This window comes from Sphingobacterium alimentarium, assembly GCF_004342685.1.
GTDB classification, from domain to species: Bacteria; Bacteroidota; Bacteroidia; order Sphingobacteriales; family Sphingobacteriaceae; genus Sphingobacterium; species Sphingobacterium alimentarium.
Window position 1 is genome coordinate 1 of the sequence record NZ_SMBZ01000003.1, and the last position, 115343, is coordinate 115343.

At 38.3% G+C, this 115343-nt stretch carries 118 protein-coding genes, 1 tRNA gene and 1 pseudogene (1 of these 120 running past the window's edge); 67 read left to right on the plus strand and 53 right to left on the minus strand.

Features of this window, described 5'->3' with window-relative positions:
- Nucleotides 1–344: 344 nt before the first annotated feature.
- From EDC17_RS01780 to EDC17_RS01805, 6 genes are all read right to left on the minus strand, one after another.
- The gene (locus EDC17_RS01780; protein ID WP_132776304.1) at nt 345–1637 is read right to left on the minus strand and encodes a DUF389 domain-containing protein; all 1293 of its coding nucleotides are present in this window, start codon (nt 1635–1637) and stop codon (nt 345–347) included.
- Nucleotides 1638–1706: 69 nt separating this feature from the next.
- Nucleotides 1707–2888, minus strand: coding sequence for a Na+/H+ antiporter NhaA (gene nhaA / locus EDC17_RS01785; protein ID WP_132776306.1), 1182 nt, complete (start codon nt 2886–2888; stop codon nt 1707–1709).
- 5 nt (nt 2889–2893) lie between these two features.
- Nucleotides 2894–4321 (minus strand): alanine/glycine:cation symporter family protein, encoded by a 1428-nt coding sequence (locus EDC17_RS01790; RefSeq protein ID WP_132776308.1) that lies wholly within the window; start codon nt 4319–4321, stop codon nt 2894–2896.
- Nucleotides 4322–4539: 218 nt separating this feature from the next.
- Nucleotides 4540–5076, minus strand: coding sequence for a dihydrofolate reductase family protein (locus tag EDC17_RS01795; RefSeq protein WP_132776310.1), 537 nt, complete (start codon nt 5074–5076; stop codon nt 4540–4542).
- 36 nt (nt 5077–5112) lie between these two features.
- Complete coding sequence (locus EDC17_RS01800; protein WP_132776312.1) at nt 5113–5499, minus strand: hypothetical protein; 387 nt, start codon at nt 5497–5499, stop codon at nt 5113–5115.
- A gap of 246 nt (nt 5500–5745) precedes the next feature.
- Nucleotides 5746–6102, minus strand: a complete 357-nt coding sequence (locus tag EDC17_RS01805) for an OsmC family protein (RefSeq protein WP_207895625.1) — start codon at nt 6100–6102, stop codon at nt 5746–5748.
- A 181-nt stretch (nt 6103–6283) separates the two neighbouring features.
- On the opposite strand from EDC17_RS01805, the gene EDC17_RS01810 reads away from it, so the two are divergent.
- The gene (locus EDC17_RS01810) at nt 6284–6595 is read left to right on the plus strand and encodes a hypothetical protein (protein WP_132776316.1); all 312 of its coding nucleotides are present in this window, start codon (nt 6284–6286) and stop codon (nt 6593–6595) included.
- 274 nt (nt 6596–6869) lie between these two features.
- Here the strand turns inward: EDC17_RS01810 and EDC17_RS01815 are convergent.
- A tRNA-Ile gene (locus tag EDC17_RS01815) sits at nt 6870–6943 on the minus strand.
- Nucleotides 6944–7018: 75 nt separating this feature from the next.
- Between EDC17_RS01815 and EDC17_RS01820 the strand changes: the two genes are divergently transcribed.
- On the plus strand, nt 7019–7651 hold the full coding sequence (locus EDC17_RS01820) for an HAD family hydrolase (protein ID WP_132776318.1): 633 nt from the start codon (nt 7019–7021) through the stop codon (nt 7649–7651).
- Between the two features lie 119 nt (nt 7652–7770).
- Complete coding sequence (gene rpsU, locus EDC17_RS01825; protein WP_132776320.1) at nt 7771–7965, plus strand: 30S ribosomal protein S21; 195 nt, start codon at nt 7771–7773, stop codon at nt 7963–7965.
- Between the two features lie 106 nt (nt 7966–8071).
- On the opposite strand, the gene rpoN is transcribed toward rpsU, so the two are convergent.
- Nucleotides 8072–9538 (minus strand): RNA polymerase factor sigma-54, encoded by a 1467-nt coding sequence (rpoN, locus tag EDC17_RS01830; protein WP_132776321.1) that lies wholly within the window; start codon nt 9536–9538, stop codon nt 8072–8074.
- 226 nt (nt 9539–9764) lie between these two features.
- Between rpoN and EDC17_RS01835 the strand changes: the two genes are divergently transcribed.
- The gene (locus EDC17_RS01835; RefSeq protein ID WP_132776323.1) at nt 9765–12080 is read left to right on the plus strand and encodes a transglycosylase domain-containing protein; all 2316 of its coding nucleotides are present in this window, start codon (nt 9765–9767) and stop codon (nt 12078–12080) included.
- Between the two features lie 38 nt (nt 12081–12118).
- Entirely contained in the window at nt 12119–15247 is a 3129-nt protein-coding gene (locus tag EDC17_RS01840) for a basic secretory protein-like protein (RefSeq protein WP_243645944.1), read from the plus strand.
- Nucleotides 15248–15301: 54 nt separating this feature from the next.
- Here EDC17_RS01840 and EDC17_RS01845 read toward each other — a convergent pair whose 3' ends face one another.
- Nucleotides 15302–15619 carry a GIY-YIG nuclease family protein gene (locus EDC17_RS01845; protein ID WP_132776325.1) on the minus strand — a complete coding sequence of 106 codons (318 nt, stop codon included), beginning with the start codon at nt 15617–15619 and terminating at the stop codon, nt 15302–15304.
- Between the two features lie 103 nt (nt 15620–15722).
- Between EDC17_RS01845 and EDC17_RS01850 the strand changes: the two genes are divergently transcribed.
- The 10 genes from EDC17_RS01850 (at nt 15723) to EDC17_RS01895 (ending at nt 29100) form a co-directional block, all read left to right on the plus strand.
- A complete protein-coding gene (locus tag EDC17_RS01850; RefSeq protein ID WP_132776327.1) occupies nt 15723–16499 on the plus strand; it encodes an XRE family transcriptional regulator in 777 nt (258 codons plus the stop codon).
- Between the two features lie 102 nt (nt 16500–16601).
- Nucleotides 16602–17066 (plus strand): ribosome assembly cofactor RimP, encoded by a 465-nt coding sequence (gene rimP / locus EDC17_RS01855; protein ID WP_132776329.1) that lies wholly within the window; start codon nt 16602–16604, stop codon nt 17064–17066.
- 2 nt (nt 17067–17068) lie between these two features.
- Nucleotides 17069–18307, plus strand: a complete 1239-nt coding sequence (gene nusA, locus EDC17_RS01860; protein ID WP_132776331.1) for a transcription termination factor NusA — start codon at nt 17069–17071, stop codon at nt 18305–18307.
- Between the two features lie 106 nt (nt 18308–18413).
- Nucleotides 18414–21479, plus strand: coding sequence for a translation initiation factor IF-2 (gene infB, locus EDC17_RS01865; RefSeq protein ID WP_132776333.1), 3066 nt, complete (start codon nt 18414–18416; stop codon nt 21477–21479).
- A gap of 87 nt (nt 21480–21566) precedes the next feature.
- On the plus strand, nt 21567–22613 hold the full coding sequence (locus tag EDC17_RS01870; protein WP_132776335.1) for a ferredoxin--NADP reductase: 1047 nt from the start codon (nt 21567–21569) through the stop codon (nt 22611–22613).
- Between the two features lie 13 nt (nt 22614–22626).
- A complete protein-coding gene (locus tag EDC17_RS01875) occupies nt 22627–24294 on the plus strand; it encodes a PNGase F N-terminal domain-containing protein (protein WP_132776337.1) in 1668 nt (555 codons plus the stop codon).
- 3 nt (nt 24295–24297) lie between these two features.
- Nucleotides 24298–25167, plus strand: a complete 870-nt coding sequence (locus tag EDC17_RS01880; protein WP_132776339.1) for a hypothetical protein — start codon at nt 24298–24300, stop codon at nt 25165–25167.
- Between the two features lie 4 nt (nt 25168–25171).
- The gene (locus tag EDC17_RS01885) at nt 25172–25978 is read left to right on the plus strand and encodes an alpha/beta hydrolase (RefSeq protein WP_132776341.1); all 807 of its coding nucleotides are present in this window, start codon (nt 25172–25174) and stop codon (nt 25976–25978) included.
- A gap of 15 nt (nt 25979–25993) precedes the next feature.
- Nucleotides 25994–28318, plus strand: a complete 2325-nt coding sequence (locus EDC17_RS01890) for a TonB-dependent receptor (RefSeq protein ID WP_132776342.1) — start codon at nt 25994–25996, stop codon at nt 28316–28318.
- Nucleotides 28319–28320: 2 nt separating this feature from the next.
- Nucleotides 28321–29100 (plus strand): DUF4249 domain-containing protein, encoded by a 780-nt coding sequence (locus EDC17_RS01895; protein ID WP_132776344.1) that lies wholly within the window; start codon nt 28321–28323, stop codon nt 29098–29100.
- Between the two features lie 2 nt (nt 29101–29102).
- Here EDC17_RS01895 and EDC17_RS01900 read toward each other — a convergent pair whose 3' ends face one another.
- Nucleotides 29103–29711, minus strand: a complete 609-nt coding sequence (locus EDC17_RS01900) for a polysaccharide deacetylase family protein (RefSeq protein ID WP_132776346.1) — start codon at nt 29709–29711, stop codon at nt 29103–29105.
- Nucleotides 29712–29799: 88 nt separating this feature from the next.
- On the opposite strand from EDC17_RS01900, the gene EDC17_RS01905 reads away from it, so the two are divergent.
- Together EDC17_RS01905 and EDC17_RS01910 are read left to right on the plus strand one after the other, a co-directional pair.
- Nucleotides 29800–30720 (plus strand): ComEA family DNA-binding protein, encoded by a 921-nt coding sequence (locus EDC17_RS01905; RefSeq protein ID WP_132776348.1) that lies wholly within the window; start codon nt 29800–29802, stop codon nt 30718–30720.
- On the plus strand, nt 30714–31244 hold the full coding sequence (locus tag EDC17_RS01910; protein ID WP_132776350.1) for an adenine phosphoribosyltransferase: 531 nt from the start codon (nt 30714–30716) through the stop codon (nt 31242–31244). Before EDC17_RS01905 ends, EDC17_RS01910 begins: the two co-directional genes overlap by 7 nt.
- 69 nt (nt 31245–31313) lie before the next feature.
- Here EDC17_RS01910 and EDC17_RS01915 read toward each other — a convergent pair whose 3' ends face one another.
- On the minus strand, nt 31314–32726 hold the full coding sequence (locus EDC17_RS01915; protein WP_132776352.1) for an alkaline phosphatase: 1413 nt from the start codon (nt 32724–32726) through the stop codon (nt 31314–31316).
- Nucleotides 32727–32858: 132 nt separating this feature from the next.
- Here EDC17_RS01915 and EDC17_RS01920 point away from each other — a divergent pair, with 132 nt between their 5' ends.
- Nucleotides 32859–34172: an OmpA family protein gene (locus tag EDC17_RS01920; RefSeq protein ID WP_165894349.1), complete on the plus strand. Its 1314-nt coding sequence runs from the start codon at nt 32859–32861 to the stop codon at nt 34170–34172.
- 58 nt (nt 34173–34230) lie between these two features.
- Entirely contained in the window at nt 34231–34539 is a 309-nt protein-coding gene (locus tag EDC17_RS01925) for a hypothetical protein (RefSeq protein ID WP_132776356.1), read from the plus strand.
- A 4-nt stretch (nt 34540–34543) separates the two neighbouring features.
- Here the strand turns inward: EDC17_RS01925 and EDC17_RS01930 are convergent, their stop codons facing one another.
- The gene (locus EDC17_RS01930) at nt 34544–35077 is read right to left on the minus strand and encodes a lipocalin family protein (protein WP_132776358.1); all 534 of its coding nucleotides are present in this window, start codon (nt 35075–35077) and stop codon (nt 34544–34546) included.
- A 77-nt stretch (nt 35078–35154) separates the two neighbouring features.
- Between EDC17_RS01930 and EDC17_RS01935 the strand changes: the two genes are divergently transcribed.
- The 6 genes from EDC17_RS01935 (at nt 35155) to EDC17_RS01960 (ending at nt 41188) form a co-directional block, all read left to right on the plus strand.
- Nucleotides 35155–35616, plus strand: a complete 462-nt coding sequence (locus EDC17_RS01935; protein ID WP_132776360.1) for a DUF4268 domain-containing protein — start codon at nt 35155–35157, stop codon at nt 35614–35616.
- Between the two features lie 7 nt (nt 35617–35623).
- Nucleotides 35624–36430: a S1/P1 nuclease gene (locus EDC17_RS01940; RefSeq protein ID WP_132776362.1), complete on the plus strand. Its 807-nt coding sequence runs from the start codon at nt 35624–35626 to the stop codon at nt 36428–36430.
- A 128-nt stretch (nt 36431–36558) separates the two neighbouring features.
- Complete coding sequence (locus tag EDC17_RS01945; protein ID WP_132776364.1) at nt 36559–37044, plus strand: hypothetical protein; 486 nt, start codon at nt 36559–36561, stop codon at nt 37042–37044.
- A gap of 156 nt (nt 37045–37200) precedes the next feature.
- Entirely contained in the window at nt 37201–38751 is a 1551-nt protein-coding gene (guaA, locus tag EDC17_RS01950; protein ID WP_132776366.1) for a glutamine-hydrolyzing GMP synthase, read from the plus strand.
- The gene (locus EDC17_RS01955; RefSeq protein WP_132776368.1) at nt 38708–40003 is read left to right on the plus strand and encodes an ABC transporter substrate-binding protein; all 1296 of its coding nucleotides are present in this window, start codon (nt 38708–38710) and stop codon (nt 40001–40003) included. Before guaA ends, EDC17_RS01955 begins: the two co-directional genes overlap by 44 nt.
- Before the next feature lie 6 nt (nt 40004–40009).
- A complete protein-coding gene (locus EDC17_RS01960) occupies nt 40010–41188 on the plus strand; it encodes an RsmB/NOP family class I SAM-dependent RNA methyltransferase (RefSeq protein ID WP_132776370.1) in 1179 nt (392 codons plus the stop codon).
- 9 nt (nt 41189–41197) lie between these two features.
- Here the strand turns inward: EDC17_RS01960 and EDC17_RS01965 are convergent, their stop codons facing one another.
- On the minus strand, nt 41198–41659 hold the full coding sequence (locus tag EDC17_RS01965) for a universal stress protein (protein ID WP_132776371.1): 462 nt from the start codon (nt 41657–41659) through the stop codon (nt 41198–41200).
- A gap of 86 nt (nt 41660–41745) precedes the next feature.
- On the opposite strand from EDC17_RS01965, the gene EDC17_RS01970 reads away from it, so the two are divergent.
- The 5 genes from EDC17_RS01970 to EDC17_RS01990 all read left to right on the plus strand — a co-directional run bounded on the left by EDC17_RS01970 (nt 41746) and on the right by EDC17_RS01990 (nt 45503).
- Nucleotides 41746–42495 (plus strand): C40 family peptidase, encoded by a 750-nt coding sequence (locus EDC17_RS01970; RefSeq protein WP_132776373.1) that lies wholly within the window; start codon nt 41746–41748, stop codon nt 42493–42495.
- A gap of 9 nt (nt 42496–42504) precedes the next feature.
- Nucleotides 42505–43506, plus strand: a complete 1002-nt coding sequence (locus tag EDC17_RS01975; protein ID WP_132776375.1) for a tetratricopeptide repeat protein — start codon at nt 42505–42507, stop codon at nt 43504–43506.
- 40 nt (nt 43507–43546) lie between these two features.
- Complete coding sequence (locus EDC17_RS01980) at nt 43547–43912, plus strand: YkvA family protein (RefSeq protein ID WP_132776377.1); 366 nt, start codon at nt 43547–43549, stop codon at nt 43910–43912.
- A gap of 63 nt (nt 43913–43975) precedes the next feature.
- Nucleotides 43976–44410 (plus strand): FKBP-type peptidyl-prolyl cis-trans isomerase, encoded by a 435-nt coding sequence (locus EDC17_RS01985; protein ID WP_132776379.1) that lies wholly within the window; start codon nt 43976–43978, stop codon nt 44408–44410.
- Between the two features lies 1 nt (nt 44411).
- Entirely contained in the window at nt 44412–45503 is a 1092-nt protein-coding gene (locus EDC17_RS01990) for a serine hydrolase domain-containing protein (RefSeq protein ID WP_132776381.1), read from the plus strand.
- A 27-nt stretch (nt 45504–45530) separates the two neighbouring features.
- Here EDC17_RS01990 and EDC17_RS01995 read toward each other — a convergent pair whose 3' ends face one another.
- From EDC17_RS01995 to EDC17_RS02020, 6 genes are all read right to left on the minus strand, one after another.
- Nucleotides 45531–46367: an MBL fold metallo-hydrolase gene (locus EDC17_RS01995; protein ID WP_132776382.1), complete on the minus strand. Its 837-nt coding sequence runs from the start codon at nt 46365–46367 to the stop codon at nt 45531–45533.
- Nucleotides 46368–46402: 35 nt separating this feature from the next.
- On the minus strand, nt 46403–47425 hold the full coding sequence (locus EDC17_RS02000) for an ATP-grasp domain-containing protein (protein WP_132776384.1): 1023 nt from the start codon (nt 47423–47425) through the stop codon (nt 46403–46405).
- A 5-nt stretch (nt 47426–47430) separates the two neighbouring features.
- A complete protein-coding gene (locus EDC17_RS02005) occupies nt 47431–49260 on the minus strand; it encodes a flavohemoglobin expression-modulating QEGLA motif protein (protein WP_243645958.1) in 1830 nt (609 codons plus the stop codon).
- A gap of 8 nt (nt 49261–49268) precedes the next feature.
- Nucleotides 49269–50054 (minus strand): N-formylglutamate amidohydrolase, encoded by a 786-nt coding sequence (locus EDC17_RS02010; protein ID WP_132776386.1) that lies wholly within the window; start codon nt 50052–50054, stop codon nt 49269–49271.
- 69 nt (nt 50055–50123) lie between these two features.
- A complete protein-coding gene (locus EDC17_RS02015) occupies nt 50124–52193 on the minus strand; it encodes a TonB-dependent receptor (protein WP_132776388.1) in 2070 nt (689 codons plus the stop codon).
- A 20-nt stretch (nt 52194–52213) separates the two neighbouring features.
- Nucleotides 52214–53569 (minus strand): BamA/TamA family outer membrane protein, encoded by a 1356-nt coding sequence (locus EDC17_RS02020; RefSeq protein WP_243645964.1) that lies wholly within the window; start codon nt 53567–53569, stop codon nt 52214–52216.
- 111 nt (nt 53570–53680) lie between these two features.
- On the opposite strand from EDC17_RS02020, the gene EDC17_RS02025 reads away from it, so the two are divergent.
- Complete coding sequence (locus tag EDC17_RS02025) at nt 53681–53962, plus strand: GNAT family N-acetyltransferase (protein WP_132776390.1); 282 nt, start codon at nt 53681–53683, stop codon at nt 53960–53962.
- 55 nt (nt 53963–54017) lie between these two features.
- On the opposite strand, the gene EDC17_RS17160 is transcribed toward EDC17_RS02025, so the two are convergent.
- Nucleotides 54018–54713 (minus strand): LuxR C-terminal-related transcriptional regulator, encoded by a 696-nt coding sequence (locus EDC17_RS17160; RefSeq protein ID WP_132776392.1) that lies wholly within the window; start codon nt 54711–54713, stop codon nt 54018–54020.
- A gap of 120 nt (nt 54714–54833) precedes the next feature.
- Between EDC17_RS17160 and EDC17_RS02035 the strand changes: the two genes are divergently transcribed.
- Both EDC17_RS02035 and EDC17_RS02040 read left to right on the plus strand, forming a co-directional pair.
- Nucleotides 54834–55358, plus strand: a complete 525-nt coding sequence (locus tag EDC17_RS02035) for a hypothetical protein (protein ID WP_132776394.1) — start codon at nt 54834–54836, stop codon at nt 55356–55358.
- 77 nt (nt 55359–55435) lie between these two features.
- A complete protein-coding gene (locus EDC17_RS02040) occupies nt 55436–56029 on the plus strand; it encodes an LURP-one-related/scramblase family protein (RefSeq protein ID WP_132776396.1) in 594 nt (197 codons plus the stop codon).
- Here the strand turns inward: EDC17_RS02040 and EDC17_RS02045 are convergent.
- Genes EDC17_RS02045 through EDC17_RS02055 form a run of 3 tightly spaced genes read right to left on the minus strand, consistent with a single transcriptional unit; the run spans nt 56026 to nt 58573 of the window.
- Complete coding sequence (locus EDC17_RS02045; RefSeq protein ID WP_132776397.1) at nt 56026–56550, minus strand: GNAT family N-acetyltransferase; 525 nt, start codon at nt 56548–56550, stop codon at nt 56026–56028. The genes EDC17_RS02040 and EDC17_RS02045 overlap by 4 nt on opposite strands.
- A gap of 4 nt (nt 56551–56554) precedes the next feature.
- On the minus strand, nt 56555–57394 hold the full coding sequence (locus tag EDC17_RS02050; RefSeq protein ID WP_132776399.1) for a prephenate dehydrogenase: 840 nt from the start codon (nt 57392–57394) through the stop codon (nt 56555–56557).
- A gap of 18 nt (nt 57395–57412) precedes the next feature.
- Entirely contained in the window at nt 57413–58573 is a 1161-nt protein-coding gene (locus EDC17_RS02055; protein WP_132776401.1) for a pyridoxal phosphate-dependent aminotransferase, read from the minus strand.
- Between the two features lie 187 nt (nt 58574–58760).
- Here EDC17_RS02055 and EDC17_RS02060 point away from each other — a divergent pair, with 187 nt between their 5' ends.
- The 4 genes from EDC17_RS02060 to EDC17_RS02075 all read left to right on the plus strand — a co-directional run bounded on the left by EDC17_RS02060 (nt 58761) and on the right by EDC17_RS02075 (nt 63273).
- The gene (locus EDC17_RS02060) at nt 58761–60599 is read left to right on the plus strand and encodes an ABC transporter ATP-binding protein (RefSeq protein ID WP_132776403.1); all 1839 of its coding nucleotides are present in this window, start codon (nt 58761–58763) and stop codon (nt 60597–60599) included.
- Nucleotides 60600–60743: 144 nt separating this feature from the next.
- Nucleotides 60744–61892, plus strand: coding sequence for an aminofutalosine synthase MqnE (gene mqnE / locus EDC17_RS02065; RefSeq protein WP_394343340.1), 1149 nt, complete (start codon nt 60744–60746; stop codon nt 61890–61892).
- An 11-nt stretch (nt 61893–61903) separates the two neighbouring features.
- Complete coding sequence (locus EDC17_RS02070; RefSeq protein ID WP_132776407.1) at nt 61904–62530, plus strand: histidine phosphatase family protein; 627 nt, start codon at nt 61904–61906, stop codon at nt 62528–62530.
- A complete protein-coding gene (locus tag EDC17_RS02075) occupies nt 62527–63273 on the plus strand; it encodes a menaquinone biosynthetic enzyme MqnA/MqnD family protein (RefSeq protein ID WP_132776409.1) in 747 nt (248 codons plus the stop codon). Before EDC17_RS02070 ends, EDC17_RS02075 begins: the two co-directional genes overlap by 4 nt.
- Nucleotides 63274–63293: 20 nt before the next feature.
- On the opposite strand, the gene EDC17_RS02080 is transcribed toward EDC17_RS02075, so the two are convergent.
- Nucleotides 63294–63539 carry a hypothetical protein gene (locus EDC17_RS02080; RefSeq protein ID WP_132776411.1) on the minus strand — a complete coding sequence of 82 codons (246 nt, stop codon included), beginning with the start codon at nt 63537–63539 and terminating at the stop codon, nt 63294–63296.
- A complete protein-coding gene (locus tag EDC17_RS02085; RefSeq protein ID WP_132776413.1) occupies nt 63508–64398 on the minus strand; it encodes a universal stress protein in 891 nt (296 codons plus the stop codon). The genes EDC17_RS02080 and EDC17_RS02085 overlap by 32 nt, the downstream gene beginning before the upstream one ends.
- Before the next feature lie 136 nt (nt 64399–64534).
- Between EDC17_RS02085 and EDC17_RS02090 the strand changes: the two genes are divergently transcribed.
- Nucleotides 64535–65212 carry an RNA polymerase sigma factor gene (locus tag EDC17_RS02090; protein ID WP_243645965.1) on the plus strand — a complete coding sequence of 226 codons (678 nt, stop codon included), beginning with the start codon at nt 64535–64537 and terminating at the stop codon, nt 65210–65212.
- A 10-nt stretch (nt 65213–65222) separates the two neighbouring features.
- Entirely contained in the window at nt 65223–66548 is a 1326-nt protein-coding gene (locus EDC17_RS02095; protein ID WP_132776415.1) for a hypothetical protein, read from the plus strand.
- Nucleotides 66549–66561: 13 nt separating this feature from the next.
- Here the strand turns inward: EDC17_RS02095 and EDC17_RS02100 are convergent, their stop codons facing one another.
- Both EDC17_RS02100 and EDC17_RS02105 read right to left on the minus strand, forming a co-directional pair.
- Nucleotides 66562–67173 carry an HAD family hydrolase gene (locus EDC17_RS02100; protein ID WP_132776417.1) on the minus strand — a complete coding sequence of 204 codons (612 nt, stop codon included), beginning with the start codon at nt 67171–67173 and terminating at the stop codon, nt 66562–66564.
- A 51-nt stretch (nt 67174–67224) separates the two neighbouring features.
- Nucleotides 67225–68424, minus strand: coding sequence for a proline dehydrogenase family protein (locus EDC17_RS02105; RefSeq protein WP_132776419.1), 1200 nt, complete (start codon nt 68422–68424; stop codon nt 67225–67227).
- A 101-nt stretch (nt 68425–68525) separates the two neighbouring features.
- Between EDC17_RS02105 and EDC17_RS02110 the strand changes: the two genes are divergently transcribed.
- From EDC17_RS02110 to EDC17_RS02125, 4 genes are read left to right on the plus strand one after another with little or no spacing between them, the layout of a single operon-like run.
- Nucleotides 68526–68732 carry an RNA-binding S4 domain-containing protein gene (locus EDC17_RS02110; protein WP_132776421.1) on the plus strand — a complete coding sequence of 69 codons (207 nt, stop codon included), beginning with the start codon at nt 68526–68528 and terminating at the stop codon, nt 68730–68732.
- Nucleotides 68733–68780: 48 nt separating this feature from the next.
- Nucleotides 68781–69848: a 3-dehydroquinate synthase gene (gene aroB, locus EDC17_RS02115; protein WP_132776423.1), complete on the plus strand. Its 1068-nt coding sequence runs from the start codon at nt 68781–68783 to the stop codon at nt 69846–69848.
- A 6-nt stretch (nt 69849–69854) separates the two neighbouring features.
- Nucleotides 69855–70574 (plus strand): ThuA domain-containing protein, encoded by a 720-nt coding sequence (locus EDC17_RS02120; RefSeq protein ID WP_132776425.1) that lies wholly within the window; start codon nt 69855–69857, stop codon nt 70572–70574.
- 13 nt (nt 70575–70587) lie between these two features.
- Nucleotides 70588–70989, plus strand: coding sequence for an NUDIX hydrolase (locus EDC17_RS02125; RefSeq protein ID WP_165894350.1), 402 nt, complete (start codon nt 70588–70590; stop codon nt 70987–70989).
- 250 nt (nt 70990–71239) lie between these two features.
- Here the strand turns inward: EDC17_RS02125 and EDC17_RS02130 are convergent, their stop codons facing one another.
- Nucleotides 71240–71794: a lipocalin family protein gene (locus EDC17_RS02130; protein WP_243645968.1), complete on the minus strand. Its 555-nt coding sequence runs from the start codon at nt 71792–71794 to the stop codon at nt 71240–71242.
- A gap of 138 nt (nt 71795–71932) precedes the next feature.
- Here EDC17_RS02130 and EDC17_RS02135 point away from each other — a divergent pair, with 138 nt between their 5' ends.
- Nucleotides 71933–73216, plus strand: coding sequence for a Gfo/Idh/MocA family protein (locus EDC17_RS02135; RefSeq protein WP_132776429.1), 1284 nt, complete (start codon nt 71933–71935; stop codon nt 73214–73216).
- Nucleotides 73217–73727: 511 nt separating this feature from the next.
- The gene (locus EDC17_RS02140; protein WP_132776431.1) at nt 73728–74633 is read left to right on the plus strand and encodes a cation diffusion facilitator family transporter; all 906 of its coding nucleotides are present in this window, start codon (nt 73728–73730) and stop codon (nt 74631–74633) included.
- Here the strand turns inward: EDC17_RS02140 and EDC17_RS02145 are convergent.
- Nucleotides 74630–75634 (minus strand): D-cysteine desulfhydrase family protein, encoded by a 1005-nt coding sequence (locus tag EDC17_RS02145; protein WP_132776433.1) that lies wholly within the window; start codon nt 75632–75634, stop codon nt 74630–74632. The genes EDC17_RS02140 and EDC17_RS02145 overlap by 4 nt on opposite strands.
- A gap of 185 nt (nt 75635–75819) precedes the next feature.
- On the opposite strand from EDC17_RS02145, the gene gdhA reads away from it, so the two are divergent.
- Together gdhA and EDC17_RS02155 are read left to right on the plus strand one after the other, a co-directional pair.
- Nucleotides 75820–77151, plus strand: a complete 1332-nt coding sequence (gdhA, locus tag EDC17_RS02150; protein WP_132776435.1) for an NADP-specific glutamate dehydrogenase — start codon at nt 75820–75822, stop codon at nt 77149–77151.
- A gap of 134 nt (nt 77152–77285) precedes the next feature.
- Nucleotides 77286–77531 carry a hypothetical protein gene (locus tag EDC17_RS02155; RefSeq protein ID WP_132776437.1) on the plus strand — a complete coding sequence of 82 codons (246 nt, stop codon included), beginning with the start codon at nt 77286–77288 and terminating at the stop codon, nt 77529–77531.
- Nucleotides 77532–77707: 176 nt separating this feature from the next.
- Here EDC17_RS02155 and EDC17_RS02160 read toward each other — a convergent pair whose 3' ends face one another.
- Together EDC17_RS02160 and EDC17_RS02165 are read right to left on the minus strand one after the other, a co-directional pair.
- Nucleotides 77708–78406: an SIR2 family NAD-dependent protein deacylase gene (locus EDC17_RS02160; protein ID WP_132776439.1), complete on the minus strand. Its 699-nt coding sequence runs from the start codon at nt 78404–78406 to the stop codon at nt 77708–77710.
- 71 nt (nt 78407–78477) lie between these two features.
- Nucleotides 78478–78780, minus strand: a complete 303-nt coding sequence (locus tag EDC17_RS02165) for a YgaP family membrane protein (protein ID WP_132776441.1) — start codon at nt 78778–78780, stop codon at nt 78478–78480.
- 121 nt (nt 78781–78901) lie between these two features.
- Between EDC17_RS02165 and EDC17_RS02170 the strand changes: the two genes are divergently transcribed.
- Complete coding sequence (locus tag EDC17_RS02170) at nt 78902–79753, plus strand: restriction endonuclease (RefSeq protein WP_132776443.1); 852 nt, start codon at nt 78902–78904, stop codon at nt 79751–79753.
- A 2-nt stretch (nt 79754–79755) separates the two neighbouring features.
- Here the strand turns inward: EDC17_RS02170 and EDC17_RS02175 are convergent, their stop codons facing one another.
- Complete coding sequence (locus EDC17_RS02175; RefSeq protein WP_132776445.1) at nt 79756–80454, minus strand: hypothetical protein; 699 nt, start codon at nt 80452–80454, stop codon at nt 79756–79758.
- Nucleotides 80455–80696: 242 nt separating this feature from the next.
- Here EDC17_RS02175 and trpS point away from each other — a divergent pair, with 242 nt between their 5' ends.
- Nucleotides 80697–81695, plus strand: a complete 999-nt coding sequence (trpS, locus tag EDC17_RS02180) for a tryptophan--tRNA ligase (RefSeq protein ID WP_132776447.1) — start codon at nt 80697–80699, stop codon at nt 81693–81695.
- Between the two features lie 8 nt (nt 81696–81703).
- A complete protein-coding gene (locus EDC17_RS02185; protein WP_132776449.1) occupies nt 81704–82321 on the plus strand; it encodes a deoxynucleoside kinase in 618 nt (205 codons plus the stop codon).
- A 156-nt stretch (nt 82322–82477) separates the two neighbouring features.
- Here EDC17_RS02185 and EDC17_RS02190 read toward each other — a convergent pair whose 3' ends face one another.
- The gene (locus tag EDC17_RS02190) at nt 82478–83113 is read right to left on the minus strand and encodes a peptidylprolyl isomerase (protein ID WP_132776451.1); all 636 of its coding nucleotides are present in this window, start codon (nt 83111–83113) and stop codon (nt 82478–82480) included.
- A 174-nt stretch (nt 83114–83287) separates the two neighbouring features.
- Between EDC17_RS02190 and smc the strand changes: the two genes are divergently transcribed.
- The gene (gene smc, locus EDC17_RS02195; RefSeq protein ID WP_132776453.1) at nt 83288–86827 is read left to right on the plus strand and encodes a chromosome segregation protein SMC; all 3540 of its coding nucleotides are present in this window, start codon (nt 83288–83290) and stop codon (nt 86825–86827) included.
- Nucleotides 86828–86979: 152 nt separating this feature from the next.
- Nucleotides 86980–87273 carry a hypothetical protein gene (locus EDC17_RS02200; RefSeq protein WP_132776455.1) on the plus strand — a complete coding sequence of 98 codons (294 nt, stop codon included), beginning with the start codon at nt 86980–86982 and terminating at the stop codon, nt 87271–87273.
- Nucleotides 87274–87321: 48 nt separating this feature from the next.
- Here the strand turns inward: EDC17_RS02200 and EDC17_RS02205 are convergent, their stop codons facing one another.
- Nucleotides 87322–89325: a M13 family metallopeptidase gene (locus EDC17_RS02205; protein ID WP_132776457.1), complete on the minus strand. Its 2004-nt coding sequence runs from the start codon at nt 89323–89325 to the stop codon at nt 87322–87324.
- Between the two features lie 74 nt (nt 89326–89399).
- On the opposite strand from EDC17_RS02205, the gene EDC17_RS02210 reads away from it, so the two are divergent.
- Genes EDC17_RS02210 through EDC17_RS02220 form a run of 3 tightly spaced genes read left to right on the plus strand, consistent with a single transcriptional unit; the run spans nt 89400 to nt 91575 of the window.
- Nucleotides 89400–90041 (plus strand): YgjP-like metallopeptidase domain-containing protein, encoded by a 642-nt coding sequence (locus tag EDC17_RS02210; RefSeq protein ID WP_132776459.1) that lies wholly within the window; start codon nt 89400–89402, stop codon nt 90039–90041.
- A complete protein-coding gene (locus EDC17_RS02215) occupies nt 90025–90390 on the plus strand; it encodes a hypothetical protein (RefSeq protein WP_132776461.1) in 366 nt (121 codons plus the stop codon). Before EDC17_RS02210 ends, EDC17_RS02215 begins: the two co-directional genes overlap by 17 nt.
- 3 nt (nt 90391–90393) lie before the next feature.
- Nucleotides 90394–91575, plus strand: coding sequence for an oxygenase MpaB family protein (locus EDC17_RS02220; protein WP_132776463.1), 1182 nt, complete (start codon nt 90394–90396; stop codon nt 91573–91575).
- A gap of 2 nt (nt 91576–91577) precedes the next feature.
- Here the strand turns inward: EDC17_RS02220 and EDC17_RS17460 are convergent.
- Nucleotides 91578–91862 (minus strand): annotated as a pseudogene (locus tag EDC17_RS17460) (JAB domain-containing protein); the annotation flags it as partial.
- A gap of 102 nt (nt 91863–91964) precedes the next feature.
- A complete protein-coding gene (locus EDC17_RS17465) occupies nt 91965–92264 on the minus strand; it encodes a UPF0758 domain-containing protein (RefSeq protein ID WP_317126026.1) in 300 nt (99 codons plus the stop codon).
- Between the two features lie 146 nt (nt 92265–92410).
- Here EDC17_RS17465 and EDC17_RS02230 point away from each other — a divergent pair, with 146 nt between their 5' ends.
- The 3 genes from EDC17_RS02230 (at nt 92411) to EDC17_RS02240 (ending at nt 94226) form a co-directional block, all read left to right on the plus strand.
- Nucleotides 92411–92869, plus strand: coding sequence for a peptidylprolyl isomerase (locus EDC17_RS02230; RefSeq protein ID WP_132776465.1), 459 nt, complete (start codon nt 92411–92413; stop codon nt 92867–92869).
- 17 nt (nt 92870–92886) lie between these two features.
- A complete protein-coding gene (locus EDC17_RS02235) occupies nt 92887–93291 on the plus strand; it encodes a DUF5606 family protein (RefSeq protein ID WP_132776467.1) in 405 nt (134 codons plus the stop codon).
- Between the two features lie 86 nt (nt 93292–93377).
- Nucleotides 93378–94226, plus strand: coding sequence for a TraB/GumN family protein (locus tag EDC17_RS02240; RefSeq protein WP_132776469.1), 849 nt, complete (start codon nt 93378–93380; stop codon nt 94224–94226).
- Nucleotides 94227–94261: 35 nt separating this feature from the next.
- On the opposite strand, the gene EDC17_RS02245 is transcribed toward EDC17_RS02240, so the two are convergent.
- Complete coding sequence (locus EDC17_RS02245; protein ID WP_132776471.1) at nt 94262–94948, minus strand: carboxylesterase family protein; 687 nt, start codon at nt 94946–94948, stop codon at nt 94262–94264.
- Nucleotides 94949–95070: 122 nt separating this feature from the next.
- On the opposite strand from EDC17_RS02245, the gene EDC17_RS02250 reads away from it, so the two are divergent.
- The 3 genes from EDC17_RS02250 (at nt 95071) to EDC17_RS02260 (ending at nt 99859) form a co-directional block, all read left to right on the plus strand.
- On the plus strand, nt 95071–95481 hold the full coding sequence (locus EDC17_RS02250) for a c-type cytochrome (protein ID WP_132776473.1): 411 nt from the start codon (nt 95071–95073) through the stop codon (nt 95479–95481).
- 107 nt (nt 95482–95588) lie between these two features.
- Nucleotides 95589–96821: a metallophosphoesterase family protein gene (locus tag EDC17_RS02255; RefSeq protein ID WP_132776475.1), complete on the plus strand. Its 1233-nt coding sequence runs from the start codon at nt 95589–95591 to the stop codon at nt 96819–96821.
- Nucleotides 96822–96823: 2 nt separating this feature from the next.
- Nucleotides 96824–99859 carry an SbcC/MukB-like Walker B domain-containing protein gene (locus tag EDC17_RS02260; RefSeq protein WP_132776476.1) on the plus strand — a complete coding sequence of 1012 codons (3036 nt, stop codon included), beginning with the start codon at nt 96824–96826 and terminating at the stop codon, nt 99857–99859.
- Nucleotides 99860–99872: 13 nt separating this feature from the next.
- Here EDC17_RS02260 and EDC17_RS02265 read toward each other — a convergent pair whose 3' ends face one another.
- The 8 genes from EDC17_RS02265 to EDC17_RS02295 all read right to left on the minus strand — a co-directional run bounded on the left by EDC17_RS02265 (nt 99873) and on the right by EDC17_RS02295 (nt 107459).
- Nucleotides 99873–101549, minus strand: coding sequence for a tetratricopeptide repeat-containing sensor histidine kinase (locus tag EDC17_RS02265; protein ID WP_132776478.1), 1677 nt, complete (start codon nt 101547–101549; stop codon nt 99873–99875).
- A 76-nt stretch (nt 101550–101625) separates the two neighbouring features.
- Entirely contained in the window at nt 101626–102000 is a 375-nt protein-coding gene (locus tag EDC17_RS17535; RefSeq protein WP_207895633.1) for a transposase, read from the minus strand.
- 21 nt (nt 102001–102021) lie between these two features.
- Nucleotides 102022–102423, minus strand: a complete 402-nt coding sequence (locus EDC17_RS16980; protein ID WP_207895627.1) for a transposase — start codon at nt 102421–102423, stop codon at nt 102022–102024.
- 370 nt (nt 102424–102793) lie between these two features.
- Entirely contained in the window at nt 102794–103147 is a 354-nt protein-coding gene (locus EDC17_RS02275; RefSeq protein WP_132776480.1) for a hypothetical protein, read from the minus strand.
- A gap of 140 nt (nt 103148–103287) precedes the next feature.
- Complete coding sequence (locus EDC17_RS02280; protein ID WP_132776482.1) at nt 103288–104457, minus strand: ABC transporter permease; 1170 nt, start codon at nt 104455–104457, stop codon at nt 103288–103290.
- Between the two features lie 6 nt (nt 104458–104463).
- Nucleotides 104464–105426 carry an HlyD family secretion protein gene (locus tag EDC17_RS02285; RefSeq protein WP_132776483.1) on the minus strand — a complete coding sequence of 321 codons (963 nt, stop codon included), beginning with the start codon at nt 105424–105426 and terminating at the stop codon, nt 104464–104466.
- A 2-nt stretch (nt 105427–105428) separates the two neighbouring features.
- Nucleotides 105429–106817 carry a TolC family protein gene (locus EDC17_RS02290; protein WP_132776485.1) on the minus strand — a complete coding sequence of 463 codons (1389 nt, stop codon included), beginning with the start codon at nt 106815–106817 and terminating at the stop codon, nt 105429–105431.
- 81 nt (nt 106818–106898) lie between these two features.
- Nucleotides 106899–107459 (minus strand): Crp/Fnr family transcriptional regulator, encoded by a 561-nt coding sequence (locus tag EDC17_RS02295; protein ID WP_132776487.1) that lies wholly within the window; start codon nt 107457–107459, stop codon nt 106899–106901.
- A gap of 71 nt (nt 107460–107530) precedes the next feature.
- Here EDC17_RS02295 and EDC17_RS02300 point away from each other — a divergent pair, with 71 nt between their 5' ends.
- The 6 genes from EDC17_RS02300 to EDC17_RS02325 all read left to right on the plus strand — a co-directional run bounded on the left by EDC17_RS02300 (nt 107531) and on the right by EDC17_RS02325 (nt 110908).
- On the plus strand, nt 107531–108481 hold the full coding sequence (locus EDC17_RS02300; RefSeq protein WP_132776489.1) for a hypothetical protein: 951 nt from the start codon (nt 107531–107533) through the stop codon (nt 108479–108481).
- A 26-nt stretch (nt 108482–108507) separates the two neighbouring features.
- Nucleotides 108508–109263, plus strand: coding sequence for a GIN domain-containing protein (locus EDC17_RS02305; RefSeq protein WP_132776490.1), 756 nt, complete (start codon nt 108508–108510; stop codon nt 109261–109263).
- Between the two features lie 141 nt (nt 109264–109404).
- Entirely contained in the window at nt 109405–109773 is a 369-nt protein-coding gene (gene rpsF, locus EDC17_RS02310; RefSeq protein WP_132776492.1) for a 30S ribosomal protein S6, read from the plus strand.
- The gene (gene rpsR, locus EDC17_RS02315; RefSeq protein ID WP_132776494.1) at nt 109773–110036 is read left to right on the plus strand and encodes a 30S ribosomal protein S18; all 264 of its coding nucleotides are present in this window, start codon (nt 109773–109775) and stop codon (nt 110034–110036) included. The genes rpsF and rpsR overlap by 1 nt, the downstream gene beginning before the upstream one ends.
- Before the next feature lie 14 nt (nt 110037–110050).
- Nucleotides 110051–110494 (plus strand): 50S ribosomal protein L9, encoded by a 444-nt coding sequence (rplI, locus tag EDC17_RS02320; protein ID WP_132776496.1) that lies wholly within the window; start codon nt 110051–110053, stop codon nt 110492–110494.
- A 93-nt stretch (nt 110495–110587) separates the two neighbouring features.
- Nucleotides 110588–110908 (plus strand): LPXTG cell wall anchor domain-containing protein, encoded by a 321-nt coding sequence (locus EDC17_RS02325; RefSeq protein ID WP_132776497.1) that lies wholly within the window; start codon nt 110588–110590, stop codon nt 110906–110908.
- A 15-nt stretch (nt 110909–110923) separates the two neighbouring features.
- Here the strand turns inward: EDC17_RS02325 and EDC17_RS02330 are convergent, their stop codons facing one another.
- The 8 genes from EDC17_RS02330 to EDC17_RS02365 form a co-directional block, all read right to left on the minus strand.
- Nucleotides 110924–111109 (minus strand): hypothetical protein, encoded by a 186-nt coding sequence (locus EDC17_RS02330; protein WP_132776499.1) that lies wholly within the window; start codon nt 111107–111109, stop codon nt 110924–110926.
- A gap of 236 nt (nt 111110–111345) precedes the next feature.
- The gene (locus tag EDC17_RS02335) at nt 111346–111669 is read right to left on the minus strand and encodes a hypothetical protein (RefSeq protein WP_132776500.1); all 324 of its coding nucleotides are present in this window, start codon (nt 111667–111669) and stop codon (nt 111346–111348) included.
- A 458-nt stretch (nt 111670–112127) separates the two neighbouring features.
- Nucleotides 112128–112955 (minus strand): hypothetical protein, encoded by an 828-nt coding sequence (locus EDC17_RS02340; RefSeq protein ID WP_132776502.1) that lies wholly within the window; start codon nt 112953–112955, stop codon nt 112128–112130.
- A 1-nt stretch (nt 112956) separates the two neighbouring features.
- On the minus strand, nt 112957–113334 hold the full coding sequence (locus EDC17_RS02345; protein ID WP_132776504.1) for a GntR family transcriptional regulator: 378 nt from the start codon (nt 113332–113334) through the stop codon (nt 112957–112959).
- A 1-nt stretch (nt 113335) separates the two neighbouring features.
- Nucleotides 113336–114151: a hypothetical protein gene (locus EDC17_RS02350; RefSeq protein WP_132776506.1), complete on the minus strand. Its 816-nt coding sequence runs from the start codon at nt 114149–114151 to the stop codon at nt 113336–113338.
- 2 nt (nt 114152–114153) lie between these two features.
- A complete protein-coding gene (locus EDC17_RS02355; protein ID WP_132776508.1) occupies nt 114154–114987 on the minus strand; it encodes an ABC transporter ATP-binding protein in 834 nt (277 codons plus the stop codon).
- 98 nt (nt 114988–115085) lie between these two features.
- Nucleotides 115086–115241 carry an Arc family DNA binding domain-containing protein gene (locus EDC17_RS02360; RefSeq protein WP_132776510.1) on the minus strand — a complete coding sequence of 52 codons (156 nt, stop codon included), beginning with the start codon at nt 115239–115241 and terminating at the stop codon, nt 115086–115088.
- Nucleotides 115242–115268: 27 nt separating this feature from the next.
- Nucleotides 115269–115343, minus strand: partial view of an SPFH domain-containing protein gene (locus tag EDC17_RS02365; protein ID WP_132776512.1) — the 3' portion only. 792 nt of this gene lie beyond the right edge of the window; the window shows 75 of its 867 coding nt (coding positions 793–867); its start codon lies beyond the right edge, outside the window; the stop codon is at nt 115269–115271.

Here is a 115343-nt window from a genome sequence, read left to right on the forward strand (position 1 = left end):
TTGACGGTACTAAAATGAGCCACTGCTGTTGGTTAGTTTCTAGAATACAAAATCGTAATCTAATTATATAAATACAAATCTAAAGGACGGTACTGGTAAAAATTATTAAAACTAACCAATACTTCCGTAAAATCGACGATCAGAAGATAGTTGCCGGAAACATATTGCCCTATCGAAAAAAACGTAGATTATTTGTAGTGTGTTATCCTACGATTACCTCAGTATATATAGCGCGAGTCAATGTCATATCCAATAATCCCACACCTCCATAAAAGCAAAAAGAGCTAATCATGATTAGCTCTTTTATAGAAATTACTTTGTGAAAAATAGAATGCTTTACTTTCCTATTTCAAGGGTACAATATTAATCGCGTTATTAGGCAGTTTATACGACAGCCACTTATTAAGCGATTCCACTTCTTCTGCTGAAAGTGTGTTTCGATGAATCAAATAATACTGATATTCTGAACTGTCTTTGTTGATATAAACATTTTGCTTACCTAAAGAAAAAGGTGCGAGATTGGGATATAATATATTCAATTCTTCCAATAGTTTATCTTCATCCAATTTGAAGCTTTTAAGCTCGTTTTTGAGGTTTTGTATGGTGATATCCTTTTGGTTCACATATTCATTTTGTTTGCTGATTTCTTCCAGAATGTCTTTTCTTAAGTCAGAACTATCTTGACGTATGAGCAAATCTGTATTATGGATATCATATAATTCCATTTTCTGATTTAACTCTTGTAATTCGCCCACAGAAAATCTCTTATCAAGAAATGCGAGTTCTAGTTTTTTTGGCCTACTATTGAATTGTGTCTTCTGATAAATCAACGTATACCCTTTATAGACCAATTCATTCTGAATAAATTTATCTATATTTTGAGTAAACTTCTTCTCTTCTAATAGAACATACGCGAGATAAAAACTAGGCACCAACATCACGACGATTAAAACAGAAATAGTTTTAGTAATCCGTGATTCTCTTGCTTTGTCCACAAACTTTATCTTCGGATATTTTAGAAATTTGACGATAAAGAAGGTAGATATACAGATGAAAAAACAATTAATAAGATATAGATAAATTGCTCCACCGAAATAGGAAATATTGCCGATCGCCAGACCATATCCAGCTGTACACAGGGGAGGCATTAAGGCCGTAGCGATTGCCACACCCGGAATAGGATTTCCTTTTTCTACCCTTGTAATTGCAATTACGCCAACAAGTCCACCAAAGAAAGCTATGATAACATCGTAAATATTAGGGGATGTCCTGGCAAGCAGTTCGGATTGCGCATCCTTAAAGGGGCTGATTAAGAAATATAAAAACGATACAAATAAACTGACAAGGGTAGCGGTCAATAAATTTTTACCGGACTTCTTAAGTAAATCAAAATCATACGTCCCGAGTGCAAAACCAGCTCCGACAATAGGCCCCATCAGTGGACTGATAAGCATGGCACCTATTATAACCGCAGTAGAGTTAACATTTAGGCCAACGGATGCAATTACTATGGCACAGGCCAAAATCCATAAATTAGCTCCTTTGAACGTTATATTTGCAGTAACATTATCGAGAACCTTATCCTTAGCATCTTCACCATCATGAAGATTGAAAAATTTGTAAATACTTCTTAGCATGGCTGATAATAAAAAGGGAGCTGAAATTAATAAACTCCCTTTTCATAACATGAAAATCTTTAAATAGTTTTATTGTTTTGCAATGTGTTTGTTAGATTGTAGACGCAATACTATAAAGCCAATGATACCTGCTAATAATGAGGTAATTAGAATGCTCAATTTAGCTTCTGCGACATATATCGGGCTCGCGAAGGAAAGTATACCGATGAATATGGACATTGTAAATCCAATACCGGCTAGCAAACCCACACCAAATATATGCATCCAATTGGCGCCTAGAGGCAGCGAACTTATTTTCAATTTGCTACACAAATACGAGGTCACAAGTATACCAATTGGCTTGCCTACTAATAATCCTAATCCTATACCCAAACCTAAACTATTCGTAAGTCCATTGATCATATTAGATTCCAGCGTAATATTGGTGTTAGCAAACGCAAATAGAGGAATAATAAAGAAATTGACAGGCTTTACTAAGGCGTGCTCCAATCTTTCTAAAGGTGATTCGACAGCTGTATCATTGGTAGGTATAGTCATCGCTACTAAAACACCCGCGATAGTGGCATGTATACCTGAGTGATGAACAAAATACCAAATAAATACACCTGGAATGAGGTACAAATAGGGGTTTTGGATATTCATTCTGTTCATTGCTATTAATATAGCCAATCCAGCTCCTGCGTACATCAGATAAGTAACATCAATCCCTGAAGAATAAAATAAGGCAATGACGAGAATCGCAATGAGGTCATCGACGATGGCTAGAGCCGCTAAAAATATTTTAAGGCTGGAAGGTATTTTATTACCTAAAAGGTTTATCACGGCTAATGCAAAAGCAATATCCGTAGCCATAGGGATACCCCATCCGGTGCTTGTATCTTTCCCAGCATTAAGGCTTAAGTAGATAATAGCAGGCACTACAGCTCCTCCGATTGCACAGAGGATAGGCAGTGAAGCCTTTTTAGGGGAAGATAACTCGCCTTCGACAATCTCACGTTTAATCTCTAAACCCACTAACAAGAAAAAGATTGCCATCAAGCCATCATTAATCCACAGCAGTATAGAATAATTTAAATGTATAGATTCGCTTTCATAGCCAATTTTGTAATCTAAGAGATTCTGAAGCGAGGCGGACATGGAAGTATTTGCTATGATCAAGGAGAGTATCACACATATGAAGAGTAATATTCCTCCTGCATTACTGGATTTGAAAAAGACTTTGAAGACATTTAAATTAATGAATTGTGCCATAGGTATTAGTTTTTATTCCAGATTTCCATATTAGGAAACTTGGTTTTGGAGTTATTGAATTCAGGATCTTTCCCTGATTTATATTGCTTGTTATAATCATTAAATAAGACAAGTACTTTTTTGTGCAATAGCAATATGGCTATAAGATTAAGCCATGCCATCAGACCTACGCCTATATCACCGAGATCCCAAGCTAATTTGGCTGTGCTGATACATCCCACAAAAACAGAAACTAGAATCAAAATTCGTAACGTGTAAAGGAGTATTTTGGCTGTATTTCGGGATTGGATAAAGCTAATATTGGTTTCGGCGATATAATAATAAGCCATAATCGTAGTAAACGCAAAGAAGGTCAATGCTATTGCGACAAAGGAGTCGCCTATCAAAGGAAAATGGTGGGATACCGCCATTTGCGTATAAATAGGACCAACTTCTACATTTGGAATATTTTCGACAATAAAGCCGCCCTCTGGATGAGCAACATTGTATTTGCCCGTAAATAATATCATCAAAGCTGTAGCTGTGCATACAAATAATGTATCTACATACACCGAAAAACCTTGCACTAAACCTTGTTTAATAGGGTGGGACACTTCCGCAGCAGCGGCGGCATGAGGTGCAGTACCTTGTCCTGCCTCGTTACTGTAGATACCTCGTTTTACCCCCCAGGCAATAGCTGTACCTACAATTCCGCCAAATGATGATTCAAGATTAAATGCAGATTTGAATATTAAAGCGAATACCGCAGGAATCTGACTAAAATTCAAAACAATGATGATTATGGCCATGATTATATATAATCCTGCCATCAAAGGCACTACGTATTCCGCTATTTTGCCGATACGATTTACACCACCAATAATAATAAAACCTAATAGTGCACATAATAGACCGCCGATCAGATAGGGGGAAAGCCCAAAGGAATTATTCACAGCTACCGCTATACTATTACTTTGTACGCTGGGCAGCAGAAATCCGGTCGAGATAATGGTAACAATGGCAAAAGTCCAGGCAAAGGTTTTGTTATTCAGCCCCTTTTGGATATAATAAGCAGGACCACCTCTATATTGACCATCTTTGACTTCTTTGTACATCTGACCAAGTGTGGCTTCAATGATGGCCGACGAACTGCCTAAAAGTGCAATGGCCCACATCCAAAATACGGCACCAGGTCCACCCATTCCTATTGCCGTGGCGACGCCAGCGATATTTCCTGTTCCTACACGGCCAGATACTGCTAGTGAAAATGCTTGAAAAGAGGAGATACCCTTGTCCGATTTACCGCCTTTAAACAGCAGGGTTACCATTTGTTTTATATGGGTGATTTGAGGAAATCTGAATCGAATCGTTAAGAATATTCCGGTCAACAGACAGAGATAAACTAACGCATCTGACCAGACTATGTTATAAATAAATTCTATGGTTTGCTGCATTTATAATTTATATTTAGTGGTATAGCGAGCTAAGATATAGAATATGGATTGAGGAGTTAAGAATTATTGCATAGATTCTATCTATAGTGTTTTATATGTATTATAAATTATAATAAACGGTAACCTTTTTGTTACACAATTAGACTGCTTTTTAAAATTTGCAAATTAAAATAAACCCTGATTTTTTTAGACATCTTCTTCTGATTTATTTCTCCTACCTAAAAATGTTTTCGTCTGTAATGTAGCTGTGTCAGTCCAGCATCAAATGTTTTTGTCTCCACATGTTCGAGGATTAACTCAGGTACGCCTTCCTTGAATAGTCTTGTTCCCCCGCCGACCAAAACCGGTATGATCGAAATAATAAATTCATCTATCAAGTCGTGTTTTAATAATTCATTTATAACTTCCGCACCGCCATCACAATATATATTTTTACCGCTTTGAGCTTTCAATCTTTGTACTAATTCCTGCACATTACCAGTATAAAAAGTCGTTCTGCCGAGAGCTGGTCGTTCGGTTTTGGTAATCACATATACGTCACGGTCCCCATTATCATAATGTGAAGCGCCAACATGCTTTACTACATAGTCGTATGTACGTCGACCAATTATTAAGGTATCGATGCTCGATGTGAATGCGGTATAGCCATAGTCTTCGCCTTCTTTTTCTACGAGGTCTAAGAAACTAAGGTCATCGTTTGGTTTTGCAATATAACCATCCAAACTCATGGCTATAAAAAGTGATAATTTGCGCATAGCAATTCCAGTTTATGCTTTATCTAAAAATAGGATTTAATTATAACGGTCTTCTTCCTTTTCTTCCACTGTTAATTCGCGTTTGAGCACATAGTAAAATGATTTGGAATCATCCGATTCTATTACGGAATACGAATTTACTAATTCCCACCCGAAGGAAGCCATGTAGTTTAAGGCATCAATAGAACTATTAAACTTCACTTCTTTTCCTTGTGCATCTAAAAGCATCCTTTTGTCTTTCCAAAATGAATATGCTTTTCCAAAATCTACCCTAATTCTGGGCTTAGAACTCAATATGCGCGAATTAGAAATGATTTCACTGTATTCATACTTGGCTTGGGCTTTACTGAGCTTTATTTGTTCCTGTGCGGATACCAGATGGACTAGACAAATCGTGATTAAGGTAAGAAAGAGTTGCTTCATAATTTTAAATGATTTAAAATATTGTTCTCTTAAAAATATGATTTTATTCTACATAACAAGAATATAAAGAGTAACGAAAATAGGATATGAGGTATGAGGACTGGTTTTATGCTGGGGATAGGGAAATATATGTAAGTGGGTAAGCAGAAAGTACAATTAAGAAGATCATACCTCCTAATCATAAAATCTTTGAATTTAAAGAATTACGAAAGATCCTGTTGTTCAGGCTTATCTATAGGGATGTTACTAAGAGGGCTCAGCTGTGCAATGTACATCATATCGTACAGGGAAATTGCAAGAATTAGCTATAAAACAAAGTTCATGGGCTTTCTCATGTAATGCGATCGCTTTCTCAATGGTAGAGTTGTCCTTCACGATGACTGTTGGTTCCAGGATCACTTCTATAATCTTTCCCGATCCGTCGGCATATGTTTCTAGGATAGCTTTTGCTTGGTCCGTGTAGGATACGAGTTCAATTTGATGTTGTGCGCAAACGTATAGATAAGACATCATGTGGCAGGATGCCAAACTACTCAACAGTAAATCTTCAGGATTATACAGTGTAGGGTCACCCTTGAAGGCTTTAGCGGCAGATACTGACAAATCAGCTTTTCCTTCAATACGAACAGTATGGCTTTTCGTTGAAATTCGAATCGAGTTAGTTGGGATTTGCTGTATTTTCTCCCTAGTGAGTGTGGTCTTGTGATTAATCCGTATATTTGAACTGTCATTAACAGCTATGCAACAGTCATTTGTGTAGTCATAATCATCAAATATTTTAAGAATGCAAGAAGTACTACCTTTTGAGTTGTTTCAGTCAATTGCTGAGCAGCTAGGCTTCCATCATGAACCCGTTACAGTGGGAGAGAAGCATTATCGACCAATTGTATTTAAGGTCAACAAGACTAACCATTACGTATTCTGTTTAACACCATTATTTATCGAGCCAGAAGATTTCTTTGATGGAGTTGGAGATGCTTACGATAAGTATTTGGACGGAAAGGACGCCGATGGGTACATGTTCTTTAGAGATATGAATCCTGATCAATTGAAGGTGCAAGTGGTAAATTGGTATTCGACGCTTGTAAACGAGTAAAAAAGGGTACCTCCTCAATTAGAGACATTGGTCATTTCTGCTGGTCTATGTTCTTTAAACGAGGTTTGAGTGAGTAATATTATTCAAAAACATAAGCACCAGATCGTGTGTGTTGTCTCAAAATCGTGCTCCAAATAGCTTGCGCCAAAATTTACACCTCATATGCCTTAAATCGCTGGAAACACGGTTGGAGCATGAAAAAGTTGCGCCAAGAATTGGGTAGTTCTGTTAAAAAACAAAACCCTAATTCGTTAAGAATCAGGGTTTTGTAAAGTGCTCCCAACTGGGCTCGAACCAGTGACCAAAAGATTATGAGTCTTCTACTCTAACCAACTGAGCTATAGGAGCGCTTGTCTTATTGAGAATTAATTCCCTTTTGACGATGCAAATATTGATATTTGTAGGGAAAAAACCAAATTTAAAATGCAAAAAATTGAAAATATTATACTCGATTACGGCAATGTAATTTTTATGATTGACTTCGATAAATCGCAACAGGCTTTTACTCAATTAGGTATAAGTAATGTGGATGAAATATTCGCTCATTCGGGTCAAATCAAACTTTTTGATGATTTTGATAAAGGCCATATCAGTCCAGCGGAGTTTCGGGAGGGTATAAGAGATTTAAAGCAAAACAATACGCTTACTGACCAACAAATAGACCATGCGTGGAATGCCTTATTGCTGGGTGTGCCTGAAGGTAAGCATGAAATATTGATGCAGCTCAAAAGCAAGTATCGTACTTTTCTGCTTAGCAATAATAATGCGATTCACTATGCATACTGTATGCAGCATCTGCAAGATCAATATAGGATAGCCGACAACAGCGGTTTTTTCCAACAGGCTTATTATTCCCATACCATGGGGATGCGCAAGCCGAATGCGGATATTTTTGAATTTGTTCTACGGGAGCAAGGCTTGAATCCCGCGACAACTTTGTTTATCGACGACAGCCCACAGCATTTGCGTACAGCGGCGGCTTTGGGAATGCATACTGCATTGTGCACGAAAGAAGAACCGCTGGAAGTGCTGGTAAAGAAATGGGGACTCTTGTAGGATTCTGTTCATGCAGGCCTATAGCGTATATTATTATTAATTTTGTTTTGATTTAAGGAAAATAATTCTACCTTTGCAGCACAAAGAATTTTACAAACGAAAGGAGGTATACAGGAACTATGATTATCGTAAATGTTAAAGAGGGAGAATCTTTAGATAGAGCATTGAAACGCTTCAAGAAGAAATTTGAGAAGACAGGGGTTTTACGTGAATTACGCTCTCGTCAAGCATACGAGAAGAAGTCTGTAACTCGTCGTATTCAAGTTAAAAAAGCTATCTACAAACAAGGATTAAACCAGGAACCAGCTGTTTAATTTTTGTTCTCGAGCAAAATATAAAAGTCAATCCAATCGGATTGACTTTTTTTTTTATGTATTGAAATCAGATAAAATGACTTTTCAAAAGAAAAAGGAATTGTTGTTACAATTCCTTTCTTAATCTTGCTACCGGTATATTCATGGATTCCCTGTATTTGGCCACGGTACGTCGGGCTATCGTGTATCCTTTTTCTTTTAGAATTTCGGTCAGTTTCTCGTCCGCCAATGGCTTGCGTTTGTCCTCGTTGGCAATACATTCTTCCAGAATCTTTTTGACCTCCTTGTTGGATACTTCTTCACCTGAATCCGTCTGTATAGCCTCTGAAAAGAAAGACTTCAGCAGGAAGGTCCCAAATTCTGTCTGCACATATTTGGAATTGGCTACGCGTGATACGGTAGAGATATCCATATCAATCTCCTCGGCAATATCTTTTAGGATCATGGGTTTCAGCATGCGGTCATCTCCTGTCAGGAAATATTCGTATTGAAACTTCATGATGGCATTCATGGTTTTTAATAAAGTCTGCTGTCTTTGCTTGATGGCGTCGATAAACCATTTGGCGGAGTCCAGTTTGGATTTGACAAACTGTACAGCCTCCTTCATCTTTTTGTCCGTCTTTTCTGTTTTCTCGTAATGATCAAACATTTCCATATAGGTGCGGGACACGCGCAGCTCGGGAGCGTTGCGCCCGTTCAAAGTCAGGTGCAATACCCCGTCATTATTGGAAATATGGAAATCCGGAATAATATGCAATTGCTTGCCCGCAGCTGAGGCCGAATCGCCTGGCTTTGGGTTAAGCTTTAATATTTCATTTATTACGTTTTTCAGCTCTTCGGAATTGACACCGAGTTGCTTTTCGATCTTGTCGTAATGTTTTTTCGTGAATTCATCCAGGTAATTTTCCACCACCTGAATGGCTCTTTTGACCTCAATGGTATCCTGATCTTTTTTCTTGCGCAACTGTATCAACAGACATTCTTGCAGATCGCGCGCACCGATGCCCGCTGGCTCGAATTCTTGAATGATGCCGAGCATTTCTTCGACTTCTTCTTCCTCGGTGATTACATTCTGCGAAAAAGCCAAATCATCAATTAAGGATAGGAGCGGACGGCGAAGGTACCCATCGTCATCCAGACTACCTATAATCTGGTTGCCAATAAGGTATTGCTTGTCAGTCAGGGCTAATAGATCGAGCTGATTCTGTAATTTCTCGAAGAAAGAATCTTGAATGGCAATAGGAATCTCTTTATGATCATCATCATCGTCATTATTGAAATTGCTGCCATAATCCTTATAGTCATCTTCTTGAATATATTCTTCTAAAGAAAATTCCTCATCAAAAGAGTCTTCGCCGTTCTTTTCATAATCGTCGGGATCTTTGTCCGGATAGTCTTCCAGCTGATCGTTCATATTTGCCAGACTGCCATCTTCGAGCGCTGGATTCTCTTCCAACTCTTCTTTGATACGCGCATCTAGTGAAGCCGTCGGCACCTGCAGAAGCTTAATAAATTGTATCTGCTGTGGGGATAATTTCTGTAATAATTTGTGCTGTAAAGTCTGTTTTAACATGTCATAAGTTAAAATGCTAGCGTAAAATTAGTCAAAATAAAATGATTTTTTATCTACTGTGCAATCTACACATGATTTTTAAATATTTCCAGCAATTGAATTATTTGATTGTGTACAATTTAACCTATTATTAGGATTTGTTAAAAATCGTTAATTTTATTATTCAGTTTGTTTTAAATGTAGTTTTGTATACGTTTATACAAAACATTTTATTCATATTTACCCTATGTTTAGACGCGTAAAAAATCGATTCCTGCGATACATCATCATTGGTCTATATTCCATCGTATTGCTTACCTGTGCAGTTCAGCTTAATTTTTTATGGTTATTTGGATATTCACCTACCAAAAAAGATATTGTGATGCCAACACTCAATGTGGCGTCAGAATTGTACACGGCAGATTCAGTGCTGATTGGACGCTATTTCGATGAGGATCGTGACCCGGTGGCTTTCGACAGTATATCTCCGCATATTATTGACGCGTTGATAGCGACCGAAGATATTCGCTTCTACAAACATAAGGGAGTTGATTTTTTGGGTTTGGCATCGGGCATAATTTCTACTATCAAAGGTGACCAACGTGGTGGAAGCACAATTACCCAACAATTGGCCAAAAATCTTTTCAAAACGCGCTACGCACATTCCCAGGGCTACCTCAGCAAAATCCCGGGTGTACGAATCCTCATTACAAAATACAAAGAATGGATGACGGCTTACAAACTGGAAGGCAGGTACTCCAAGAAAGATATCATAACCATGTATCTCAATACAGTATCCTTCAGTAATAATGCCTACGGAATCAAATCCGCGTCACTACGCTATTTTAATAAATTACCTTCACAGCTGAGCACGACTGAAAGCGCCTTGCTTATTGGTATGCTCAAGGGTACAACCATCTATAATCCAATCCGCAATCCTAAAAATGCGGTGCAGCGTCGTAATGTGGTGTTATCGCAGATGCAAAAAGCGGGATATATTTCCGATGCGGAGGTAGCACAACTGTCTCAAGACTCGTTAAAGTTAGACCTCAGTTTTCATGACAATGTGGATGCCAACGATTCGTATATCCGCTCCGCGGTCTACCGTTGGTTGGATAAGTGGAGTCAGGATAATGAAATAGATATCAATAAAGCTGGACTAAAAATCTATACGACCATAGACTCTCGCATGCAAAAGATAGCCGAGGATGTGATGGCGGTAAAGATGAAAGAGTTGCAGCAAAGGCTTAAAAATACTTGGGGCAGTGAAGAGCCATGGCGCGACAAAGAGGGTAATGTGATACCTGAATTTTTAGAAAACCAGGCGCGTAAGCTATCGATCTATAAGAATCTGATGGAACAGTTTGAAAACAATGAGGACAGTGTATTTCAGGTGCTGAATGTGAAAAAGGAGATGGAGGTTTTCACTTGGGATGGCATTGAGAAAGTAAATTTCTCGACGATGGATTCTTTAAAACATTATGCGATGATGTTGAATACGGGTATGATGGCTATGGATCCATACAATGGCGAAATCAAAGTTTGGGTGGGTGGCATCAACCATCAATATTATAAGTTTGACCATGTAAAACAAGCTAAGCGTCAAGCAGGGTCTACTTTCAAACCCTTTGTGTATTTAGCGGCATTGGAAGCGGGTATGACACCTTGTGATAAGTTTACAGACAAACCTGTGCGCCTAGAGTTTGAAGGCAAGGATGGTCCAGAAGTATGGGAACCTAAAAACGCTGATTGGTCTATTTCTTATAGCGATATGTCGCTGCGCCATGCTATGGCTAGATCCTTGAATACCATTACTGCACAAGTGACAGAAGCAGTTGGTGCCGATAAAGTTGCCGAGACAGCACATAAATGTGGTATTGATAGCAAGCTGCAGGCTGTGCCTTCTGTGGGGTTGGGCCCCAATGATGTATCTGTCTACGAAATGGTCAAAGCCTACAGTACCTTTATGAATGGAGGGAAAACTACGGACCCTATTTTGGTGTCTAAGATTGTGGATCAGGATGGCCATGTGATTGCTTCTTTCAAAACGGAGCATAAGCAAGCTATCAGTCCCGAAAATGCTTGGCTGATGACGTACATGTTGCGTGGCACGATTGAAGAACCAGGAGGTACTTCACAGGCTTTATGGGAGTGGGATTTATTCAAAGAGAATAATGAAATAGGAGGTAAAACGGGAACTTCTTCGGATTACGTTGATGCCTGGTATATGGGAGTGACAAAAGACTTGGTAGCAGGGGTGTGGGTTGGTTGTGATGAACAAAGTATACACTTTAAAAATTCCGCTACGGGTGAAGGCTCTAAGACAGCATTACCTATTTATGCGATGTTTATGGAAGAAGTCTATAAGCATCCTGAACTGGGAGTGACTTTTGGAAAATTCCCAGAACCAACCGTTGAGATTACCAAACAATACAAATGTCCGTCCCCGCGAATCTACCACAGTGCGCCAAGAGACAGTTCACAAAACGAGACGGAGGAGTTGGAAGAAGTAGAGCCCGTAGAAAGTACGACGACCGAGCAAACAGAAAATGAAGAGTTCTAAAAATATTAATTATATTTAATATACTAACTGGCATAACTATGAATTTAATGTATAGGAAATATTTCACGACGATATTATATAGCCTGCTTTTGATATGCTTATGTAGTACGGCGCATGCGCAGTATTTTGGGCAGAATAAAATGCGCTACAAAAAGCTGGATTTCAAGGTCTATGATACCCCGCACTTCAATATTTACTATTACCTCAAGAATGACTCGATGATGCGCTGGCTATCCAAAGAGTCAGAAATTTGGTACGATTTGCATCAGCAGGTATTTCAAGATACATTCTTGCGCAAGAACCCAATTATAATTTATAATAACCACCCTGAATTTCAGCAAACAACAGCCATTTCTGGTGAAATATCAGTAGGAACCGGCGGTGTTACTGAAGCATTCAAACAGCGGGTTGTTATGCCAATCATGCAGATCAATCAGCAGACACGCCATGTGTTGGGGCACGAGTTGGTTCACGCCTTTCAATACCGGGTCATCATGGAAGGTGGGGATTCTACGCGTTTAGAAAATATAGGGAATATTCCCCTTTGGATGATAGAAGGTATGGCCGAATATTTTTCCATTGGCAAGAATGATGCTTTTACCTCTATGTGGATGCGTGATGCCTATTTGCACAAAGATATTCCTTCGCTCAAGCAGATGACGGAGCAGTCTTATGATTATTTCCCTTATCGTTATGGTCAAGCGTTTTGGTCTTTTATCGGATCGACATATGGCGATACGGTGATCATGCCATTGTTTATAGAAACTGCTAAATATGGCTATGAATTTGCGATGCGCCGTGTGTTTGGCTATGATTCGCAAACTATGTCCACGCTCTGGAAAAATAGCATGGAACAGGGATATCGTAATTTGGGAAAAGATACCACGACAAGACCAATAGGTGTGAGCTTAGTAAATACAAGCAATGCCGGAAATATGAACTTATCCCCATCCATTTCGCCGGATGGCAAATATATAGTTTACCTCTCCGAACAGGATTTATTTAGTATAGACTTGTATCTGGCGGATGCCCAGACGGGTAAACGGATACGAAAACTGGGGAGTAAACTCACCAATAGGGATATTGATGAGTTTAGCTTCCTCGAATCGGCGGGGTCGTTCTCACCTGATTCCAAAAAGTTTGCTTTTTCCGTATTCTCACAGGGTAAAAATAAACTCATGGTCGTCGACGTACAGTCTGGTAATCCTATTCTGACCGAAGCCATGGGGGATATCGTCGAATTTGCGAATATTGCTTGGGCACCAGACGGCGAAACGATTGCCTTTTCTGGTCTGATGGAAGGGCATTCGGATCTGTACACTTACAACACACGTACGAAAGAGGTTAAACAGTTGACAAAGGATGTCTATTCGGATTATCAGCCCAACTATTCCAGAGATGGTAAATATATCGTATTCAGTACAGATCGATTGGCATTGCAAGGAGACAATCGTTCGGTGAAAATCCCAATGAATCTGGCCATGTACGAAATAGCTACAGGAAAAATAACGAATATACCGGTGTTCCCTGGAGCGAACAATCTGAACCCTCAGTTTTCGGCTGATGGTACGGCAATATATTTCTTGTCCAACAGTGACGGATTCAGAAACCTTTTCCGATACCATCTCAATTCGGCTTCAGTGGAGCGTATGACGGATTATTTTACAGGTATTTCGGGTATTACTGAATATTCTCCTGCCATTTCGGTATCCGCTAATGATGATATCGTTTATTCTTTCTTTAAAAAGAAAAAGTACGAGATATTCCGCGCACATGCCAGCGACTTTAGTCCAGAATCAGTTTCACCTACCGAAATAGATATGACGGCAGCAATTTTGCCACCCAATGTCGATCGGGGTGTCAATGTTGTCAATCACAATTTGAGCAATTTCAATGTCTTCAATCGGATTTCGGACGATCAGATTAATAATATAGCCTATACGCCGAAATTTAAATTGGATTATTTAGCCAACTCAGGTGTGGGTATGTCTGTGGGATCCCGCTATGGTGCGGGTATCAACTCGGGTGTACAGGGGATATTTTCGGATATCTTGGGTTATAACCAAATATTTGCAGCGTTGAATATCAATGGGGAAATCTACGATTTCGGTGGTCAAGTTGCATATATCAACCAGCGCAGCCGCTTAAATTGGGGTGGTGCCATTTCGCACATTCCGTATATGACTGGTTTTTCGTCGTATGGATATGAGAATTTTGGTTATGGCGACGAGCCCTCCATAAATACCTATATTATTCGTACGTTCCAAACACAGGCCGAAGCCTTTGTGGCGCATCCATTCAACCGTAATCATCGTTTTGAAGTTGGCGCCGCCATCTCACGATACGGCTACCGGGTGGATAAATGGAGACAAAGTTATTTGTATGGCTATGGAGACCGTCAAAAAATATCCAACGAAGAAGCTTCAGAGATTGGTTTCGGAAATTTGGAACCTTTCGTCATCCAACAGGTGAATGCAGGTTTTGTAGGTGATAATGCTATTTTCGGTATCGCCGCACCATTGCAAGGATTCAGATACCGTGTAGGAGCGGAGCAATATTTTGGAGATTATAACTTCACCGCTGCCAATATAGATTTAAGAAAATATAACCGTTATAAGCCCGTGACAGTAGCAGCGCGCTTCTACTCTTATATGCGTATGGGTAAGGATGAACGTGCCTTATATCCAGTATATATCGGTTACCCGTATCTAATAAGAGGGTATGAAAGTGGTAATGTGGATGTAACTGGTAATGTAGGCTTCCAAGAGCTTTCGGGCTCACGTATGGCTATCGGTAATTTTGAGATACGTATTCCATTCACGGGACCTGAAAAGTTAGCCTTGGTCAAATCCGGTCTTTTGTTCTCTGATCTAAACTTCTTCGTCGACGGTGGTCTGGCTTGGTACGGTGGCAACACGATTAAGATGAGCCGTTCGGCTGATGATATCGTGCCGGCAATGAGCAACGGACAGCAAGTATTAGATCCATCAGGCAATCCTATCATGATTTACGATCCTAATATTCGTGTACCTGTATTCAGCGCAGGAGTTTCTTTACGTATAAATTTATTTGGCGCAATGATATTGGAACCTTACTATGCTATTCCATTCCAAAAGACAAAATCTAAATTTGGAACATTTGGATTAAACTTCGCGCCAGGATGGTAGTCCATATATCCACATAGCGATATGTTAAGGTTGTTAAGGAGCTGTTGTTTATGTCTAGGCATAAACAGCAGCTTTCTTTATTATAGCCGGCTCTATATTGTATATGCCTAACCAGTTCGGATTATAACGACGTATCAATTTTTCCTTTTGCATGCGTGTGTATGCATTCAGTTCATTTTTTCGGCGGTCGGCAGCTTCATAGCTATCAAATTCTTCCGTATGTACGATGCGTGAAAATTTTGGACCACGCAACATAAATGAGCTCGATGCATTTTGTAGTTCAAACAATTTTAGGGCAATGTCTTGACAATAACCAGCTTCAAGATAAACTCTATTCGCGTCTGTAGTGATATATACGATGTGCTTTGGCATAGTTTTTACTAAAATATTTGGGTTTACAAAATATGTTTACTAATTTTATTGGCACAATATTACTAATAATTTTAGTATTTAAAAATAATTTTGAAAAAATAATATGTCAAATATTGCTTCCAACCTTAAGTTTTTACGTAAGAAAAACAACTTGACACAACAGCAGTTTGCTGATTTAATGGAGATTAAACGTGCTTCAGTAGGTGCTTACGAAGAAGATCGTGCTGAGCCTAAATATGAATTGCTAAAAAAAATAGCTGAATATTATGGATTGAGTATGGATGAATTGGCGAATGATGAGATAAATGAGAAGTGGAAGCCTGTAGCAAAGAGTGATGCTTCTAATCTGCGTGTTCTCTCGGTGACTGTCGATGCGCAGGATAGAGAAAATATCGAATTGGTGCCGGTGAAAGCGAGTGCTGGTTATCTCAATGGATATGGTGATCCGGAGTATGTTAAAGAACTACCGAAGTTCTCTCTGCCAATGTTCAATCAAGGAACTTACCGAGCTTTTGAGATAAAGGGGGATTCCATGTTACCTTTGCCTAGCGGCTCGATTGTGATCGGGGAGTATGTAGAGGATTGGCAGGACATTAAGCCGGGGCATACTTATGTTGTGATTTCTAAGGATGATGGGGTAGTATATAAGCGTATTGCTTTCAAATATAAAGATGACAAAGGTTTAAAACTTGTTTCTGATAATAAGGTGTATGAGCCTTATTGGGTGCAACCATCCGATATATTGGAAGTGTGGAAAGCGAAAGCATATATCTCTACAGAATTCCCGGAACCGACTGCAGAGCCGACTATGGAATCGTTGACAGCAATGATGGCACAGATGCAAAAAACCATCAATTCGATCGTAGAAACGAAAAAATAGACATCAAAAAATTCTTGCTTGTGTAAATATTTTGTATATTTGCATTATCTGAAAGGAAAGGGGGCATGGAATGTCCCCTTTTTTAATTCAATTTCGAAAAATATGCAGATTGAAAAACGCGTTAAAGAGTTAGTAGAAGAAAAGATTGCAGATCGCGAGGATTTGTTTATAGTAAGTATTACCATGCTAAAAAATGGCGTTTTGTCCATTTTGTTGGATGGAGACAACGGGATAGCCATTGCGGACTGTGTGGCAGTAAGTAGACATGTCGGCTTTCATTTGGAAGAAGAGAATGTGATAGAGCATGCGTATCGCTTAGAAGTATCTTCTCCCGGTATTGATTCTCCATTGACGATGTTGCGCCAGTATACTAAGAATATAGGCAGAGATGTGCGGGTGAAATTGCTTAGTAGTGATATCAAAGAAGGTAAACTGCTGTCGGCTACGGAATCCGAAATTGTGATTGAAGAGAAAATAAAAGAAAAAGGTAAGAAAGCAGAATTAAAAGAAGCTGCTATACCTACAAATCAAATAAAAGAAACAAGGGTGTTAATTTCATTTAAATAAAAATGAGCAGCAATATTAATTTGATTGACTCTTTTCAGGAGTTTAAAGAGTTCAAAAATATTGACCGTCCAACGGTAATCACAGTACTGGAAGAAGTATTTCGTAGTATGATTCGTAAACGTTTTGGTACTGACGAAAATGTTGACGTAATCGTAAACCCAGATAATGGTGACTTAGAAATTTGGAGAACGCGTGTTGTCATGGAAGATGGTTTCTCAGAAGATGACGATTTAGAAATCGAATTGGCTGAGGCACATCAATACGATCCAGATTTGGAAGTAGGCGATGATTATATTGAGCAGATTACATTAGAGAGCTTTGGACGTCGTGCTATTTTAGCTGCTCGTCAGACTTTAGTTTCTAAAGTATTAGAACTAGAGAAAGATGAAGTTTTCAAAAAATATAAAGACCGTGAAGGTGAATTGGTAATCGGAGAAGTTTACCAAATATGGAAAAAAGAAATCTTAGTCTTAGACGAAGATGGTAATGAATTGTTATTACCTAAAACAGAACAAATCCCTGCGGATTATTTCAAAAAAGGTGATAGCATCCGTGCCGTAGTGCACAAAGTGGATATGATGAATAGTAATCCTAAGATTATTATTTCACGTACAGCTCCAGAATTTTTGCAACGTTTGTTCGAACTGGAAGTACCAGAGATTTTCGATGGTTTGATTACTATCAAGAAAATTGTCCGCGAACCAGGAGAGCGTGCTAAAGTAGCGGTAGAATCTTATGACGATCGTATCGATCCAGTAGGAGCGTGTGTGGGTATGAAAGGTTCACGTATTCATGGTATTGTACGCGAATTGCGCAATGAAAATATTGATGTGATCAACTTTACGACAAATTCATCGTTGTATATCACACGTGCATTGAGTCCGGCGCGTATTACTTCCATCAAAATTGATGAAGAAAACAAAACGGCAGCCGTATATTTAAAACCTGATCAAGTATCCTTGGCTATCGGTCGTGGAGGTCACAATATTAAATTGGCAGGTAAATTGACAGGATATGAAATCGATGTATACCGCGAGAATGACGAAGTAGAGGAGGATGTAGATATCGAAGAATTCTCAGACGAAATTGATAGCTGGATCATAGACGAATTGAAACGTGTAGGTCTCGATAGCGCGAAGTCAGTTTTAGCATTGTCACACGAAGAATTAGTGCGCCGTACAGATTTAGAAGAAGATACAATTCAAGAAATAGTACGCATTTTAGCATCAGAGTTTGAATAAAACTCTGATGTCAACATATGTTACATATAAAATGTAAATATTTGTTAAATGCGTGCGAAAAAATCATATTTTTGTAAAGAACAGAATTTTTAGAGGTTAATATTAGATGACAGAAGGTAAAAGCATAAACTTACTTAAAGCAGCGAAAGAGCTCAATATTGGTATTGGTACTGCAGTAGATTATTTAAAAGAAAAAGGGATCGAGGTGGAAGCAAAACCTACGACCAAATTATCTGCAGACATGTACGATGTTCTTTTGCGTAAATTTCAAGGAGATAAAATCGCAAAAGATGAAGCTAAACAAATTGTTATTGGCAAGATTCGTCGTGAAGAAACTCCTTCATCTGCAAGTTCTGCTGTAACTCAAGAATCATCTACTTCTAAAAATGATGATACAGAAAACGAAATTCTGATTAAAAGTCCTTTAGTAGTACCTCCTGCACCAGCTAAAGAAAAAGAAGAAGGAAAAGAGGAGACACACGGAAGCGCACTGAAAGTAGTGGGTAAAATCGATTTAGACAGTTTGAACAAACCTAAAACAAAAAAGGTAGAAGACCCTGTTGAAGAGAAAAAACCTGCAGCCGCACCTGCTGCTCCTGTCGTAGAGAAGAAAGAAGAGCCGAAGGTGGAAGCACCAAAGGCCGAACCTATAAAAGAAGAGGTCAAAGCACAACCTCCAGTAGAGGCTAAGCCTGTACAAAAACCTGTGCAACAAGTACCACAACAAAAGGTAGAAGCTCCTACTCCGGAAGAAGCTAAGCCTGCTAAAACAGAACAAACAATAGCAACACCAAAAAAAGTAGAAGAGAAAACAGAGCCTAAAACTCCTGTAACTCCTCCCGCACCAGCCAAACCAGCTCAGCCCGTGGATGATGTAATCCGCGCGCGTTCTGAAAAATTAGAAGGTCCGAAAGTAATCGGTAAAATTGAATTACCAACTTTCAAACCTAAGGAGAAGCCTGTGGCTTCATCTTCTAACGCCAATCAGGATAATAAACGTAAGCGTAAGCGTACGAACAAACCAGGTTCTCCAGTATCTCCTAACGATCAAAACAATCAACAAGGAGGTCAGCATAGACCAGGTCCAGGCCAACAAGGGCAAGGACAAGGGCAAAATAGACCTGGAGGTCAACATCCGGGTGGTCCAAGAGGCAATAACAACCGTCCAGGAGGAGGTAATCAACATCCTGGAGCAAATAGAGGACGATTTGATAATAGAAATAAAGGCGGAAGAAATGACGCTCCTAAAGAAGAATTATCAGAAAAAGATATCCAAGACCAAATCAAAGCAACACTTGCTCGTCTAAGTGGTGCGGGTAAGTCAAGTAAATTTGCTCAACGTGCTAAATTACGTCGTCAAAAACGTGATGATATAGCATTGTCGGCAGAGGAAGCAGCATTAGAACAAGAATTGCAAGCAAAAATTCTTCGTGTAACAGAATTTGTTACGGCGAATGAATTAGCAAACTTGATGGATGTACCAGTGACTCAAATCATCGCGACTTGTATGAGCTTAGGTATGTTTGTATCCATCAACCAACGTCTGGATGCAGAGACCTTGACTATCGTAGCAGATGAGTTCGGTTACCAAATCGAATTTATCAAGCCAGAAGATGAGGAGACTGCTGAATTAGAAGAAGCAGATTCGGAAGCAAACCTAGTTCCTCGTGCACCTATCGTAACGGTAATGGGACACGTTGACCACGGTAAAACTTCCTTATTAGATTATATCCGTAAAGCAAATGTTACTAAAGGTGAAGCCGGTGGTATCACGCAACACATCGGTGCATATGCCGTGAATTTGGATGATGGCCGTAAGATCACATTCTTAGATACACCAGGTCACGAAGCCTTTACAGCGATGCGTGCACGTGGTGCGAAAGTAACAGATATTGTTATTATCGTGATCGCTGCCGATGACGCGGTGATGCCTCAAACAAAAGAAGCAATCAACCACGCACAAGCAGCTGGTTCGCCGATTGTATTTGCTTTCACGAAAGTGGATAAGCCTGGAGCTAATGCAGATCGTATTCGCGAGCAGTTATCAGCAATGAACATATTAGTAGAAGATTGGGGTGGTAAATACCAAGCGCAAGAAATTTCGGCTAAGACAGGTGAAAATGTTGATTTATTATTAGAAAAAGTATTACTAGAAGCTGAGTTATTAGAATTAAAAGCCGATCCTAAAAAACGTGCTGTTGGTTCAGTAATCGAGTCAGCTTTGGATAAAGGACGTGGTATCGTTACTACGGTATTGGTACAAGGTGGTACCTTGCGTGTTGGTGATCCAATTCTTGCAGGTTCACATTCAGGTAAAGTAAAAGCTTTGACAAACGAAAGAGGAGAACGCGTGAAAGAGGCAGGTCCATCTGTTCCAGTTCAGATCTTAGGTATGTCTGGTGCTCCGACTGCCGGTGACAAATTGTATGTCATGGAGAGTGAATCTGAAGCACGTCAAGTAGCAAACAAACGTCTTCAATTGCAACGTGAGCAAGGTATGCGTGCTACTAAGCACATTACTTTGGATGAAATCGGTCGTCGTCTTGCTATCGGTAACTTCAAAGAATTGAATGTAATCGTTAAAGGTGATGTGGATGGTTCTATCGAAGCATTATCTGATTCATTATTGAAACTTTCTACCGACGAGATTCAAGTGAATATCATTCACAAATCAGTGGGTGCAATCTCCGAATCTGATGTATTGTTAGCTTCAGCTTCAGACGCTATTATCATCGGTTTCCAAGTGAGACCTACGCAAAATGCACGTAAGTTGGCCGAAGCAGAGCAAATTGATGTACGTCTGTACTCAATCATTTATGACGCTATCGATGAGCTTAAGTCAGCAATGGAAGGTATGTTGGCACCTAAATTTGAAGAGAAGATTGTTGCGGAAGTTGAAATCCGTGAGACATTCAAAATCTCTAAAGTGGGTACAATTGCCGGATGTATGGTGACTAGCGGTAAAATAGCGCGTAACAATGATATTCGTATCATCCGTGACGGTGTGGTAATTCATACAGGCAAGTTGGCTTCCTTGAAACGTTTCAAAGACGATGTGAAAGAAGTTGCTCAAGGTTACGAATGTGGTTTGAACATCGATCGCTTTAATGATATACAAGTAGGTGATATCGTCGAAGCATACGAACAAGTAGAAGTAAAACGTAAGTTGTAATCTTACTACAGATAATATAGATAAAACCTGACCCAAACGGTCAGGTTTTTTTATTGAGGTCATTTTTTATTTTTATCTTTAAGGTGTATGTATGACTTTAAAGTATCTGAAATAATAAGACATCCCAACGAGATCATTTCGATTCGTTTTATAGATTTGTCTGGTGAATTTCCAATATATAAAGCAGGACAGTTTCTTACCTTAGTGTTTGAATTTGGTGAGCGCGAAGTCCGTCGATCGTACTCTTTCAGCAGTGCGCCTGCTCTCAATGAGCCTCTAGAAATCACTATCAAACGTGTAGAAAATGGCGAAATATCCCGATTGCTGCATCATCAAATACAGGTGGGTGATAGAATCAAGGTTATGGAGCCGCAGGGGCTTTTTGTCTACGAACCACAAGTAGATAGTACACGTACAATATTTCTTTTTGCTGCGGGTGTCGGTATTACTCCTTTGTATTCTATCTTGAAAACAGCTTTAACGCAAGAAAATCAGACTAAAGTAGTCTTGATCTACAGCAATAGCTCCAAAGAAAGCACCGTATTCTATGATCAACTTATGGCATGGCAAGCACAGTATCCCGATCGCTTGGAAATAGAATACATATGGTCCAATTCCAAAAATCTAGCTAAGGCTCGCCTAAATAGAGAATATTTGATTGCATTGGTAAATGCGCACTTGAATACTTCACCCGATGAAGCCATATTCTATACTTGTGGACCTTTGTTTTACATGGATTTGGTTCGATTCACCCTTTTGGGCATGGGTTTTCCGGATGCCAATGTCCGCAGAGAAACTTTTTATTTTCCGGAAGAAGAAGAGGATGATGATGAGCGAGAGGAAGAAGTGGTGGATACGACACCTTATCGGGTTACGATCAAATTCAATGGACAAGATTATGATTTGGTGGTTCCTGCGAACGAAACCATTCTAAATGTGGGCTTGGCCAATAAAATCAAATTACCGTACTCCTGCAAATCGGGGATGTGTAGCACATGCATTTCCCAAGTCGAGCATGGCGCTGTAAATATGGATTATAATGAGGTATTGACAGATAGAGAAGTAGAAAGCGGACGATGCTTGATCTGTGTATCTCATCCAACCGTGGACGGAACTGTTATTGAAGTCCTATAAACCTACTATTATTATGAAAAGATTAGTATTTCTGCTGTTTACCAATTTTATTTTCCTAGCCAGCTCCGCGCAGGTATATAAAATCACATATAAGCCTACACGCAATGGACAAATTGTAGGGAATGATCCCATTATAGTTTTTGCGGATAGCAAGAAGAGCATCATTACCCGTGAAAGTATGCTGAATAAAGCGCCGAGCAGAACCGTCGAAGAAAGTATAGTAGACGTGGCTAAACGGATCATATACAAAAAATCAACTTTTGCGAATGGCAAGACCGTCATCACAGCCGATTCCTCCAGTTTCAGCAAAAATACTTTTCAAGCCAAAGATGAGCAAAAAGAGATCGTAGGATATAAAGCAAAGAAATCGGCAACTTCCATAAACTCCAATGCTATAGATATTTATTACACCACCTCACTGGGAATTCATGCGTCGCCAAATGATATCGGATTGGATCAGGGGTTGGTCTTGGAATATACACGGAATGGTAATTCGGGGCTCATCGCTACGAATATTGAACAGGTAAAAGCATTTCCCAGTGGATATTCTTTTCCCAATTCTGAAATGACGTTAGATATACTTACATATCGAGACGAGGTTTGGAAAAGTAAATTTATCCAGATACCCATATTCCGGGACGAAAAAATTTGTTTTGATCTGGATAATTTAAAATCAGATTCGGTATTACGGTTTGCGGAAGGAACAGTAATATTGCGAAAAATAAAGGTTCCGGAAGTCTCGGAAGATAGCCAAGCATTCATAGAATTGGTGGAAAAATCCAATGGTGACGCCTACGACAGAACTGGGTCAGTGTTTATGATTGCCGAGGACCAAGATCTAACCTTTTTGGATGGCATGAACAAGGGCATGGTCACCTTACCGAAGTATGATGTAGGTGATGGCAAAAATTATTTGGGTATGGTTCGTACCGTGAGCTTTTCTCCAATATTTGAGTTGATGCGCTTTTTCACACCGTTCGGCGTTTCGCATTTTAATGATCGCTTGACATTAAAAGGTAAAACGTGGCAAGATTCAGTGACTTATAGACAAGATGTGTCTGAATTTTTGCATACGATGTCCGGTAAAGAGATATATGTAGGAACGTATATTGGCAACTATGACAAAGGAGGTCACATCGTTAGTTTGGAATTGACGATACATCCTGGCAATTCAAACTACGGCAATCATACACAAGCATTATCACTTTTCAATACAACCAATGTCATGGAAATGGGCGGACAGACGTATCCTACCTTATTTGGTTCGGAAAAAGGTTTAGTAGTCGAATTTAAGTTGAAGTCAGATATAAAGAATGCTCGTTTAAGGTATATAACAACGGGACATGGTGGTTGGTGGAATGGCGATGAATTTGTGCCGAAGGTTAATTCAATTTTTTTAAACGATGCTTTAGTTTTCAAATTTACTCCATGGCGCGTAGATTGTGGCAGTTATAGACTGTACAATCCCGTGTCCGGCAACTTTGATAGCGGTTTGTCATCCTCTGATTTGAGCCGTTCCAACTGGTGTCCTGGCACCATTACTTACCCAAATTATATAGATTTGGGAGATCTTAAAGCCGGCAAACATAAAATTCGTGTCCATATTCCGCAAGGTGCAGCCGAAGGCGATAGCCAAAGTTTTTGGAATGTGAGTGGAGCTTTATTATTTGATAAAAACTAAAACATGAAGTGTACTAAAATATTTTCCATTGTCTGCATGCTGCTCCTGAGCACTATTTGCTTGCCACAGGCAGGCTGGGCACAAAGCCCGCAAAAATTAGGCAAGGTAAAAAGCGCACTGATAACCGAAATATCAGGCATTACGCCTTATGGCTATGGAGAAGGATATTTCTGGGTACATAATGATAGCGGTGATGGTCCTTTTGTATATCTCATCGATTCCACCGCAAATCTTAAAGTAAAAGTTGAGGTAGAGGGTGTTAAATTTACTGATGTTGAGGATATAGCTCGTTTTCAAGTTGATGATAAGAAATATTTGGTTCTTGCTGATATAGGAAATAATCTAAGAAATAGAGAGATACTCTCGTTGTATGTGATCGAAGAACCTCAGGTAACGATATCTAAAAGTTTGAATACAATTAGAGTCCCTTTGCTGAAAGAAATAAAGGTTCGATACAGTGATAAAAGGCGAGATGCTGAAGCTATCTTCGTGGATCCGACGGACCATCAACTATATATTACTTCCAAAAGAGATTTCGAATCGACAGTGTTCAGTTTACCCCTTGATTTAAACGGATCGACTGCGCATACGCTTCGACCTTTACTGACATTACCCTTTACATTTACGACTTCAGCTGATATTTCGGGAGATAGAAAATATATAGTAGCTAAAAATTTAACGACTATCTATATGTGGGAAAGGCAAAATGGGCAGTCTGTTATTGAAACGATGTCTCAAACCCCGCAAATAATTCCTTATATCATCGAACCACAAGGGGAAGCCATTTGTTTTGATTTATATAATCGCTTTTTATATACAATTTCTGAGCGTCCATTTGGTTTGGATTCCTATCTTTACAAATACGAATTTTAATATCATGAAAAACCTTTATTTTTTTGCTTTTATTGTTGCTTTAATTTTTGGAAATACGAGTTTTGCGGCCACAGTAGATACGGTTCAAGTATTTTCTGCCAGCATGAACAAAAACATTAAAACAGTAGTAATCCGACCCGATAATTCAAAAGATAAAGTTATTCCAACTTTGTATCTCTTGCATGGCTATGGCGGAGATTATGCCAATTGGGTAAATCGTGCGCCATACATCAAGACATTAGTCGATCGTTATAATTATATGGTCGTATGTCCCGATGGTGGTATCGGCAGCTGGTATTGGGATACAACACCAGATTTTCAGTATGAGACATTCGTAAGTAAAGAATTGATAAACTTTATCGAATCGAACTATAAAGTATGTAAACAAAAAGAAGGACGTGCCATCACGGGATTAAGTATGGGCGGTCATGGTGCATTGTACCTCGCTATTCGTCATCAGGATATTTATGGAGCTGTAGGTAGCACCGCAGGTGGCGTAGATATTAGACCATTTCCTAATAACTGGGAAATGAGCAAGCGATTAGGTGAATACAGCACAAATAAAGACAAATGGACGGAACATACCGTAATGGAGATGCTCCATCAGATTAAGCCTAACAGCTTAAAAATTTTTATTGATTGTGGATATGATGATTTTTTCTTTGCGGTAAATGAAGAGTTACATCGTAAATTAACGTATTTAAATATCACACACAGCTATTTGACAATGCCAGGCAAGCACAATTGGGAGTATTGGGTGCAGTCTATTAATTATCAAATGGCTTTCTTCGATCAATTTTTTAGACACTAACAGATAAATAAATATATGTTTCGTTATTACGCACTAATTTTAGTCGCCAGTTTATTTTATGGAAATGTTTGGGCGCAGGCAAAGATTAATATTAGTGGATATGTAAAAGATGCATCCACGGGCGAAGTATTGATCGGGGCGACGGTGCAATCTAAGGAGGCTAATCGCGCTGTACGTACCAATAGTTATGGTTTTTTTTCATTAGAACTTGAAAACAGTGAGAGTACACTAGTGATTTCGTATGTAGGCTATGTGCCCTTGGAGAGAACAATTAATCCGAATGAGGAAAAACGGTTCAACTTTGAACTATCTCCTATAGGACGTGAAATTGAGGAAGTAGTCATTTCGGGGCGAAAACAAAATAAAAATGTCACCAGCCCACAAATGGGTGCACTGAATTTCACAATCGAAGAAATTAAGAATGTGCCTGTATTATTTGGCGAACGTGACATATTAAAAACCATTCAAATGCTACCTGGAGTAGGTAAAGGGGGCGAAGGGTCATCCAATTTTTATGTGCGCGGAGGCGGTGGAGACCAGAATTTGATATTATTGGATGAAGCTACCGTATACAATGCATCGCACTTATTGGGATTCTTTTCGACTTTTAATTCGGATGCCATTAAAGATGTCGAACTCTTCAAAGGAGGTATACCTGCACAGTATGGTGGACGTATTTCCTCGGTAATGGATATACACATGATAGATGGCAATAACAAAAATTTCGCTGCCGAAGGTGGAATTGGGCTTATCGCTTCTAGATTGAAATTGGAGGGACCTATCGAAAAGGATAAAAGTTCATTTATGATCAGCGGCCGACGTACCTATGCAGATGTATTTTTGAAGGCTTCCAGTAATGAGACAGTCAAGGACAGTAAGCTGTATTTCTATGATTTGAATGCAAAAATCAATTATAGATTTAACGAGCGAAACACACTTTATGCTTCGGGGTATTTCGGAAAGGATGACCTTGGCTATGGTGATTTGTTTAGTTTTGACTGGGGTAACGCTACGGCAACAGTTCGTTGGAATCATATTTTTAATCAAAAACTCTTCAGCAATACTTCATTTATATACAGTGATTTCACATACAATGTAAATGTTAATAATGATAACAGTGATTTTGTTATAGCTTCAAAAATTGAGAACATTAATTTGAAACAAGATTTTTCGTATTATGCGGATAGCAAAAGTACATTCAAGTTTGGTTTCAATGCGTTGAAGCAAAAGGTTTCACCAGCAAGCCTTAATGCGCGCGCTAATTCGGCTGTAAATAGTATCAATATAGAAAACCGTCACGGCTTAGAACTAGCTGGTTATATTTCTCACGAATGGAATCCCGTATCCTGGTTTGCAATGTTGTATGGCTTACGGGCTACTGACTTCATGGTACAAGGTCCAGGTACTTTTTATACCTATGATGAGGATGGAGAGCCAGTGGGTGAAGAAAAACTTACCAACTCTAATATTATAAAGCATCATTTTAATCTGGAACCACGCTTATCGGCATCATTTATTCTGAATGAGACCCAAAGTGTGAAAACTTCTTACAATCGTATTGTACAGAATCTTCACCAATTGACCAACACGACATCTTCATTGCCGACGGATCAATATGTGTTGAGTAGCATCAATATACAGCCTCAATATGCAGATCAAGTGGCTGCAGGTTATTTTAGAAATTTTAATAACAATACGTATGAATTCTCTTTAGAGGGATTTTATAAATATATGGGGAATCAGATAGATTTCCGAAATGGCGCTGATCTGCAAGCTAATGAATACTTGGAAGGCGAGTTGCTGTATGGTAGAGGTAGAGCTTATGGTCTTGAGTTTTATTTGCGCAAAACCAAAGGAAGATTGAATGGTTGGGTGAGTTATACTTTAGGAAAGAGCGAGCGTCAGTTTGATCAAATTAATGAAGGCAGATGGTTTAATGCACGCCAAGATCGTACACATGATGTTTCGGTCGTGGGATTGTATCAATTGAGTGAAAAGTGGAATTTAGGTGCTAATTTTGTTTATTACACCGGTAATGCTATTACATTTCCAAGTGGAAAATATGAAGTGGATGGTCGTACTATATTTTATTATACAGAGCGCAATGAATATCGGATGCCGGATTATCACCGTTTAGATTTGTCGGCGACCTACGATCCTATTAAAACTAATAAACGTTTTAAATCAAGCTGGTCTTTTGGATTGTATAATGTTTATAATCGCAAAAATGCCTATATCATAGATTTTAGAGAGAATGATGATAATGCCAACATTACAGAAGCTTATAAAATAGCCTTATTTGGAATTATTCCTTCAGTAACTTGGAACTTTAAATTTTAGTTATGAGATTTTTACACCTTACTTTCATATTCGCTGCTTTGAGCTTAGTTTCGTGCGAGGAGCTGATTCAGATAGATCTGAATGAAGCTGATTCACGCTATGTGATCGAAGCCGATCTGACAAACTTAAGTGACGAACAAGCCATCTATGTGTCGGAAACTGTAGCTTTCGATGCTCCTGTTAAAAATACTCCAGTGAGTAACGCAGTCATCAATGTTCGCGATGACAAGGGAACGACTTATACATTTACCCATCAAGCAAACGGTAAGTATACAGCACCATTCAAACCGAAAGAAACGACTAATTATAATCTGACCGTGAATATAGATGGGGAGATATTCGAGTCATCTTCGTATATGCATGACTATATTGATGTCCGATCGACGGGAATTACAGAAGATGTAATATTTACAGATACGTTGTATTCCGTTTCATTGAAATTTGAAGATCCTAAAAATGTTCCTAACTATTATAAATATAATATTTCCATTAATGGAAAAGATTTTAGTTTCGCCAGTGTGTTTAATGATAAATTCAATGATGGTTTAATAGTTACACATGAACTTTCTGACCGTAAAAATAGTATTGAGTTGGGCGACACTGTTACCGTAAGGAGACAGATAATCGACAAAGGTGTGTATGATTATTGGAATGATCTGCAGTCTATCAATCCCGGAAGTGCAGCTCCCGCAAATCCTAAATCTAATATTTCCAATGGTGCGCTAGGTTATTTTAGTGTAAGCAGCAGTAAGATTTACGGTTTTAGAATTTCATTTAATTAAGACTAAAGGGTCTGAAATGTATATCCTTTAGCTAAAAAATATTCAAGCACCTTAGGTAGTGCATATTTAACCCTAGGAATGGCTTTAATGTTGTCATGAAAGACAATGATAGAGCCATTTTTAGTATAATTAATTACGTTCTGATAACACTTCTCCGTTGTTATCTTGGTATCAAAGTCTCCTGATAGCACGTCCCAATAAATGATTTCAAAATCTGATTTCAGCTTTCTCAATTGTGATTTTTTAGCCCTTGCATAGGGAGGACGAAATAGGGTAGAAGCAGTCAGTTCATGGCACTTGTACACATTTTCTATATATTCTTCGTCCGAATGTTTCCATCCTTTGAGATGATGAAAAGTGTGGTTACCTACTTGATGCCCCTCGCTAATCAGTCTTTCGAATATTTCAGTATGCTTTTTGATGTTTTCGCCTACACAGAAAAATGTCGCTTTGACTTGGTATTTATTTAATGTATCCAATATCCAGGGCGTAATTTCCGGTATCGGTCCATCATCAAATGTCAAGTATAGTTTTTTATCCTGCCTCGACTTATTCCAAGTTACATTCGGATAATACCAGCGTAAGAAAAAAGGGGCATGAATAAAATACATTTTCAAATCAAATTGATATTTTGCAAATTTAACGTAATCACATGTAATTGTTGAGCAATTTAAGATATTTTAAAGATTGATTTTCCCCATGAAAAAGTTCTTTAAATATTTTCATTTTAATACTGCTGAAAGGTATGGCTTAATCGTACTTACACTGGGTATATTTAGCATCAATATATTGATATTTATTTATCGGAAGTTTATCCCGAAAAATACGATTAAGTTTGAATTGACCAAGCTAGATGATGGGGCAGTCCTTACTGAAGCAGCCATTAACGAGGTATTCGAAGAATCTCAACGCAGGCCTTCTACAAATCCAACAGCTTCAATTCACTATTTCAAATTTGACCCGAACACTATTTCTCCTGAAGAATGGACACAATTGGGCCTCAGCGCAAAGCAAATAAAGGTGATAACCAATTACGTCGCTAAAGGTGGTAAGTTTTTCAATAAAGAAGATCTCCGAAAAATCTACTCTATATCCGAACGGGATTATGCCCGATTAGAACCTTACATCACAATCTCTACTCCACAAAAGACAGCTACAGTCTATCAGCCTACGGAACGCCCAACCAAATATTCTGAAAGTAATAGCAGGAAAGTTATTGTAAAAGTCAATGAAGCTGACACCCCAGCATTCAAATCATTACGCGGTATCGGGTCCGTGCTAGCTTCCCGTAATGTTAAATTTCGGGATGGGTTAGGAAGTTTCCACGATCTAAAACAGCTTAAGGAGGTTTATGGGATATCCGAAGAAACATTCCAACAAATAGCCGAACAGCTGGAGCTGGCAGGTCACCCAATTAAAAAGCTAGAAATTAACACCCTTGATATTAACGCCTTGTCCAAACATCCGTATATCAATAAAAAACAAGCGCAGCTCTTTGTCAATTTTAGAAATGAACATGGTCCGTACACTGATATGCGCAATTTATCACAAAATAAAGGGCTTGATCCAGAATTTTTGCGTAAAATTGAACCGTATTTAGAGTTTTTAAAAAAATGTTAGAAGAGAAGCTAAAAGCGGTAGTTCGAGATATTCCAGATTTCCCCCAACCCGGTGTTGTTTTCAAAGACATTACCCCAATTCTGAAAAACGCTACACTGTGTAGTGAGATAACTGATGCCTTCGTGGAGTATGTGAAATCACTAGATGTACAAGTTATCGCAGGGATCGAAAGTCGTGGTTTTCTCTTTGGGATGATGTTGGCGAATAAACTAGGAATTCCTTTTATTCCTATCCGCAAACAAGGCAAATTGCCGGCTCACACTATTGCCGAGTCTTATAAATTAGAATATGGTCAAGCGACTATAGAAATCCATGAAGATGCTTTCTTGCCCGGAACAAAAGTCTTGATCCATGATGATTTGCTTGCTACAGGTGGAACTGTCGTGGCAGCTGCAAAGTTAATCGAGAAGTTGGGAGGGGAAGTAGCAGGATTTTCTTTTGTAATCAATTTGGAATTTCTGAAAGGAGAGGGCAGGTTACACCGATTTAGTAATAATGTAATTTCATTGGTAGACTATGTATAGCTGCTCACTGAATAACTAGGCTTAAAGCAAAAAAAGGGTTATCGTTTTTTAGATAACCCTTTTTTTATATTAATTGAAATTGAATTTAGCTGCTTCTGCTATTTTCTTTGGTATATCGGTATTATCCATTTTTTGATTGAATACCTCTGCACCGACACCTATGGCATACACAGGCACATAGGCTGCTGTATGGTTCGTTGAAGACCAACCAACATTGGCAATTTTGTTCAAAATACGTACACTCAAAGACGCAATTTTATCGTCATTAGCATAGAGACTTTTCGATGTTTCGTTTTGGTGGTTGACAAAGCTTTTTTCATACGCTGCCTTTATCTCTTTTTCATCTGCCTCAGAAACTTTAAGATTAGTCCACAAACCTGTGTTTTCTGCAATTAAATTTTTCACTTCGTCCCAAGTTGCATTTGGTTGGCTCTTACGGATATTACCGATAAGCGTAGACAGTGCACCTTGCGATACTTTTTGATGAGCCAATGCTTTCAAATTTAGTGATGAAGGGCCATTACCAAGTGATAATCCTCCTGTTTCATGGTCAGCCGTCACGACTATCAATGTTTCGTTTGGATGTTTCTTATAAAAATCAAAAGCAGCTTGGACTGTTTTATTAAAGTCCAACACTTCTTTCACTGTCGTAGCACAGTCATTAGCATGGGAGGCCCAATCTATTTTTCCGCCTTCGACCATCAAGAAAAATCCTTTTGTGTTATTGTGGCTTAGCGCTTTAATTGCACCTTTGGTAATATCTTCTAAGGACATATCTTCTGCTGTCTGATCTATAGCATATTTTAAAGCATCCTTATCTTGTGATTCATTATTTAACCATACGATTTTTTTACCGGCATGGTTATCATTACGCAATGCATGCTTACCGCGTACGATAGTATATCCCTTTGTCGCCAAAAGTGTATGAATATCTTCTACTGATTTTTTATCAAAAGTAGTAATCGGACTCACAAAGCCTGAACCTGCGAAAAAATCAAATCCTGATGTCGGAATTTCGGACGCTATTTCATAGGCATAGCTTCTTTTAGGCTGATGTGCATAGAATGCTGCAGGTGTAGCATGGTCGATACTTACACTTGTCGTGATACCCACTTTTAAACCTGCTTCTTTGGCGGCATAGGCGATACTTCTTTGAGGCACTGTAGCTGCACTATCCATACCTATCACTCCGTTATGTGTTTTCTTACCTACTGCTAATGCAGTTCCTCCGGCACCTGAATCGGTGATGGAGCTCGAAGCCGAGTTTGTTGAAGCAAAACCTACATATGGAAATTGAGAAAAAGCTAAGGGTTGATAACCAATTCGCCCTTGCAACTCTGCTGAGTATATTTCAGCTAGGTTGACGTGATTGAGCCCCATTCCATCTCCAATAAGGTAAAATATATACTTTGGCTGCGCAAAGCTCGTCGAAATAAAAAGTAATAAGCTTAGAAAAGTAGTAGTAAAAAATTTAATGTTCATGATTATATAATTGTAAGTTATTCTCAAATATAAGATTTCAATATAAAGAACATGTTAATAAATCTAAAAAAGTATGGCTCAAACATTTATGCATATTACTTGTTTTCCTTTTATTACCAATATAAATACACAATGGAAAATAACATTCTTAATACGGTAAAATCTTACTTCACACCTGAAGTGCTCAACAAACTGGGTGCTAATATGGGCGAATCTCCTGATGCCATCAGCAAAGGCTTAGATTTAACAATTCCAACAATCTTTTTAGGGTTGCAAGGAAAGACCAGCGATGGATTGCAGAATATCTTACAATCGGGGAGACAGCTCTTGAGTTCGTTTGACACCAATGATTTGTTTGGGAACTATTTCGGAACTCCTGCTGGAACAGATAATTCTAAGTATGAAACACAAAATCTGTTGACGTCAATATTTGGTGAAAGATTACCTGGGATAATCAGTTCCATAGCTTCTTATTTGGGAATGCGTAATGAATCCATTGCAGGATTGATGGGAGCGACCTTGCCTGCTGCATTGGCAGGTATCACGCACAATGGCTCGAATTGGGATTCGGAATCCATCTCTTCCGCTTTAAATGCAAATCGTTCAGGCTTTGCCGCAGCCTTACCTACCGGGTTAGGCTTAGGTACGTTCGGTTCTGTATTTGCTGAGGCCGATGAACCTGTTCATACACCTCCGCCTGTCACGGTTCCCAACGATCGACCTTCTCCTGTTGAACAGCCATCTACTGTAGAGCATACAATACCTCCTGCGCGCCCTGTTGCTACACACGCGCCAGTACCTCCCGTAGAAGAGGGACGGAAAGGAGCAGGCTGGTGGTGGTTATTGATACCATTAATTTTATTGGGACTGTGGTTGTTTTTCGGTAAAGGCTGCGAAAACAAGGACGAAGTAGTATTAAGAGATACGACTGCGACCACTAATGTTGATACCAGTCAAATGCAAGTGCCAGCCGATAGAGAATTTGTCGATGTTACTTTACCGGATGGTAATACCCTTAAAGCATATCCTGCTGGTATCGAAGAGCAACTGATCGCTTTCCTACAGTCGGATTATAAAAACATGTCCGATTCCGAGCTTGAAAACAAATGGTTTGATTTTGATAATTTAAATTTTGAAACAAATACAGCTATCGTTACTGAAGATAGCCGCCAACAATTAGATAATATTGCTGCTATACTTCGTATGTTCCCAGATGCTAAAATCAAAATTGGTGGATATACAGACAGAACGGGTGATGAGAATATAAATGAAAAAATATCTGAAGAGCGTGCAGAAGCTGTGAAAAAGTTTTTGGAAGAGAAAGGGCTAGGCAGTCAAGTGGTTGATGCTGAAGGTTATGGTTCGGAATTTGCAACTGTATCGGCTGAAGCATCCGATGCGGAACGTGCTGTAGATCGTCGCGTGTCAGTTAGCGTTAGAAAATAAAATAATCTAAAATGATTACATTTGAGGCATATCACGAATAATGATATGCCTCTTTTTTATGATAGATATAGAAGTAAGTAAGCAATTAGAACAAGATTTCGAGAAATATATGCTCCAATTCTTCGCGAAATACCAACGATTCTCTTTAGAAGACTTTGGTACTTTTGCGGTAAGCATCCTCAATTATAATGTCAACAATCACCGCATTGACAAAAAATTAAAGGAAGAGTATGCCTACTTTTTGATCTCCCTGTACAATAAGGGAATCGGTAATCGTATTACCGAGGAGCATCTTCGTGAGATTGCACATGTCATAGCAATGGATCACCAAGTTGATTTTAATGTTATTAATGACTTATACGGATAGAGATTTATTCTTGTATAGTCCATACTAATGCTTCTGTATTGTATCCCGCGCTTTTAGCATACTCCAAATATTTAGACTGAAGTTCCGGAGTAATGGTTTTGGTACGTGATAATATCCACATATAATCCAAATTTTCACCGAATACCAACGCATATTCATAATCTCCGCCAATGTGCATGACATTATATCCTGAGTAGAATGGTCCAAAGAAGGATACTTTAAGGGCTCCTTCGTGAGGCAATCCCACAAACTTAACTTTACCGGTGCTTTCCTTTGGTGTGTTATCTTTGATTTTTATACCCGAATTTATGACTTTAATGCTTCCATCTTCCTGTAAGGAATAATGGGCGCGTACGTTTTTTAAGCCTTTTTCCCAAAAGAAGTCCAATCGGGCAATTTCATACCATTCACCCAAATATTTTTCCATATCAAAATCCTGAATGACTGGCAAATCGGATTTAACCGGTCTCCAGATATTATAAATGACTGCACCTGCTGCAGCCGCTGTGAGTAAAAACAAAGATTTTTTCTTATCCATTAAGTTAGCTTTTTAAGTTTAACAAAATAGTGACTGCAAAAGTTTGTCCAATTTTATATTTTTGTCAAAAAAAGGTTTTGTATTCAAAAGAAGAAGCTAAGCGATTAAAAGAGAATTTTTGGACTACTTTTGGACAATACATGTCCGTAGTACCATCCGCAGATTACGAAAAAGTAAATTGGGTCAACTACAAGACGGGTATCAAGACCCTGTACTTTCGTCTGGAGGCCACAAACAAAACCGCGAGTATATACATCGAAATCACTCATCCTGATGATGCTATCCGCCAATTGATGTTTGATCAATTCAAAGAATTGAAAAATGTGTTTTCCAGCACTGTAGCCGAAGATTGGGAATGGGATGAGGTCTATTATGACGAAAATGGTAAAAAAACAGCCCGAATATCGACTTCTATCGCTAAAATTTCGGTGTTCAACAAAGAGCATTGGCCCAATCTGATTAGCTTTTTTAAACCACGCATTATTGCCTTAGATGAGTTTTGGTCTATGGCGAAGTATTCATTTGACATTTTTAAATAGTATAGATATGAAAAATAAGATCAGTGCAGTATTTGTATTGGCAGTTTGTATGATTTTAGGGCAATTCCAAAAGGCGCAGGCGTGGGGAATGACAGGACATCGGGTAATTGCTGAAATCGCTGAAAGACACCTTACCAAAAAGACGAAAAAGAATATTAAAAAAATTATTGGCAACCAAAAAATCGCCTATTGGTCCAATTGGGCAGATTTTATTAAATCTGATCCTGATCCTCAATTGAATAAAACGGGGTCTTGGCACTTTGTTAATACGCCTGCTAACTTGAATTTTGAGCAATTCAATCAAGCCTTATTAGCTTCGCCGGAAGACAATTTGTATAAGTCGTATTTGCGCGTGAAGTCTCAAGTGAAAACTCAAAAGGATCTAACGTTACAACAGCAGCAACAACATTTATATTATATCATCCACTTATTTGCGGATGCACACCAGCCAATGCACGTAGGCCGCGCGGAAGATTTGGGAGGCAACAAAATTGAAGTCATGTACTTTGGTCGCAAAACCAATATCCACAGAGTTTGGGATTCTGATTTAGTAGACAATGAAAAATATAGTTTTATGGAGTATGCTTATGTATTAGACATACACGACAAAAATTATTACAAGAAATACAATGTGTCATTTGAGCAAGCCTTGTACGAAACACATCAATTATCCAATAAAATATATGCCGATGTGGAGCATAATGCAAACCTGAGCTACAAGTACATTTACGATTTTAAATATCCGATGGAAGAGGCACTTCTTAAAGCCGGGATTCGCCTAGCTAATGAGTTGAATGAGCTGTACGGAAAATAGTTTTATCCTCATCAAAAAGTCTCTTCACAAAAGAAGCTTTTTTAGTAGGTATAAAAAATTGCAAAAAAGATACATTTCGTGATTAAACCTTTTTTTCTAAATTAAATCTTATTGTTAAACTAACCTGTATGAGACAATTTTTTACTATTATTTTGGTATCCTTGTTTACTTTGTTTTCTTGCGAGGAAGACAATATGGATGATGTGGTATTGAATGCCACCACTGCTGAAGAGATTCAGAAGGTGATCAAGGAGGGTTATTGGCAGTTGGATTTATTTAAGTATGCGGGAGAATCAACTTACCGATCTCAGAACACTTATTTTACATTTGAATTCGCCGGAGATAATAGATACGATCTTTATTCTTCCAAAAAGGATAAGTTCAATACAGAACCTTGGTTTTACAGAATCAAAGAAATTAGCAATAAGCCCTATTTTGTGCGCTACGCTAGCGAAAAAGATTTTCAAAACGATACCTATGCAGATTACCAAGCATATGGAGTTCTTATACAAAACAATGAATTAATACTCACCTATATAGATAATGGAAAAATCGAAGTTTTTCGAAATTACAAAGCTATCAGTGAGACTAAGAACTTACCTACAGAAAAATAAGTTAGATAAAAACCAGTAGCAAAGCCAACATATTGTTGGCTTTGTCTTTTTAAATAACCCATCCATTTCATCTGGTTGGAAGGAGGGATGAATTATATGTTAAAAATGTCATAATTATACTTCTCAGATTTGACAGCTAAATTGTACCTTTGCACTATGTCTGAAAAAATTATTATCCTTGATTTTGGGTCACAATATACACAGTTGATCGCACGTCGCGTACGTGAATTAAATGTGTATTGTGAAATTCATCCATTTAATAAAGTCCCTGATTTTGATGATAACGTGAAAGGCGTTATTTTCTCTGGAAGTCCTTACTCTGTACGTCAAGAGGATGCTCCTCAAATTGACTACAAATCTATTCAATCCCGCTTTCCTTTACTTGGTGTTTGTTATGGAGCACAGTATCTCGCCCAGCAAAGTGGTGGTGAGGTATTACCATCCGAAATCCGTGAATATGGAAGAGCGAATCTACAATTTGTAGATGATGCAAACGCATTATTGAAAGGGATTCCTACACAATCACAGGTTTGGATGTCTCATGGCGATACCATTAAAGATGTGCCATCCACTTTCAAGGTTATAGCAAGTACAGACAAAGTTCGCGTAGCTGCGTATCATGTCGAAGGAACTAAAACATACGGTATTCAATTTCACCCTGAAGTAACGCATAGTACAGATGGTCAAATATTGATCAAAAACTTTGTGGTAGATATCTGTGGATGTGCGCAGGATTGGACTTCGGAATCTTTCGTTGAAACAACTATAGAAGAACTTAAAGAGCAATTGGGTAACGATCATGTAATCATGGCATTATCTGGCGGTGTAGACTCTACTGTAGCGGCTGTATTATTGCACCATGCTATCGGTGAACGTTTACATTGTTTCTTCGTAGATCATGGTTTATTACGTAAGAATGAATACGAACAGGTATTAGATTCTTACAAGAATATGGGTCTGAATATCAAAGGCGTAAATGCAAAAGAATTATTCTACGGCAAGTTGAAAGGTGTCACTGAGCCTGAGGCAAAACGTAAAATTATTGGTGGTGCATTTATTGATGTTTTTGATCAAGCATCTAAAGATATTCAGGCAGAATTACCTGAGGGAGCGGAAGCGAAGTGGTTAGGTCAGGGTACGATTTACCCGGATATTATCGAATCAATATCTGTAAAAGGTCCATCGGCTACCATCAAATCACACCACAATGTAGGAGGCTTGCCTGACTACATGAAGTTAAAGGTAATCGAACCTCTAAAAACATTATTTAAAGACGAAGTACGTCGTGTGGGAGCTACACTAGAAGTTGATCCAAACATTCTAAATAGACATCCATTTCCAGGTCCAGGTCTAGGAATTCGTATCTTAGGAGACATTAATGAAGAAAAGGTACGAATTTTGCAAGAGGCTGATGACATATATATACGTAATCTAAAGGAATCTGGGTGGTATGATAAAATATGGCAAGCTGGATCAATCTTTTTGCCTATACAATCTGTCGGCGTAATGGGCGATGAGCGTACATATGAGCATGTTGTTGCTTTACGTGCTGTAGGTTCATTGGACGGAATGACAGCAGATTGGATTCACTTACCATATGAATTATTGGCCAAGATTTCAAATGAAATAATAAATCATGTTAAAGGAATCAATAGAGTTGTCTATGACATCAGTTCAAAACCACCAGCAACAATTGAGTGGGAATAGAAAATTGAAAAAATCTTATATCACATATGCCTTAACCATACTTTTAGGAGTGTCAGCTTGTACTCCTAGAAGTACGGTATTGCGAGCTCCAGGCTCGATAGGTCAAGTAAGTGGCACCGAAAATAATACGGCGCAAAATAACACTGAAAATCAAGCAAGTGAAAAGGGAAATTCTGCAAAAGCGAAGAAAATAGCTGCTGAACGTACTATCGCATTGCTTTTACCTTTTCAGCTCGATAATATCAGCGGAACAGGTGTAGAAGAGAAAGATGTAAAACGCTCTGCGCTAGCATTGGATTTCTATCAAGGATTTGAATTAGGTTTACGTGCTTTGAACAATAAGACGTTTAACTTAAAAGTCATTGATTCTAAAGACAATACCTATTACAACTCCACTTTAGCATCATCTGAGGAGATCGCAAACTCTGGTATTATCATTGGTCCTGTTTACCCGATAGAAATTAAAGCTTTTGGCAATAATCTAGCCGATAAAAACAAACTTATTGTCAATCCACTAGCGGCATCACCTGCGTCCGAATTTGGCTTAAACAATTTGGTAACGGTGACTCCATCTATAAAGTCACATTCCAAAGGTATAGCTAGTCGCGTAGCAAGCGACCATCTCACGGGCGATGTAATTATCATTTATCAGGCTTCTGACAACGATAGTAGACAATTTTTGGACGGCATGTCTAGCGCTATTAAAGCTGCAAATCCTCAAGCCAATATCGTATCTGTGTCTACCCTGGCTCAATTGAATGAAAAACTTTCTACGACGGGCACTAATCAAATCATAAGTGGCACGACAGATAAGACGAACTTGAATAATCTTATTTCAAACTTATCTAAAAAATCGTCTGAATCATTTTATTCAATCCGGTTGTATGGTCATCCACTATGGGATAGATTTGATTTTGGCACGCATTCGAATTTTTATAATCTTCGTCCTATTATTACAGCCGAAAGCAATTTAAAAAGTTGGACTAATCAAGCGCGTAATTTTAGAGATTTATACAAACAGGAATTCGGTGTTTTTCCGTCGGATCAGTCTTACAAAGGATATGATATCGCACAATATTTTGGGAAAATGATGGATAAACATGGTGCCGAAAACTTAAAATCTAAGCTGGAATCAGAAAGTTATACGGGACTTTACAATTCGTACAAATTTGTATATAATGAAAATTGGGGGTTTACTAATGAAGCTGTTTCTTATAAAGAATACATGCACGGTTCATTCCAATTACAATAACATACTATGGCAATAAATGAAAAACGTGTAGCGCTCTATATTCGAAATTTTGAAAAAGCGCTTGACGGATATGCGAAAAATGAACCATTAGCGCGATATCTGACACGATTTTTTAAAGAAAATAAACAAATGGGGTCATCCGATAGAAGGATGACCTCTCGTTTTATTTATAATTTTTTCAGGTTAGGAAATGCCCTTAAGCATTTATCCAATACGGATAAGCTCGTCTACGCAGAGTTTCTTTGTGAATCCGAGTCTGCCTTAGTCTCCTTGTATCTTCCCGATATAGCCCAACATATTTCCAAGTCCGTACCAGAAAAAATTTCTTTGCTAGAATCTACGATAGGATTTAATTTGGAAGACGTATTTCCTTTTGTGGATCATCTTTCCGAAGGAATTGATACCGAACAATTTATCCGTAGTCATTTTACGCAGCCGGATTTATTTATACGTATCAAGCGTGGAGATGAGGATTTCGTGGCAACCGCCCTTGAACAGAAGGAAGTGAATTATACAGCAATTAGCCGTAACACTTTTGCTTTGTCCAATGGATTTAGAATGCAGGATTTTCCTTCCCTAAAAGGAAAGTACGAGGTGCAGGACTTATCCTCTCAGCATACTATAAATTTCATGGATGCAAATGCGGGAGAAAGCTGGTGGGATGCTTGTGCAGCGTCAGGAGGAAAAGCTTTGATGTTCTTGGATAAATATCCGAATACAAATTTGTTGGTTTCAGACATTCGACTTTCTATTTTAAGAAACTTGAATGAACGCTTTGAGCATGCCAACGTTAAAGCACCCAAACGCCAAAAAATCATGGATCTGACTACGGATACACAATCCATATTGGGTGACGAAAAGTTTGACGGTATTATTTTGGATGTTCCCTGCTCGGGATCTGGAACGTGGGGACGCACACCAGAGATGATTCAGCATTTTTCTAAAGAAAAATTAGATGAATTTACTACACTCCAGAAAAGTATTGCATCAAATGTGATTAAACATCTAAAAAAGAGTGCTCCTCTGGTATATATGACTTGTTCAGTATATGCTGAGGAGAATGAAAATATGGTGCGCTATCTTGGCGATCAATTTGGTTTGCAAATCGAAAAAATGGAGTTGATAAAGGGCTATCATAATCGTGCAGACAGCATGTTTGCAGCCCGATTAATAAATCCTGTTTAATATTACAGATTAGCTACAATTGATAGGGATTACCAACACAGGACAATGCGCTTTACGAATCACTGATTCGGATACGCTACCAGAAATAAAATGATCAAATCCCGTTCTGCCATTTGTTCCCATGAGGATCAAATCCGCAGACCATTCATCCGCTAATCGTAATATTTCTTCGCGGATATTGCCTACGCGTGCGAAGGTAAATGTCTCAACCTGTTGATCAAAACGTGCAGCTATTTTACGCACATGATCTTCGGCAGTATGCTGTTGGATCTCTGTTATCTCCGGCACAACAATAGGCTGCTGGCCTAGCAAGGGATCAGCACCATATGTGGCAGGACTTGTAGGCGGAACCACCGTCAACAAAGCTATTGAGACGCCTTCAGAGGCAAACATATCTTTGGCATAGGTTACAATTTTATCGGTACACGGTGAATCGTCCACTGCAAGTAAAATTCTATGAAATTTTTTCATGACATCAATATTTATGGTATTAACAAGTATCTTCGTTTTATAAAACAATTAAAAAGGTCTGAATGTTTTAAATAATAAAAGAACCCATGAGTATATCTGCCTGTAATCTAAGTATTGTCCCACTCAGAGCTGAACCGGATCACCGTAGTGAAATGGTTTCTCAAATTCTATTCGGCGAGTGTTTTAAAATGTTGGAAGAAGGAATTGACTTTGTTAAAATTCGCACCCTTGACACCAATTATGAAGGTTGGGTACAAAAACATCAATTTGGTTCGGTGACTTTCGCTAGTGAATCTACTGCGACCATTGTAGATTTGCAAGGTGCTCAAGCTATTACAGAGGATAATACAATTTTCTTGCTACCCGGAACTCGTATACAAAACCAAACTATCCAAATTGGAAATGATACTTTTAAGATAGAAGGGTCATTGCGACAGGCTAGAATAGATGATTTTGAGCAGGAATTTAATGGATTATGTCAATATTATTTACAAGCTCCATATATGTGGGGAGGACGATCTATTTATGGAATAGATTGTTCAGGTTTTAGTCAAGCTGTGTGTAATCATTTTGGTATTTCGCTACCGCGGGATGCTTATCAGCAAGCTGAAACTGGTATCACCGTAGATTTCTTAACTGAGATAAAAGCAGGAGATTTGGCATTTTTTGACAATGAGCAAGGGAAGATCACCCATGTGGGTGTTATGCTAGACAAAGAAACTATTATCCATGCCTCTGCACAGGTACGAATAGACAAGATGGATAGTCATGGTATATTTAATGCAGATCAAAATAGATATACTCATAAATTAAGAATTGTAAAAAGATACTTTTAAAGTTTAAGGATGAATTTAGAAAAAAACACTTACTATATACTTGCTAGTGCCCAGTTGTTCCCATTTATCAGTGCTGACATACCGGTCGATAATAAGAATGAACCCCTTCGTTTTGCGATAGAATCTTATCAAGCCGTCCAAGCGGAAAATTATACGCAGGCGATTGAAATATATAGCAAAGCCATCACGATGTATCCTGAACAACCTTTTTTCTATGCCTGCCGATCTATAATTCATCGGTTCAATGGGGATGATGAAAGTGCTTTTTATGATTATCAAATTGCAAAACGTTTAGATTTCAACTATCACCACTTTATAGAATGGTTGGAAAATCAAGGAGAAATGCTTGAGTCAGATGATCTGCTCGAATTACATAATTCAACGCCTTATCAACTTGATGAACCGCAGACCTTGATCAATCGCGCCATGTTGCAGGTTCAACATTTCAACTATGCGGAAGCTATAAATGATTACAGTACAGCTTTTGAAAGCAGTAAGGATCAGACTATCCTTATTTCTCGAGCTGCTATTTATACGCATGTCTTGAAATACGATAAAGCTTTAGCTGATTTGGATTTGGTCCTGTCGGGACAACAATCTTTCGATGCATTCCTGTACCGTGCAAAATTGTATATCGCTGTAAAGGAATTCAATGCTGCTCTTCAAGATTTGGAATCAGCAATCGCACTTGATGACACAAAGACCACAGCATATGAAGAGAGAGCTCAATTGTATGAACAATTGGAACAATTTGACAAGGCTATCACCGATTATTCTATGCTTATCGATATGAATGCCGAGGACTTCTACCCGTATGTGTTGCGTGCAGATGTATTTGAAAAGACAGAAAATTGGAATAGCGCAATTGCCGATTACACGGAAGCCATTCGACTTAATCCGTATTATTCGGACTTATATCAATACCGCGGCGCTTTATTGGCCAAAATAGGAGATACATCCGGTGCCGAATCGGATTATGCCACATTCCAACGATTGGAAGAGGAAGATTAAACTATAGATTAAATTTATAGTCAAACGAAAAAATTCAATAATGAAACAAACTTATTTAAAGAAAGCGTTTAAGTTATTTAGTGCGTATAAGGCAGACCAATTGACTTCAGACGATTTGTCTAAAGCGGATGCAAAAGCATCTAATTTGGATGATAAGGTGATTGATTTCAAAGTATTAATTGATATAGCCAAAGATATTTCCAAAGGTCGTTATAAAGTTAATACATGGAATGCTTCTATTATCGTAGGGACTATTCTGTACGTAGTTTCGCCAATCGATGCTATACCTGACCTTATTCCGGTGTTGGGTTGGCTAGATGATATTACGATCGTGGGCTATGCATTGGGTAAGCTTTCGGAAGAAATCAAACGCTATAAGGAAAGTAAAATACAATTTACGAAGTAATAAAAAATACAATAAGACAGGGCCGTATACAAAATATACGGCTTTTTTATTTTATTTTAGACTATGTCAAAATCCAACAACTATCTAAAAAAAATTAAAGACTTAGCTTCCAAGAATTTGGCAGAAGGAGAGGCCTTCTTGCAAAATAATGCTACACGTAGCGAAGTGACGAGCTTACCATCCGGGCTGCAATACGAAATATTGGTAGCGGGCCAAGGAAAAATTCCTAGCCGTAAAGATAAAGTCCTTTGTCACTATTCCGGTAAGTTGTTGAATAACGAAGTATTCGATAGTTCGTACAAAAGAAAACGGCCCGAAGCTTTCTTCGTTCATGAATTAATTAAAGGATGGCAGGAGGCTTTAACATTAATGCCAGTCGGTAGCACATGGATTCTTTACATACCGCATCATCTTGCCTATGGTTTTGAAGCATTGACGCCGAGCAGTGGTGGAAATTGCACACTTATTTTCGAGATGGAATTAATATTAATACTATAACATGTACAAACTTATCTATATCATTTTGAGCTTATTAGTGTATAGCATAGCTTTCGGACAAGGTGAGCAACAACTCTTAAAGACACATTATTCCAAGCCAGATCAGCCTGGCGGGATCGTGCTGATTAAAAATGGTGCGGCTATTAAAACGGCTTTCACAGGTTTGGCACATGTAGAACAGGAAATTCCTATTGCAGAAGAATCCCGATTCCGAATGGCTTCGGTTAGCAAGCAATTTACTGCTATGGCTGTTTATTTATTGATACAGGACGGTAAGATATCCTTGGAAGCGCCTATCCGTGAAATTTTTCCTGAACTTCCCTTAGTATGTGCTCCGATTCGGATTAAACATTTGATTAATCATAGTTCGGGATTAGTGGATTATGAAAATATTATTCCCAAAGATCAAAAAACACAGCTCTCAGACGCTGATGTATTGGAGATGATAAAAAATATAGACACTGTTTATTTTGCTGCAGGCACGCAATTTCGGTACAACAATACCGCCTATTGTTTGATGTCCTTACTCGTGGAGCGTATTTCAAATCAGCGATATGAGATATTTTGTAAGGAAAGAATATTTGATAAGCTAGATATGCAATCTGCACAAATATCTGCTCCAAATACGTTGGAAAATAGAGCGTACGGGTACAAACCTACAACTGAAGGATTTCGTTTTGCTGACCAAAGTATTACCTCCGCAACGCGAGGAGATGGAGGTGTTTACATATCATCGCGTGATTTTGCCAAATGGATTGACAAGGATAATTCCTTGTATACGACACAGTTTTTCAAAGATTTAGAAACCTACAGTATTGAAGTTAAGGATGGGATTCATTATGGGCTTGGGTTATTTTTCACAAAATCCCAAGATGGTCAAATAACGATGTTTCATTCGGGTGAGAGCACAGGATTTCACAATATTTTCTTGTTTCAACCGCAGCAAAATAAGGGACTTTTCTTATTTACCAATCGAGATGATTTAAAAATAGCCACAATTTTTGAAAGCTTATTGCAGGATCATAATTTAAAAATTTCGGGCATAAAAGAACCTTTATTCATGTGGTTAAGCAAAGTGTATAGTGGAGAATAAAAAAGAAAAGCATTGCTTTCCTTTTTTCTATATATCACTCAATTTGAATATATCTTTCACGCGTATTCCTTTTTCCGTTTGCTGCAAAGTACAGCACTCGTGCACAGGATCATGCTCCAAGAACAATATATACTCCTTATCTACCGCCTCTTGCCAATAAGACTGGCGTTCATCCATAGTCACCAGAGGACGTACATCATAACTCATCACATAGGGAAGAGGAATGTGTCCTACTGAAGGAAGGAGATCGGCCATATAAAGTATAGTTTTGTCTTTATATTGAATCTGAGGAAGCATCATAGCTTCGGTATGTCCATAAGCATAGCGGACTTGGATCAGACTATCATAGCTTTGGTTTTTCTCAAGAAAATTCAGTTGTCCTGATTCCTGAATGGGTAAAATATTCTCTTTTAGGAAGGAAGCTTTCTCTCGGGGATTAGGATTTACAGTTGCCCAATCCCAATGTTTTTCATTACTCCAAAATCGCGCATTGGGAAAAGCAGGAACAAATCTGTCGCCTTCTCGCTTTATAGCGCCACCCGAATGATCAAAATGCAAATGGGTCAAAAAAACATCCGTAATATCATCCCGATGGAAACCTAATTTTGCCAATGATTTGTCCAGCGTGTCTTCGCCATGTAAATGGTAATGCCCAAAAAATTTCGCATCCTGCTTGTCACCTAAAGCTGTATCCACCAAAGTCAATCTCTTGCCATCTTCGATCAGCAATAGGCGAGTGGCCCATGTACAAAGATTGTTGGAGTCCGCCGGATTGGTGCGTTGCCACAGGGATTGAGGTACCACACCAAACATGGCACCTCCATCCAATTTAAAAAAACCTGTGTCTATGGAATATAATTTCATGTTTTTACTTCGATATTTGGTATAAAGGTATTGAATTATACATTCATATCCGTATTTCCATAAAAGCTTTTGACGCGTTGTTCCAGATCTTTGATTAAATATTCGACATAGTTTACCTCATTTAATGTACCCGCCATATTTAATGCACCGGGACTGAATACGTTAATTTCCATTATTTTGTCGCCTACAATGTCTAACCCGACGAAGTACATCCCATCCTTCCTTAATTTATCAGAGACCTTGCTTACCAATTTCAGAATATCGTCCGTGATTTCGGCCACTTGAGGCTTGGCACCTTGATGGATATTGCTTCGTATTTCTCCTTGTGGTTGTACACGCTGTACAGCAGCATATTTATTATCAATGATAATCGGTTCACCATTGAGTAAGAAAAAGCGCATATCGCCTTTGGTCGCTTCGGGAAGATATTCCTGCGCGATGACATAACCATCTCGTGCTATTACTTCTACCGTTTGTTTGAGATTGTGCAGCTCATTTGGACTGATCATGAATACATTTTTACCACCCGAACCTTTCAATGGCTTCAGTATTATCTTGTCATTCTGCTTTTGAAGAAAATCAAGAATATCCTCGTAGCTTCTCGTGACAATTGTTTTCGGTCTTATTTCGCGCGGAAAATTTTCTAAGTAAAGTTTATTACTCGCCTGTATCAATTCATCTGGATCATTAATCACATACCTACCTAGTTTTTTTAGGATTTGGGCAAATTGCAGGCCCATTGATGCAGCCCAAGGGCGATTGAGCATATCCATAACAGGGTCAAATCGCAACCATAACACATCTACATCCATTAAAGAAATACGTTCTTTTTTCTGCGCTTTCAACTGCTGCAACAAATCATCGTTATCTTTAAATGTAGCATCAGGCGTCAATTTGCGTACATGGGCATCAATATGCGTGTCATCAACATAGATGAAATCAGAGAGACCAATATATAGCACAGTATGACCTCGGTGGAGCGCATGCATAGCCAACCAAGTGGTCGTATAGATAGCTTCTTCCTTGTGTGTTTGATTTATTAAAAATGCGATTTTCATATATATTATTTAATAAGTTTAAATACTGAACCTTCTTTTTTTATCATGTCCAAGCGTGGCAAATATGCTTCTGAAAGATAGCGCGGCCGGACAGCAGGTTGCCTCAAATATCCTCTCTGAATCAAGTCCTGTATAATGGGTATGTAGTCTTTTCTAATCTTTCCGATTGTCAAAATATTAATATCATTTCCTTTTCGTAAGTATTCGATAAGTTCGATCAGCCCTTGTAGATATACAGCGTCTTTCGTCAGCCCTCCGCCACGGTACACCCGCATCGTAATATGGAAAGCAACATCTTCTGAAAAATCATATTGCTCTACCAGTAGAGAAAATGTATCAACAAAAGAATTTCCCATCAGCATATGCCGTACACAGATCACACGTGCGGCAAGGATTTTTAGCCGCTCATTACTTAAGCCATCGACCATATACTCTGAAAATACGGCCAGGCCTTCCTGAAGCTTCTCATAGCCCGGCACACCTAGGCTGAATAGTTGCAAAGGCTGTACTTTCCCATTGAAATAAGTTGCAATATGTGTTCCTACTTCATGCTGTATAAGCGCTTCTGCTCGCTCTTTTGATATCTTGTAATTCGAACTAATGTTCAACACCCCTCTATTGACCATGACACCCGATACATCATCACGAACCCGTACAGTCGTATTTAGTTCAGGATACTGCGATTTTAAATATTCAATTTCCGCAGTAGCCAATTGAGCAAACTCACGGGCATTTAATTTGGAGGTGCTAGTTTGTGTATGTGTGCCATTACTGTCAATGACTGTGATAATAGCTTCCGCGACATGTAATAGCTGATCACTCACATTGCCAAAAACCTGTAAGCTACCATGTACGAAATCCGGCGAATTACGATCATCCAACATACTCATCATCTCATCCAGTTCACGTCGCTTATCTCTAAAAAGATAGGCAATATTGGGATCGAGTATGTCTTCGATAGGTAGATTATACAGATTTCTCTTGACTAGATCCGGATCAATAGGCATAGGTCTATATTGAAACACCGGATTTTTTGCAAAACGATTATTTTTAAAAGTCTGCCAAGCCTCCTGTACATTCGTAGGAGTGACGAGCATCAGAAAGTCGAACCGTTGACTCTCGGCAAGCAAGGCCTTATCAATTTCTATTATATTGGGCGTAATCTCTTTGTTGATATTCAGCTTGAATTTCGCGGGATTCAAATTCGTATAGAGACGAACGTATTCAAAAAATGTACGGGAAAGAGTCTTACTCATAGACTCTCTAAAATGTCGTTCCAATAAGGGAAGCAAGGTGCCTGATGCATGGAAATAGGTGTTTTGGATAGACAACCCAATGCTGAAAATATTATTTTCTTGAAGTTCGGTCAGCGGAAATAAAGACGAAAAATAAGGGTTGTGAGGCATTTTCTTCTGTTTAACGATATTTGTCTGTAAATCAGGCGCCTCAATTCGCAAGTTTTTGTGAATATATTCTGCTAAGGGTAAAGCCACTTTTTGAGCTACATGGATAGATACATCATTGTTACTTTCGGCATCTACCCATAATTCTATTATGAGGCAACTACCAAATTCTTCTTGAATAGTTTCAATGATATCGATAAGAAATTGATCAACTTTTTTATCTTTCTCGGACTTGATGATGATACTCGCCAGCTGGGATTTCGCCAAATCGGATATAGTACTCCTTTTGCGTCCCGAAGCCGGAATTCTATAGAGAAAAAAGTAGGGGACTACCTTATTAAATATTATTTTACCCACATTTGGGATAGGCTCATAAAAAGCCTCTCTCTTGTGTATAGCTGTTTTTATATATTTTAATAATTTATCTTCCACAGAAAATCTTACTTATTTGTTTGAAAATAGTTGTACATCGCGCTTACAGTATCCTTCAACAACTTGTTGTAAGTAACCACTTTGTCTTTATACACCTCACCGGACCATTCATCCATAAAATCTTTTCGGAATTCGATAGAAATAACACAACCCAAGTCCCCATAGCGTTTGATCAGATGTTGCGCGAGATTGCCACCTTTGAATTTGATATTTTCGCGGATATCTAAATTTTCCCCTGTAGTGGTACCTGCTTCCTTCATAATTTGAGCAAAATGTTGAAGAAAACTATACCATTTGGCAGTATTATAGAATGTTCCGAGATTTATTTGTGGATTTTTGGATTCATCAACGATTTCATTTGCTGATTCACGTTTAGCATTATAGCTGTGTATATCCAATATCACAAAATACCCGTATTTCTTTATGGTAGTTGCGATATGTCTTTCGATACTATTATATATTACTTGATGCTGTTTATGTAATTGGGAAACAAAACTCTCAGGAAGAGCAGGCTGGAAAACTTCTAACCCCCATGCTTGTTCCGGTCTCAAATACAATGCATTATCCAAATCCCTATTTAGATCGAGTTGAAAGCGCGAAGTAAATACTACAAATTGATTGATGGGTAGGTCAGCAATGCTGGCCGTGTACGGGTCTTCTTCACGAAGGCGTTCGGCATCCGTAAGTTTCACATACGGCATTAATTCTTCACTGACAGTATGACCATCATGAATAGCGAAAGACCAAAATGGGCTATCCATTGTGGTGATTTGATAAGCAATTTCTAATGACATGATAAGCTAGATATAATTGAATAACAATCTAGCTCCATAAAGGTTTACGTAAGGGATGTCACGGTGTGCTTACATATGCAATTTCATGCCGATATAATAATTTCGAGGAGCCGCTGCGTTGAAGTATCGACCACCAAAAGCATTGATATCATTACCTAAACTATATTTTTGGTTTAATAGATTGTCAGAGCCTGCAAATAAGGAGTAGCTGTACTTTGAGTTGGAGATTTTATTGCTCCAGCTTACTTTCGCCTGTATCAAATCATAAGCATCTGCAAATACCGCATTAGCATCATCCAAAGGTATAGTAGAAGTATGATTGTGGTATATATTGAAGCTTATATTATGCGCAAAAGAGAACAACAAGGTATTGACTAATGTCCAATCGGGAACCGAAGTTATTTTATTGCCCTTAAAATTTTGTTCCCCGGATTGATAATTACCAAAGCGATAGTGATTGTAAGAAAAAGCCGTATTGAAGGTAATTGATTTCAACCAATTGCTATTCCATTTCCAGTAAGACCAAACGGATAGTTCTGCACCTTTTTGATTCATTTCTCCAGCATTGACATAAGATTCACTGCCATTTTCATTGATTTGACGTACGATACTGTTGTCCATTAAGTATTGGTAAATGCTTAAGTCAACAATCCAGTTTTGGTTAGGCGATTTAATTTTATAACCCAACTCGTAATTCATTCCACTTTCAGCAAGTAGGCTATTATTGATGGTATTGTCTGAAGACCTGACTTCAGCGATGGTCGGCGTAGAATATCCGCGTGAAATAGAACCTCGCACCGCCATCCAATTATTGAATTGATAGGAAGTCGCTAGGCGCGGGGATAAGTTGCCTTTGAAATTTATAGATCCTTCAGTGCTATTTTCAGCCGGAAAAGTGGTCGCGTAATCAATCGCGTTCGCATTGTAACCCAATGAAGCCTCTAAAACCCAATCAGGTGTAAAATCAACCTGCGTTCGTGCAAATAGATTTATTTGCGAATTATCAAGTTTGTCGAAGGCTTGTGGATCACCTGCCACGCCACGTTCGTTATCAAAGTTCTTTATGTCGTTCCAACCTTTTATTGCTTCTAGTCCTACCTGGAATTGGAGAGGCAACTTCGTATTACCATTTTGGTAAGAAAGAAAAGTACGTGTTCCAAAATTTTTCTCTTTCCGAAACTCATAATTGGTAATAAAAGGATTTTCAAAATCCGTGTAAGAGCCAAATAGCGAAATGACGTGACTGAATTGAGCATTCAATTGGTACTCATGTATCAAACCACCTATGAAGGTTTTATTGTAAATTGTAGCATTTTGTTCAGCAGCGCCGGGATTTGGTCCTGCAGCAGGTCTGGCCATTTTGGGATTTTCTTCGTATTGTTTTAATGTCAACCCGCCAGGAGTTTGGTAATCCATATCCGAATACAGACCATAGAATTTTAAAGTACCATAATTGTTATACCTCCAATTGTGTGTAGTCTGTAAGGTTAACTTGTTTAAGGCTGAATTTTCACGATATCCATCAGATTTGGTATAAGATTGATTGAAAGCGAAATGGTACTTGTCGTTCACCTTTCTGCTTATTCCTAAGTTTTCTTGAATTAAACCAAATGAGCCATCGGCCAATTGAAAATTAAGGCGATTGGCATTGCTATCAAAACCATCGGGCGTTATACGGATTACACCTCCAGAATTCGCTCCAAAAAGCGAACCATCAGGACCTTTTATTACTTGGACAGCAGCAATGGCGTTTGGATCCAGCAAATTAAAATATGTATTTCCTCCGGCATCGGTGAGGGGTATTTCATCCATATATACTTTCGTATTTCTTACACCAAATGGGGAACGGATAAGGCTACCGCGCATAGCCAAACGGTAAGAGCCCGGTGAACGTTCTTCCATCCGAATACCCGACACGGTATTTATTGCTGAAGTGAGCGAAATCGTGCTTTGTGCCTGGATGGTCTGCGCTGAAACCGTTTGGGCACTACTCGTCAATTTTAGAAGTGATTGGGATGTAAAATATTGTTTTACCTCTACAGGTTGCAATTGCACTTGGGTAGTATCATCGGCAGTATTTTGCGCATATGCGGTGGTTGTACTTGCTAATAGTAAGGTAATCGCCGTATTAAATTTCATAAAGTAAAATCACAAAAAAATTAGAAAGCTTCGTTCAATCCTAAAAATAGGCCTCTTTGGCCGAATTTCCCAAAAGCATAATCAATACACAAATTAGTACGAGTCAATTTATTAAATAATACCCGTAGGCCAGCTCCTCCAGCCGGTTGCCAATGCTTGAACAGCTTACTGCCTATTTCGTCGTCTACGGTCTGAATATTTCCGAAAACCACTCCGCTCAAAAATTGATTGCGCAGAATAGGGAAGCGGTATTCCAATTCGCCATAGGCAAAAGATTGTCCTTTGAAATAACCATTTGTATAACCTCGGCCTGAACGCGCATAGGGATCTTTTCCTGTTCCCGGCAGATCCAAATAACCCAGATTGCTGCCTAAACTATACGAACCATAATACCAGAATGCCAAAACGTGATTCGGCCGATAGGTAGATAGTTGCCAATATTTTCTAAAATCCGTCAGTAACTGTAAGGCGTTCTGTGAGCTACCGAGCCAAGTCTGATTTGCACGAAGCACCACATCCGAATAGATTCCCTTGTACGCACTATTGGGATTATCTCTTGTGGTGTACTGAAGATTTAACATCAGCCCATTGTTGTTATTCATTATGGAATTATAGCCCTTCCAATCATTATAAATATCCATGGGCGGGTTTTCGCTATCGGATACCGTACCAATATTTCTTTTTAAATCAAAATACACACCAGTACCTACAAATAAATTATCCGTAAGTTGTTTATACACTCGCTCACTGAAACCGTATACCGTATAATTATTGATAAATCGTTTACGATCGGGGTTCGTTAAGACGCGTTCTTCATCCGATAGGTTTTCAAAATCTTTGCCTATGCCCAATCCATAGTCAAGTCCCACCATTTTGGCGATGTGCAGACTGCCTTTGAGATTCCACTTATTTTCGCGTGTATAGGTGTCGTGAAAGATATAACCAACCGCGATTCCTTTGGTCGTATAATTAAGTGCGGTCGCGAATACTGACATATTCGTATTTTTGGAGTCGCCCAAATAAACACCCCCTACAGCTTTCACCCCAATTTGAAATCCTATACTTGGGTTGTAATTAATATTGGGCAAATACGATATGGGAGACCGTTTTTTTGAAAAATTTTGCTTATTTTTATTGTTAATCGGGTTTATCTGTTTAAATAAATCTACAATATCATAGGTTTTCTCATTTTCTAATGTATCTGTTGCGGTTTTCTTGGTGATATCAGCACTTACACCAAGCGTATCATTAGGTACACTGATAGAAGGAGTTACCTGAGCAAATATGGTCTGCACGCCCGATAGGTACGAACCGATTATGAAAAATATATAAATACAAAGATTCTGTATACGATATGACATAAATGAATTTCTCATGGTAAATTTAATCCGTAAAAATAGGAGAATACATTGGGAATGTCTAGTTAATAACAAAATAAAAACAATAGTAATTTTGAATTGTTACTTTTAATAGAGAGGAATATTCTTATGATTGTAAAACATGTTGAAAATGGCAATAAAGGGACGTTTGTAGCCACTGAAGACGGCGTAAAAATCGGGGAGATGACATACTCCAAAGTCGGGTCAGATAAAATTATTATAGACCATACGGAAGTAGATGAAAGTCAAAAAGGCAAAGGTGTTGGTAAGATCTTACTCACCAAAGCTGTCGATTATGCGCGCGATAATAACGTCAAAATTTTGCCTTTGTGTCCGTTTGCGAAAGCAATGTTTGACAAGGATGTCGACATTAGAGATGTAAGGGCATAGTATTAATTTAATTTGGGATTAGTAGAGTTCTTGAAATATTTTCAAGAACTCTTTTTTATTGTGACAACTTTCTGATTAGATCAATAAAATTGTTGGAATTTGTCTTATTCAAAATATTCTTACGATGGGTGTCTATCGTGTATTTGCTCGTGCACAATTTATCTGCAATTTCGGTACTATTCAGACCATCTTTGACTAATTCTAATATTTCCAGTTCTCTCTTAGTAAGTTTATAGCAATTCTCCGTATCTAAATATATATTTCGGCTTTTATCGTAGATTCTGCGGTCATTGACAGGACGCTCTACATAGTCATTTATACGCTGGTGGATAACCAAAGTTTTTGTCAAATCGCCTTGATTACTTACTTCTAAAGCTTGACAAGTCTGTCTGATAGTGATGTAGCTGTTGTCCTTTATGCGCAAGCGATAGGTATAGCTATACAAATAATTAAAGTGCTCATTAAATCGCAGATTGTTCTTGAATTGTAGGTCCTTGTCTTCGCACTCAAAAAAGTAAGGCTGATCATCCGGATGAATATTACTAATCAAATTGTCCACAGTAAATGTGGATGCAGAATAGCCCGTAATTGTAGAAAATGCGGCATTCATAAAGGATATGACATTCAATGAGCAATCAAAAATAAAATAATAGCTATCAATTAATGCCTCATTTGTTATTGCAGTAGTGGTTTTCGAACTTTGCTTCTCAAACAAATTCTTCCACTTGTCATTTCTAATTTCAACTGACATATTTTTTTCTTAATAATTGATTTGGTAACCAAATATACTATTTTAAGTTAAAAATTCACAGCTTTATACAATATTTTATTGAATGATTGTATATATTTTAAAATGTTTAGTTTTGTAGCTATGAACAATACAAGAAAAAAGACGAAGAACGAAGTTGCGCCACCAAGACCAGTAGAGACTTATTTCCAAAATTTGGACCTTGCATATCAAGACAATAAAGGGATATACGCATTATTTTTGACTTTGGCTTTCTTTGGTGTGATGGGTATAGTTTGGATGATTCCATTTCCACAACTCGATTTCCTCAAACGAATGAATGCACAGACTTTTTTAAATTGGGGATCATTCTATATTGCGATTATTATCTATCTATACCTCAAGTTGGCTCCGACCTTGTCTTACGCCATGTTATTTACAATAGGAATTATGAGTTTCTTCATCGTCCGTCTAGAATATGTAGAGCGTGATGGAGGACCTGCTGTGCTATTAGTTTGTTCTATTCTGGCTGCAGTTGGCTTGATCGGATTATTGATATACAGTCAAAAAGGAAAATATAGTACCACGCAACATTTCTGGCAATTGCTGACGGTTGGTCCAATATGGCTATGGTCAAAGGTCTTCGATAAATTGAAAATAAAATATTAATAAACTATAGCTTTAAAAAATCCCGAACAATAAAATGTTCGGGATTTTTTCTAAATTGGAGTTTGTAAAATCAAATTATGAGCAAATACAATTATCCTTTAGATTTCAAGTTTAAGATAGGTACACTATCCAATGATTTTGAAGCCAAAGATGCCTTAGGCAATACGCTTTTTTATGTCCGCGAAAAGATTCTGACATGGCGGGATCAAATGAAGGTGTATAGTGATAGTTCGAAAAGTGAGCTATTATACGAAATGAAATCGAACCGGTTAATTGATTTTCAGCAGACTTTTACCATCACCGACGCTGCTAATAATGTAATAGGAAAGGTGCGTCGCAAAAGTATTCGATCTTTGTGGAAATCGACTTTTAAACTAGTCAATGCGGATGACGAGCATGATTATACGATACAGGAGAAAAATGCCTTTGTAAAAATGTGGGATGGTATATTTGGTGAAATTCCAATTATAGGAATGCTTTCAGGCTATGTATTCAACCCTTCGTATATTTTGTCCAATAATGCCGGTGAGGCTTTGTTTGAATTGAAAAAAGAGCCCTCTTTTTTTGGTCGCAAATTTAAGGTAGAAAAATTGACATCTTCTGATATAGAGGAGGAGCGATTGGTTTTGAGCCTAGCGCTTATGGTATTGGTAGAGCGAGATAGAGGTTAGACAACTTCCTTATAATATTGTGATTTGTGAATTACAAATTCTAACTGCATACTGGTAGGACTCAAGCTATTTGGATAGGAATTTTCCAATTGGGCGCCAATTTTGGCTAATGCCTGTTGGGAACGGATGTTTTTATCACCAACATGGAATATCACTTTATCAACGAATTGGAAGGCATAGTCCAGCATAATTTTTTTGATCGATTGATTGTATATTCCACCCCAATACGAAGTATCCAAAAAAGTGTAGCCGATAGCTACACTTTTTTGTTTGATGTCATATTCATAAAATGATGTAGCACCGATAACATCATTTAAACGTTTATCCATAATCAAAAAGGGACAATCTGTCGCCATTAATTTGCCGAAGTAAGTTGAAAATCCTTCCGATGTATAGCGGCTTGAATACGGATGCTGCGCCCAAATTTCTGGGTTTGATCCCACCGCATACAGTTTCTCAAAATCCTTTTGACTCAAGAATTTTAAAGAAACCAATTCGTTTTCTAATTCGACAAATTGCACGGTATTACTTTATGATTCTTTTGATCTTATTGGATTTTTTGATGAGTTTATATAATCCCTCATAATCTTCCTTTTCCAATTTGTCATGCAACTTTTGCAATTGCTTGATGTGTTCCTCCAAGACTTCCAGTACGTTTTCTCTATTTTGCTTGAAGATGGGTGTCCACATTTCAGGAGAAGACTTCGCTAAGCGTACAGTAGACTCAAATCCTGAACCGGCTAATTCGAATATTCGACCCTGCGATTTTTCTTTCTCTAATACGGTCAAAGCCAGTGCAAAGGAAGTCAAATGCGAAATATGAGACACATATGCGGTATGCATATCATGCTCTTCAGCATTCATAAACAAAGACTTCATCTCCAACAAATCTGTCAGCGCATCAGCCAGGTCAAAAGCATCCTCATCCGATTTGAAGGCTTCTACATAAACCATGTTTTTGCCTTTGAATAGATTTGGAACAGCAGCTTCCGGTCCTGAATACTCCGTACCGGCCATAGGATGTGCCGCTACATAGCGACCGCGTTTGGGATGGTCTGCTATCTGTTGTAGAATATTGATCTTAGTAGACCCCATATCGATGATTATCTGATCGGTAATCCGGTCTAAAATATAAGGCGTGAGTTGCATGATCGCATCCACAGGTGTGGTCAGAATGATGATTTTGGAGGTCGCAATAGCTTCATGCAAATCCATAATTTCATCCACCAAGTTCATTTGCAAAGCTTTCTTTTGGTTGATTTCACTTTTGTCTACGCCAATGACTTTCTCTGCAAAATTCGTTTCTTTCAGTCGGATAGCAATAGAACCACCTATCAAACCTATTCCGACAATAGCTATATTCATATTTAAGATAATTACTATTTATAAATTTTCCGTGAGGCGTGTAATCGCCTTGTCCAAAGTATCTTGATTCGCACAAAGACTGATTCGTATAAATTGCTCTCCAGCAGTTCCAAAGATACCACCAGGTGTAATAAATACTTTAGCATCATATAGGACTTTATCACTCAACGCATAACAATCCGAATATGTCGACGGAATCTGAGCCCAGACGAATAACCCCACCTGATCCAGACTATATTGACAATCTAGCAAATCCATTATTTCGAATACTTTCTTACGTCGTTCAGCATATTCTTCATTGAGCTGGGTGTACCATGACTTGTCTAAATTCAAGGCTTTAGCGGCAGCCAACTGTAAGGGCAGAAACATACCTGAATCCATATTGCTTTTGAAGCGCAATATTTCTCCAATTCTCGTTTCATTAGCTATCAGCATGCCGATGCGCCATCCCGCCATATTCGAAGATTTGCTCAGCGAATTTAATTCTATTGCCGTATCAAGAGCACCTTCTACCGACATGATGCTTTCTGGAGAATCATTCAGAATGAAACTGTATGGATTATCGTGACATATTAATATAGTATGTTTCTTCCCAAATGCAATCACACGCTCAAAAAAAGCTTTATTTGCCAAAGCACCAGTAGGCATATGCGGATAATTGATCCACATCAATTTGACTTTCGAAAGGTCCAGCTTTTCCAGTTCATTAAAGTCCAACAACCAATTATTATCCGCTGAAAGCGTATACGGAATTGCCGTAGCACCTGTAATCCGTACGGCACTGCTATAGGCAGGATATCCCGGGTTAGGAATCAGTACTTCATCGCCTTCTTGCAGGTAGGTCATACAGATATGCACAATGCCCTCTTTAGACCCGATCAAAGGTAAGATTTGCGAATTGGGATCCAAATGTACCTGATAATAACGCGCATACCAATCTGCCATCGCCTGCCGTAAGACAGGAGCCCCTTTGTAGTTCTGATAGCCATGCGTATTGGGCAAAGCAGCCTGTGCATGAAGTTCCTTAATTACATCCGGATGCGGAGGCAGATCAGGACTTCCAATACCTAGATTGATTACCTGAGCACCAGCCTTATTCATCTCATCGATCTCCCGCAACTTCTTGGAAAAGTAATATTCTTCTGTATGTTGTAACCTTTTTGCTACTTGAATTTCCATCTAAAATATATTTGGTGCTAAATTTATAAAAACTTACGGTGTTTGTTGAATTAATCTATAATAAAAGTGGACAATATTGTGTTTTTTGTAGAATATCAAAGGTGTGCAACTTTTTGTATGTAAATTTCTAGAATCAATTATTTCACGGTCATTTTTAGTACTTTTGCTTTTACTGAGAAATTATTGAATGAAAACATACTTTAGACTATTATCTTTTGCCAAGCCGATTGAGAAATATGCTATTCCTTATATAATTTGCACATTTATCACTGTTATTTTCGGTACATTAAATTTAGCTTTGCTCGTACCACTTCTTCAGGTGTTATTCAAAGGGACTGGCGATGTCGATCTACAAGCGCCCGCAGCCATCACCAAACCAGAGAGTTGGTTGGATTTCGGTGACTGGTTTACGTATTATGCCGATCGGTTGTATTTTGATTTGGGGCCTTATGAGGCTTTGAAATATGTTTGTATTGTTATAATCACATCGGTTTTTATCAGCAATTTGTTCCGTTATTTTTCACAACGAATAATGGAAAATCTTCGTATCCATACCTTATTGAATCTTCGCAAAGCCGTATTTAATAATGTGATGAATTTGCATATGGGATATTTTTCCAATCAACGCAAAGGGGACATTATCTCTAAGATTGCATCCGATGTTCAAGTTGTACAGTTCTCTGTTACAGCAACATTACAAGTTATATTTAAAGAGCCACTTCAACTAATTGCATATATTGTTGTGCTTTTTTCCTTATCGGCAAAGCTGACTTTGTTTTCTATGCTCGTAATTCCAGTCTCTGCTTTTGTGATTTCACGCATAGTGAAGAAACTAAAATCCCAAGCCAAAGAAGGACAAGAGTCATACGGAAAAATGATTTCCTATTTGGATGAGGCATTGTCGGGAGTGAAAATAGTAAAAGCTTTTAATGCGGCGGATTTTGTCAAAAACCGTTTTAACAATGAAAGCTCGCATTATTCCAAAGTTATGCGTCGCATGGTGCGCAGGCAACAGATGGGTTCGCCCGTTTCCGAACTTCTAGGTGTAGCGATGGTAGCCATTATCTTGCTCTATGGCGGTAATTTGGTATTGAATGGTGAAGGCGACCTTACTGCTTCTCAATTTATAGGTTATATTGCAATATTTTCACAAGTAATGCGTCCCGCGAAAGCTTTGACAGATTCTTTCTCTAATGTACATAATGGTATTGCTGCAGGTGAGCGTGTTCTCGAACTGATTGACGAGAAAAATCTTGTCGAAGACATCGAAAATGCCGAAAAAGTATCAACCTTCCAGTCGGCTATCTCATTTGAAAATGTAAATTTTGCGTATGGCGACAAACAGATTCTGAATGATATAAACCTCAATATCGAAAAGGGACAAACTGTAGCATTGGTAGGACCATCTGGTGGCGGAAAGTCTACTTTAGTAGACCTTATCCCTAGATTTATGGATGTTACAGGAGGAGAAATTCTTTTTGATGGTAAGAATATCAAGACATTAAATCAGGATTCTCTACGTGCATTGATCGGTACCGTGAATCAAGAATCTATTCTTTTTAACGACACCATTTTTAATAATATTGCTTTTGGCCTTGAGCATGCTACACAACCAGAAGTAGAAGCTGCAGCCAAAATTGCAAACGCGCACGAATTTATTGAAAAAACACCTGAAGGCTACCAAACCAATATTGGTGATCGAGGTTCAAAACTATCCGGAGGACAGCGCCAACGTATTTGTATTGCGCGCGCCGTATTGAAAAATCCACCCATTATGCTGTTGGACGAAGCCACATCGGCATTAGACACCGAGTCCGAACGATTGGTACAAGACGCTCTTTATAAACTGATGGAAAATAGAACGACTGTAGTGATTGCCCATCGTTTGAGCACCATTCAGAATGCAGACAAAATCGTCGTTCTTGACGCCGGTCGAATTGTGGAAGTAGGTTCGCATAGTCAATTAATAAATCATAATGGATTGTATAAGAGATTGATCGATATGCAACAATTTGTGGAGGCTTAATCCATGGACAAAAACGAGGTTATTAATTTTATAATTACTCCTTATATTTAGGTAAAGAGTAATTGTTTTTGATATATTTGAGTAAGAAGGGAGTAATATATGAACGCTGAGAAAAAGCTAACTTTTTTAATAAACAACCCAACAATGCATGTTGATTTAAAAAGAATAGCTGAGAAAGTACTTGCAGAAGAACGAATCACCTTTGATGAAGGTGTGCTATTATACGAAAAAGGAGACCTCAATTATCTAGGTGTATTAGCGAATTATATCCGTGAGAAAAAGCATGGACATTATACCTATTTCAACCGTAATTTTCATATCGAGCCGACCAATGTCTGTGTCTATGATTGCAAATTCTGTTCGTATTCACGTATGATAAAACAACGTGAAGAAGGATGGGAGATGGACGTAGATGGCATGATGGATATTGTCAAGAAATATGATAACGAGCCTGTCACAGAAGTACACATTACCGGGGGGGTGGTACCGAAGCAGAATTTAGATTTCTATGCTGAATTTTTCAAGCGTTGTAAAGCTCATCGTCCTGATCTTCATATCAAAGGACTGACTCCAGTAGAGTATTACTATATATTCAAGAAGGCAAAGCTGTCACATTATGATGGTCTGAAATACTTGAAAGAATGTGGCTTGGATTCTATGCCTGGTGGAGGTGCTGAAATATTTCATCCAGAAATAAGAGAGCAAATCGCACATGATAAATGTACTGCAGAGCAGTGGTTGGATATTCACGAGCAAGCGCACAAATTGGGCATGCATACCAATGCGACGATGTTGTACGGTCATATTGAACAGTTTTGGCATCGTGTGGACCATATGGAACGATTACGTCAGTTGCAAGATAAGACAGGAGGCTTCCAGACTTTCATTCCACTGAAATTCAGAAATAAGGACAACCAAATGGCTCATGTACCTGAAGTATCTGTGATTGAAGATTTAAGAAATTATGCCATTGCAAGGATATATATGGACAATTTCCCACATATAAAAGCCTATTGGGCCATGATATCTCGTGATACGGCACAATTATCGCTTGCCTATGGTGTCAATGACATAGATGGTACGTTGGATGATACAACCAAAATCTACTCCATGGCAGGAGCGGAGGAGCAAAATCCGGCAATGACGACCCAAGAATTAGTAGAATTGATTCGTCATGTAGGGAGACATCCTATAGAGCGTGACACCTTATATAATGTCATTACAGACTACAAAGATGTTATTTTTGAGGAAGATAAGGCAAAGAAATATTATGCTTTGCCGGTAGTGAACTAGAAAAAAAAAGAATGGCGATAAAGACATTTTATTTTATAAGACACGGACAGACAGATTTAAATCTTAAAGGAATAGTACAAGGTAGAGGCGTGAATACGCCTTTAAACTTGAATGGACGAAAGCAAGCCGATGCTTTTTTCGAAGCCTACAAGCATGTTCCTTTTGACAAAATATATACTTCCACTTTGCTGCGCACGCATCAGACTGTCGAGCGTTTTGAAAAGGAATTGGGCATCGCACGTGAGGAGCTAATTGGCTTGGATGAGATTAGTTGGGGTATTTATGAAGGGCAAGTACAGGACGAGACTATTTTGAAAGGTTTTCAAGAGGTGGTCACCTCTTGGCGAAATAACGAACTGGATTTAAGCATTGAAAATGGTGAGTCACCAAATGAACTAGTAAAAAGACAGAAAGAAGCTATTGCTCATATGCTAGAGCAAACGGATGAAGAAACCGTTCTTGTCTGTATGCATGGCCGTGCCCTACGCATCTTACTATGTCACTTGACAGATGTACCGGTTTGTCAAATGGATGATTTTCCCCATACCAATACTTCCTTATACGTTCTCACCTACGAGGATGGTAAATTTGAAATTAAAGATTATTACAATACAACGCATTTAGAGGGGTTGGAATGAGAAAAATAAAAGTATCAGCGGTAAGTTATACTAACACATTACCATTTTTGCAAGGTGTAAGAGCATCCCAAAAACTCTTAGATCAAATTGAATTAACAGTGGACGTTCCCTCGGAATGTGCCCGTAAAGTGATTCAGAACGAGGCAGACTTAGGTATCATTCCTGTTGCTGCATTGTCCCGCTTGAACGATTATCATATCGTTACAGATTATTGTATTGGTTCGGATGGCGCAGTGGATTCTGTATTTATTTTTTCCAACAAACCCATTGAACAGATAAAAACTCTACGACTAGACCATCAATCCCGCACATCCAACGGATTAGCAAGAATACTTCTGCAATACTATTGGAAACGTGAAGTGACAGTGATTATGGAGGGAGATGCTGACGCGTATGTATTGATAGGAGATCGCACCTTCGGACAAAAAAACACTATGCCTTATGTGTATGATCTAGGTGATATTTGGAAAAAATTCACAGGTCTTCCATTTGCTTACGCAGTCTGGGTTGCCAATAAAAAGTTGCCCGAAGAATTTATTACTGATTTCAATACCGCACTAGGCGATGGCGTCTCGCATCCCACGGATGTGATTGTAGGATTGAAACCGTATCCAAATTTTGATTATGCGGTATACTTAACCGAGTTCTTGGATTTTAATTTGGATACCAAGAAAAGAGAAGCTATTGCTAAGTATCTCGAATTGTATAAAACCTTAGAAGAAATAGATTTTAAAGGTGTTTAAGCCTTTAAAATCTATTCTTTCTATTTCAGAATAATAATATCCTTGCTCTGCAATAAATTCTTGTATGTCACTTTGGATTCATCTTTCAGAAAATCAAGGTGAGCAGGAGCAGGAAGTACCACCTTTATTTCTTTATTTCCCAATGGGATGAAAAATAGAGCGCCTTGCTCATTCATTTTTTCATCGATCAACATTGTATATTTAACTACAGCAGCGTCCAGCATTTGCTGTGCCTTAAGTTTTTCTTGTATGATTTGAATATTCATTTTCTACCGCAAGATTACGCTCATGAAAAACGAAGATAGGGATTTCTGCATGAAATGTCAGTTTTTGTGATAAACTCGAGCTCATTAGGCGTTCGAAAAAGTTTCTATTGCGGCGTACTATTGCCAATACATCCAGCTTATTTTCGTGAATATATGTATTGACCGTTTGTTCCACAGAGTTCTCTTTTTCCAAGAATTCAAAACTCATGTTCTTGTCTTTAAAATGCTTAGACCATTTTTCCGAATGCAACAATACATCGGCAGGGCTTACGCTATCATCTTTGACATGGATACAGTGTACGCCTGCGCCTACTAGTGTGCCGATATCCATAATTTGCTCCAAAGCATCAAGGTCTTTGTCCTTGAAGATTGTTGTAAAGCCGATTTTCTTTATCGATGAGTACCTCGCATGGCGAGGAATAGCAAGAATTGGGAGAGTCACATTGCGAATCACTAATGAGGTGTTACTTCCCATAAATTGATTAGATGCCCCTGCACCATGTACTCCCATGACCACCACGCTGATTTCGTACTCGGCAATTACTTTTTTTACTGTGCTGAGTACCGTACCAGGTTCAAAGAGAAAATGTACATGAGTGGTATCCAATTGTTGTTGTGCAGCTTCAACTAATAGTTGTTGGTTTTTCCGTTGCGTATATTCATGTTTTGATGCCTCAATTTCTTGATACACCGAGGTCAGCATTTCTGGTTGTCCGGCATGTCCCGATGATAATATTGGTGGCAAATAAGAGTATAGCACATATAGCTTTACACCAAACTTGTTGGCTAAATTCAAAGCATAAAAAAAAGCATTGTTGGCGTATTCGGAATAATCAGTAGGTAATAGAATGTTTCGCATAATACCCTCCTCTTTATACTTAAATATACAAAAAGTAAAAGGCAATAGCAATGTGCCGACTCCAGTATTTATTGTTTTATAGCGTGTAGCGAAGTCAGTGGACTTACCGTTATAATAGGGTAAGGAATAAAGATACGTGGTTATCAATAATAATTCTTTAATTTTAGAAGTAGAAAACAGACAAAGTTCAGCTACACGCGTGAGTATAGTTTCCAGATATTTCAATAGGAATAGTCCACTGACCCTAAGGTCAGCGCTGGAAGATTGCCTCGTGCAACAGTCTGACCGCAGTCAATCATTTCTATACAAGCGATTTTACGGATACATGATGGCAGTATCCTTACGCTATGTAAAAAATGAAATGGAGGCGGAAGACGTGGTAAATGAAAGTTTTGTAAAAGTTTTCGGCAAGCTATCTAACTTTCAAATATTAGAGGATGAAACAGCCTTAGAAAAATCTTTTAAGGGCTGGATAGCGCGAATCACCGTCAATACATCTATCGACAAGTTGCGGGCGCAGAAAGCTACCGTTGATATAGACGACATCAACGAAATAGACATACAGCATACCCCCGTATCGATTTCCACGAATTTAGCAGTAGATGATATCATGCAGTTAATGAATAAATTGCCCGATATCCAAAGTGCCATTTTCAATCTGTATGAGATCGAAGGATACTCACACGAAGAAATAAGCAAACAATTGAATATTCCCGATAGCACAAGTCGGACCTATCTCACACGAGCTAAAGCCCGATTGCGTACATTATATCAGGAACAATTTGAAGGTTTAAATAAAATAAAAGTAGGATAATATCTGCCATATGAGTAATAGAGATTTAATAGAAGATATTAAAGCAAAACTAAAAGAATCGCAAGAGCTTCCTTATCGCGAAGGTGCTTGGGAAAGGTTTGCGGCTCAGCAAGGCGAAAAGAAACGGCCCACGGTCATTATATTTAAGCGTTTGGCGTCAATAGCCGCTATGGGCTTGGCAGTCTTGGGTGCGTCTATGTATTTGTATAATTTGAGAAACACTTCTCAAACGCAATCAATCGAACTGGCGCAATCCTCAAATAAAGAAAACGTAAATAATGTGCCTGCCGAACAAGATTTACTACACAATCCTACTGTGGTATCACCTGATGCTTCTCAATTAACAAATTCTACAACGCTAGCTTATGAGGCTGGAGTCAATTTACAACAGCAGGATCAACTTGGATCTTTATCCCCTGTAGAATACATTCATGCATCCGAAATTACACCTACATTAACACGTGATTTGTATACATTAGCTGATGTATCTATCGTGAATACGCATATGCAACAGCTTCCAATTTATACTTTGGAAACTCCAATAAATACAATTCAGGCACCTTCGGCTATGACATTGGCGCACCAAGTGACACAAAGTGCAGTAAATACCGATGTAGATAAACTGAAACAATCCACACGTATGTCTTTGGGCGATAAATTCCAATTGGGACTATATGTATCTCCTCACCGTACCTCCGACCAATTTGATGTGGGCGCAGGATTTTTGGTGTCTTATGCCATCACCAAGAATATAAGCATCCGTACAGGTACTTCTTACAATTCCTATTCGGTAGGTGTATTGAAGGATCCAATGGAAACCGCCAACGCGGAGATGATTAGTGTTTCTAATGCGTCCGCCAAAGAAAATATGTTTGCGGATTATTCAAAATTAAATACGCAAATGATACTTCCTAATATCAATGCCGTCATGGGCAAAGTGGAGGCGTTAGAGATTCCGCTGGAAGTATCTTATCAATTAAAGAAAGGTTTTTATACTTCTGCAGGTGTTTCTTATTCGGCTATTATCAGCCAAGAGCGGGAAGCACAATACATTGATCATGGAGGTGTGATAAATTTGCAAGAGAATGCTTCCTTAATTCCAGGCGCCGCTCAAAAGGTAAATAAAGTGGAAACCAAAACCGTAAAATCTTTGCAGAATAATGTGAACCCGAATGGTTTTAGTGGTTTTGCTAATTTCTCCATGGGTAAAAAGGTGAATGTCAACAATAAGATGACTTTATCGTTGGAACCCTTTGTAAAAGTGCCTATTGGACAGTTTCGTAAATCCGATCTGGACTATACGAATAGCGGAATAAGGATTATTACCACCTTCTAAAGCGGAATATTCCCTAAACTTGATCTATTCTTACCCAGCCCATTCCTGCTAGTATAGCACCTTGGACACCAGGGTCGCCGTCTTCAAATACCAGACAATTCTCAGGTGCTACATGAAGTTCCTCTGCACACAATAAGAATGGTGCGGGCGAAGGTTTTCCTTGTAAAGTATCTCCAGCGCATACCATTGCCTCATATTTACCGTTGACACCAATGACTTCGAGCGTAATATTAAGCGTAGAACGGCTACCTCCAGAGACAATACCTATTTTCTTCTTCCCAACATTATGAAACAGAACTTGTCTTACGTATTCGATGGGTTGCGTGTCACGAATAAATTGCTCAATAAAAATTTGTGATTTGCGTTTCGCATAGATTTCTACATCAAATTCTACATGATAGCGCTTACAAATTTCACGTGCGACGGCTATGGTAGGCCAGCCTGCGGTTTCATCAATTAAATCCGGATCGAGATCCACGCCATATTCTTTTGAAACACTGACATAAGCAGCTTTGTGCGCATGTATATTGTCGGCAAGTGTTCCATCTACATCAAATAATAATGCTTCGTAGGATTCGGCTATAGCTAATAATTTTTCGAATTTGATTGCGGTAAGGGTATCCATGTAAATCGGTAGAAATCTATTAAATAAATAATGGCTGTAAATATACAGCCATTATCTTTGTTTTTTTAATGATTTGCGTCGTTGTTTTTCTTTAATTATCAATCCGAGTTCACGCCCTGTTTGCCCAGCTGCGGAAGAGTTTTCTTGCGCTCTTCGAAACAAATACGGCATTACAGCTTTTACCGGACCATAAGGCATATATTTAGCCACATTATATCCCGCGGCACCTAGGTTGAAAGAAAGATTATCTGACATTCCCAATAATTGTGCAAAGAATACATGCGGATGATTATGCGGAATACCTCGTTTGTCCATCTCTGTAGCTAATAATAGGCAGCTTTGATCATTGTGTGTTCCTGCCATTACACCTATACGATCGATGTGATTCAGACAGAAGTCAATCGCCGCATTATAGTCTGCGTCTGCCGCCGCTTTGTTAGGCTGAATAGGAGAAGGATAGCCTTGCTCAGCAGCACGTTCACGCTCAATCTCCATATAAGCACCTCTTACTATTTTTGCGCCAAGGAAGAAACCCTGCTGCTCAGCATATAACAAATCAGCTTTGAGAGAAGCTAATTTGTCGTGACGATACAATTGATAGGTGTTATATACAATAGGTCTTTCTTTATTGTAACGCTCCATCAGCTCACGTGCTATGTCATCAATGGTATCCTGAATCCAAGAGTGTTCGGCATCGACTAATACAGGAATGCCGGCCTCATAGCAAGCTTTACAAATGGCATCGCAGCGATTTAACACTTTAGCAAATTCTGCTTTTTCATCTGCTGTAAGCGCTTGTTTGGCATCCAATTTTGCTAATAGATCGAATCTTCCGACACCAGTAGGCTTGAATACGCAGAAAGATATCAATTTATTGGTTTTGGCATAAGCGACACTCGCTAATACTTCTTGGCAACATGCATCAAAACTTTCTTCCGACTCTTCACCTTCAACAGAGTAATCCAAAATAGTAGTGACGTTCCCTTTTCCCAATTCGGCGATTGCATGAGCACAACCTTCAATAGTTTCTCCACCACAAAATTGTTTGTAAATCGTGTTACGGATTATTCCTTGAATTGGAAGTCCGATATTCAACGAAAAAGTGGTAATAGGAGTTCCTATTTTGATTAATCCACTAGAAGCTACCATCTTGAATAGCCAATACGCTCTTTCAAGGTCTTTGTCGCTCTTATTTTTGAATGCTATTTCGGTATTTTCAAAATTCAATACGGTGTCTTTCGATGTCATCATCTGTATGTCTTAATACTACAAAAGTACTCTATAATTAATGTATTTTGAATTTTTTATTATGATGTGGATAGAATTGGTATATTTTTGGTTTATTTTTGTTTATGCAAACATTCAAACTAGAAGGAGAATTTATCCATATGATTCAATTATTAAAGGCGATGAATCTAGTGGAGCACGGAAGTATGGCGCAACGTGTAGTTGAAGAAGGATTAGTGACTTACAACGGTGTCGTGGATTATCGTAAAAGACTAAAAGTCCGCAAAGGAGATATCGTCGAATTCGAGGGGACGAAAATCCAAATCATTTAATATTATTGCTATCTTTACACGTATACATCACTATCACATATTAATAACATGCAACCCATACAGAGCTTAGGTTACAAAGTATATTTTGAAGAAAATTTAGACTCTCTTTTACCATTTATTGAAGAGCGCGGCTATTCGCAGGTTTTGGTATTTGTAGATAGAAATACAAATGACCACTGTCTGCCCGTTTTACAAAATGCTATCCCCGAATTAGTTCACTACGATATTATTGAGGTGGATCCCGGAGAAGAGAATAAAAACATAGACTTCTGTATTGGCGTATGGAAGACCATGCTAGATTTTGGTGCGGACCGCAAGGCTTTGCTGATTAATCTAGGTGGTGGCGTAGTGACCGACATGGGGGGATTTGCAGCCTCTACATTCAAAAGAGGAATTGATTTTATTCAAATCCCTACTACGTTGTTAGCGCAGGTAGATGCCTCCGTAGGCGGAAAGACCGGTATTGACCTGGATAATGTCAAAAACATCATCGGCACTTTCACTCAACCACAAGCGGTATTTATCAGTACTCAGTTTTTGCAGACATTAGAAGACCGTCAGTTGGTTTCTGGATTTGCAGAAGTAATCAAACATGGCTTGATTCAGGATAAATCCCTGTATGAAACGTGTAAATCTGTGGAATTAGAAAATATTTCGGCGGACTTGATTTATCAATCTGTACAGATCAAAAATAATGTAATCACTCAAGACCCTACGGAAAAAGGTCTTCGCAAGATCTTAAATTTCGGACATACAATCGGACATGCTATAGAAGGATATTCCCTGTATCATGACAGCGACCCTTTGCTACATGGCGAAGCTATTGCAATTGGGATGATATGCGAAGCGTGGTTGTCGCACAAATTAATGGGCTTATCTGAGCAAGAGTTAAACGATATTACACGGACATTTCTGGCAAGATTTCCATCATACAGATTCTCCAATGAGCAGTATGATGTATTTATTGAATTGATGAAAAATGACAAGAAGAATGAAGACAATAAAATTGGATTTGCTCTTCTTCAAGAAATTGGGAACTGTACATTTAATGTGTATGTAGAAGTAGAAGACATTAAATATGCTTTAGATTACTACATGCAAATAACTAAAAAATAACAGATTATGACACAACGCTGCTCTTTACTATTGTTCTTTCTTTTGATGGCGCTTATCAGTTTTGGACAAGCTAGCAAATCGGTTTTGATATTTTCGAAAACGGCTGGCTTCAGACATCAAAGTATTCCAAAGGGAGTAGCGACTGTTTCTAAACTGTTAGCAGAACACAACATCAATTTTGTGCACACCGAAGATGCGATTTACTTCAGTGCCGACAGTCTGAAAAATTTTGACGCAGTTATATTCCTGAATACCACGGGAGATATTTTGAATAATCAGCAGAAGGCAGCCTTCAAAAAATTTATTCAATCGGGTAAAGGGTATGTTGGAATACATGCCGCTTCGGATACCGAATACAATTGGCCTTGGTATGGGGCCTTAGTTGGAGGCTATTTTTCAAGCCATCCCGCTGTTCAGGAGGCACACATGGAAGTCGTCAACCGTACGCATCCTTCCACTGCGCACTTGCCGCATACTTGGATTCATCGCGATGAATGGTATGATTTCAAAGATGTCAAATCTGGCCTTCATATTTTAATGATGCTGGACGAGACAACTTACGAGGGAGGAAAGATGGGGAAATTTCATCCCATAGCCTGGTTTCAATCCTTTGATGGCGGTCGTTCATTCTATACGGGACTTGGCCATACAGATGAATCTTACGACTCCGAATTATTTCAAAAACATATTATCGGCGGAGTACACTACGTTCTTAGAATCAAGTAACAGACAGCACATTATGTCAAAAATAATTATTGCCTCGGCACTTTTGTTGAACGAGCAAAAAGACTTATTGGTCGTTAGAAAACATAATTCCAAATTCTATATGCTTCCAGGAGGAAAAGTGGAACATCAAGAGAGTCACCTTCAAACATTGATCCGCGAATTACAGGAGGAACTTGGGCTTCAATTTGACGCGACGGATTTTAACTATTTGGGTCAGCACGAAACTACTGCTGTTAATGAAAAAGATACAGTGGTGCAGGGTAATATCTTTCTGCTCAATAAGACTTTAAGAAATTTGCCCACTGCACATGCGGAATTAGCAGAAGTACGCTTTATTTCTAAATCCGAGCATCAAAACTTTCAATTAGCGCATCTTCTCAAAGAATTTGCCCTACCAATATGGATGGATTTATAATCAATTATTATCAATATATTACACAAATCCTTGATTTTAAGATCAATTACATGTAGCCTTTTCGCTACAAGTTAAACTATTAACATAAATGTATTAAATTGTTTTAGCGAGAAAACATTATACTTGTATAAGGAATAGATATGATAAATGTAATTGGGTTCGAGTATAAACACACTAACTATTTATTTATACGAGTAATAGTTCTTCAGCGAAAAGCGGAAGAGCTATTTCATTTTTAAAACAAAGTGATTTATATATGTGGATTCTGCATATTATGATCTACCCAAATAAGATCATTTGTATCGTAGCCAGCATTTTTCGCTATTTCCAAATATTCCTTTTTGACTGATTCAGGAATAGTCTGTTCGCGTGATAATATCCATAGGTAATCATGATTCTTACCAGCAATCAAGACATACTTATAATCCTTATCAATAGCAATTACATTATATCCGGAATAAAAAGGTCCAAAGAATGAAACCTTCAATGCGCCCTCGGTAGGAGATCCTCTGAATTTAGCTTTCCCTTCACGTTTTTTCCAAGTCTCTTTGACATAGTTATATCCAGAATTCAGGACCTTAATATCCCCATTATCTTTTAAGGAATATTGCGCTGCAGTATTGTTCATATTACGCTCGTGTTTGAAATCAATTCTTGCGATTTCGTACCAAGTACCCATATATTTTTGCGCATCAAAATTGGTTACTACGCGCGCTTCTTTTGGAATGGATTGACAGGAGGCAGACAATAACAAAATTGCAGTGGCCACTAAAATTGAATAGTATGGTTTAATTCTCATCATCATGTTTTTATCGTTTAACAGTTGCTTTAGGATAAAAGTTGTGTATCTGCTGCGAAAAAAGCATAAATAAGTACGGGAAACGGAGCGTGTGATTGGGATTTATGCATAAGTTTTTTTAAATTGGAACTATAAACTTGTATTATGGATCGCAAAAATTTCTTAAAAGCTGGCGCTTTGCTGGCTTCCACTGCCTTGTATTCAAACTTAAACGCTTCAATATTTAACGACAAAAAGATTAGGGTAGGGCTAATTGGTGTAAATGGTATGGGATGGTCTAATCTACAGGCTATGCTGAAACTCAAAGAGGTAGAATGTACAGCGCTGTGTGATGTGGATAATAACGTACTGGAAAAACGTAAGTCCGAATTGGCCGCCAAAAATATACAGGTCAAGACTTATCATGACCATACGAAAATGCTAAATGATAATATCGTCGACGCTGTGATAATAGGTACACCTGACCATTGGCATTGTATACAATTTGTCGATGCTATTAAGGCCGGCAAACACGTGTATGTCGAAAAACCAATTGGAAATTCTATTGTTGAATGTCAAACCATGCTCGCTGCCGCTCAGAAGAGCAATTGTATAGTTCAGGTAGGGCAATGGCAACGTAGTCAGCAACATTTTCGAGACGCTATGGATTATGTACATTCAGGCAAATTGGGCAAAATCCGACTCGCCAAAGCATGGTCGTATGTAGGCTGGAAAAAACCGATTATTATTCAACCCGATAGTCCCGTACCCAATGGTGTCGATTATGAAAGATGGTTGGGGCCGGCTCCAAAAAGAAATTTTAATATCAACAGGTTCCATTTTGAGTTCAGATGGTTTTGGGACTATGCAGGCGGGCTCATGACAGATTGGGGTGTGCATTTGCTTGATTTTGCATTGCTCGGTATGAAAGCAGATTTCCCGAAATCTATTGTTGCTTCGGGCGGCCTATATGCAGACCCGAATACAGCCGCGGAAACACCGGATACCATGACTGCAATGTATGAATTTGGCGATTTCAATATTCAGTGGGAGCAAGCATTGGGTATTGCTTCAGGAATCTATGGAAGAGATCACGGTGTGGCATTTATAGGCAATAATGGTACTTTGGTCGTGAATCGTGGCGGCTGGGAAGTAATCCCGGATGACAAGAGGGTAGAAGCTGTTCCTCTTCAAAAACCTAAAGACAATGGTTTAGAACGCCATATGGAAAATTTTGTGCAAGGAATATTACGAAAAGATAAGAGTAATCTGCATGCACCAATTGAGGTAGGAAGTCATGTAGCAGTAGTATCGCAAATGGGCAATATCGCTTATCGTGTCGGCAAAAAAATCTATTGGGACAAAGCCAAAGGCAGGTTTACCGATGAGGATGCTAATACATACTTAGCGGCTAAATACCACAACGGTTATTCAATTCCGAAAGTATAAATCAAAAGTGTTGTTAAAAATAAAAGGGAATTCTAAACGAATTTCCTTTTATTTTTTTGCTTTCAATTACAATAAAAATACTCATCAATTTTTCCCGATCTGTTTTGCAGTCTCCAGTCCTAAGCATACATATTAAGTAAACTAATATGATAAATACACGCAGCACGCATTTTTTCAGAATATAGGCATTTATCATGCTAGCAATATGGTGGCTGAGGTATTGAATTGATTATTGAAGGCAAATTATCCATTAATCAACTTGCATTTGAAGTTGGGTACAACAGTATTGCAGCTTATTCAAATGCTTTCCAGCATTTAACCAATAAACGCCCAACAGATTATAAGGTATAGTTTAAAACATAATATACTTGTCTTATAATTTATATTATGTTAAATAGATAATTTTTGTGTACTTCTTTCTCTGTCATTTACCTTGTATTTTCTAATGTTTAAAACTTTAAATGGTATATTCATATAATAATGGTTTATTTTGTGCTGTAAATAATTCAACATGTCCACACCGCAATCACAAAAAGCAAAAAAAACAATTTACTTTAGTATCCTAGGAAGTTTTGGATTGGCAGCTGTCAAATGGTTTGCGGGATTTTTTGGAAATTCATTTGCATTAATTGCCGACGCTATTGAATCAACATCTGATATTTTTGCTTCAATACTGGTGCTTTTAGGAATAAAATATTCGGAGCGCCCAGCAGACAAAACTCACCCCTATGGACACGGTCGAATTGAGCCGTTGATTACCTTTATCGTTGTTATTTTTCTAGTTATATCAGCGACTATAATTGCGCACACGAGTATCATTAATATACAGACGCCGCACGATCTTCCAAAACCTTGGACACTAATTGTCTTAGGACTGATAATTATTTGGAAGGAAATTAGTTATCAAGTAGTTATGCGCCGCGCTAAATTACTAAATAGCAGTTCATTAAAAGCTGATGCTTGGCATCATCGGAGTGATGCTATTACCTCTATCGCTGCTTTCATAGGTATTTCTATGGCTTTATTGCTTGGTGATGGCTATCAAAGCGCAGACGATTGGGCTGCCCTATTTGCTTCTGTATTTATATTATATAACTGTTACCGTATATTCCGACCTGCACTTGGAGAAATTATGGATGAACATTTATACGAAGAAATGGTTGATTTGATTAAGGAAAAATCACTTGATGTTAAAGGAATTATGGATACAGAAAAGTGTTTTGTTCGTAAAAATGGTATGTTTTTTCTGGTTGATATACATGCGATTGTGCCAGCAGAATTTAACGTCAAAGAAGGTCACGATATTGCACATCGCCTAAAAGACTATTTGATTGAGCAAATGCCCGAAATATCCAATGTATTTGTACATATCGAGCCTTTCAATACGCAAGTGTATGAAACGCGTACTAACGACTAGCGTTTAAAATACTGTTCGTATGCAAAAATGCCGGCTGTGCCACCGGTGTGAATATACAACACCTTCTCTCCTTTTTTGATCACGTTATTTTGGATATCATTTAGGATTCCTGCAAAAGCCTTGGAAGTATATACGGGATCCAAAAATATTCCTTCATACTTGGCTAAGAATTTAATCGTGTCAATATGAAAATCTGATGGAATACCATATGCCTCGCCACTATATTCATTAGTGATATGCACATCGGTTTCCGTTAGGATCGATTTATCTGCACAAAGCAATAAACATTCATTCGCTATTTTTAAGGTATGTGCTGCCAATTGTCCTTGATCCGGTTCGACATTATACGCTTTGACAGTAGTTTTGCTGCTTGACAAAGCGTTCCCTACTATCAGCCCGGCATGCGTACCTCCAGAGCCTGACGCGGTCGTGATGTAATCGAATTTAACGCCCAATTCTATTTGCTGCTTCACGATTTCAAAGTAACAGTCTACGTACCCCAATGTACCCAATGCATTGGATCCGCCGATCGGAATAATGTAAGCCTTCCCTCCTGCATTACCTATTTCTTGGCTACGAACATTCATCGCTTGGTATGCGCTATCGTTGTCCAGAACATCATGGATAACAGCATCCACTATATTGTTCAAAATAATATTTCCATTGGAAAAATAGGTATCATTAGTCATGGGTACAGACTTCTTCAAGAAGAGCTCAAGTTCAAATCCCTGCATTTTGGCTGTAATAGCGGTCATGCGCGCATGATTAGACTGTACAGCACCTACCGTAAAGACATGTGTCGCTTTCTGCTTCTTAGCTTCACCCAGCAAATACTCTAATTTTCGAAGCTTGTTGCCCCCTAATCCTATGGCGAATAAATCATCGCGTTTGATGTATATATCAACCCCAAGGATAGCGCTTATTTTCTTTAAGTGATAAATTGCTGATGGCTGATCAATGAGTTTTATTTTTGGATATTTTTTTAAATCAATAGTATGCATAGCTCAATTTTGAAATTTCAAATTAGTCATTTATTTATAATTACCAACTTTTTATCCAAAAAATTGATTTCGCAATCAATTCTTCATTTTCGGTTAAATAATACAAATTATTTCCTTAAAAACGGCTATTTTATTGTATATTTGGTAAAGTTCAAAACAAAATAATATCATTTTATCAATAGAAAATGCTAAATCTTAAAAGTTTTATTGATTACGTAGAAAGTCAAAATCCTCACGAGCCCGAATTTTTACAAGCGGTAACTGAAGTAGTAGAAGACCTTATCCCCTACATCAACGAACATCATCCCGAATATGCCGATCTCAAAATTTTGGAACGCCTAGTAGAACCTGAGCGCGTAGTTTCCTTTCGCGTAGCGTGGCTGGATGATAATAACAAGGTTCAGGTCAACAAAGGGTACCGTGTGCAGATGAATAGCGCTATTGGTCCATACAAAGGAGGCTTGCGCTTCTCACCTACAGTAAATCTCAGTATTCTTAAGTTTTTAGCATTTGAGCAAGTTTTCAAAAACGCTTTAACCAGTCTTCCAATCGGTGGCGGGAAAGGTGGATCTAACTTTGACCCTAAAGGTAAGTCAGACAACGAAATTATGCGATTTTGTCAAGCCTTCATGACTGAACTATACAGACATATCGGATCAGAGACGGACGTTCCTGCTGGTGATATAGGCGTAGGTGGCCGTGAGATCGGCTATTTATTTGGACAATATAAACGTATACAGAACAATTTCACGGGTGTATTGACCGGCAAAGGTGTGCATTGGGGCGGTTCATATATTCGTCCAGAGGCTACAGGCTACGGATTACTATATTTTGTGCAAAACATTTTCGAAAACAACTGCGATTCCTTAGAAGGCAAAGTGATAACCATTTCTGGCGCAGGAAATGTAGCATTCTATGCTGCAGAAAAAGCGTTGTTATTTGGTGCTAAAGTAGTGACCTTGTCCAATAGTACTGGAACCATATATGACCAAGATGGCTTTTCTCGTGAAAAACTGACACACATCGCCAAACTGGGTAGAAATCTTGCTGATTACGTAGAAAAATATCCTGCCGCAACATTCCACCCTAGACAAAAGCCATGGCAATTTGCATGCGACATTGCCTTACCTTGTGCTACGCAAAACGAATTAGACGAAGACGATGCTACCACTTTGGTTCAAAATGGATGTATCTGTGTCGCTGAAGGAGCGAATATGCCTTCCACTGCTGAAGCGATTAAAGTATTTCACGACGCTAAAATAGCTTTCGCCCCAGGTAAAGCCGCAAATGCGGGTGGTGTTGCTGTCTCAGGATTGGAAATGTCACAAAACTCCATCGGCCAACAGTGGTCTACAAGTAAAGTCGACGATAGGTTGAAGAACATTATGAATAATATCTACAAAACCTGTTTGCGCTACGGCAAAGAATCGGACGGTTATATTAATTATCTAAAAGGTGCAAACCTAGGTGGATTCATTAAGGTAGCCGAAGCTATGAAAGCACAGGGTGTTCTCTAAAATAAAACATATTCGCTAATTAAATAATTTGGTTGTAAACGGCTATTCATTGACTAGCCGTTTTATTTTTGTGCTTAGCTAGCGGAATAAGATTTTATATCTTTACTTTGCAGAATAACAATAGATATAGTTGCATGAGAACATTAGCAGAACTTCCACATCCAGAATGCAAAATCACCCTATTTGGGATGAACCAAAAGTACATTATCAAATTTGAACAAGGTAATTTGGAGCAAACCTACAAAATAGCAGAGGCAGATATTCTTAATGGTGTGAACGGTGTATTCGAATTATTAGATGAAGATTTCATGAATAAGGTGCTGGAGAATTTTAACAATATGCGCTCCTCTTTTATCGAAACATACAATAAATATAATTAAACAAACGCATTACATTATCGACATAAACACCTAATAAATAACAAATTAAAAACATCAAAGCGTCAATACCAAATTTAATTTGGTATTGACGCTTTTACATTTACATCAGACTGATTTTTAATTAAACAAACTTATTATATTATCCTTTATAAAAATAAGCTTTACAGACACTTATACTAAGTAGCAAAATTTTGTTCTGCGAATTGCTGGACCCAAATTGGAAGGATTTTCGCAGCCGTGCCATCAATTAATTCAACAGCAGAATTAACATGCATTTGATTCGCATTAGGGTCGATCAATATAAATTTACAACCTGATGGAACCTCATATATTAAGTTGGCCGCCGGGTACACTTGCAGTGATGTCCCCACCACCAGCAGAATGTCGGCATCTTGTACAATGCTAATTGCTTTTTCCATATTGGGCACTGGTTCACCGAACCATACCACATGAGGACGTAAAGCATACCCCCGTTCACATTTATGACTTTCGGTCAATTCATCGCCTTCAATTGGGTATACCAAATCGGGATATCGAGAAGACTGTGCCTTCATGATTTCCCCGTGCAGATGTAGGATATTCTTACTGCCCGCTCGTTCATGTAGATCGTCAATATTTTGAGTGATAATATGGACGTTGGCATATTTCTCTAACTCTACCAAAGCAAGGTGTCCCGCATTGGGCTGCGCTTGACGGCATGCAGCCCTACGTAAATTATAGAATCGCTGCACGGTTACCGAATCACGATGCCATGCTTCCGGCGTAGCCACATCTTCTACACGATGACCTTCCCACAAACCATCCGTTCCTCGGAAAGTTCGCAATCCACTTTCGGCAGATATACCTGCCCCTGTCAGTACAACTATTTTTTTCATTTGTATTTCACTAAAAATGGCCAAAAATTACTGAATTTTTGACCATTTTACTATTCGATTGTTTGGTGTAATTATTTTACAAAATACTTGTGCTCTATTACCGTGACTTCCTCTCTCTCATTGGTGAGCTGTTCGACAGCAGCTTTAATAGTACATTTCCCGGTAATACCTCTATAGACCAAAGCACCTCCTAAGCCAACACCCGATATTGCGGTGAAAGGATTTTTTAAGATCTGCTTCACACCTATCGAAAGTATTAATCCTCCAGCAATGACCGAAAGAATACGTTCTGAAGTACCGACGTTTCCATCTACACAGTCATTATCTAATTTTCTTTTCACCTTATCTATAGCGTAATTAATTAGTGTGTTCATATATCTTATTGTTTAATAGTAGTACATGATAAACAGCCTGAAAGGATATTTTGTTTGCTAGTTATTAATAAATTTTGATAAATTGTTTCGTGAAAATTATTTAACACCATATTTTGTGACTATGAGAGTAAAGAAACATTCTGGAGAGTTGGTTGAGTTCAACCCGAACAGTTTACGCCATTCCCTTTCGCGCTCTGGTGCTTCTGAAGAGGAAGTCGACCGAGTCTTTGATGTAATACAACCGAAGCTCTACGACGGGATTACTACGCGTGAATTGTATGAGTTAGCCTTTGACCAGCTTAAGCAGGTAAGAAATACATATGCCGCTCGATATAGTCTCAAAAAAGCCCTCCGTGACTTAGGACCCGAAGGATTTTATTTTGAAAAATGGGTAGCTCGTTTATTTCAGGAAGATGGCTACAAAGCCATTACCAGCCAAACTTTGCAAGGACATGCTGTCACGCATGAGATAGACGTCGTTGCACAAAAAGGAAATGAGTTATTAGCGGTAGAATGCAAATTCAGAAATGATATCGATGCTAAAATCTCGGTCACCACGCCTATGTACTTTCTGTCGCGCGTAAATGATATTGGAAATATCCCCTATACTTTCTTTAATAAGACGATGCCCGTCACGCAGGGTTGGCTTGTCACAAACGCTTATTTGACATCAGATTCTAAAACATTTGGAGAACATTATAAAATAAATCTTCTTGCCTGGGACTATCCGGAGGATCGTAGTATCAAAAGATTGGTCGATAGCAATGGGGAATATCCCATCACTTGTTTGACATCAATCAATAGTGAAGATAAGGCCAAGCTGCTGAAGTCTCAATGTATATTGGTCAAAGATATTGTACGCGATCCCAAATTTTTAAAGGTCATTGATGGCAATCCTGATAAAACAGAGTCTATCTTGCACGAAGCGCAGGAGCTTATTGATAGCCCATTAGAACATCACTTGAATTTATAGCGTTAGATTTCGTCACAATCAATAGTTTCTACACGACTAAAGAGTTTTTGGAATTCTTCCATTTGGCTTCCATCCATATTGATGTGCGGAAGCTCATGGTTTACGGCATTCCACCAGCCATAAGATAACACTTGCTCAAATGCCAATTGTTGCGCCTGACCGGATTTGGAATTTTTTACATATTCATTCCACAATACTTCAGGCGCAGCATTGTTTTTCATTTGTTCCTTAGTCAAGTGCTCATAAGCTTTCATTAAGTCATCACCGCCTTTATGCAATGCCTCACTGTATAATTTTACCGTACTATTCTTCTGAAAATATTTCAACAAATCCTTCGTCTTGCCTTTTCGCGCTGCAAATTCAATTTTCTTAATGCGGTATGTCCAATCCAAAAACTGAACAATTGAATCTCGTAGTGTGTTGAAATACGGATTTTTTACGATTTGGAACCCTAATATTTCTTTCTTACTCAGCTTGTACGTATCATCTAGTTGTTGCTCATCTTCCGTATAGATATTAAAATAGCCTTGTGCCAGCTTGAATGTGTCATTCAGCTGCTTTTCGCTATACTTTGTACTATCATAAAAGGCTTCATACCGACAGAGTTCATCTTCGAATAGAAATGATTTCTCCTGCGCATTCACCTGCCAGGAAAAAGTAAGCAATAGCCCTACTAAGAATTGGAAAAATAATTTACTCATAATAATTAAACAGCATAATGGGTAATACGTTTTAAAAATATGATTTATAAAAGGAAAACAGACAATTTATTAATCACTTAACTATTTAAGCGCCAAACAGGAATTAACCTAACGAGACAAATGCACTACAAGTAATTCTGAACTCAAAAGAATATTTAGGATAGCTCATTGAATATACATTGTCTGATGGAGACATATTTTTACATTCCATATTCCATAATAATTGCGTAATTTCGCATCATATGGAAACTGTTGTTAGCGGTATCAGAAGTACCGGAAAATTACATTTAGGAAACTACTACGGGGCATTGGGTAATTTTGTAAAAATGCAAAATGAATACAATTGCTTCTTTTTTATAGCGGATTTACACTCGTTGACTACACATCCTACACCACAAGATCTGCAAGCTACAGTACGCAATGTGGTTGTCGAATATTTGGCAGCAGGAATAGACCCTGAAAAATCAACGATATACATTCAGTCTGATGTACCAGAGGTAGCGGAATTATATTTATATATGAATATGAACGCCTACATGGGCGAGCTGGAGCGCTCGACTTCCTTCAAAGATAAAATACGTGCCAATCCGAATAACGTAAATGCAGGTCTATTAACCTACCCTGTTTTGATGGCTTGTGATATTTTAATCCACCATGGTACTAAAGTTCCGGTTGGAAAAGATCAAGAGCAACACTTGGAGATGACGCGTACTTTTGGAAATCGTTTTAACCACTTGTACCAAACAGAATACTTTAAAGAAGCATTTGCTTTTAGTTATTCGGACAAATTAGTTAAAGTTCCGGGTTTGAGCGGTCAGGGAAAAATGGGTAAATCCAATGGTGAAGCCGATTGTATCTATCTATCCGATTCTCCCGAAGTGATTCGCAAAAAAATCATGCGCGCCGTATCGGATTCAGGTCCGACCGAGCCGAACCAAGCAAAACCTGAATCTATTCAAAATCTTTTTGATCTAATGAAGGTGGTGTCTGCACCGGACACATTAGCGCATTTTGATGATTTGTACAACAACTGTGCAATTCGCTATGGAGACTTCAAGAAACAACTTGCTGAAGATATGGTCAACGCTACAGAACCTGTACGTTCGCGCATCGAAGCAATTAAAAATGACGATCAATACATTCAAAAGGTAATTAAACTAGGTGCCGAAAAAGCGCAAGCAAGTGCGCAAAAGACAATTAAAGAAGTAAGAGAGATTATAGGACTTAAAAAACTATATTAGAATAAGATATGCATATTGCAATTGTAGGGAATATAGGAGCTGGTAAAACCACCTTGACAAAATTGTTGGCACAACATCTAAACTTTGAACCCCAATTCGAAGCCGTGGACAACAATCCTTATTTGGAGGATTTCTATGGAGACATGAAACGTTGGGCATTCAATCTTCAGATATTCTTTTTGAATAGTCGCTTCAGACATATTGTGGAGTTACAAAATAAAGGCATCAATATGATACAAGACCGTACCATCTATGAAGATGCTTATATCTTCGCAGAGAACTTATATGATATGGGATTAATGAGTGCGCGGGATTTTGATAATTACAGCAACATTTTCCAAAGTATTATTCATTACATCAAACCACCGGATTTACTGATTTACTTGAAGGCTTCAGTGCCTACGTTGGTCAATAACATCCAGAAACGTGGTCGTGATTATGAGTCGGCGATTCGCTTGGACTATCTTTCTAAGTTGAATGATAAGTACGAGAAGTGGATCAACAATTATACAGATGGAAAATTATTGATTCTGGATAAAGATAATTTGGACTTTGCTAATAATCCGGAAGATTTGGGCTTTATCAAAGAAAAGATCGACGCCGAATTATACGGCTTGTTTAAATAAAATATACGCTATTTGCAAGAAATAGTCTCGTCATTTCGACCAAAGGGAGAAATCTAACATAGTGAAGAAAATAAATATAACCTATTTAATCATTCTTTAGATTTCTTCTTATTCCTCGTCGAAAGAGGAATGAACATATTAATTAGACGCTCCATTTTATTCTATCACACTCACCGAAAATCTCACAGGCGATAAGGGGAAGTCATCTTTGCTGGTTTTGAAACGACTGATTGCCATAATTACTTCTAATCCTTCATAAATCTCCCCAAAAACCGTATAATCTCCATCCAATCGCGGTAAGCCCCCATTTTTTAAATATTCGGAACGCTGAGCAGCTGTAAATGTTATCCCTTTTTGCTTCTCCAACTTAGCTAAATCCTCTTCTGACAGCTCCTTACCAACTACAAAATAGATTTGATTTAAGAACGAAGCTTTTTCTGGGTTATCATCCCTTCCCTGTCCCAAAGCCCCGATCTTATGGAATGCTCGCGCATCAAATTCTCCCGCAAGCCTAGGTTTGTTGCCCTTAGGATCTGCAGCTTCTCGCTTCGCAATATCGATATCATGTTCACCTCCTTGTACCACAAAATTCTCAATTATACGATTAAATAATGCCCCTTGATAGATTGAGTCCCGAATCGATTTAACCATCAAATCACGATGTTGAGGAGTAAAATCATACAGCACGACCTTTATAGTGCCATAATCTGTTTTAAAAGCTATTTTATGAGTCTGCGCAAGCAAAATCTGACTGCAGAATAGAAAAATGATAAAGAGAATACCGTGTCGCATAAGGTTGAATTTTGATTACTAAGTTAGTTTATTTTCAGCAAAATATACGGTCAGATAAAGTGTAAATAACTATCCCTGAACGGAATGTGGAAATCTCTCAAAATGTGCAAAAACGGTCTTACACATTCTCTTTTTTTATCCTTATTTTCGTACGTTATAACAAAAGCTAAGTGAATGGAACTAACTAAACTTGAGATCAAAGGATTTAAAAGTTTTGGTGATAAAATCACAATAAATTTTAATGAAGGTGTTACAGCTATTGTAGGACCTAATGGCTGTGGGAAATCCAATGTAGTGGATGCTATTCGCTGGGTATTGGGTGAACAAAGTACCAAAACGCTGCGTTCGGAAAAGATGGAAAACATTATTTTCAATGGTACCAAGACGCGTAAGCCAGCCAACCTTGCGGAAGTTTCGCTGACATTCAACAATAATAAAAATATATTACCTACGGAATTTACGACGGTGACCATCACCCGTAAATTGTATCGTACAGGTGAATCGGAATACCGATTGAACGATGTGAAGTGTCGTCTCAAAGATATCACTGATTTATTCCTGGACACTGGAATCGGTGCAGACACCTACTCTATCATTGAGTTAAAAATGATAGATGAAATCATTGCTAATAAAGATAATTCACGTCGCGCGCTTTTCGAAGAAGCTTCAGGGATCTCTAAATATAAGGTTCGCAAAAAACAAACGCTGAATAAGTTAAAGGATACCGAAGCAGACTTATCTCGTGTTGATGACTTATTGTTTGAGATTACCAAAAATCTAAAATCATTAGAGAATCAAGCGAAAAAAGCAGATAAATATTTCCAACTGAAGGAAGAATACAAGCAAGCAAGTATAGGCTTAGCTTATTACCGTTTGGATAGTTTTAGTACGGACTTGACAAGCTTGGCAGACAAAGAAAAAGATTTGCAGCAATCGTTGAACACGACCTTGGAACAAATCGATGGTAAAGAAAAAGAACTTCGTGCTGGTCGTGAAGAAATTCTTTCTAAAGAAAAAAGCTTAGGTGCCCAACAAAAAGCTACTAACGAATTCAACAATAAAATTCGTGCATACGAGTCGGAGAAGAAAATCAAAAATGAGCGTCTTCATCATCTAAAAGAGCGTGAATCGCGTATCACGGCTGAATTTAATTTGGATAAGCAGCAGCTTACCAATGTCGAATACACGATCAAGCGACTTAATGAAGAGGTGTATGAAGAACAAGCTAAACTTGATGTCGCTCAAGATGATATACAAAAAAATAAGATTGAAGTTGAAGAATTAAAAGCCCAACAACAAACTGCTAAAAACAAATTGGATCGTTTTGTTCAAGACAGCAATGAGATTCAAAATAACATCTATAAAGTCGAAAAGGACATTGCTGTCTTGAATATCCAGAAGGAATCACTAGATCAAGAGTCCATTCGTAATACTTCCGATGCCTCGTCCAAGGCCGAAGAGCTGACGCAATTCAATATTGCCGTTGCTGAATTGCAAGGAAAATTGGATGCGCAACAACAGCAATACGACGAAGCTATTCGTATTGAGAATGATTTAACCCGTCAAATTGAGCAATCCGAAATCGAATTGCAAGAGACGCGTACACTGCTTAGCAAAGAATCTCGTCTGGTAGATGCAAAACAGAACGAATATAACTTAACTAAGTCATTGGTCGATAATTTGGAAGGCTTTCCTGAATCGATTAAATTTTTACGTAAGAATGCAGGATGGCCTAAGTCCTATCCTTTGTTCTCGGATATTTTATTCTGTCAAGAAGAATACCGTGTTGCCATTGAAAACTACTTGGAGTCCGTTATGAACCACTATGTAGTGGATACTAAACAAGACGCTATTCAAGCTATTCAACTATTAAGTGATGCTTCACGAGGTCGCGCTAATTTCTTTGTTTTAGAATCAGTTATAGATAGAAAGGATAGCGGATTTATCGTTCCTGAAAATATGATTCCTGCGATGCAGGTTATCAAAGTCGATAAGAAATATGAGTCCCTTTGTTTGCAATTGCTCAACAATGTATACTTATTAAAATCTGATGATTCCAAAGCTCTGGATATCGAATTGCCACATGATGACATAGTGATTTTGCACCATGAAGGTAAGTTCAGTAAGAATAAATTAGGTTTTAGTGGAGGTTCTGTTGGTTTATTTGAAGGAAAACGTATTGGCCGTGCGAAGAACTTAGAAAATCTTGCTAAGGAGATAAAAGAACTTAATGCACGCATCGCGGAATTGCAACATATCGAAGCTGAATTAGTGGACCGAATTTCTTCATTGAAATTGCAATCGCAAAAGGAAATCATTGATGAGATTCGTATTCAGTTGGCACGTATTCAAAACGAATGGACTTCTGTAAAGACCAAGCAAGAGCAATATCAGGCGTTTATTTCCAACTCGCAAAACCGTAAACAAGATATCGAAAGACGTCTTGCCGAAATCGCAGAGGAATTGACAAAGGCGGAGCCCGAACTCAAGATTTTGCAAGTTGAAGCTGACGAACGTCAAAAACAACTAGCCGACTTACAGGCCGCTTACCAAGAGCTGAATGAAATCGTGCAGGAAAAATCTTCAGCCTATAATCAAGAGAATATCCGCTTGCATCAGCAACAAAATAAAGTCTCCGGCATTCAGAAAGATCTCGAATACCGCGAAAGTCAAAAAGAGGCCTTAGAACTACGTATCAATAAAAATACCACCGAACTCGAACAAATCAAGGTGGATATGAAAGATGCTTTGACTTTTACGGACAATAACGACAACGACCTGAAAGAGCTTTACGAACAGCGCGAATCCTTAGAAAAGGCTTTGCACGATATGGAGGAAGAATTCTATTCCTTCCGTAAAAAACTCAACGATTTGGAAGAGGAGTTGACGACATTACGTAAATCCAAAGATCAATTGGATTTCTTGATTACAGAAGTAAAAGACAAGAAGACAACACTTCAAATTGATTTGAACTCACTAAAAGAACGTCTGTCTGTCGAATTCAATATTGACATAAATGAACTGTTGGAAGGTGATATGCCTGAGATTGAGCAGTCGCAGGAAGAATTGGGATCAATGTGTACCCGACTGAAAAAGCAATTGGATGAATATGGAACCATAAATCCAATGGCTAAAGAAGCGTATGACGAGATCACGCAGCGTCACGATTTTATCAATAAAGAAAAGAACGACTTGCTGGAAGCTAAGGCATCTTTGATGTCTACCATCGAAGAGATTGACGGCAGTGCCAATGAAAAATTCATGCATGCATTTAATACCGTGCGTGAGAATTTTATTAAAGTATTCCGTTCCTTATTTAACGATGAAGATAGCTGTGATCTACTATTGACGGATCCAAGCAATCCATTGGAATCGGATATAGACATTATCGCAAGACCTAAAGGAAAGCGCCCATTGTCTATTAATCAACTTTCTGGCGGAGAGAAAACACTGACATCTACTGCCCTATTATTCTCATTGTATCTGTTGAAGCCTGCGCCGTTCTGTATATTCGATGAGGTCGACGCACCATTGGATGATACAAATATTGACAAGTTCAACAATATTATCAAGCAATTCGCCGATCAATCACAATTCATAGTAGTGTCGCACAATAAGCGTACAATCGCTAGTACAGATATTATTTATGGTGTAACAATGGTCGAGCAAGGTATCTCACGCGTGGTTCCTGTAGATTTACGTGAAGTAGCATAAATTAACATTTAACATTTTTTAATAATACTCAAAATCCCCTTTAGATTATTGTTAAAGGGGATTTTTGTATTTATAAAGCTTACTGGAATTTTCCTCCCAAAACAATTTAAGCATCAAAATGTTCTTCTAATATCACTAACATATAATAAACTATGGATAAATTGAAGAAATTTGAATTGATGGCTAAGATTACCCGTGAATTGGAAGATGTAAGAAATAGTCAGCAAGCAGTTTTGGAAAAGATTGGTAAAATAGAAGTCGATAATATCGAATTAGGCGATAAATTGATTGAAAATAAAATCCCCGATATTTATTCAAGAACTGCGCAGAATGCAGATGCAATCAAAGAAATCTTAGAAGAATTTGAACGCAAAACTGATGATTTTGGCGAGAAAAACAATGTTGACAAACTTAAAGAGCAGCAGCAAATTGATAATTTGAAATAGAAAAGGCGATCCTAGGATCGCCTTTGATGTATATGTTAGGTAGATAAATTACCAGATTGAAATACGATCCTTTTTAGGAACGAACAACTTATCGCCTTCTTTCGTACCAAAAGCTTCGTGGAAAGCATCTAAATTAATGATAGGCGCAAAAGCTCTGTATTGTGCAGGTGAGTGTGGATCTGTTTTTACTTGATTGATCACAAACGCATCTGTCGTTTTTGTACGCCAGATCGTCGCCCATGACAAGAAGAATCTTTGCTCAGGTGTGAATCCATCAATTAATCCAGGATTTCCTTTGTCATTCAAATACATTTTCAATGCATCGAAAGCAACAGAAGAACCACCTAAGTCACCGATATTCTCACCTAAAGTAAAACGTCCATTTACAAATACTCCTGGTACCGGTTCGTATTTCTCGAATTGAGCAACCAAAGCATCAGCTGCAGATTCAAATTTAGTTCTATCTTCTTCTGTCCACCAGTTGTTCAAATTTCCATCACCATCGTATTGAGAACCTGAGTCGTCAAAACCATGTGACAATTCGTGACCTATAACGGCACCAATACCACCGAAATTAACTGCTGCATCGGCTCTATAATCGTAGAATGGAGCTTGCAAAATCGCTGCTGGGAATACAATCTCATTATTCAACGGACTATAGTATGCATTCACAGTCTGTGGAGTCATTCCCCACTCCTCTTTGTCTACTGCTTTACCTTGTTTTGCCAAATTCTGCTCGAATCTCCATTTGGAAATATTCATCACATTGTCGTATAGGGAAGTTCCGATTTGCAATGTAGAGTAATTTTTCCATTTATCAGGATAACCGATTTTTACAGTGAATTTGGAAAGCTTGTCCAATGCTTTTTCTTTTGTCACAGGCGACATCCATTCTAAATTTTTGATGTGCATGTCAAAAGATTTGATTAAGTATTGTACCAACTCTTCACAAGCTGCTTTGGCATCTTCTGGGAAATGTTTAGCAACATATAGTTTACCTAATAATTCACCGATATTGCCATTCACATACTCCAAACCGCGCTTGTCTAGGCTTCTTTGTTCAGCTTGACCTCTCAATTTACGACCGTAGAAATCAAACGAAAGCTTGTCTAGCTCTTCTGTTAGGTAAGAAGTTGCACCATTTACTAAATGAAATTTTAAATAATCCTTGACAACAGGAATATTTTGCTCATTCAATATTTGATCTAAATTTTGAAAATATTTCAGTTCGCCAACGATTACAGTATCAGCTTTGAATCCTACCTCTTTCAAAAATCCCGCTACATCGACATTTTTCACCATTTTACCTAAGTCATTAACAGCTACAGGGTTGTATCTTTTAGCTGCATCGCGAGACTCCTCAACAGTTTTCAAATTTGCTGCAATAGCTTTTTCAAAAGCAATGATTTTCTGAGCTTTTAGATCTTTTGTTTTCGGATCTACTTTCGCGTTTAGGGTATTAATGAATTCCGCGTAATCACCCAACGTTTTTCTGTTGGCTTCATCATCTTTTTGGTAATAGGTACGTCCTAATCCCAAAGAACCTCCACCAAGGTATACGGTGTTGATTTTAGAATTCTTTAAGTGTGCGCTGACGAATCCTCCATAGAATGGATTTCCTCCTTCACGACCGTATTTAGAGAAATATGCGGTTAAGTCTTTTAAATTTTTAATGTTATTAATGTCCTTCAGACGCTGTTGAATAGGCTGCAAGCCCATTTTGTTACGTGCGTCGAAATTCACATACGAACGGTATAAATCTGCAATCTTTTGGCCATCCGAACCTGCTGGATTATTACCCTCTAATGCTGCCTTCAAAATCTCTAGTACAGCCACATCCGTGTTCTCACGCAATTCATCAAATGATCCCCAACGTGCTCTATCCGATGGAATTTTCGCGGTTTTCATCCAATTACCGTTTACATAATTGTAGAAATCATCCTGCGGGCGCACGGATTCATCCATGAGTGTTTTATTGATAGCCTTATACTCCTGTGCAAACGACAAACTCGATGCAAATAAAGCAGCTGTTAAAACAAAAATTTTCTTCATCTTTATAATCTTTATGTTTTGCTATGCAAACATAATTAATTCAAAAATTAATATAAAGTAACTATTTTGTGTAAATGCACTTAAAATTCGAAGATAAAGACTGTATTATTCATATTAAAGAAAGGCTTCAACACATCAAACTCATTGCTGTAGAAGATGCTGTCATCCACCTCGAAGTGCCAGCGCTCTTGCCACAAGAAAATTTACTGTTTTACATAAAAAAAAATCTTTCCAAAGATATTATATCTTGGAACGCTCATAAATTAGATAGCAACAAGTATATCGATATTTTTGACAAACGACTACCCGTCAAAATCATCAGTGGAGCACAACCCTATCTCCAAGATAACAGAGTGTATTGCCCAAGTGAATATGTCTCTTCGGCCAAGCAAATAGAGGCCTTGAAAATGCTTTTGCTTTTAAAATTATTCAACGATAAGATGTCAAAAATTGAAGAAGACTTAAATATCTTGCTTCCGGATTTAAAACTGAGAAAATTAAAAACAAATCATTTTTCTATTTGTCATACAACGTATCATATCACGTTTTCTAAGGATTTAATAAATCAATCCACAGCGATGATTACCTACATCGTAGTATGGGCGATAAATACCTTTAGAAGGACAAATGAAGAGGAAAGCCGACGGATGATAATGAAATATGTACCAGATTGGAAGCATTGTGAACAAGTAATAGCATATGAGCGACAGCAATAAGTTAATAATTAAAATACCCAACATCTCGGCAGAAAGTCTAGAGAACAATTCCGACGGGCTACTTCAGCATATAGCTCCTGAAGATCAAAACCGATTACAAGAATATATTTTGGATCGACTGAGTAGTCTTGACGGTGGCCCCAGTGTAAGTACTTATCGGATAGCAAACTTTTCTTGGGATAGCCATCTTCAGAAAGGCAGATTCAGATTGAATTTTACGATTGATAGACGTTTTTGTTGTTCAGACACAGAATCCTGTGCTACGGATTATTTGGATTTTGATTTCACGGTGCAGGAAACTGTACTAACCGCTACGACAGAATATTTTGAATGGGCACTAAATAACTAAATCATGCAGCAGATACCCTATCGATACAAAATCAACACATCATCTTTCGCGCATTATTGGAATGATGGCGTCGGTAAGGAATTGCTGCAGCAACTCGGATATATTCCTGATTTACAGCAAGCAGATAAGTTAATACATTATTTGTACGATTGGGATCGAGTTGGCGATCAATTAGTCCTGGATTTGCATGACCGAATAGGCTTCAAGGCAGGCAATGATTCGCTTACCAATTACCTCAAGGGAATTACTGTTCCCACAGCGGAAAAGCAATCATGGGATGATTTTTTCGCACAAATTGATATTTCTCCCGAATGGCTTGAGCCTGAAAAAATAAAATTAGGTGCCGAGCTATGTCGACGAGCCAACCTATCTGCGCTCATAGTACTGCGTGACTATTGCCTGATGGGAGGCTATGAGTCTGCAGCCATCAACAAACCTCTTATTTACACGGGAGCACTCAAAAAAGGTCCTGTAAAGCGGTTGACAGACACGGTTAATTTCTGGGTTCAGATCACCAAGGAGAATGGTATTCAGCGCGATGCGGAAGGTTTTCGACAGATTATATTGACACGCAATATACACTCCTATTCTCGAATTAATATTCTGAAACGTACGGATTGGGACAGCTTAAAATGGGGCATTCCAATAAATATATGGGATATGCTCGCTACCAATCTGGGATTTTCGTTGGTATTTTTGGTAGGTCTTCGCAAAATCGGTATTAATCCTACCGCCAAGGAAGTGAATGGGCTATTTCATCTTTGGAAATATGTAGGCTATTTACTCGGTATTCCTTTAGAACTACTTCCGGATGATGAAGATGAAGCTATTGAGGCACTTTATCTGTGGACAATGACACAGCGTGAAGGAGATGATGATAGCAAGTCGTTGGCTGATGCGCTGAAAGAAGAGCCCGTAATGGCTGGATATCCTAAGAACAAGTTGATGCGTATGATGATGCGGGAAGTGCACCTGTACTATAATCATTATCTATTGGGCGAATATTCATGCAAACTTTTGGGCTTGCCCAAGACTAAAATTGGTCGTTTTGGTGTGGTGAATATTTGGAAAGCACGCAAAAATGAACGCCTAATAACCAATGAAGAAGCGCGCGCGCAAGCCATCGAACAAGGTGGACAAGAACAAGAGAAGGTCAGGGTTATCTATCAACATTACAATCAATAAGATTATATTAAACCCTCATCTCGAAAGCTATAAAAGGCCGTATCCGTAAATATAATGTGATCATTCACCTTGATATCCATAATCTTAGCGGCATCCGCAATCTTAGTCGTGAGTACTTTATCCGCTTGACTAGGTTGTAAGGTAGCCGAAGGATGATTGTGTATCAATATCATTGAATTCGCTTTACATTGCAACGCATACCGAAGGATAATTCGCATATCTACAGGCGTAAAATCATTTCCTCCACGACCAATTAATTGCGTATCTACAACTTTGCATCGCGTATTGAGATAAAGAACCTAAAACTCTTCGTGTGGTATATCTTGTATATTAGCTCTGAAATATTCGTATACACGCTTACTACTATTGAGAATGGCTATTTCCTTTTCTTACTCGCCATTCTTACGACGGCCGAGTTCCAATGCGGCAATAATCGTAATTGCTTTAGCTTCCCCTATCCCCTTATACGTACACAGTTCACTTACATCCTTTTTGGATAAAGCGCTGAGGTTATTATTAACGTCCTTGAGTAATCGCCTATACAGCTCTACTGCAGTCTCGGTGGTGGACCCGGAGCCTATTAGAATAGCCAAAAGCTCAGCATCTGTTAACGCCCTACGGCCGTGTTCCATTAATTTTTCTCTCGGGCGATCGGATTCCGCCCATTCTCTAATGACAAGCTTGCCCATAATAATCAGTGTGTTAGTTATACTTGGTTATTTTGAAAATACGAAATTCTCGTCTCCTTAACAAACATTAACGCCGTTCAAAGTGTTAGAAAATCTAATCTTAGGATAAAAATATTATATTTGTACCTCGTAAAATTTATTTAGAAATGAGTAAAGCAATTATCAAGACAGAAAAAGGCGACATGACTGTACAATTTTATACAGCAGACGCTCCTAATACAGTAGCTAACTTTATCAAATTGGCTAAAGAAGGTTATTATGATGGTTTGACATTTCACCGTGTTATCCCGGATTTCGTAATTCAGGGTGGATGTCCTAACACACGTGAAGGTGCTACAGGTATGCCTGGTACTGGAGGCCCTGGTTATAAAATTGATTGTGAATTGACAGGTGAAAACCAATACCATGACCGTGGCGTTTTGTCTATGGCGCATGCAGGTAGAAACACTGGTGGTTCTCAATTTTTTGTGTGCCACAGCCGTAACAATACTGCACACCTTGACCGTAACCATACTTGTTTTGGTAAAGTGGTTGAGAATGTAGATGTTGTTGATGATATTCGTCAAGGCGACCGTATATTGAGTATTGAAATTATTGAAGACTAATTTATCGTATTATCAGAATGAATTTAAGAGCATTAGTATCCGTAACTGGAAAGCCAGGATTATTCAAATTAATTGGTCAAAATAAAGGAGGCTTTATTCTTGAAACTTTGGATAGCGCGAAGATCAAATCCATCGTGAACCTGAATACGACGAAGATGGCCACATTGGAAGATATTACAATCTACGGTGAGGAAGAAGAAATTCGTCTATTGGATGTTTTCGAAAAGATTAAAGCAAACGGTGGCAATACACCTAACACAAAAGCTAGTGGCGAAGAATTACGTAGTTTTTTCCGTGAGGTGGCTCCTGGACATGACGAGGCAAGAGTTTATTCTTCCGATATCAAAAAAATTATTTCTTGGTATAATATCATCAAAGAATTTCCATTATTCGAAGAGGAAGCACCTGCTCCTTTGCAATAAGAAATTTTTTGTGTAAAATATAGAAACCGGGAGCTAAACTCCCGGTTTTCTTTTTTAACTTAAATAAAATAAAACCTTAATAATAAATGAAAAAACTAATCTCATTATTCGTCTTCGTCAGTTTCCTGACCTTAAATTCATTTGGCCAAGAACAGTCCTTACTTTGGAAAATATCGGGAAATAATTTGAATCAAGACTCGTATCTGTTTGGTACTATTCACATGATGTGTCCAGAGGATTTTGTCATGCTCGATAAAGTAAAAAACGCTATTGAAGCAGCAGATGAAGTTATATTTGAAGTAAACTTGTTTGATCCAGAGAATGCTACCAAGATGCAAGAGAGCATGATGGCGCCAGTACCTGAGTTTTTCAATTCATTGACTGCTGATCAGATTCATGTCATTGATAGTGTATTAGCTGCAAACGCGATGTCTATTCAAATGTTTGATATGTTTAGTCCGTCCATGGTCATGAGTTTGCTATCCCTCAAATCCTTCAACTGTCCAGATATCATGAATGTGAAATCCATGGAAGTAGAACTCTTTACATTGGCACAAGAGAAGAAAATATCAGATTTGGAAACATTAGAATTTCAAATGGACATGATGCGTAAAATTGCTACGCCAGAGTATTTCTATGCATATTTGAACATGTACAACGAAGCATCAGCTAGCACACAAGAAATGGTGCATGCGTATAAAACAGAGAATCTCTCCGAACTCGATAAAATCATGAACGATCCCAAATGGATGACTCCAGAGGTACGCGATATGATGTTGACGCAGAGAAATCTTCGTTGGGTGGAAGCTATACCATCAAAAATAGCAAATACCAAAACTTTTATAGCTGTAGGTTCGGGCCACTTAGGTGGTGAGACCGGTTTAATCAAACTTTTACGCGACAAAGGTTATACCGTCACTCCAATTCAAAACTAATTTACAAGAAAGGCTTACGTCGAGTAAGCCTTTCTTTATTGGATTTTGGAATGTTGCATCATCCAATCGTATATCGCATCTTGATGAAATAATCTTTCGACGCTCCCGTGCGTACCACCTTTGATGATAGTCAGTTTAGCATCCGCCTGATTATTGCATTTCATAATAGCATTATATATTTTTTTAGATTCAGAAGCCGGCACTGCGCGATCGGCACTACCGTGTTGTATCCATAGCGGTACCTGGGTGAGATTGCAAGCGTCTTTGACATTGCCCCCTCCGCATATAGCAACAGCGGCTGCAATACGGTCGGGATATTTTCCTGCGACATGAAGCGTACCATAACCACCCATACTCATGCCACATACATATACGCGTGAGGCATCCGCATTATAATTCTCCAGCACATAATCTACCACTTCCATCACATGGTCAGGACTCCAGCCTTTATTGGTCTGCGGCGCCACAATAAGAGCTTTGGGCAATTGATGACCTTTATTTTTGGCGTATAATACCCCGTATCTTTTGACTCTTTCCAAATTCGTGCCCGATAGACTTCGTCCATGTAAAAACACAATAACGGGAAGTTTTTCCGTTTCAGTAACATTATCTGGCACATGAATTAAGAAATTATATGTGGTTTTATTGCGAATAGGAAATGTTTCCGCGTGTAAATCGAAGAAGGCTGCTAATATTATTATTACTAAATATACAAAACGCATAATGAGTTTATAAATAATTAAGTCGCAAAACTACAAAAATTATAGTAAGGAAAAACTTTTGCTGACTTTTATATGACGGTTTAAGTTTTTTGTGTAATATAGAGTTTCCATATACATGAATTATGAAAAACTTTAAAAAACTTACTTTTTTTGCCGGCATTATGAGCTTAGTGGTCACTATAAGTGCTTTCACACTACAACCGGCGCAACAAGAAAATAGGCCTAAAAACCTCAAAGTACTGCCTAAAAGTATTTCTGAAGAGGAACTGACTAAAGTCATGCGTGGCTTTAATGCAGCTTTAGGTGTTAAATGTGGTTATTGTCATGCACCAAATACAAATGGCGAGAAAGGACTGGACTTCTCCAGTGACGCCAATCCGAAAAAAAATATTGCGCGTGGTATGATTAAAATGACGAAGAAAATTAACAAGAAATATTTCAAGAGCGAAAATGAAGGCGTAGTGAAAAATATCTCCTGCGTAACCTGTCATAACGAACAATCTAAACCAAAAACGATAACTCTCGCAGAGTAGTCGGCATGAAGACATAGGCGTGTGCAGAACAACTACTTTTCAACGATGCGCACGCTGCTCGTCAAAAATCTGTATTTTTATCACTTCACAAAATTATGAGGTGATAAATGAAAATACTACATACAGCGGATTGGCACCTTGGCAAGAAGCTCGATCATATAAGTCGTCTTGACGAACAAAAAGAAGTACTGCAAGAAATTTGTGCTATAGCCGATGAACAAAACGTGGATTTGGTTGTCGTGGCTGGCGATTTGTTTGATGCCTTCAACCCGTCGGTAGAAGCAACAGAATTACTCTATCAAACGCTCAAAAAATTAACTAATAACGGTCGTAGACCAGTCATAGCCATTGCTGGAAATCACGATTCTCCCGATCGGGTGGATTCCGCGGACCCATTAGCAAGAGCTTGTGGCATCTTATTCATGGGCTATCCGCATGCAGAGGTCAAACCTTTTACGATGGAAGGTCATTTCCAAATTACCAAATCGGACAAAGGCTTTCTTGAAATCCAGTTAACCCATGTTCCCTACCCTATACGCATACTTTCTACCGCCTATGCCAATGAATTGCGCCTAAAACAATTTTTGGGAACCGAAAATAAGGGTGAGCAGCTCAATGAGGTGTTGCGTAGCAGCTGGCAAGAGTTAGCCGATCAATATTGTGACTCCAATGGGGTAAATATACTGACTGCCCACTTATACATGTTGCAGCGTGGTGGAGAAATATTGGAAGAACCTGAAGGCGAGAAACCGATAAAAATTGGAAATGCTGATATCGTGTATTCGGATGCTATTCCGCCTCAAATACAATACACTGCATTGGGTCATTTACATCGCTACCAGTTTATCGCTGGACATACTAGCCCGGTGGTGTATTCGAGTTCACCGCTTTGCTACTCTTTTTCCGAAGCAGGACAACAAAAGAAAGTAGTGATAATTGATGTAACACCAAAAGAAAAACCACAGATACACCCGATTACCTTACATAGTGGCAGACCGCTATTACGCAAGACATTTGATGATGTCGATGCCGCTGTCGAGTGGTTGTGTGACAATCCGTATGCTTTGGTGGAGCTTACCATGATTAGTGATACTTTCATGTCCTCAGCCGACCTAAAAAGGATCCACGAAGCACATGATGGAATCATTCATATTATTCCGGTGGTAAAGAATTTAAGAAATCATACCGCGGACAACTCTGCAGAGGTAATTCGTCTGGAACAGGATATCCATAGCTTGTTTGAAGATTATTTTGTCTATCGGCATGGGCAATCTCCCAATGAAGAGATCAAAACCTTGTTCAAGGAAGTGTTAACCTATTCAAAAGATTTGGAGGAATAAATATGTTACCATTATATCTAAGTATTGAGGGATTGTACTCCTACCAGCAAAAGCAGGAGATTGATTTTACTAAATTGACCGAAGCTGGTCTTTTTGGCATTTTTGGCACAGTAGGTTCCGGCAAGTCCTCTGTGCTGGAGGCCATCAGTTATGCATTGTACGGAGAGACCGAACGCTTGAACAGCAAAGAAAAGCGTGCCTATAATATGATGAATTTGAAGTCGAATAATGTTCTTATTGATTTTCACTTTCTAAATTTCGAAGGCCGCAAATTTCGCTTCGTGGCGCAATGGCGTCGTCGTAAGAATTTCAATGATATTGCCGATAATATGCGTGATGCCTATGAGTGGATCGATGGCAAATGGGTGCCTCTTACATCGAATGATGGTGCTGCGGTTACGAATCTTTCTTACGCCAATTTTAGGAGAACCATAATAATTCCACAAGGACAATTCAAAGAATTTCTAGAACTCAAAGGCAAAGAGCGATCAGAAATGATGAAAGAAATATTTTTCTTAAATCAATATGATCTAGGTCCCAAGGTTGGTTCTTTATTAGCTGACGCAAATAAGCAAATCGAGCACCTTAAAGGTGCACTGAGTGGTTATGAAGAGGTAAATGAAGAAATAATAAACCAGAAAAATCAACATTATAAGACTCTGGAAGCCAATCTAGTGCAGCATAAAAAAGAAGTTGAACACCTGGAGATACAATTCAACACCTTACAGACGGCAAAACAAAACCGATTGGATTTGCTGGCTAAACAGGGTGAGCTAGCTGAACTGGAAGGCAAGAAAACATCAATAGAAAAAATCGAAACGGAGGTCCGTGAATATGAATTGGTATCAAACAATTTCAAAGAAAATCTAAATATACTGTCTCAAACTACGAGCAGCAAAAATGCCTTATTAGCAAAAATCGAAAACCTGAAAGAATCCAAAGACGCAACAAAATCTTCACTCGTTGCTGTGGAACAAGCTTTAGAGCAGATTATCCCACAATATGAAAATCTGGATAACCTCAAAGCAGAGATTCAGGACCTTAGACGATTAATCATCAATGTGGAAGCTTCTCAAGCCAAGCAAGAAAAAGAGGCGCGCATCAAGAAAGGCCTTGACTATTTGTCTGAGCAGAAAAAGTTGCAACAGAACTTGTGGACTACGATAGAACAACAAGAGCAAGAGATCGAAAATATCAAGCTTTCCAAGATCAATTCGGCAGATCTCATGGCAATTGATACCTGGTATCAAAAAAATGAACAACTTGCGAAAGATTTTGAAGAAGAGCAATCGCGTATATCATCGATTCAGGCGCAAATCGCAGAATTGAAAAGTAAATTCATCGCCTTGGGTTATGATGAATCGAGTTGGGAACAATCGCTTGCGCAAGATTTGCAAAATATTACTGATCAAGAAACGCAGCTAAGGCAGAAGGAAGGAGATTTGAGGTTAAAGCAAGAGCTGTCACACTACATCCACAATCTGCATGATGGCGAACCTTGCCCGTTGTGCGGCTCCGCCGCACACCCCTCTCCTATGCAAATCCATGATTTAGAGGATGAATTTGCCGCATTGGAATTAGAAAAAATCACTTTAAAGCAGCAGAAAGAAAAGTTAGACAAGCACAAAACAGATTTAACCCTTTACTGCCGTATGATATTGGACAAACAAGCGGATATTGTAAAGTACGGTGAAACTGTTGCATCCATTCAGAATCAGCAGGAAGCGCATTATACCACTTTTGTGTGGGAAGAATTTGATAAGGCTAATCGTACTATTTTTGATACTAAAAAGAAAGAGGTTTTTGCGATTGAAGAGCAATTAGCGCAAAAGGAAAATGAGCTCAAAGTAAATCGAGATCAGTTGCAGAAAACACAAGATACGATTCACAAATCAGAAAGTGTACTGAATGATCTGCAGAATGAAATTGCGGGCTTGGCAGCCAATATTACACAAAATCTGCAGCAGCTTCAGGTAATTGACGCCAATGACTTTGTCGCACAAGATCGGCAAACTCTTGAACTTCGTATAGAAGAAACAACGACGGCGGTACAAACGATTTCGCGTTCGTATGAAGATTATAGCAAAAAACTACTGACCTACAGAACGCAATATGCACAGATAAAAGGTACCTATACGGAAGCTCAGGAGCAGCACGCCCAGTACACCAGCAAATTGCAAGAAACCCAAAATCTGCTGCACAAGCTACTGCTACAATTCAATTATCCAGATATAGCAACTGTAAAGGCTGTGTTGGAAAAAAACATCAATATCTCGGAATCGCGCAAGATTATCCAAGATTTTTATATTTCGTACAATAGCTTGCAAAACCGTATTCAAGAGTTACAAAAATTGGTAGAAGCGGATAAGTATTCGGATGAGCGCTATGAGGAACTTTCTGACCTGCTCGTTCTCAAAAAAGAAGAGCTGGAGCTTCAAATAGAAATCTATGGCGCGCTCAAAGATGACTTAGAACGGTTGACGATCGAACTTGCTAAAAAACAAGAATTGCTGCAAGAATACCAGCGATTGGATTCACGCAAAAAAAATCTGGATGTACTCTTTAATATGTTCAAGGGTAATGGATTTGTGAATTATGTATCCAGCATACACTTGCAGCGCTTATGCGAAATAGCGAATCAACGTTTTCACCGCTTGACAAAGAATCATCTTAGCTTAGTAATCAATGAGACGAATGAATTTGAAGTCATTGACTACCTCAATGATGGCCGGAGACGTTCTGCAAAGACTTTGTCAGGTGGACAAGCCTTTCAGGCTTCATTATGTTTGGCCCTTGCCTTAGCAGAAAATATTCAAGCCTTAAATAAAGCGGACAAAAACTTCTTTTTCATTGATGAAGGCTTCGGCACGCAGGATACAGAAAGTATCAATACCGTGTTTGACACCTTACAATATTTACATCAGGAAAATCGTGTGGTGGGTATTATCTCCCATGTAGAAGAGCTGAAAGAACGAATGCCCCGCTCCATTACGGTTATAAAAGACCTCGAAAAAGGAAGCCAAATAACGATTAATTAACGGTAAATAGCCTTCACTTCAGTAGTGAAGGCTTTACGTTATTGTCTGATTCTTGGATCATACGTGGATAACAGGTGATATAGATGGATGTGCCTTCATTTTTATTGGATTCCACGCTGATTTTACCATTTAGATTCTGAACCCTAGAATAGATACTCTTTAAACCCAATCCTCCCTTTAGCCTTGCAGTTTCTAGGTTCATTCCATCACCGTTATCTTCTATGCTGAGGGCCACCATTCCCGATTTATCCGTCTGAATCTGCAGCAATACATGAGTAGCGTTGGCATGCTTTACAATATTGTGAAGTACTTCTTGGATAATACGGTAAAATGTAATTTCATCTTCCACCACGATTTGGCTGGGGACCTTAATCAACTGCAAGTCAATTCTAAATTTATCTGTTTGAATCTTTTTGCAATATTGTTTGATGGCTTCCAGTAAGCCAAATTTTTCGACGATTAATGGTGTCAAGTTATAGACTATACGATTCAGTTCTTGTTTTGTATCGTCTACATAATGTAGGATCCGACTTAGGTGATTCATCTCGTTTTCCGAAAGAGGAGCTGATTCCTGGAAATCATATAAGGCGATTTTGATAGAAGATAATAATCCTCCAAGACTATCGTGCAGATCCGTGGCTATACGATTCCTTTCGCGGTCTTCGATGATTTTGAGCAACTTCATTTCATATATAATACGGCTCTGTTTTTCTTCTTCCAGACTAGCTTCAAGTAGGTCGTATTCTTTTTTGGCTAATATTTTATTACGATTTTTGGCTTTGACTAATAAGAATAAAACGACGATGAGTACATCTAGAAAAACAGCTAAGGCTGCAATGAGCATGTTGTTCTTAGAACGTGTAAGCAGTGCCTTCTCATTGCTGCTTTTAAGTTTTTCAAGTTCGGCCAAATTTTCATTAAACCGCATATTGTAGTTTAGCTCCTCAATATAAAGTTGTTGATTACCAATCTTTTGTAATTTCAGCTGATCCAATAATCTTTCATATGCCGCGAATGCTTTTTGGTCTTGATCCGTCGCTCGGTATGCGTCAATCAGATCCAAAAGTACAAACGTAATGTAGGACTCTAAATCCTTCTCGCTGTAATCATCCAATACGTGAATGTAGGCAGCTATTGCTTTACCATATTGTCTTGCCTTTGCAAAAATCTTCCTTCGGATGAATTCACTGTACATCATTTCGGAAGAATCTTTGCCCTCGGGAGCAACCTTATAAGCTTCATCCAACAACTTTCTTCCTTCTTCAAAATTCCCTTCATAAGCTAATGAGAGTGCCATCAAGCTTTTTATACGCGCGTTATAGGGTATAGGAACTTCATCTCTCTTGATTTTATCAGCCAATAAAATGTATTTACGCACACTATCAACCTTATTTTGCTTAGCATAAGTCGAGGTAATCAAGGTTTCTGTAATACCATCAAAATTGGAGTGCCAATTAAAGTCGTCGGAAATAAATATGCCCTTATAAAGATGCGTTAAAGCCTTATCCAAATCATTTAGTTGGTAATACAAACCTCCTAGCTTGAAATTGTAATTCCGAATGATAATGGGATTATTGGTTTTGAGAATGATAGGATGAATATCAGCAAAAAGCTTCAGTCGTGTAAAATAGTGCCCTAACTCGCCTCTTGCATTTGCTAGATTAGTATGCAAGAGTGCTAACTTCTCCAATACCGCTGCCGTACTGCTATTGCCAATATAATCTATGCCCTTTTGCGCTAAAGCAATGCTTTTATGTATATCCGTACTATGTACATGACAAAAATTGTAATAAACTGATGTTTAACTTGTTGAATCCTGACAATAAACATTCTGTGATATAATCAAGGCCATATTTGATTATTGACACGGCTTTTCTTTGATGTTTCTTGATTTTAATGGGTCGAATCTGGGTATGAATATATTCTCCAACTTTGTAGCACCACAGGCATGCTATCATCGTAAGCATGAACAATTTTTCAAGGCGGTCCAAGTCAGTGACATGGGTATCTTCTATATTGAACCCGCTAGATTTCATAAATTTGAATAGTGTCTCGATATTCCAGCGCCGCCTATAATATTCCAGTGCCTTCTGTGGTTCATAGAATGATACCAGTATTAAAAATTCAACTTTTCCATCGATAACAGTTTTAGTAGCTGATAGCTAACATAATTGACCGTGCATTTCTACAATATGCTGGTAATGTCTGAATTCCCTGCTATTAAGGTTGTTAAACAAGTGACATACCGTTATTTCTTTTTGTTTTCTAGCCAAGAACACCTTAAAGTTATTCCGGATCCTGATATGATACTGGATGCTATGTTCATTTAAGAATCTTAACCATTTCTCTCCGATAAATTCACGATCAGCTAATATACAGTCGATGGAATCCAGTCCAAACCAATCGATGAAATTCTGGACCAATGTAATTCGTTCCTGTGAATTAGAGTTCCCTCGCTTGTCCAGCATCTTAAACATGATTGGAATGGCAACAGACTTATAACTGATACCCAACATGAGTATATTGATGTTTTGCTGTCCAAATTTCCAGTTTGTCCTATCCATGACTAAAATAACGGGACTGTTGTTTGTAAAAGATTGAATATAAGTGTACTGATAAGTCGCATTGGCAGATCCACTTGCGCCATGAAGCGCGGGATTCTCCTAAAACAACTGCTGGCAGCGGATGGAGAATCAAATCCTGCAGACAATTTGGAATAGTTTACTGACTTAACTTTGCATAGAGCAGTTATAAAAAGACAGACCAGGCGGATGCTGGAAAGATTGAGATCCTTGCTTAGATGGGCTGTAAATACGGTTAATAAATCCGTATATTTATCGCACTGACTGGTATTCGTGTTTAAGAGCATTACGTTGGAAATAATACCTTAATATACTGAATATCAGTCTTTTAAACAAATTTATTATGAAATAATCATCTGATAATTAGGTGGTTATGTTTTTTGTCATGTACTAAAATATCCGTATCAAAAAACGATATAGCATACGTATTCAAAGTGTTGGCGTAGAATATCGTATCCCGCATATGTTGCGGCTTGTCTAATATATTTTCTTCAATATATTTAACAACAAATGGAGTATTTGTAACGTAATTTTTGTTGAGTAGATCCGTAATATATACTCGAACCTTCTGATAGTCTTTCTCCTTAGCTATCAGATTAATCACAGAATCCGAATAGCGTTTCAGATCATCTGACGCTTGATTTCCAAAACAAAACGATGTAAGGAAAAGCAAAAACGCTGTTAAAATCGTTTGCTGTAAGTTCATTGCATAGGTAAACAAGTATCTAAAGATAATTATTTATTTTATAACTTATTTATATAGTAGAAGTAAAAACAGCAGTTGCCTTACAAAACAGTGATTTAATCGCTCACTGGATAATTGGACATATCCACTGTTTGAATTTTCTATTTAGTTAAAACAGCGGCTTTCTTAGCCTTATTAATTTTCCATTGCAAAAGTATCACACTGAAAAGAAATGTCACTACAGTAATAATGACCAACCCCCAGATTGGTCCGCTGACCATGTCTACAGTTCCTTTTTCAACGACAAGCGTTCTGAAAATCTGCAAATAATGAGTTAAAGGTATACATTTCGCTATGGCTACAATCCAATCTGGCATCTGACTCAATGGCCAGGTAAAACCACTTAATATAAATGATGGAGTAGCAATAACCATTAATATCTCTGTTGCTTTTAATTGGGTTGGAATGGCAATGCTGACCAATATGCCTATAAAGCCTACTGCGAGAAGAAATAATAACGAGGTTCCCCAGAATGCAAAACCTTCCACATGTAATGGCATACGATAAAGAATGGAATAGCCATAATACAATGCGTATATTAAAACCGACATAAGCAGAAACGGTATTAGCTTAACGAATAGAAGTTGAAAAACATTCGAGGTCTTAGCTATTAATTCATTAAACGTTCCATTCTCAAATTCAGATGCAAAACTCAAGGCTAAGCCAAGCATAATAACCTGTTGCAATACGGTCAATAGAACACCGGGAAGCATAAAATATAGGTAGTTGCCCGACTTAAAGTTCTGTTTAATTATCGTCGTCTTAAAAGGTTCGTACTGTTGTGCTGCTACATAGGATGGTACGCCTTTCTTTTCAAGCGATTTGATCTGAATGCCGGCTTTCAATGTGCCCGCACACACGTTCACCGCCATCATGGCATAGTTGGAAGTTACCGTATTTGATGTGTTCACAAACATAGTAAGCTCGGTAGGACGATTGTAATTAATGTCCGCAGCGAAGTTTTTGGGAATATTTACTACCACTGTAGCTTCTTTTTTCAAAGCTGTTTCGCGCGAATTAAAATTATCGTTGAGTACCGAAGCGACATAGATGACCTCATTCTCATTAAACATATCGATCAATTGACGAGAAAGTGGAGTTTGGTCTTCGTCCACTACTATAATGGGAATATCGGTTACCGTACCTTTTTTATATACTGAACCAACGAGGATACCATACATAATCGGGGCTCCTAGAAACAAAACCATTAAGACTTTATTTTGAAAGAATAACTGAAATTCTCTTTTAATCAGATTCAAAAAGTTTTTCATGACTTATTATTTTGTTTCAACTACGATGAATGTTGCTTTTGTCAATAAATCTTTAGCCTCAGCTACGTTGACAGGCTTCAAGCGGATTTCAAACATAGTCTCTTGTTGCTCGAAGTCAGGATATGCTGTACTAATATTTGCATAAGAGGTAAGTGTTTTGATTGTTTCTACTTTTGCTTGAAGCTGCTTGTTGTCCAAATACGGGAAAGCTAATGTTTTGATCTCTCCTTTTTGGAATTCCTTGACTTTGCTTTCTGGAATAGTCACCCGGAAGTATGTTTCATCCGCGATATATCCTGAAGCTAGACTATAACCCGCCAATGCCAATTCCCCAACTTTTAGATTGATCGTTTCAATAGACATATCTTGTGGTGCGATAATATATTTTTCGTTCGCCGCTACATTTACTTCAGATACCGCGCCTAATGCTCTTTCTTTTTGTCCCAAAGCCATTTTTTGCTGTTCGATGCGAGCGCCATTTGTGACATCAGCGACTTCAGCCTGTGCGGCTAAATATTGATTTTTTGCGCCTTGATATTTCGCGTACACTTCGTCATATTTCTGCTGAGAAACTAAAGAATCCTGTAATAGATTACGCATACGGTTTAAAGATTTTTCAGCATATTCGTATTGCTCTTTTAACCCGTTTACCTTAGCATGAAGCTGTTTCAATTGTCCATCAGTAGCACCTTTCACCGCCATTTCGTATTGGGCTTGAGCTGATTCCAAAGCTCCTTGTGCTTGTGCAGCTTTAGCTTCGACCTCGGGCAGTTCTAATATGAGCAAGGTGTCTCCTTTTTTGACGAATTGTCCTTCTTCCACTAAGATTTGTTGGATCTTACCGGGAATTTTGGTCGTTACGGCTAATTGTTCACGCTCAATTTTTCCCTCTATTTTCTTATTTGGTTTGTCTGAAGAACAACTTTGCAAAAACATTGCAAAGCCTAGGATGTATGCTATATTTTTCATAATTATCTTGTGATGGTTTGATATAAATTTCCGTTTGCTTTCAAAACTTCTGTTGCCGCGGAGCGTTGACTTAAAATTTGATTATAGTAATTCAATGATTGTTTATAATATTCATTTTCTGCTTCCAATCGCTCGGTAACATCTTGTAGACCTTCTTCAAATTGTCTTGAAGCCAAGTAAAGATTATTTTGAGCTATTGTCATCTGTTGTTTGTTTACAGAAATTTTCTTTATAGCCAGATCGTAGTCTGATTTCGTTTTACGTTGCAGCAGACTTAATTTTTCTTTCGTATCCGCCATTTTATTGTCATTCATCTGCAGATCAATTTTGGCTTTTTCGATAGCAGTTTTATGTGTTTTTCCTTCAAAAATATTCCATTTCAATCCAACACCAACAGCATAATTGGGCGCCAACTGAAGGTGATTGGCATGTAGAGCTACATTACCTAATTGTGGAATATCTTTAAGGGTTGCATTGGAATTAAATGCATTTAAATAGGACACATTCCCAAAAGCAAAGACCATCGGCAGCTTCGCTCCTTTTTCTTTCTTCAATGCATATTCGTAAGCTTTCTGAGAAGCTTCCAAAGCCAATAACTCTTTGCGATTCATTTCTGTAGCCGCATCCGTAAGCATAAGTTCTTCCAAAGGATACGACACTTGTTTTAATTCCTCCAAAGAAAGACCAGTTAACTCTTGCAATTTATAATACAATAGTTCGCGATTGCTTTGTACTTCCGCTTGTTTGCTGCTGAGTTCGAGCATCGCTAATTTTATTTTGTCTCTGTCATAAGGAATCGCAACACCATTTTCAATCGCTTTCACGACTTTCAAATGTTCTTTGTTCAGTCTTTTTTCGGAGTCACTGATAAGTATATCCACTTCCTTGAGTAGCATAAGCTGATCAAAGGATGTGATAATTTCCTGCGCTATCTGATCATAGCTCGCTTCGGTCAGTAAATGTTGTGCTATATGTTTTTGCTCTAATGCTTTTTGTCCATTGGTAATCTGCAATCCGCTAAATAGAACTTGTGTAGCTGTAACGCCTGTCGCAAATAATTGCGATGAAGCATTCGCTTTGGTAGTTCCTTCGAATAAATTAATTCCTGGAATGGGCAACGACTGCGTAGGTAGGTCAATATCTAAATCCGAATGAACATAGCCATAAAGCCCATTCAAAGAAACTTTCGGCAACAATTTACCTTTTACATCTTCTCGGTCGAGCGCCACTTTATCGCTTTCCAAATAGGCATTCTTGATAGCTTTATTGTTTTTGATGGCAGCTTCTACAGGTGGAGTAAATTGCTTTAGCTGTTCTTGCCCATCAACTGTGCCTACAAAAAACACATTGGAAAAGATCAATGAAGCACATATTAGATAATACTTTTTCATATTGTTATTAATTATCTGCATAAAAATACAAAGATGGAGCAAGATCCAACGATATCTTTTCAGATATCTTAAAAAACGAAATTATTTCATGCCTCTAATCACGGATAGCGTTTGCTGTGATACCCCGAGAAATGACGCAATGTGTCCCAAAGAAGCATTTTGTAGTAGTGTCGGGTTTTCTTTTAGCAAGGATTCGTACCTTTCGTGGGCAGTTTCAAATTGGCTATTGTAGAATCTTTTGGAAAAATCAATGAGATTGTCCAGGAGAATCTTTTCGATGATATGGTTCATCGTGATGCTCTGCTTGGAGAGTTCGCGGATTGGCCCAAAAGGTAACAACGTAATCCGAGATGGCGCTAAGGCCTGAAAACCAAATAGACTCGGCTTTTGGTAAAACACACTTTCTATTCCTGTACTGAAGCTATTTTCACCGAAAAAATAATGAGTGATATCTTTTCGATTCTTATAGTAATACACTCGTGTAAAGCCTGATTCTATAAAGTATATATGTTTTAAATAACTATTGGGCTCAAAAATCAAATCTCCTTTTGCATATTCTCTGGTTTCGCTTATTGATTCAAAGAATAATTCCAGCTCATCATCTACATGGTATAAAGTTTTGAAATGCTCAATTAAAGTCATGAAACAAATATAATAAAGGAATAATCAACAATTGGTATTATTAATTATATTTACTTAAACGAAATGAATATATGAGAAAGTCTGTTGTAGGATGCTTTATCACGATAAGTTTGTTGGGAGCTTGTGCTCCTATAAAAGACGCTACGTTGCACAATCAGATTATAGCCAGCAAATGCAACCAACAAAATCAATATCGCTATACCGTAGCTGACCTTCCTACTGCGCTCGACGATATAGCAGTAGACACCGCACTACGCCACAAACTATCTGCCGGAAGTCTGCATATTGCCAATACCATTGGGATTATTAATTATCTAAATGAATACAGTGCACTGCTCAACAAGCAGACCACTCCCCTTACTATGGATAAGCGCATGCGTATTCTCGAGCTCGAGCAAGCCATAGATCATCAGATAAATAATGCTTCACTCGTCATCTCCGCAGTCTCTTCGGAGCTCGACTGTGAGGAAGAGCGTATCAGTCAGATTGCACATTATCTGACCGAAAAGCAAGGCAGTCTAGAATCCAAATTGACGATTGGGGCTATTGTCCTAGGTGCATCTGGCGCGATATTGACCGGAGGTGTCATCAAGAATGATAAAGCGAGCAATGCTGTGGGTATTAGCACAGGTATTGGAGAAGCAGGACTCGGATTGGCCATGCTATTCAATAAGCGTAAAATAGAGTTTTACCATCAGCGCAATATCCTACGGGATATATACGAAGGTCCAGCTGTGTCTTCGCTATTCCCTTCCTTTATTTGGTATTATCTCAATTATGAAGACAAAAATCAACCTGCATTGCGCAAAGATATTATAGATAAATGGTCCCAATTTGGTCAGATTGACCAGGATGCTTTGCATATATCTTCGCTGTACTTTGGCGACGGAGGTGTCTATATAGCAGATGAATTGAACAACCGTGCAGATATGTATGATCAGCTTGAATCGCAGATTTATTTGCTAAAGCAAAAATTAATGACCTTAGCAGCAGAAATTGATAGTTTAAAATCGTTAAATTAGCACTTTACAATAATAAACCCTTAATTATGAAAAATTTAATTGCCTTATTATTCATAGCTTCTTATATATTTCCAATTTATGGACAGCATAAGGAAGTTAGAAAACTTAGTGCACATCAAAGCATCTCTGTCGCCACGAGTCTGGATGTGCTGTATGTTCCTTCGGATCGGAATGAAATCGTTCTTGATTGTGCCAACCGAGATCACCTTCAGCTAATCCTGACGGATGTCAAAAATGGTAACTTGCAGATCCAATACAAACCCAATTCATCGGTCAAATCATCGAAGCAAAATAAAGTCATCGTTTATTCCAATTACAAAATACATACGGTAAAAGTTTCGTCGAGTAGCAAACTTAGGCTAGAGTCTGCGGTCAACGCCAATACCGTTAATATTACGACTAACTCATCCGGAAAATTCTACGCCGATAGAATCAAAGCCAATACCATCAACTTGGATCTATCTTCGTCCGGACAGCTGGAAGCTGCTATAGTAACCGAAACCCTGAACCTCACAGCGAGTAGCTCAGGCAAAGGATTTTTAAAGGGCGAAGCGGTATCAGCCAATGTAAACATGAGTTCATCGGCTAAGTTGGATTTGGATAATGTGACTATAAGTAACCTGTTTTGTGATGGTAGCTCATCAGCACGATTGCAGATTAATACAGCGAAAACACTAAAAAGCAAATTATCTTCTTCTGCTACCCTGGCTTACAGCAAAGAACCGGCAAAGATTGTGGAGAACAAAACTTCATCCAGCGGACGACTCCTAAAGAAATCATAAATCAACCTTATTTAAATAATCGGGCAGGCTAAGATGTCCGATTATTTTTTATACAAACTATTTGACAATCCACAATTTTTAGCTACCTTTGCACTTCCGTAAGTACGGAAAAATTTAAATTAACAAAATTATTTAAACACAATGCAACAGTACGAATCTGTAATCATTCTTACCCCGTTGCTTTCAGAAGATGCTGCGAAAGAGGCAATTGCCAAATTCAAAACCATCTTGACAGAAGGCGGAGCCGAAATTATCGCTGAAGATAATTGGGGTTTGAAAAAATTAGCGTATCCAATCCAGAAAAAAACTACTGGATTTTATCACTTAACTGAATTCAAGGCTCCAGGTGAATTAATTAAAAAATTAGAGCTTGAATACAAGCGTGATGAGCGTGTAATGCGTTTCTTAACTATCGCTTTAGATAAGCATGCAGTTGCTTACAGCGAGAAAAAACGTAGCGGTGCATTCAACAAGAAAGCTGAAACTAAAACTGAGGAGGTAGCAAACTAATGTCAAAGGAAAACATCCAATACGTGACTGCTCCTAAAGTAGAGGACAACCGTAAAAAATACTGTCGTTTCAAAAAGAATGGTATCAAATACATCGATTATAAAGATGCTAACTTCTTATTGAAATTCGTAAACGAGCAAGGTAAAATTTTACCTCGTCGTATTACTGGTACATCATTGAAATTCCAACGTAAAGTAGCTCAAGCCGTGAAACGTGCGCGTATCATCGGTCTATTACCTTATGTAGCTGATTCATTAAAATAAGGAGGATACGATAAATGGAAATTATATTAAAACAAGATGTTAAGCACCTTGGAGAGAAAGACGATATCGTAGTAGTAAAACCAGGTTACGGCCGTAACTACTTAATTCCTCAAGGATTTGCAGTATTAGCTACTGCATCAGCTAAAAAAGTGTTGGCTGAGAATATCAAACAAGCTCAGTTCAAACAAGACAAAATCAAGAAAGATGCTACTGAATTAGCTGCTAAATTAGAGAACGTTAAGTTATCTATCGGTGCTAAAGCTGGTGAGTCTGGTAAGATTTTCGGTAAAGTAAATAGCATTCAAATTGCTGAAGCATTGAAAGCTCAAGGTTATGATGTAGATCGTCGCCGTATTACTTTCGAAACTGAACCTAAAACTGTAGGTGAATACCTAGCAAACTTAAACTTACACAAAGAAGTGAAAGTTCAAGTTCCTTTCGAAGTTGTAGCTGAATAATTATTATTCACTCAAAATAATAAAAGGAGATAACCCATGGTTATCTCCTTTTTTGTATGTTTGTGTTTTATCAATGCATAAGGCTATTACAATATGAAACCAAAAACGATTATTATCGCTGTACTTCTAGCTTTCGTGGTTATCATTTTATTCAACAACAAAGAAGAGAGTTCATTCTGGTTATTTGGCGACATTCATACTTCCAAATTGCTTATTCTAGGCATATTTTTCTTACTCGGTGTCATTACGGGAGGAATTCTATTTAGACGCAAGAAGAAGCATCCTACAGAATATGGCATCAATAATCCCGTATACCAACCGCCTGTCGCTACACAAGAAAATAATTACATAGATTCACCTTATAAGCCTGATAACTTATCGGAGGAAGATCGAGAATACCTCCGAAGAGATTGATTGATATATCTTATATTATAATACACCTGTCGAACTGAACAGATTCCAATTTTTGGATTTGCCTTTTGCTATAGCTTCAGCATTTGGTTTTTCATTTCTTTCGACCATGTTGCCTAAGGGGCCTGATGATCTATCATCAATCCATATCGTTGCATTATCTGCTGCGGTACGTGATGGTAAGTCTTCTAAAATCTTATTCATCGCTAGCTGTTTTATTGCATTCCATCCAACGCTAATATATCGGAGTTCTTTATTTTTTGACACATCCAAACTTTGAAGGTTATTACCTTCCAGATCTAGCCGTCTCAAATTAGGTGAATTTGAAATATCAATAGCGCTCAGCTTAGTTTGATTTATCTGTATACGCTCAACATGAGTTGATTTAGGTAAGTTTACTGTCGTAATATCGCCGCCTATCAAACTAATCTCTTTTAAATTTATATTCGCAGACAAGTCCAAGTTACTAAGCAAAGAACTCGTAAAGATAATTGTTCTAATCCGATTGCATTTTTTAAATCAATAGCAGTTATCTTACTTCCAACTACAAATTCTAAATAAGATAAGGCTAATTTGGCATCATAATAGATTTTAATATTATCACCTTTGACTGTAGTAGAGTGGCTTGCTTTTATTTTATTTCCGTCACCATAGTCTACCCATATATCCTGATTAGATTTTGTTTCGAAAAAGATATCAAAATTTTCACCTATAGCTTTAGTCGTTTTTAGTGGAATATTTGGATCATCTGAATCTTTATTCACAACATCATCTCTCTTACAAGAATAAAGCAAAATAACCGCAATGCATACACAAAAAAAATGCCTTTGTGTAATATATAATCTTTTTCATAAAAATAAATTTATATGGTTAATAACTTAATTAATATACTGCTTAAATTGTCATTCAAGCCCCTTTATTAACTGCAAGTTAATCAAAAAATCATTCCTAAAAAATATCATTTAAGCGATATGCGATTCGACAGATCGTCGCTCTGGTGTGGTGAGTATTCAATAACTACGTTGAGAATTGCTACAGAATAGATATCAATGGTGATTATATATATCATTGATTCTAAACAAACAAATGCCCTTTACAAGTCATTAATAACGAGATCGGGGCATTTGTTTGTATAAGTGATTTTTAAAGAGATAAGTGTTTTGATCCCTGCTTCATCACAAAATAGTTTGTCGATGTCTTTGTATGTGATTAAACTATCTGCTTATTTAATCAAATTCTTTAACAAAAAAGCCGGGACTACCATAATCGTACTATCAGACAGATTGCCATCAATATTTTGGACTATTGTCTTTTTAGGGAAATTGATATAAGATTGCCCCTGCGACAGTACGGAAAGCTGATTAAAAGTAGGATTTACGTTGTTCTCCCCTTCCATCACAAATTTGGCATTGTTCAGATTAAGCGCTAATTTCTTGTACGAGTTAGACTCCATTTTAATTTCCGAATTAATTAAGGAAAGATTTAAATGCTCCAGTTTTCCGAAATTCACATTTTCAATCTTCGACCCCTGCAATGTTATATCCATAGATTTCAATGATTCATTATCAGCTACATTAAAGGACCAAGGCGAATTAATGACATCAAGCTTCAATGAATCCTCGCGGGTTGATAGTTTACTTAAATTGAAATTTTCTAAAGAAATATGGTCAAAATCCGGAGCATATAGATAGACATGAGCGGATTGCCATGATGGGTTTTTAAAATGCAATACAGTTTCCCCGTTTGCTGAGTCCACGACCTCCACATCTGTTAGTGCGTACGTACTCTTAAATCCATATTGGCTATCTTGAACCAAATGAAGAATAAGATCTTGTGGACCTTCACTTTTAATAGTAATCGACTTGTACGCCTTCAGCGCATTTCCACTCAAATGCTTCGTTTCCGCGGCAAAACTTTTTGACTCCTCTTCTAAACTGTGGGTGTATTCATTCTTGTTGACGCCACCACTATTCACAGCGACGACTATACCTAAGGGAAGCATAAAAACTACTATCCCTAATATGATCAATAATTTATTACTTAATTTCATGTTAGTTCGATTTATAATTATCCACTATGAAAGATTGATATTTATCTTTCAATTCTTCTAGACTAATATCTAAGAGATAGATATTTTTGAATACTTGAGGCAGATCTTCTTTCATAAAAACCTCCTTTTTGTATTTTTTGATTTCAGAAAGCGAATCCGCTGTCACGAAAAATCCGACACCGCGCTTGTTCGTAATGATATTATGCTGTTGCAAGAAATCGTATGTACGCATCACTGTATTGGGATTGACGCCCAACTCGACGGCCATCTCGCGTACAGAAGGAATCTTTGTTTCCACGCTCCAGGTATTCAACAGAATTTGTTCGCATATATGATCCACTATCTGTAAGTAGATTGCTTTATTGGGATTAAAGTCCATATTATACCTCCTTTTCTTTTAACCTAAAATAGGTGATGGTCCACAAGGCCACTGTGATAAACCAGCCTATAGCAGATAATAGTTTTACCGGATTGATATATTCCTTCACATTCTTGTCTTCGAGCTGAATTACATCTGCAAAGAAAATTCTATATACAACGTAGATGATTAAATAGCATATCGCAATATAGATGGATACCGACACAATCGTTTTAACATATTGACTTTTAGCAAAATAGATTGAGCCCAATAAAAATATCGCATTCAGTAAGAAAGGAACAAAAAATGCATAAACAATATTTTCATTATATAAACTTGGCACCAAATACGCTAAGCGGTCAGTCACTATTTCTTCACCATTATACCAAGTGCTGTATTGTGACGTTAATATCCCGCGTAAATAGCTCATAAATCCATAATCCACGATATAAAACAACAATAGAAATGTCGTAAAGCCTAATAGGACGGTATAGACCAGCGCATTTAGAAATTTTTCGAATTGAGAAGCCGGAAGCAATAAATTGGGAATAGCCGATCCCGATTTTCCGAGCCCTCTAAAATAGGCGCTTGCAATCAGTGTCACATAGAGCACACCCAAAATACAAAATAAGGATGTCCGTGTACCGACCAAATTGAAGTGCTGATCTCCGGCATTGGGCAATGAAGCAAACTTGGATATATCATAGACTTGTTTACTGTAAAAAAATATTACAATAGCCAGTACCACACCGACAATTAAAAAATATTCCTTCCGAAACGATAACCATTGTTTTTGTATAAGCAATAAGAATCGGTTTATATTAAATGTATTATTCATATCTATACAGTCCTAAAATGTTTAGTTATATTTTCATTTTCAGCGGTAGCCGCATTAAATAGCAATTCAAGATCTATTTTTGAATCTTCAAAATCTGGGTTGGACGAAATAACATGGTATGCACCGATACTTTTCTCAGCATACAATACATCGTCGCTCAATGCAGTGACTTTTTTGAAATGCAAACGATCTGATATCCGCTGTATGGATTCATTAAGTACAATTTTGTGTTGATCCAAGATGATTACAGAGTCAATCAGATTATCCAGATCACGCACCTGATGCGTAGATATCACAATAACGCGATCCTCATTCATTACCGAAGCCAGAACTTTTCTGAATTGGGCCTTGGAAGGAATATCCAATCCATTAGTAGGTTCGTCCATGACCACGACTTTGGTATTGGTCGCCAGTCCAAAAGAAATAAGAAATTTCTTCTTTTGTCCATAACTCATATTACCTAAGTTTTGATTTTCGGGAATAGCAAACTCTTCAAAAAGGGACTGAAAATACGCTTCATCAAAGTTCGGGTAAAATGGAGCCGTCGATTTCAAGAATTGGTTGACCGAAATATGTGGCAGATGCAAGTCCTCTGGAATGAAGCAGACTTCTTTTAGCAACGATGGGTTTCGTCTTCGACTCTCCTCACCTATTACAGTGATATGTCCATTCGTTGGATATATTAATCCAACCATGTTTTTTAATAGTGTGGATTTGCCAGCACCGTTCTTTCCAAGCAATCCATAAATATGTCCCGCTTCCAGCTCAAGGTTGAGATCGGCGAAGATGGGCTTGGATTTAGTATAACTAAAATTTAAGTTTTTAATTGATATCATACTAGTGTACTATTTAAATAATACACTAATATAGATACTAAAAATTATATTCCAAATTTTATTGAAAAAAATAGGGATCATATGATCCCTATATATACTTATTTACTGTTTTTCTTTCTTTTACTTTTAATGAGTGCTTCGTGAAGTAAATATTCAATTTGCCCATTTACGCTTCGAAACTCATCTTGAGCCCATTGTTCAAGGAGTTTGAATGTTTCTTCATCTATCCGTACCACAAAATTCTTTTTCTTCATATCAAATCACTTAGGAGCGCATAGGCGTTAATACAATGTACCTGTATTGATGATAGGTTGAGCCGCTTTCTCTCCACACAATACGACCATCAAATTACTAAC

Coding starts and splice junctions, on each gene's coding strand:
- EDC17_RS02235 (WP_132776467.1), top strand. CDS start 92,887: ATGAATTTAAGAGCATTAGTATCCGTAACTGGAAAGCCAGGATTATTC.
- nusA (WP_132776331.1), top strand. CDS start 17,069: ATGAGCAGCAATATTAATTTGATTGACTCTTTTCAGGAGTTTAAAGAG.
- EDC17_RS02175 (WP_132776445.1), bottom strand. CDS start 80,454: ATGAGTAAATTATTTTTCCAATTCTTAGTAGGGCTATTGCTTACTTTT.
- EDC17_RS01795 (WP_132776310.1), bottom strand. CDS start 5,076: ATGCGCAAATTATCACTTTTTATAGCCATGAGTTTGGATGGTTATATT.
- EDC17_RS02040 (WP_132776396.1), top strand. CDS start 55,436: ATGAGCAAATACAATTATCCTTTAGATTTCAAGTTTAAGATAGGTACA.
- EDC17_RS02085 (WP_132776413.1), bottom strand. CDS start 64,398: ATGCGAAACATTCTATTACCTACTGATTATTCCGAATACGCCAACAAT.
- EDC17_RS02100 (WP_132776417.1), bottom strand. CDS start 67,173: ATGGATACCCTTACCGCAATCAAATTCGAAAAATTATTAGCTATAGCC.
- EDC17_RS02230 (WP_132776465.1), top strand. CDS start 92,411: ATGAGTAAAGCAATTATCAAGACAGAAAAAGGCGACATGACTGTACAA.
- EDC17_RS01945 (WP_132776364.1), top strand. CDS start 36,559: ATGAGACAATTTTTTACTATTATTTTGGTATCCTTGTTTACTTTGTTT.
- EDC17_RS02080 (WP_132776411.1), bottom strand. CDS start 63,539: ATGAATATTCAAATCATACAAGAAAAACTTAAGGCACAGCAAATGCTG.
- EDC17_RS01790 (WP_132776308.1), bottom strand. CDS start 4,321: ATGCAGCAAACCATAGAATTTATTTATAACATAGTCTGGTCAGATGCG.
- EDC17_RS01870 (WP_132776335.1), top strand. CDS start 21,567: ATGTATGACTTTAAAGTATCTGAAATAATAAGACATCCCAACGAGATC.
- EDC17_RS01915 (WP_132776352.1), bottom strand. CDS start 32,726: ATGAACATTAAATTTTTTACTACTACTTTTCTAAGCTTATTACTTTTT.
- EDC17_RS02190 (WP_132776451.1), bottom strand. CDS start 83,113: ATGCGACACGGTATTCTCTTTATCATTTTTCTATTCTGCAGTCAGATT.
- EDC17_RS02025 (WP_132776390.1), top strand. CDS start 53,681: ATGATTGTAAAACATGTTGAAAATGGCAATAAAGGGACGTTTGTAGCC.
- EDC17_RS02140 (WP_132776431.1), top strand. CDS start 73,728: ATGTCCACACCGCAATCACAAAAAGCAAAAAAAACAATTTACTTTAGT.
- EDC17_RS01925 (WP_132776356.1), top strand. CDS start 34,231: ATGATAGATATAGAAGTAAGTAAGCAATTAGAACAAGATTTCGAGAAA.
- EDC17_RS02300 (WP_132776489.1), top strand. CDS start 107,531: ATGAGAAAGTCTGTTGTAGGATGCTTTATCACGATAAGTTTGTTGGGA.
- EDC17_RS01895 (WP_132776344.1), top strand. CDS start 28,321: ATGAGATTTTTACACCTTACTTTCATATTCGCTGCTTTGAGCTTAGTT.
- EDC17_RS02000 (WP_132776384.1), bottom strand. CDS start 47,425: ATGAAAATCGCATTTTTAATAAATCAAACACACAAGGAAGAAGCTATC.
- EDC17_RS02305 (WP_132776490.1), top strand. CDS start 108,508: ATGAAAAATTTAATTGCCTTATTATTCATAGCTTCTTATATATTTCCA.
- EDC17_RS01920 (WP_165894349.1), top strand. CDS start 32,859: ATGGAAAATAACATTCTTAATACGGTAAAATCTTACTTCACACCTGAA.
- EDC17_RS02125 (WP_165894350.1), top strand. CDS start 70,588: ATGTCAAAAATAATTATTGCCTCGGCACTTTTGTTGAACGAGCAAAAA.
- EDC17_RS02165 (WP_132776441.1), bottom strand. CDS start 78,780: ATGAACACACTAATTAATTACGCTATAGATAAGGTGAAAAGAAAATTA.
- EDC17_RS02200 (WP_132776455.1), top strand. CDS start 86,980: ATGGATAAATTGAAGAAATTTGAATTGATGGCTAAGATTACCCGTGAA.
- EDC17_RS02010 (WP_132776386.1), bottom strand. CDS start 50,054: ATGTCATTAGAAATTGCTTATCAAATCACCACAATGGATAGCCCATTT.
- EDC17_RS02205 (WP_132776457.1), bottom strand. CDS start 89,325: ATGAAGAAAATTTTTGTTTTAACAGCTGCTTTATTTGCATCGAGTTTG.
- EDC17_RS01905 (WP_132776348.1), top strand. CDS start 29,800: ATGAAAAAGTTCTTTAAATATTTTCATTTTAATACTGCTGAAAGGTAT.
- EDC17_RS01800 (WP_132776312.1), bottom strand. CDS start 5,499: ATGAAGCAACTCTTTCTTACCTTAATCACGATTTGTCTAGTCCATCTG.
- EDC17_RS01960 (WP_132776370.1), top strand. CDS start 40,010: ATGGCAATAAATGAAAAACGTGTAGCGCTCTATATTCGAAATTTTGAA.
- EDC17_RS01780 (WP_132776304.1), bottom strand. CDS start 1,637: ATGCTAAGAAGTATTTACAAATTTTTCAATCTTCATGATGGTGAAGAT.
- EDC17_RS01985 (WP_132776379.1), top strand. CDS start 43,976: ATGTCAAAATCCAACAACTATCTAAAAAAAATTAAAGACTTAGCTTCC.
- EDC17_RS01845 (WP_132776325.1), bottom strand. CDS start 15,619: ATGCCAAAGCACATCGTATATATCACTACAGACGCGAATAGAGTTTAT.
- EDC17_RS02170 (WP_132776443.1), top strand. CDS start 78,902: ATGAGAGTAAAGAAACATTCTGGAGAGTTGGTTGAGTTCAACCCGAAC.
- rpsF (WP_132776492.1), top strand. CDS start 109,405: ATGCAACAGTACGAATCTGTAATCATTCTTACCCCGTTGCTTTCAGAA.
- EDC17_RS02250 (WP_132776473.1), top strand. CDS start 95,071: ATGAAAAACTTTAAAAAACTTACTTTTTTTGCCGGCATTATGAGCTTA.
- EDC17_RS02155 (WP_132776437.1), top strand. CDS start 77,286: ATGAGAACATTAGCAGAACTTCCACATCCAGAATGCAAAATCACCCTA.
- EDC17_RS01910 (WP_132776350.1), top strand. CDS start 30,714: ATGTTAGAAGAGAAGCTAAAAGCGGTAGTTCGAGATATTCCAGATTTC.
- aroB (WP_132776423.1), top strand. CDS start 68,781: ATGCAACCCATACAGAGCTTAGGTTACAAAGTATATTTTGAAGAAAAT.
- EDC17_RS16980 (WP_207895627.1), bottom strand. CDS start 102,423: ATGGATAGGACAAACTGGAAATTTGGACAGCAAAACATCAATATACTC.
- EDC17_RS01940 (WP_132776362.1), top strand. CDS start 35,624: ATGAAAAATAAGATCAGTGCAGTATTTGTATTGGCAGTTTGTATGATT.
- guaA (WP_132776366.1), top strand. CDS start 37,201: ATGTCTGAAAAAATTATTATCCTTGATTTTGGGTCACAATATACACAG.
- EDC17_RS17465 (WP_317126026.1), bottom strand. CDS start 92,264: ATGGGCAAGCTTGTCATTAGAGAATGGGCGGAATCCGATCGCCCGAGA.
- rpsR (WP_132776494.1), top strand. CDS start 109,773: ATGTCAAAGGAAAACATCCAATACGTGACTGCTCCTAAAGTAGAGGAC.
- EDC17_RS01990 (WP_132776381.1), top strand. CDS start 44,412: ATGTACAAACTTATCTATATCATTTTGAGCTTATTAGTGTATAGCATA.
- EDC17_RS01930 (WP_132776358.1), bottom strand. CDS start 35,077: ATGGATAAGAAAAAATCTTTGTTTTTACTCACAGCGGCTGCAGCAGGT.
- EDC17_RS02340 (WP_132776502.1), bottom strand. CDS start 112,955: ATGAAATTAAGTAATAAATTATTGATCATATTAGGGATAGTAGTTTTT.
- gdhA (WP_132776435.1), top strand. CDS start 75,820: ATGCTAAATCTTAAAAGTTTTATTGATTACGTAGAAAGTCAAAATCCT.
- smc (WP_132776453.1), top strand. CDS start 83,288: ATGGAACTAACTAAACTTGAGATCAAAGGATTTAAAAGTTTTGGTGAT.
- rimP (WP_132776329.1), top strand. CDS start 16,602: ATGCAGATTGAAAAACGCGTTAAAGAGTTAGTAGAAGAAAAGATTGCA.
- EDC17_RS02285 (WP_132776483.1), bottom strand. CDS start 105,426: ATGAAAAATATAGCATACATCCTAGGCTTTGCAATGTTTTTGCAAAGT.
- EDC17_RS02220 (WP_132776463.1), top strand. CDS start 90,394: ATGCAGCAGATACCCTATCGATACAAAATCAACACATCATCTTTCGCG.
- EDC17_RS02280 (WP_132776482.1), bottom strand. CDS start 104,457: ATGAAAAACTTTTTGAATCTGATTAAAAGAGAATTTCAGTTATTCTTT.
- trpS (WP_132776447.1), top strand. CDS start 80,697: ATGGAAACTGTTGTTAGCGGTATCAGAAGTACCGGAAAATTACATTTA.
- EDC17_RS01975 (WP_132776375.1), top strand. CDS start 42,505: ATGAATTTAGAAAAAAACACTTACTATATACTTGCTAGTGCCCAGTTG.
- EDC17_RS02060 (WP_132776403.1), top strand. CDS start 58,761: ATGAAAACATACTTTAGACTATTATCTTTTGCCAAGCCGATTGAGAAA.
- EDC17_RS02360 (WP_132776510.1), bottom strand. CDS start 115,241: ATGAAGAAAAAGAATTTTGTGGTACGGATAGATGAAGAAACATTCAAA.
- EDC17_RS01995 (WP_132776382.1), bottom strand. CDS start 46,367: ATGAAATTATATTCCATAGACACAGGTTTTTTTAAATTGGATGGAGGT.
- EDC17_RS02130 (WP_243645968.1), bottom strand. CDS start 71,794: ATGATGATGAGAATTAAACCATACTATTCAATTTTAGTGGCCACTGCA.
- EDC17_RS02355 (WP_132776508.1), bottom strand. CDS start 114,987: ATGATATCAATTAAAAACTTAAATTTTAGTTATACTAAATCCAAGCCC.
- EDC17_RS17160 (WP_132776392.1), bottom strand. CDS start 54,713: ATGTCAGTTGAAATTAGAAATGACAAGTGGAAGAATTTGTTTGAGAAG.
- EDC17_RS01810 (WP_132776316.1), top strand. CDS start 6,284: ATGCAAGAAGTACTACCTTTTGAGTTGTTTCAGTCAATTGCTGAGCAG.
- EDC17_RS02050 (WP_132776399.1), bottom strand. CDS start 57,394: ATGAATATAGCTATTGTCGGAATAGGTTTGATAGGTGGTTCTATTGCT.
- EDC17_RS02345 (WP_132776504.1), bottom strand. CDS start 113,334: ATGGACTTTAATCCCAATAAAGCAATCTACTTACAGATAGTGGATCAT.
- EDC17_RS02075 (WP_132776409.1), top strand. CDS start 62,527: ATGAGAAAAATAAAAGTATCAGCGGTAAGTTATACTAACACATTACCA.
- EDC17_RS02110 (WP_132776421.1), top strand. CDS start 68,526: ATGCAAACATTCAAACTAGAAGGAGAATTTATCCATATGATTCAATTA.
- nhaA (WP_132776306.1), bottom strand. CDS start 2,888: ATGGCACAATTCATTAATTTAAATGTCTTCAAAGTCTTTTTCAAATCC.
- EDC17_RS01965 (WP_132776371.1), bottom strand. CDS start 41,659: ATGAAAAAATTTCATAGAATTTTACTTGCAGTGGACGATTCACCGTGT.
- EDC17_RS01900 (WP_132776346.1), bottom strand. CDS start 29,711: ATGTATTTTATTCATGCCCCTTTTTTCTTACGCTGGTATTATCCGAAT.
- EDC17_RS02145 (WP_132776433.1), bottom strand. CDS start 75,634: ATGCATACTATTGATTTAAAAAAATATCCAAAAATAAAACTCATTGAT.
- EDC17_RS02035 (WP_132776394.1), top strand. CDS start 54,834: ATGAACAATACAAGAAAAAAGACGAAGAACGAAGTTGCGCCACCAAGA.
- EDC17_RS01880 (WP_132776339.1), top strand. CDS start 24,298: ATGAAGTGTACTAAAATATTTTCCATTGTCTGCATGCTGCTCCTGAGC.
- EDC17_RS02070 (WP_132776407.1), top strand. CDS start 61,904: ATGGCGATAAAGACATTTTATTTTATAAGACACGGACAGACAGATTTA.
- EDC17_RS01980 (WP_132776377.1), top strand. CDS start 43,547: ATGAAACAAACTTATTTAAAGAAAGCGTTTAAGTTATTTAGTGCGTAT.
- rpoN (WP_132776321.1), bottom strand. CDS start 9,538: ATGTTAAAACAGACTTTACAGCACAAATTATTACAGAAATTATCCCCA.
- EDC17_RS02255 (WP_132776475.1), top strand. CDS start 95,589: ATGAAAATACTACATACAGCGGATTGGCACCTTGGCAAGAAGCTCGAT.
- EDC17_RS01850 (WP_132776327.1), top strand. CDS start 15,723: ATGTCAAATATTGCTTCCAACCTTAAGTTTTTACGTAAGAAAAACAAC.
- EDC17_RS02135 (WP_132776429.1), top strand. CDS start 71,933: ATGGATCGCAAAAATTTCTTAAAAGCTGGCGCTTTGCTGGCTTCCACT.
- EDC17_RS02290 (WP_132776485.1), bottom strand. CDS start 106,817: ATGAAAAAGTATTATCTAATATGTGCTTCATTGATCTTTTCCAATGTG.
- mqnE (WP_394343340.1), top strand. CDS start 60,744: ATGCATGTTGATTTAAAAAGAATAGCTGAGAAAGTACTTGCAGAAGAA.
- EDC17_RS02210 (WP_132776459.1), top strand. CDS start 89,400: ATGCACTTAAAATTCGAAGATAAAGACTGTATTATTCATATTAAAGAA.
- EDC17_RS02215 (WP_132776461.1), top strand. CDS start 90,025: ATGAGCGACAGCAATAAGTTAATAATTAAAATACCCAACATCTCGGCA.
- EDC17_RS02240 (WP_132776469.1), top strand. CDS start 93,378: ATGAAAAAACTAATCTCATTATTCGTCTTCGTCAGTTTCCTGACCTTA.
- EDC17_RS02260 (WP_132776476.1), top strand. CDS start 96,824: ATGTTACCATTATATCTAAGTATTGAGGGATTGTACTCCTACCAGCAA.
- EDC17_RS01885 (WP_132776341.1), top strand. CDS start 25,172: ATGAAAAACCTTTATTTTTTTGCTTTTATTGTTGCTTTAATTTTTGGA.
- EDC17_RS02350 (WP_132776506.1), bottom strand. CDS start 114,151: ATGAATAATACATTTAATATAAACCGATTCTTATTGCTTATACAAAAA.
- EDC17_RS02185 (WP_132776449.1), top strand. CDS start 81,704: ATGCATATTGCAATTGTAGGGAATATAGGAGCTGGTAAAACCACCTTG.
- EDC17_RS01890 (WP_132776342.1), top strand. CDS start 25,994: ATGTTTCGTTATTACGCACTAATTTTAGTCGCCAGTTTATTTTATGGA.
- EDC17_RS02095 (WP_132776415.1), top strand. CDS start 65,223: ATGAGTAATAGAGATTTAATAGAAGATATTAAAGCAAAACTAAAAGAA.
- EDC17_RS02295 (WP_132776487.1), bottom strand. CDS start 107,459: ATGACTTTAATTGAGCATTTCAAAACTTTATACCATGTAGATGATGAG.
- EDC17_RS01955 (WP_132776368.1), top strand. CDS start 38,708: ATGACATCAGTTCAAAACCACCAGCAACAATTGAGTGGGAATAGAAAA.
- EDC17_RS02325 (WP_132776497.1), top strand. CDS start 110,588: ATGAAACCAAAAACGATTATTATCGCTGTACTTCTAGCTTTCGTGGTT.
- EDC17_RS01820 (WP_132776318.1), top strand. CDS start 7,019: ATGCAAAAAATTGAAAATATTATACTCGATTACGGCAATGTAATTTTT.
- rplI (WP_132776496.1), top strand. CDS start 110,051: ATGGAAATTATATTAAAACAAGATGTTAAGCACCTTGGAGAGAAAGAC.
- EDC17_RS02015 (WP_132776388.1), bottom strand. CDS start 52,193: ATGAAATTTAATACGGCGATTACCTTACTATTAGCAAGTACAACCACC.
- EDC17_RS01970 (WP_132776373.1), top strand. CDS start 41,746: ATGAGTATATCTGCCTGTAATCTAAGTATTGTCCCACTCAGAGCTGAA.
- EDC17_RS02330 (WP_132776499.1), bottom strand. CDS start 111,109: ATGAATAAGATTTTAGAAGACTTACCATCACGTACCGCAGCAGATAAT.
- EDC17_RS02055 (WP_132776401.1), bottom strand. CDS start 58,573: ATGGAAATTCAAGTAGCAAAAAGGTTACAACATACAGAAGAATATTAC.
- EDC17_RS01840 (WP_243645944.1), top strand. CDS start 12,119: ATGAATTTAATGTATAGGAAATATTTCACGACGATATTATATAGCCTG.
- EDC17_RS02275 (WP_132776480.1), bottom strand. CDS start 103,147: ATGAACTTACAGCAAACGATTTTAACAGCGTTTTTGCTTTTCCTTACA.
- EDC17_RS02105 (WP_132776419.1), bottom strand. CDS start 68,424: ATGATGACATCGAAAGACACCGTATTGAATTTTGAAAATACCGAAATA.
- EDC17_RS02120 (WP_132776425.1), top strand. CDS start 69,855: ATGACACAACGCTGCTCTTTACTATTGTTCTTTCTTTTGATGGCGCTT.
- EDC17_RS01835 (WP_132776323.1), top strand. CDS start 9,765: ATGTTTAGACGCGTAAAAAATCGATTCCTGCGATACATCATCATTGGT.
- EDC17_RS01875 (WP_132776337.1), top strand. CDS start 22,627: ATGAAAAGATTAGTATTTCTGCTGTTTACCAATTTTATTTTCCTAGCC.
- EDC17_RS02245 (WP_132776471.1), bottom strand. CDS start 94,948: ATGCGTTTTGTATATTTAGTAATAATAATATTAGCAGCCTTCTTCGAT.
- EDC17_RS02160 (WP_132776439.1), bottom strand. CDS start 78,406: ATGAAAAAAATAGTTGTACTGACAGGGGCAGGTATATCTGCCGAAAGT.
- EDC17_RS02020 (WP_243645964.1), bottom strand. CDS start 53,569: ATGAGAAATTCATTTATGTCATATCGTATACAGAATCTTTGTATTTAT.
- infB (WP_132776333.1), top strand. CDS start 18,414: ATGACAGAAGGTAAAAGCATAAACTTACTTAAAGCAGCGAAAGAGCTC.
- rpsU (WP_132776320.1), top strand. CDS start 7,771: ATGATTATCGTAAATGTTAAAGAGGGAGAATCTTTAGATAGAGCATTG.